Raw genomic sequence first — 115343 nt, forward strand, 5'->3', positions numbered from 1 at the left:
GCCTGGCGAGCCGGCGCCGATTTGCGCGGACGCAGCAGGCCGTACGCCAGCGCCACGGCGGCACCCATCAGCGACACACAGCCCGGCGCCATCACTTTGTCGGGCGCCGCCGCGATGGTCGGGAGCGTGACGATCACGGCGGCGGCGCCGACCGAGGCGACCCCGGCCGCAACCACACTGACGACAGCAAGAAGGAAGAGACGTCCAGTCATAGCTTTTTAGAAATTAAAGATTCGATAGAGCAATATTACATCGAATCGATAAATACAAAAACATTTTCATCAAAAATTGCCTTAAATATGTCGTTTTTGATGATACTGAACAATCCGAAACTCCAGATACTGCCGATTAAGGCAGGACCTTACGGGCGCGCAGACGCTCCAGGGCGCCGATCACGGTATCTTCGTTACGCACCGCTTCGGTAAATCCCGCACGACGGATCTTGCCCATGTCCGAGATCATGTCGAACTCGGTATTGAAGATGAAGTCGCCGAACGGCCACGCCACCAGCTTTTCATAGGCCACGTCCTGCAGGCTGTGCCGCGCGGCTAGCGCCTGCCAGGCATCCTTCATCAGCGGCATCTGCGCGGCCAGCTTGAACGGCTGCGGGTCGCCCACTTCCATGCCGAAAGTGGCGGCCACGTCGCGCCAGATGCGCTCCCAGCGGAACGGTTCGCCGACCAGGTTGAAGGCTTCGCCGGCAGCTGCCGGGTCGAGCGCCGCCCACACGCTCGCTCGCGCGAGCCAATCGGCGTCCGTGGTCTGGGCAAAAGCCCCGTTGTAAGTCTTGGGCGAACCCGGGAAGCGCAGCGGCACCCCGGCCTCACGGCTGAGCGCGGCGAACACGCCCATCACCATCACGATGTTCATCGGGTTGCCGACGATGTCGCCGACCACCACGTCCGGGCGCAGGATAGCCCACTCGAACTCGCCGGCGGCACTACGGCGGCGCAGCTCGTCTTCCTGCTCGTAATAGAAATTCGGCGTCAGGTGGCGCGGGTCGTCCTCGTAGAACGGCGCCTTGGCCTGGCCCAGGTGCACGCCATAGACCTTGGCGCCCTGGTACAGCACCACGCGCTGCAGCTTCGCGCCGGCGGCCTTCAAGCCGTCGAGCAGGTTGCGCAGCATGGCGCCGTTGATCGCCACTTCGTCGGCCAGGTCGCGCCCGCCCTTGAGCGCGGCATAGAACAGGTGCGTCGTATCAGAGGCCTGGGACAGCGCGGCCTTGGTGGCGTCGGCATCCAGCAGGTCGGCCTTGATGGCCTCGACGCCCTCGACGAAGGTGCGCGGCAACGCCCTCACCTTCCAGTCGGCGCGGCGATTGAGCTCGCCCACGACGGCGTTGCCGATGATGCCGCTGGCGCCCGCGACCAGCGCCGTATAGTTGTGATTCATCTTCGCTCCTTTGCAGAATGAAGACGCAAGCTTACACAAAGCGCCATATCGCTGGCGGACGCGGGCGGAATATGCGCGGGACGTGTTTACGCCAGCAGCGCCTGCCCCATCGCACCGGCGATCTCGCCTGCCTCGACGATCATGCGATGCAGGCTGGGTTCGTCGACCAGGTAGTCGAGCGCGCTGTCGCTGTGGTGCGGCAGCGGCGCCGGGGCCTGGCCCAGCGGCGATGGGATGCCGGCGTACATGTTGGCCAGCAGCAGGGTGTCGAGCAGCGAGGTGGGCGGCATGTGCAGCCAGCTGTCGCGCAGGTCGAAGATGGCCTCGGCGACGCGCTCCGGCAGGGCCAGCTTGCGCGCCACCTCGCGCGTGACGATGTCTTCGCATTGCTCGGGCCAGGCGTCCGGATCCGCGTCCAGCAGGCCGGGATACTCGTCGGCGCACGACAGCAGGTAGAAGCCGCCGACCTCGTGGACGATGCCGGCAAACATGGCCGTGTCCGGGTTGACGTAGGTGACGCGGCGCGCGAACACCTGGGCCAGCGCAGCCACCTGCACGGTGTGCTCCCACAGCTGGTTGGCCTTGGCGCGCAGCTGCGCGTCCTGGATGCGGGCGCCGAACTGGCGCACCATCAGCGCGGTCGCCAGCAGCTGCAGGTTGCGGTAGCCGATGCGCATGACGGCCGCGCGCGCATTCGCGATCGGCTGGCCGCCGCTGAAGGCCGGGCTGTTGGCCAGCGCCACCGTGCGCGCCGCCAGCTGGGGTTCGCCCAGCACCAGCCGGATCGCATCTTCCAGATGGCAGTCCGGCTCGAGCAGCGCCTGCTGCAGGCGCAATATGGCATTGACGCTGGTGGGAAAACGGATGTCGCCGCGCGCGGCGCGGGCAGCGATGTCTCCGTAGGCTTCGAGTCTGTTCACGGCGGCGATTATACCGCCGCCGCTTTAGCGATTCGACAATTTATATATTTGAAGCAACAACCTGTGGTAGATCAGCAAAAAATACGGCCGGTGTGCGAAAGCATGCACCGGCCGCTTGCGCGGGAACGAAGAACCGGCTTATTTCACCTGGATCGCGCTGCGCACGTTGGCCACGCCATCGACGTTCTTGGCGACCTGCACCGCCTTGTCGGCCTCGTCCTTGTTGTTGACGAAGCCGCTCAGCATCACGACGCCCTTCTCGGTCTCGACGTGGATGCTGAGCGAATCCATCCTGGTCTCCTTGACCAGGCCGGCCTTGACCTTGGCGGTGATCGCGGTGTCGGCGGCGACCACGCGGGCCTTGGGTGCGGCGACCGCGGCGGAATTCTCGGTTTTATCGGCGACGGTTGAAGCAGCCTGTTTGGTTTTCTCGACGGCGGTTTGGGCTACTTCCTTGGTCTTCTCAGCAGCTGTCGCGGCCACGTCCTTCGTTTTCTCGGTGGCGGTCGCGGCAGCGTCGCGGGTCTTTGAAGCGGCAGTCGAGGCGGCGGCGCGGGTGGTGTCGGCGGCGTTGGCGGCCGCATTGGCGGCGCCGTCGCGCAGCGCCGACGGTTTGGTTTCGATCACGCAGCCGGTCTTGGCGTCGCCGCCGGCTTGCGCGCACTTGTCGAGGACGCCGGGGCCGGCGCCGGTCGCACCGGCCATGCTGCCGCCGTTGGCGGTGCTGGCGCTGGCGGCGGCGGCGGCGGTTGCAGTGGCGGCGGCGGGCGCGCGGTCGGCCTTGGCGTCGGCGAGCGCCGCGGTGTGCACCGACTTGGCGTTGTTCAGGCAATTGTCCTTGTCGGCGCCGCTGCTGCCGTCGCACTTGGTCCTGGCGACGTCGTACTCGGCGTTGGCGACGACCGTGCGCATGCTCTGGCGGCCGGCCGGGGTATTGTAGTAACGCGACAGCGCGTTGGTTTCGGCCTGGACGCGCGCCAGCTTGGCCTCGGCCATGCAGACGTTCTTGTCGTTGCCGCTCATGGCCGGACATTTCGTGGCCGCAGCCTGGTAGGCCGCATCGGCTTTTTGCTTGATGTTGTTGTAGGTGGCCGCGTCGTGATTCAATGCCGCGGTCGGCGCCGCGGCAAAACTGGCGCCAGCCGCCGTTGCGAGTAATGTCGCAATCAGCGTTTTCATGGTCTGTGTCCCTTTGTCAGGTTTGTTTTGATATGCAGATTTAACGCCCGGACTCAGGCAAACTCTGTGCGCCAACGAACACTTGTCGAAAAAACCATAAAACTTTGACGGTGGCATTGGTCACTCATCCGTAACGAGGCCCTGGCGCCACAGCGGCAGCGCGTCTTCGAACGGCCGCTCGGCCTTGCCGAAGCCGGCGCCATCGCGCGCCAGCCGGACCCAGACGCGGGTGTCGTGGCCGTTGCGCGCAACCGGCTGGTCGCGCCTGACCTTTTCCAGCCAGGCGTAGATGCGGCCATAGTCTTGGGGATGGCGCCAGCGCGTCCAGGCCAGCGCCACCAGGTCGGCGTAGCCTTCCTCGCGCCGGGTCTGGCGCATGGCCCTGGACATGGCCAGCACGGCGGGATCGGCCGCGCGCTCTTCCCCGACTTCGACGAAGCCGGCCGGCAGCGCATGCCAGACGCCCTGGGCGTAACGCCAGCAATGGCCGATCTCGTGGGCCGCCATCGCCTCGATCAGTTCGCCCTGGGCATCCGGATCGACACCGGACAGGACGCTTTCGGCTTGCGGATTGCCGCGCAGCGACAGCACCAGCTTGCAGCGGCCGCCATCGAAGCCCATCGCCATCGGCACGTCGTTGGGACCGGTGCGAGGTTGCGCGATGATGTCGATCGGCAGCCGCAAGCTGCGCGCATACTCGAGGACGGGAGCAGCGGCGCCGATCCAGCGCCACTCCAGCGCGGTCAGCTCGGCGCTGCGAGCCGCCTGGGATAGCGCGCACAGGGCGGCAAGGGCAAAGAGGGATTTGAACATGAAGGGGTTCCCCGATGGATATCTGAAGTGCCTTTCGGCAATTCTATCCCTGGAAAAACCCCTGGAAACGGACTGCGGCAGCGATATTTCGCTGCCTGTCCAGAACGGCAAACTTGGCAGGAAGGCAGCGCTGGGGCTGCCGAGCCTGCGTTCAGAAGGTCTCGAACTCGGTCTCGTCCACGGCCGCCATCGCGCGCGCCGGGGCACGCTGGGTGCGCGGGGTGCTCTGCGCCAGGGCCTTGCGCGGCGCCGGGGCGCGGGCTGGCACGCCGGCCCTGGCCTTGACCGGGGCGCGTGCCGGCGCGGCGGCGCCTTCCAGCTTGAAGATACTGACCAGGCGCGCCAGGTTTTCCGCTTCTTCCTGCAGCGCGGCGGCGGAAGAGCCGGCCTGGCCGACGAGCGCGGCGTTCTGCTGGGTCGCCTCGTCCATCTGGCCGATCGCGCGATTGACCTGCTCGATGCCGGCGCTCTGCTCCTGGCTGGCCAGGCTGATCTCGGCCATGATGTCGGTCACGCGTTTGACGCTGGTGACGATCTCCTGCATCGTGCTGCCGGCCTCGTCGACCAGCTTGGCGCCATCGTCGACTTTCGCCACCGAGTCGCCGATCAGCGCCTTGATTTCCTTGGCGGCGCCGGCCGAGCGCTGCGCCAGGTTGCGCACTTCGCTCGCCACCACCGCAAAGCCGCGGCCCTGCTCGCCGGCGCGGGCGGCTTCCACCGCCGCGTTCAGCGCCAGGATGTTGGTCTGGAAGGCGATCCCGTCGATCACGCCGATGATCTCGGCGATCTGCTTGGACGAATCGTTGATCGACGCCATGGTCTGCACCACCTGCGCCACCACCGCGCCGCCGCGCTGGGCCACTTGCGAGGCCGACTCGGCCAGCTGGTTGGCCTGGCGCGCATTGTCGGCGTTCTGCTTGACCGTGCCGGTCAGCTCTTCCATCGACGAGGCGGTCTCTTCCAGCGTGCCGGCCTGGCGCTCGCTGCGCTCGGCCAGGTCGTGGTTGCCGGCCGTGATCTCGGTCGAGGCCTGGGCGATGGTCAGCGTGCCGTTGCGCACCTGGCCGACGATGTTGACCAGGCTGTCGCGCATGCCCTTCATCGCGAACAGCAGGCTGTCGCGGTCGTTGGCGGCGGTCTGGATCGGGACCGACAGGTCGCCGGCGGCGATGGCGCCGGCGATGCGCACCGCATAGTCGGGCTGGCCGCCGAGCTGGCGCAACAGGCCGCGGCTGATATAAAAGGCCGCCCCGAGGCCGGCCGCGGCGGCGACCGCCAGCAGCGCCAGCATCCAGGCAAAGAACGTGCCGGACAGCTTGCGCGCGTTGGCGGCGGCTTCGTTGTTGAGTTTTTCTTCCAGGTCGATCAGCGCGTTGACGCTGGCCAGCCAATCGACGAAGGCCGGCGCGGCCTGCGTGGCGACCAGCTCGGCCGCTTCCGGCACCTTGTCGGCCTGGCGCAGCTCGATCAGCTTGGCGATCAGCGGCTGGGTGCGCTGCTCGACTTCCTTGATGCGCGCCAGGTCCTGCTTTTCTTCGCTCGAAACACTGGCGCCTGCAGCAAAGAGCGCGTCCAGCGGTCCCGCGGATTTCTGGTAGTTCTCGTCGAGCTTGTGGATCAGGTCGATCTTCGGCTTGGCGGCGTCGACGCTGGTGGCCAGCACCACGTCGCGAACCGCGATCGCGCGGTCGTGGACGCTGCCGCGGAAATTAATCGCGTAGCGTTGTTTGACGCTGTTGACGTCGTTGATACGTGTGAGGATTTCGTCGATCTGACCGACGCGGTGAATGGCCAAGCCCGCCAGTACGGTCATGAGGCCCAGCACGCCGCCAAAGCCAAAGGCCAGGCGCTTGCCAATGGTGAGTCCAGAAGTGGTCATTGTGTTAGCCGAGGAAGAAAATTCCGGAGTGAGCGATCCGGGCGCGTTGCCCTCTGTAAATTTCCTTAAGGCAACTAAATCGACTATATCACACAATTCCACACGGCAATTTGAGCTTACTTGCTGCGACGGCTTGCATCTACGAAGATTCCGTCAGAACAGTCTTACAGCCCAAGTATTTATCGCCCTCGAGCGATCTCAGCGCAAAATATTCTTTTGCGCTCTACGGACAACGCTGAATAAAGCATTAAATTTGACGATATTGAGTGCAGAGTGCCGCATCTGCTGGGATTGAGTAGGACTTGTTGTACAGACACATCAATTTTCCACCGCTGCCGACGACGCCGTCGTGGTCGTGTACTTCATCAGCAATCCTTTCGGGCCCACCGCCCAGCCGCTGTCCGGCCCGGCAAAGCCGACGGTATTCAGTGGCGTGCGGCCGATCACGGTCCAGGTCTTGCCGCCGTCGCGCGTGAGCCCCGAGCCGGCCAGGCCGGCGGCCACCAGGACCCCGCGCGTGCCCGGCACTGTGGCCACCACCGACAGGTAGCCGGCCGGCTGCACCGGCAGCGCGCGCCAGGTGGCGCCGCCGTCGTCGGTGCCGGCGCCGTTCACGCCGGCCAGGTGCCGGTTCTGGTAGTCGCCGCCGACCGCGATGCCGGTTTTCGCGTCGAGGAAGGCGACCGAGAACACACCCTTGGCGGCGGCGCCGGCCGGGATCGGGGTGCCCGCGGCGCGCCAGCTGCGGCCATGGTCGCTCGAGTGGAACACGCGCGATTCGCTCGCGCCGCCGGTGGCGATCCAGGCATCGTCGGCGCCCGCCACCGCCAGGCAGGTGCCGCTGGCCGCGAACGCGCCCTCGTGCTCGAGCGCATCCAGGCCGCTGGTCGCCTGCGCGCGCCAGCTGCGGCCGCCATCGGCTGTCAGGTAGACCTGGAAACGGCCCTTGACCGGGTCGCCGAACAGGATGCCGTGCTGCTTGTCCCAGAACGCCATCGCATCCCAGAAGCCGTCCGGGTCAGCGTTGGTGGCTTGCAGCTGCCAATGGGCGCCGCCGTCGTCGGTGCGGTAGATGCGCGAGGCGGCGCCGGGGCCGGCGCCCATCGCCACCGCACTGTCGGCATCGAAAGCCTGGATGTCGCGCAGGTCGATCCCGTCGGCGTCCGGCACCTGCAGCGCCTGCCAGTGGGCGCCGTCGACGGTGCGCAGCACGGTGCCGTGGGCGCCGCTGGCCCAGGCAACCTTGGCGCTGACCACGGACAGGCCGCGCAGCTCGGCCGTGGTGCCGCTCGGGACGGCTTGCCAGGATTGGGCGGCGGCGGCGCCGCAAGTCAGGAAGGTGGCGAGGAACAGCGGGAGCGAACGTGAAGGCATGGGCGGCGGCAGATCGAAGTGGTGGTTGACGATATTACACCGCTTGCGCCACTCTGCAATAATCTGGCACCCATCGACGACACGAGGACCCGAATGACCACCCTAGAAACCCGCCCGCCGCTGCCGCCCTTCACCCGCGACAGCGCGATCCAGAAAGTCCGCCTGGCCGAAGACGGCTGGAACGCGCGCGACCCGCAGCGCGTGAGCCTGGCCTACACAGCCGACAGCCGCTGGCGCAACCGCGCCGAATTCGTCGAAGGGCGAGAGCAGATCGTCCAGTTCCTGGCGCGCAAATGGGCCAAGGAACTCGACTACCGCCTGATCAAGGAACTCTGGGCTTTCGAGGGCAACCGCATCGCCGTGCGCTACGCCTACGAATGGCACGACGATTCCGGCAACTGGTTCCGCTCCTACGGCAACGAGAACTGGGAATTCGACGAGAACGGCCTGATGGCGCGCCGCTTCGCCTGCATCAACGACTTGCCGATCAAGCCGGAAGAGCGGAAATTCCACTGGCCGCTGGGACGGCGGCCGGACGATCATCCGGGGCTGAGCGAACTGGGGTTGTAAAAAAAGGCCGGCGCACAGGCCGGCCTTCTCATCAGCAGCGGAAACGGCTTACTTGCCGTCCGCCTGCGCCACCGCTTCCGGCGCGCCCTGGCTCCAGCCGCCGCCGAGCGCGCGCGCGACTTCGACCGCGGCCAGCAGGCGCTGGGTGCGGATCTGCGCGGCGGCGCGGTCGGCCGCCAGCGTGCTGCGCTGGGCGTCGGTGACGTCCAGGTAGGTCGACAGGCCGCGGTCGTAGCGGGCCTGCGCCACCAGCAGCGCGCGCGCGGCGGCTTGCTGGGCCTGGGCCTGCACGTCGCCCTGCTGCTGGCGCTGCTGCACGTCGGTCAGCGCATCCTCGACTTCGCGCAGCGCGGTCAAGAGGCGCTGCTCGTGGTTGGCGACCGCCTCGTCGTAGCGCGCCTGGGCCAGCTTCAGGTTGGCCTTGTTGCGGCCGGCGTCGAACACCGGCAGCGACAGCGCCAGCGGGCCGATCGAGAACTCGCGCGAGCTCGCCTTGGCCAGTTGGCTCAGCTGCTGCGACGCGAAGCCGTAGTTGGCGGTCAGCGACACGTCCGGATAGAACGCGGCCTGGGCCACGCCGATCTGGGCGTTGGAGGCGCGCAGCTGGGCCACGCTGGCCGCCAGGTCCGGGCGCTGGCCCAGCAGGCTGGCCGGCAGGCCGACCGGGATGCTCGGCGGCTGCGGCAGCGCGACGTCTTGCGCCGGGGCCACCAGCGGCGCGCTCGGCGAGGCGCCGATCAGGGCCGCCAGGCCGTGCTCGAGCGTGTCGCGCTCGCGCTGGGCTTCATGCAGGTCGGCTTCGGCGTTGGCGCGCTCGATGCGGGTGCGCGACACGTCCAGCTCGTTCGACAGGCCGGCGTTGAAGCGCGCCTCGATCAGCCCTTCGGACTCCTTGCGCGTTCCCAGCGCGTTGCGCAGGATGGCGATCTCGGTGTCCAGGCCGCGCAGCTGCCAGTAGGCGGTGGCCACCTGGCTGGACAGCATCAGCAGCACGCCGTCGCGGTCGTCCTGGGCCGCCAGCGCCTGGGCGTCGGCGGCTTCGACCACGCGGCGCACGCGGCCCCACAGGTCGAGCTCCCACGAGAAGCCGGCGCCGACTTCGTAGTTCATGCCATGCAGCGACTGGTGGCCGAACAGGATGCCCTCGGTGCTGTTCTGCGAGGTGCGCTGGTTCGACACGCCGGCGTTCACGTTCAGCGACGGCAGCTCGTTGGCGCGCGTCACGCCCAGCTGGGCCTGCGCCTGCACCAGGCGCTGCGCGGCGGCGCGCACGTTCGGGTTGCCGGTCATGGCGCGGGTCTCGAGCTGGTCGAGGGTGGCGTCGCCGAACACGCTCCACCAGTTGGCCGGCAGGCGCGCTTGTTCCGACACCTGGGCCACCGGCGCCGGCGGCGTGCTCTGGCCGGGTTCGGCCGGCGACTGGGTCGCGCCGCGCCAGGCGGACGCCAGGTCGATCCCTTTGGGCATCGTGAAATTGGGGCCGACGGTGCCGCAGGCGCTCAGCATCGCGGCCACGGCCGCCGCTGCGGCGGTGCGAAGGACAGGCTTGAAATTCATTGTTTTCATTGGTTTTCTTATTCCGTAATCAGTGACCGCCGCCGCCGGCGCCGCCGGGCGACTTGACCTTGTCGGCGAACCACAGCACCAGGATGGCCGCCAGCAGGATGAACCCGACCAGCCAGAAGCCGTCGTTGTAGGCCATCACGAAGGCCTCGCGCCGCACGATGCGGTCGATCGCGGCGATCGCCTGGTTGGCCGCGGTGGCCGCGTCCATGCCCTGGCCGATGAACACCTGGGTCAGCGAGTCCAGGCGGCTTTGCGTGGCGGCGGCCGCCATCGACACCGACTCGCCCAGGCGCTCGGAGTGGAAGTGTTCGCGGTTGGTCAGCGCGGTGCCGAGCATCGCGATGCCGACCGAGCCGCCCAGGTTGCGGGTCATGTTGAACAGGCTCGATGCCGACGCCATGTCCTTCATCGGGATGCCGTTCATCGCGAAGTTCGACAGCGTCAGCATCACGAACGGCTGGCCGATCGCGCGGATGACCTGGGTGACCATCAGCTGGTCGTAGCCGGTGGTCGCATCCATGTAGGCGTTCATCATGCACGAGATGCCGAACATCGCCAGGCCGAACATGCACATGATGCGGTTGTCGATCTTGCCCGACAGGCGCGCCACGAACGGCATCACGAACAGCTGCGGCAAGCCCATCCAGGCGATCACTTCACCGATCTGCATCGGCGAGTAGCCAGCGATCTGGCCCAGGTACAGCGGCAGCAGGTACGAGGAGCCGTACAGGCCCATGCCGACCACCGCCGACAGCGCGGTCGCGACCAGGAAGTTGCGCTGCCCATACAGGCGCAGGTTGACGAAGGGGTCGGGCCGCGAAAAGCTCGTCACCACCCAGCCGAGGATGCCGACAATGGACAGCGCGGCGAAGGTGTTCACGAACGGCGAGTCGAACCAGTCCTTGGTATTGCCCTCTTCCAGGAAAATGGTAAGGCTGGCCAGGCCGGTCGCCATCAGCGCGATGCCGAGCCAGTCGGCGTTGAGCAGGACCTTGAGGTTGCGCGGCTCCTTGTCGAGGCCCCAGTACATGCCAGCGATCAGCAGCACGCCAGGCACCCAGTTGATGTAGAAGATCGAGGGCCAGCCGTACAGCTCGGTCAGGTAGCCGCCCAGGGTCGGGCCCATGGCCGGCGCCAGCGTCGCGGTCAGGCCGAACATCGCCATGCCGGTGGCGCGCTTGGCCGGCGGCAGGCGCGTCATCACCAGCGTCATCGCCATCGGGATCAGCGCGCCGCCGGTGAAGCCCTGCAGCATGCGGAACACGATCATGCTGGACAGGCTCCAGGCCGCGCCGCACAGGGTCGAGAACAGCAGGAACAGCGCGGTGGTGCCCATCAGGTAGCGCCGCTGGCCGAGCGCGCGCACGAACAGCGCGGTCAGCGGGATCACCACGATTTCCGCACACAGGTAGGCGGTCGAGACCCACGAACCCTCTTCCTGGGTGGCCGACAGCGCGCCCAGGATGTCACGCAGCGACGAGTTGGTGATCTGGATGTCGAGCACCGCCATGAAGGCGCCCAGCATGCCGGCCGCCACCGCCACCCAGGTGCGCGCATCGATGTGCGACCCGTTGGCGGGTGGAGCGAAGCCCTGCGGCGGCGCCATAGGCTTGGTGGAGGTGGCCATCGTCGTCCTTGTTACTTGGCGGCGGTGGCGGCGTTGGCGCCGGCCGCGTTGTTTTGCGCGCCCTGCTGGCGCAGGTCGACTTCGACTTCGGTCGACATGCCCGGCACCAGGCGGCCCGCGTAGTTCTTCAGGTCTTGCGGCGCGAAGGTGATCTTGACCGGCACGCGCTGGACGATCTTGGTGAAGTTGCCGGTGGCGTTATCGGCCGGCAGCAGCGCGAACTGGTTGCCCGAGGCCGGCGCGAAGCTGTCCACGCGCCCGATCAGCTCTTTCTTGGGCAGCGCGTCGACCGAGATCTTCACCTGCTGGCCCGGCACCAGGCCCGGCAGCTGGGTTTCCTTGAAGTTGGCGACCACCCACACGTCGTCCTGCACGATCGCGGCCAGTTGCTGGCCCGGCTGCACGCGCGCGCCGACTTCGACGCTGCGCTTGCCGATGCGGCCCGACACCGGCGCCACGATCTGGTTGTAGCCGAGCTGCTGCTGGGCGTCCTTCAGCTGGGTCTGCAGCACCTTGACCTGCGACTGCAGCACGGTGCGGGCCGAGTTGGCCGATGAGATCTGGGCCTGGGCGGCGGCGACGTTCTCGCGGCGCGCGGCGACGTCGGCGGCCGCGCCGGCGCGCGCGGCGGTGGCGGCGTCGACTTCGGCGCGCGACACGGCCTTCATCTGCGAATTGAACAGCTGGCCGTAGCGCTGCGCGTCCTGGCGTGCGCGCACCGAGTTGGCTTCGGCCTGGGCGACCTGGGCCTTGGCGGCGGCCGCCTGCGCCTTGGCCTGCTCGATGGCGGCATTCGACTGGACGATCTGCTGCTGCACGCTGGCGATCTGGGCCTGGATGTTATCGACGCGCACGCGCTGGTCGGCCGGATCGAGTTCGACCAGCACGTCGCCGGCCTTGACCACCTGGTTGTCGTCGAACATGACCTTGGTCACGATGCCCGGGATGCGGCCGGAGACGTTGTGCACGTGGCCGGTGACATAGGCATTGTCGGTCTCGACGAAGTTATGGCTGCGGTACCACATGCGGCCACCGGCGACGATAGCCGCGATGGCGATCAGGCCGACCACGATCAGCACGCGCTTGGGCGGGCCCTTGCTGGCATTGGCGGGCACGGCGGCGCCCGGCGGGACGGCGGACGGTTTCTGCTCAACCGTGGTTTGCGTATCAGGCATGAAGCACTCCGGAAAAAAAATAATGAAAATGGTCAATCCCATTATTGGGCAAGATCCGGCGGAAGTCAAGAAATGAAACGGTTGCATTTCATTTTGAAGTGGACTAGAGTGTGGTCATGGACAATTCAACGCAAGACGCCGCCGACTGCCCCGGCAAGTCGGCCGGCCGCCCGAAGGCTGCGGACGTCGAGGCGCGCATGCAGGAGCTGCTGCAGGCTGCCGGCGAGCTGTTCCTGAAGAACGGCTACACCAAGACGAGCCTCGAAGCGATCGCGCGCGCGGCCCACGTGGCGGTGCGCACCATCTACGTCAAGTTCGGCGGCAAGGCCGGCCTGCTCAACGCCGTGCTGGCCGCCAAGCGCGACCATTTCTTCCGCAGCCAGCCGATGGAAACCGATCCGCGCCCGCTGCGCGAGGTGGTCGGCGAATTCGCGCGCCAGATGTACGACATGAAAAACTCGCCGGAAGCGATCGAGCTGCAGCGCGTGGTGATGGCCGAGGCGCCGACCAACCCCGAACTGGCCGAAGCGTTCTGGAACAGCGGCCCCGGCCGCACCCGCGAGATGCTGGCGCGCTATTTCGCCCGTCCCGAGATCCGCGCCCAGATGCGCCCCGACGTGCCGCTCGACCTGCTGCCCAGCCACCTGCTGGCCTGCATCTCGGGCGAGCAGCTGCTGTGCTTCATGCCGCAATTCCGGGTGCGTTCGGTCGAAGATGGCCGGCGCGACCTCGATCGCCGCCTCGACCTGTTCTACCTCAGCGTGCTGCCGGCTTGAGTGGCCGGGTCTATGTGCGCTATCGAACGGACCCGCCTGCTTGCATCGGGCATCCTGGGATCTTTGAAGGAGGATGTCATGAACATGATAAATAAAATGATCAGCGTAGAGCGTCCGTTCTACGAGGAGGCGGCATGAGCAAGTCTTCCCGTTACGAATGGCGTGACCAGCAAGCCGCGCTCCAGGAGCGCATGAAAGGCTTCCTCGAAAACCCGGGCACCGAGCAGCTCGAAGCCGTGGTCGCAGAAATGCGCGCCTATGCTTCCGCCGCCGAGTCCGGCCAGATCGAGATCCCGCAGCGCTGGACCAGCTACAACTGAAACCGGGCCTGGCCCAACCGACATGCCGTCCAGTGCGCTGGGCGGCATTTTTTATGGCTGTGTTCGCGTTAGTTAAGTGAACCAAACGGCGTTGCCGAAGTCTTACGCATTGTCGAGTTAGCCCATCGGGAGTGACGATGCAACGGCCCACCTTCAGCGAATTGTTCGCCCTGCTTTCTGGCGCAACATTGTCCAGCAGCGAGCTGGCGCAATTGCGCGCCTGGATCGCCGGCATCCGCGACCCGACCGAGTGCCTGGCGCTGGTCGAAGCGGCCGCGGCAGGCCGGCCCTGTCCGCATTGCAGCGCTGTGCGGCTGCACCGCTGCGGCCGCGCCAGCGGCTTGCAACGGTTTCGCTGCCTCGGCTGTGCCCGCTCTTTCAATGCCCTGACCGGCACACCGCTGGCGCGGCTGCGCAAGCGCGAGCGCTGGCTGCCCTATCTTCAGTGCATGCTCGAGTCGCGTACCGTACGCCAGGCCGCGCGCGACACGGGCGTGCACCGAACCACGAGTTTTCGCTGGCGCCACCGGTTCGGACCGGGCGCCGCGCACCATCGGCCGTCGATGTTGTCGGCGATCGTCGAAGCCGACGAAACCTATCGCCTCGAATCGCAAAAGGGCGCGCGGCAGTTGACGCGACCGCCCCGGCGACGCGGCGGCGTGGCCAGCCGGCGCGGCATCAACCGCGAGCACGACTGCCTGCTGGTGGTGCGCGATCGCAACGGCCTGACGCTGGATTTTCATACCGGCCGCGGTCCCGTGACGGCAGCACAATTGCGCTCGCGCCTGACACCCGTGCTTTCTCCAGACGTGCTCTTGATCAGCGACAGCGCAGCGGCGTATGCCCGCTTCGCCGCAGAGACCGGGATCACGCACGCGCCCGTCAACCTGCGCGCGGGCCGGCGTGCACGCGGCGCGATCCATCTCCAGAACGTCAATGGCTGGCACAGCCGTTTCAAAAATTGGCTGATGCGCTTCAAAGGTGTTGCCAGCCGTTACCTGGCGAACTATTCTGGGTGGCAGCGGCTACTCGATGCACACGAGTTGAAGACACCTCGCAATGGCTGTGTGCTGCGGTACGTCAAGCTCAGTCAAGGTAGGCTAAAACGTCGACTTAACGCGAACACAGCCTTTTTTATGGCTGTGTTCGCGTTAGTTAAGTGAACCAAACGGCGTTGCCGAAGTCTTACGCATTGTCGAGTTAGCCCATCGGGAGTGACGATGCAAAGGCCCACCTTCAGCGAATTGTTCACCCTGCTTTCTGGCGCAACATTGTCCAGCAGCGAGCTGGCGCAATTGCGCGCCTGGATCGCCGGCATCCGCGACCCGTCCGAGTGCCTGGCGCTGGTCGAAGCGGCCGCGGCAGGCCGGCCCTGTCCGCATTGCAGCGGTATGCGGCTGCACCGCTGCGGCCGCGCCAGCGGCTTGCAACGGTTTCGCTGCCTCGGCTGTGCCCGCTCTTTCAATGCCCTGACCGGCACACCGCTGGCGCGGCTGCGCAAGCGCGAGCGCTGGCTGCCCTATCTTCAGTGCATGCTCGAGTCGCGTACCGTACGCCAGGCCGCGCGCGACACCGGCGTGCACCGAACCACGAGTTTTCGCTGGCGCCACCGGTTCGGACCGGGCGCCGCGCACCATCGGCCGTCGATGTTGTCGGCGATCGTCGAAGCCGACGAAACCTATCGCCTCGAATCGCAAAAGGGCGCGCGGCAGTTGACGCGACCGCCCCGGCGACGCGGCGGCGTGGCCAGCCGGCGCGGCATCAACCGCGAGCACGACTGCCTGCTGGTGGTGCGCGATCGCAACGGCCTGACGCTGGATTTTCATACCGGCCGCGGTCCCGTGACGGCAGCACAATTGCGCTCGCGCCTGACACCCGTGCTTTCTCCAGACGTGCTCTTGATCAGCGACAGTGCAGCGGCGTATGCCCGCTTCGCCGCCGAGACCGGGATCACGCACGCGCCCGTCAACCTGCGCGCGGGCCGGCGTGCACGCGGCGCGATCCATCTCCAGAACGTCAATGGTTGGCACAGCCGTTTCAAAAGCTGGCTGATGCGCTTCAAGGGTGTCGCCAGCCGTTACCTGGCGAACTATTCCGGCTGGCAGCGGTTACTCGATGCACATGAGTTGAAGACACCTGCGCAATGGCTGTGTGCTGCGGTACGTCAAGCTCAGCCAAGGTAGGCTAAAACGTCGACTTAACGCGAACACAGCCTTTTTTATTGCCGATGCAGAAAGTCAATATAGCCGTCGATGAATTCGCGCTGCATGCCGAGGAATTCATCGATGGTCTGGAATTTGGACTCCTTCTGCTGCAGCAGGTAAGCCGTAACGATGACCTCGCGCTGGGGCACGAAGATGTGCAGCATTGCCGGCACGCTGCCGCTCAGGTTCAGCGCATTCTGCGTGCATAGCGCATAGTCGTAGCCCTGTATGCTGCCGCTCTCGTAGCTCACGTAAGCCTTGCCCCTGGACACCACCCGGTCCAGCTTCGCGCGCACGTCCGGATGCGCGCCGACATACGCGTCGACGTGCGCCTTCATGCGCGCGCACGCGTGCGTGAGCGCGTCCAGCACGGTTGCCTTGTCCTGGGCGTAATGGCCGGGCACGCTGAACTCGATCTTGGCGTTGGCAAAGTACTGCGTTCCCGGAAACGCGTACATGGCGCGCACGCCGTCGGCGACGCTGACTTTTTCCTGGCGCGACGGCGCGCCCTCCTGTTCAGCCGCGACCTCGACCATGCGCCATGGCGGGCCGGCGTCGCGCACGCGCGCGAGCTCGACCAGGGTCAGGCCGTTGGGAAATTCGGTCGGGACCAGCTTGGCGAACGGCGCGGGCGGGGTCGGCGTGTCCGCGGCGACGGCCTGGGCCACTACGGACAATGGCAAGCACAGCAGCGCGTATCGAATGACGGCCTGGATCATGGTCGGCTCCATCGGGTGGTTGGACGCTCAAGGTACCCAATCGGCGCTCGTCACAAATACATGCATTGTCACGCTGGCGGTTTTTTCCGCCGGGGCCCGCCGCGCGAGCCGGGAGGTATCGCGCAGCGCCACCCACACGCGGCGGTGTTGCGGTTTTACTGCGACACCAGCACGAACCGGAAGCTCGGTTCGATGCCCCGCGCGTGCAGGACGCGCACGATGTCTTCCAGCGTCGCGTCCCTGAGCAGCAGGCCGTCCGGCACGCCGGATGGCGCGGGCGTCGGGCCGAATGCGGGCGCCAGCGCAGGCGCTTGCGCCGGCACCGTCGCCGGCTGCATCGCCTGCAGCGCGGCGGGAACGAGCGGCGGCAGCGTCACCATCGGCTGTGCCGCCGGTTTGGCGGCGCGCGCCGCTTGCAGCCGATCGCGCGCCTGCACGAACTGCGCCGCGTCGATGTTGTCCAGGCCTTCCAGGAAGGCGGCCTGCCCGGCCAGCGGAGGCGCCATCTCCAGCCCGGACTCGTCGGCGAACGAGGCGCCCATGCCGGGATGGATGAAGGCGGCCCACTTGCCGCTCCTTGGATTCAGGCAGGGCGGCAGGTAGACCGGCGCGCTGGCGGCGTCGGGATCGAGCTCGATCTCCGGAAAATAAGCCTGGCGTAGCAGCTCGAGGAAGGCCTGGGCCTCGCTCGAGGGCACCGGATCGGCCAGCGACAGCCACAGATAAAACGCGCTGGCGCCGTTGATGCTCACCGCCGGCGCCGGCAGGCCGAGATCGCCCTGCAGCGCGTTCGCGACGTCGCACAGGCGCGTCCAGTGGCGGCCTTCCGGCGCGCCCGGCACGCGCCGGAACGGAATGGCCAGGCCGCGCGTCAGGCCGTCGGCCGTGGTCAGCTTGATGGCGAGCGTAGTCTGGCCGAGGATGTGCTGGGCCAGCGCCTCGCGCGTGACGGCTTCGGGCGCCAGGTACAGGCGCGCCAGTTCTGCGATCAGTTTTTCCATGGGCGGCGCCTCAGTCAAGGTCAACCCGGCTCAATCCAGGCCGCCGCGGCGCGCCGCGTTCTTCCCCAGCGCCGCCAGGTCGAGGTCGACGTCGCCATGGTCGACCGCTTCCTTGAACAGGCCCTGCAGCGCATCGCCGAAGGCCAGCGGCAGGTTCGTGCCCTGCCCCGCTTCCACCGCCAGGCGCACATCCTTCTGGCCCAGCGTCAGCTTGAAGCCCGGCGGGCTGTAGCGCTGCTGCGCGATCATGCCGCCATAGCCTTTATAAACCGGCGAGCCGGCGAACAAGGTGTTGGTGATCAGGTCGATGAAGCTCTCGGCCGGGATGCCATGCGCGCGCGCGAGCGCGGTGCCTTCGCCGGTGGCTTCGATCGCGCAGGCCAGCATCAGGTTGCAGGCCAGCTTGATCGCGTTGGCCTGCTCCGGTTCGTTCCCGAAGCGCCAGGTCTTCTGGCCGATCAGGTCGAACAAAGGCTGCACGCGCGCGATCAGCTCGTCGCTGCCGCCGGCCAGGATGTTCAGCTTGCCCGCCTCGGCGACGTCGACCCGGCCCAGCACCGGCGCCGCCACGTAGCCGATGCCCTTTTGCTGGTGCAGCGCGGCCATCTCGCGCGCGAACGCGACCGAGACGGTGGCCATGTTGACGTGGATGCTGCCGGGCGCCATCGCGTCCAGCACGCCGCCGTCGATCATCACCTCGCGCGTGGCCTTGTCGTCGGCCAGCATGGTGAATACGATGTCGGCGATGCCGCATTCGGCGGCGCTGGCGGCCGGCTTGGCGCCCTTCTCGGCCAGCGCCTGCACGGGCGCCGGATTGCGGTTCCAGACGTGGACCGGCTGGCCGGAGCGCAGCAGGTTGGCGGCCATGTTGTGGCCCATGGCGCCCAGGCCGATGAATGCGATAGTCATGTGAAACTCCTCCTTCTGTCTTGTTGGCGTGGACGCTATTAGACCAGCAATCCCGCGCGCGCGCAGGGCAGCACGCAGGGCTGCGCACGCCATCCGCGGTCAATACTCGCGCACGGCTGAACGCGGGTGCCAGCGCATGGCGCCGGTTCGGGTTACTCTGGCAGTCCGGATGACGCTGTCGGAGTAGCCTGTTCATGTCCAAGTTCTTCATCAATCGTCCGATCTTTGCGATCGTGCTCGCGCTGCTGATCATGCTGGCAGGCGGGCTGTCGATCTTCAAATTGCCGGTCGAGCAGTTCCCGCCGGTCGCGCCGCCCTCGGTGCAGATCAGCGCGAGCTATGCCGGCGCCTCGGCCGAGACCATGCAGAACACGGTGGTGCAGGTGATCGAGCAGCAGATGAGCGGCATCGACAACCTGCTCTACCTGAGCTCGACCAGCGACGACACCGGCCAGTCGACCACCACGCTGACCTTCTCGACCGGCACCAACTCCGACATCGCCCAGGTCCAGGTGCAGAACAAACTGCAGCTGGCGATGCCGCTGCTGCCGACCCAGGTGCAGCAGTCCGGCGTGCGCGTGACCAAGTCGACCAGCGACTTCCTGATGGTGGTCGGCTTCGTCTCGCGCGACCACAGCATGAGCAAGTACGACATCGCCGACTTCGTCGCCTCCAAGATCCAGGATCCGATCAGCCGCCTGAACGGCGTCGGCAACCTGAACGTGTTCGGCACCCAGTACGCGATGCGCATCTGGCTCGACCTGTCGAAACTCAACGAATACCAGCTGAACCCGACCGACGTCACGGCCGCGCTGACGGCGCAGAACGTGCAGATCTCGGCCGGCCAGCTCGGCGGCCCGCCCGCGTCCAACGCGCAGCAGCTGGCCGCGACCATCACCGAATCGACGCTGCTGCGCACGCCCGAGGACTTCGGCAACGTGGTGCTCAAGTCGCAGCAGAGCGGCGGCCAGGTGCTGCTCAAGGACGTGGCGCGCATCGTGCGCGGCGCCGAGAACTACCAGACCGACAACCGCTACAACGGCCAGCCCGCCTCCGGCCTGGGCGTCCAGCTGGCGCCGGGCGCGAATGCCCTGAATACCGCGGACGAGGTGCGCAAGCGCCTGGGCGAACTGAAATCGCTGTTCCCGCCCGGCCTGGAAGTGGTCTACCCGAACGACGTCACGCCCTTCATCAAGGTTTCGATCGAGGAAGTGGTCAAGACGCTCATCGAAGGCATCGTGCTGGTCGTGCTGGTGATGTACCTGTTCATGCAGAACATCCGCGCCACCCTGATCCCGTCGATCACGGTGCCGGTGGTCCTGCTCGGCACCTTCGGCCTGATGGCGGCGCTCGGCTTCACGATCAACACGCTGTCGATGTTCGGCCTGGTGCTGGCGATCGGCCTGCTGGTCGACGACGCCATCGTGGTGGTCGAGAACGTCGAACGCATCATGCGCGAGGAAAAGCTGGAAGCGCGCGAGGCAACGATCAAGGCGATGGACCAGATCGGCACCGCGCTGGTCGGCGTGGCGATGGTGCTGTGTGCGGTGTTCGTGCCGGTCGCTTTCGCCCCGGGCACCGTGGGCGCGATCTACCGCGAGTTCGCGCTGACCATCGTGGCCTCGATGCTGCTGTCGGTGTTCGTCGCGCTGTCGCTCACACCGGCGCTGTGCGCGACCATCCTGCGCCATTCGGAAGAGCACAAGACCGGCTTTTTCGGCTGGTTCAACCGCGGCTTCGAGAGCACGCGCGAGCATTACGTGCGCTATTCGAAGGCGGTGGCCAACCGCATGGTGCTGTGGCTGGCGGTGTTCGCGGCGCTGGTCGCCGTGACCGTGTTCCTGTTCCTGCGCCTGCCGACTTCCTTCCTGCCCAACGAAGACCAGGGCTTCCTGTACGTGCAGGTGCAATCCCCGGCCGGCACCAGCCAGGCGCGCACGGGCCAGGTGCTGGACGACATCAGCAACTACCTGCTGCGCGAGGAAAAGTCGATGGTGACGGCCGCGTTCTCGGTCAACGGGGTCAGCAACGCCGGCCGCGGCCAAAACCAGGGCCGGATGTTCGTGCAGCTCAAACCGTGGGACGAGCGCAAGGACGACGACCTGAGCGTCGAGGCGCTGCAAAAGCGGCTCACGAAACGCTTCGGCACGCACAACCAGGCGCTCATCTTCGCCACCAGCCCTCCGCCGATCCGCGGCCTGGGCAGCGCAGCCGGCTTCGACTTCGAGCTCGAGGACCGCGGCGGCCTGGGTCACGACGCGCTCGCGCGCGCCCGCGAGCAGATGCTGAACGGCGCGCGCCACCACTCGGTCCTGGCGCAGGTGCGCTACAACGGCGTGACCGACAGCCCCGGATTTAAGGTGGACGTCGACCGCCAGAAGGCCAGCGTGTTCGGCGTCAACCCGTCCGACATCGACCAGTCCTTCTCGGTCGCCTGGGGTTCGCGCTACGTCAACAACTTCCTCGATACCGACAACCGCATCAAGAAGGTCTACGTGCAGGCCGACGCGCCCTATCGCATGAACCCGGGCGACCTGGATCGCCTGTTCGTCCGCGGCGCCAACAACACCATGGTGCCGTTCACCGCGGTGACCTCGAGCCACTGGATCACCGCGCCGTCGCAGTTGCAGCGCTACAACGGCGTCGAGGCGATGGAACTGCAGGGCCAGGGCGCGCCCGGCCAGAGCTCGGGCCAGGCGATGGACGCGATGGAAGAACTGGCCAAGCAGCTGCCGAAAGGGATCGGCTTCGAGTGGACCGGCACCTCGCTGCAGCAGCAGCAATCGAGCAGCCAGGCGCCGCTGCTGTATGCGCTGTCGATCGTGGTGGTGTTCCTGAGCCTGGCCGCGCTGTACGAAAGCTGGTCGATTCCGTTCGCCGTCATCCTGGTCGTGCCGATCGGCATACTGGGCGCGGTCGCGGCCACCATGCTGCGCGGCCTGACCAACGACGTTTACTTCCAGGTCGGCCTGCTGGTGACGATCGGCCTGTCGGCCAAGAACGCGATCCTGGTCGACGAATTCGCGCACGCGCGCCAGGGCGAGGGCGTATCCGCGCTGGACGCAGCCCTGGAAGCCGCGCACATGCGGATCCGCCCGATCGTGATGACCTCGATGGCCTTCGTGCTGGGCGTGCTGCCGCTGGCGATCTCGCGCGGCGCCGGCGCGCAAAGCCAGCATGCGATCGGCACCGGCGTCATCGGCGGCATGCTGGCGGCCACGTTTCTCGCGACCTTGATGATTCCGATGTTTTATATCGCGGTGGACAAGGTGCTCGGGCGGCACAAGAAGGACAAGAAGCCGGGGCCGCAGGACAAGAATGACCCCGGCGCGCCCGATCCGGCGCCGGCCGATGCGGCGGTGGCGAAATAGGCCGCGCAGCGGGCGCGCCGGCTCGGGGGATGCTCGATATGTCTCTTATTTACCAAGGATCACGCACGATTTCCCACTGATGTTCGTTCATCTGCCGGACTGGACACGACGGGTGTATGATGACCGCCGATCGCTTCATACCCAGTAGAGGAAACGATGACCAGCACCATTCGTACGTCGGGCATCGATGCCGTGGGCGATATCCCGTGGGGTTCCCACTTCTGCCAGTTCTATCAGCAAGAACAGGATCTGGTCGAGACGCTCGTCCCGTATTTCACGGCGGGACTGGCGGCCAATGAAGCATGCCTATGGGTAACGCCTCTCACTTTCGACACCGACAAGGCCAGGCGCTTGCTTGCCGAATCGGTGCCCGACCTGGACGCTTATCTGTCGAGCGGGCAGATGCAAATCGTGTCGATGGGCGACTGGTATCAGGCGTCGAGCGGATTCGAGCCGGAGCAGGTATTGGCAAGCTGGCTGGAACGCGAAGCCCGTTGTCGAGAGCAGGGTTTCGTGGGTTTGCGCCTGACCGGCGACACCAGCTGGGTGGAGGGTTCCGGCTGGGATGAATTCATGGCCTACGAAAGCCAGGTGAACGACGCCTTCAACCGGCGTAATCTGGTCGCGCTGTGCACCTACAGCCTGGACAAGTGCAACCCATCCGACGTGCTCGACGTATGCCGCCATCACCAGTTCGCCCTCGCCCGCCGCGACGGCGAATGGGAACTGTTGGAAAGCTCGGCGCTCAAGGTCGCCAAAGACCGCCTGATCCAGCTCAACAGCGAGCTCGAAGAGCGGGTCGAGGTGCGTACGGCGGCGCTGAACGCCGCCCTGCATGCGCGCGACGAGTTTCTCGCCATGCTCGGCCATGAATTGCGCAATCCGCTCGCGCCGATTCGCACCGCTGCCGAAGTCATTCATACGTGCGCGCCCGAAGGCTCCGTCATCGCCACGAGCGCGGCAATCCTGACCCGGCAGGCGAATCACCTGACGCGCCTGGTCGACGACCTGCTCGACGCCGCGCGCGTGACGCAGGGACAGATCCAGCTCGAGCGCAAGCCGGTGTCGCTGGCAGACGTCATCGACACGGCGGTCGAGCAATCGCGCGTCCTGATCGACCAGCGCGGGCATGCGCTCTCGGTCGCGGTGCCCAACCGCGCGGTCCACGTGCATGCGGATGCGACCCGGCTGGCCCAGGTGTTCGGCAACCTGCTCAACAATGCCGCCAAATACACGCCGGACGGCGGCGACGTCGCGATCGGCGCCAAGATCAAGGACGGCATCGCGACCATCACGGTCAAGGACAACGGCACCGGCATTCCGGGACCGATGCTCGACGCCGTGTTCGATTTGTTCACCCAGCTGCCGCGCTCGCTGGCGCGCGCCGATGGCGGCCTCGGCATCGGCTTGACGCTGGCGCGCCGCATCGTCGACATGCATGAAGGCAGCATCGAAGCCTTCAGCGAAGGCGCCGACACCGGCAGCGTGTTCACCGTGCGGCTCGCCGTATGCGACGCGCCCGGCGCCGCCGACGGCATCGCAGCGAAAACCATCTCGAACACCGCGCCGGCCAGCCGGATCCTGATCGTCGACGACAATGCCGACGCGCGCGAGGCCATGGCCACCATGATGTCCTTGCACGGCCATGAGGTCGCGACCGCGGACGACGGCTTGACCGGCATCGACAAGGTGAAGTCCATGCGCCCGGACCTGGTCGTCCTGGACATCGGCCTGCCCGACATGAGCGGGTACGACGTCGCCAGACAGCTGCGCGCACTGGACCTCTCGCCGGCGCCCAGGCTGATCGCCTTGACCGGCTATGGCCAGGCGTCGGATCGCGCCCTGAGCAAGGAAGCCGGATTCGATGCCCACCTGCTCAAGCCGGCGACGTTCGAGGACGTGTTGTCGACGCTGGCGCGGCTCGGGGCGCACTGAGCCGCTGGCGACCGGCCACGCCGGCGTTACCGGTCCAGGACCCGCTCGAACGCCAGCGCGATCCGGTCCATCCCGGCCTGGGTCGGATGGTAGGCGACGGGTTCCTTCCAGCCGGGCGTGCGCGCCGGGTGGTAGCCGGTGATGTAGTTCGCCGGCGCACAGGCATCGTGGCCCGCGCTGATCGATGCGGCCGGCACCAGGTCGACGTGGTTGCGCGCCGCGGTGGATTCGAACACCCGTGTCAGCCGCGTCATCGTGTCGCGCATGCGCTGGGCGTCCGCCGGCGCCAGCGGCAATGCCGCGCACAGCGGTTGGGTAGCGCCAGCCGCTGCGGGCAGCGCAGGCAGGTAGCCCACCAGCACGACGCGCGCATGCGGCGCGCGCGCCCGCACGGCCGCGATCACGCGATCGAGTTTTGCGGGCAGCTCGGCAAAGCGCTTCTCCAGCGTCGCCGTGTCCGAGACCCCGCACTTGTCCTTGTGTTCGAAGCGGCACGAAAAGCCGTACAGGTCGCCCACGTAAGCCACGTCGTTGCCGCCGATGAGGATGGAGACCAGCTGCGTGTCCGCCGTCACCGCCTCGATCTGCGCCGGGAAGCCGTGCTGTCCATGGTCCAGGACGTTGTCGGTGGTGGCGCCCGAGCAGGACACGTCCACCAGGTCGAGGTGGCGATGCGCGGCGACCGTGCGCGCGTAATTCGTCAGCGAGCGCGCGCAGCCGCCGCTGGCCGGGTCGGGTCGGCCGACGCCGGGACCGGCGGCGTAGGAGCTGCCCATCGAGACGAAGCGCGCGGCCTGGGCGCTGGCGCTGGCGGGCATGGCGGCCAGGGCGCTCATCGCGAGCAGGCCGGCGGCGAATGCCGTGGTCGTGCGGTTCATCGTCTTGGATTTCATCGGCTTGCTCGCTCCTTGTCGCACTAAAGGTAATCAATAACGCTACCATAAGCGCGCTGTTCAGGTCAGTCAGGCGCTGCCAATCGCGTCGAACGCGCATAATCATCGGACCGATTCACAAGCTATCGAGGAGGCCGCATGAGCAAACTGGACCAGGAAGACCGGGACGACATCTCCACCCGACAATTCGCTTTTCCCAAGCAGCGCAAGGAACCGCTGGAAGACGCCAGCCACGTACGCAACGCCATCGCGCGTTTCGACCAGGTCAAGGACGTCACGGACCACGAGCGGGACGAGGCATGGAAACGCATTCGCGCCGCGGCAAAGAAGTTTGACGTGGAAATGAATGAAAGCGACTGGCGCGAAGTGGGGAGCGGCAAGAAAGACGAGCATTGAGCCGCGTAGTCGCAACGCATGAGTGAGGCTAATTTATGTCACTTGGGTCACGGAGCCGATGCATGGCGACGTGGTAATGAAGCCAACCTTAACGATAAACACAAGTTTTCCTCCCATTTGCGCACTCATGCGGGTAAGCACAGTCAGTCGAGCTGTGCGAAATTCGTACGTAGAGCGCTAGAAGCCGGCGGAGCCGATACGACAGGTCATCCTACGTTTGCCAAGCAATATGGACTAACGCTGTTGAGTAATGGCTTTCACGCGATCACGGTTGACGATCCGGACAAATTCCAATTCCAAGAAGGTGACATTGTCGTAATGCAGCCGACCGGCCATGGGAATCCAGCCGGTCACATTGCCGGTTACGATGGAAAGGGATGGGTATCGGACTTCGTCCAGAGAAGCTTCTGGCCAGGCCCGGCATATGAAAAGAAGAAACCCGGTTATGTCGTCTATCGCCGTTAAACAGCTTAGTGCGCTCGTAGTGGCCGCTGCAGCAATTGGATGGACCGGCATGGCTGTCGCCGCGAAAGCAGATCCCGAGACGGCCGTGGTCGCGAAACTGTACGAGGATTTCGCCTGGCAAGCGATGACAGGCCAGCCCGACTTGTTTGGCCAGGACGTCAGTCATCTGAACAGACGCGCGCTCGAACAGTATTTCGCGCCCGCGCTGGCCGACTTATTGCTCCAGAACGCCGCCTGCGAAGTCAAATATCAAGGCATCTGCAATCTCGACTTCGATCTGCTATTCGCCTCCCAGGATCCGCTTGTGTCTGATCTCGAAATCACGGCATGAGCCCCAGGAAAGGTGTCCGTTACATTTATCAACCCAGTAGACCAGACGAAAACGAAGATCGATTTCCAAATCAAGCGAATCGGCGGGACTCCAAAGATTACTGATGTCATCTACCGCATGCCCGATCCATCCTCTCTCGTGAAGATGTTGTCGCAAAAAATCCCATAAAAAAACCGGGACACACGGTCCCGGTTTTCAGATCCAGCTGACAGCCCCGATCAACGCTTGCGCGGCGGCGGCAAGTCCGTGCAGACGCCTTCGTACACCTCGGCGGCCATGCCGATCGACTCGCCCAGCGTCGGGTGCGGGTGGATGGTCTTGCCGATGTCGGTGCCGTCCGCGCCCATCTCGATCGCCAGCGCGATCTCGCCGATCATGTCGCCGGCGCTGGTGCCGACGATGGTGCCGCCGACGATGCGGTGCGTCTCGGCGTCGAACAGCAGCTTGGTGAAGCCTTCCGGACGGCCGTTGGCCACCGCGCGGCCCGAGGCGGCCCACGGGAAGTGGCCCTTCTCGACCTTGACGCCCTGCTGCTTGGCTTCCTCTTCGGTCAAGCCGACCCACGCCACTTCCGGATCGGTGTAGGCCACCGACGGGATCACCTTGGCGTCGAAGAAGGCCTTCTCGCCGTGCGCGGCTTCGGCAGCGACGTGGGCTTCATGCACCGCCTTGTGGGCCAGCATCGGCTGGCCGACCAGGTCGCCGATCGCGAAGATGTGCGGCACGTTGGTGCGCATCTGGCCGTCCACGCCGATGAAGCCGCGGTCGGTCACCGCGACACCGGCTGCTTCCGCGCCGATCTTCTTGCCGTTCGGGCTGCGGCCGACGGCCACCAGCACCAGGTCGTAGGTCTGCGGCGCTGGCGCAGGCTGGCCGGCGTCGGCCGACTCGAACGTGACCTTGATCCCTTCCGGCAGCGCTTCCACGCCGACGGTCTTGGTCTTCAACATGATGTTGTCGAAGCGGTGCGCGTTGTACTTCTGCCAGACCTTGACGGCCTCGCGGTCGGCGCCCTGCATCAGGCCGTCCATCATCTCGACCACGTCGATGCGGGCACCCAGCGTCGAGTACACGGTCGCCATTTCCAGGCCGATGATGCCGCCGCCGATGACCAGCATGCGCTTGGGGACCTGGCGCAGTTCCAGCGCGCCGGTCGAATCGACGATGCGCGGATCTTCCGGCACGAACGGCAGTTTCACGACCGAGGAACCGGCCGCGATGATCGCCTTCTGGAACTTGACGACCTTCTTGGCGCCGTCGGCGGCGGTCACTTCGATGTGGTTCGGGCTCAGGAACTTGCCGACGCCCTGCACCACGTTGACCTTGCGGCCCTTGGCCATGCCGGCCAGGCCGCCGGTCATGGTCTTGATCACGCCGTCCTTGTACGCGCGCAGCTTGTCGATGTCGACTTGCGGCTTGGCGAAGGATACGCCGAGATCGGCCATGTGCGCGGTCTCGTCCATGATGTGCGCCACGTGCAGCAGCGCCTTGGACGGGATGCAGCCGACGTTCAGGCAGACCCCGCCCAGGCTCGCGTACTTCTCGACCAGCACGGTGTTCATGCCGAGATCGGCCGAGCGGAAGGCGGCCGAGTAGCCGCCCGGACCCGCGCCCAGCACCATCATTTCGCATTCGACGTCGACCGGGCCGTCGTAGCTGGCCGCGTTCGGCGCCGGCACCGAGTTCGGCGTGGCCGCATCCAGCTTGTGGGCCGGCGCGTACGAGTCGGTCGGGCCGGCGGCTGCGGTCGGGGCCACGGCCTGCGCGCCGATCTGGGCGGCAGGCTTGTCCGACGGCGCGCCCGCGGCCGGGGCGGCCGGAGCAGCGGCAGGCGCCGAAGAACCCGCACCCGCCTCTTCCGAAATCGTCAGCAGCAGCGAACCTTCGTTCACCTTGTCGCCGACGTTGACCTTCAGTTCCTGCACGACGCCGGCGTGGGTAGACGGAATCTCCATGCTGGCCTTGTCGGACTCCACGGTGACCAGCGACTGGTCGACCTTGATGGTGTCGCCCGGCTTGACCATCAGTTCGATGATCTCGACGTCCTTGAAATCGCCGATATTCGGGACTTTGACTTCGATAATGCTCATGGGGTCGGCTCCTTACAGCAGCGTCTTGCGCAGGTCGGCCAGCACGTCGGCCAGGTAGGCCGCGAAGCGGGCGGCGGCGGCGCCGTCGATCACGCGGTGGTCGTACGACAGCGACAGCGGCAGCATCAGGCGCGGCTGGAACGCCGAGCCGTCCCACACCGGCTTGGTGGCCGACTTGGACAGGCCCAGGATCGCCACTTCCGGTGCGTTGATGATCGGCGTGAACGCGGTGCCGCCGATGCCGCCCAGCGACGAGATCGTGAAGGTCGCGCCCTGCATGTTCGACGGCGACAGCTTGCCTTCGCGCGCCTGCGCGGACAGCTCGCCCATTTCGGCGGCGATCTGCGAGACCGATTTCTTGTCGGCGTCCTTGATGACCGGGACCACCAGACCGTTCGGTGTGTCGGCGGCGAAGCCGATGTTGTAATACTGCTTGAGGATCAGCTGGCCGTTCGGCTCGTCCAGCGACGCGTTAAACGCCGGGAACTTCTTCAGTGCCGAGACCGACGCCTTGATCACGAAGGCCAGCATGGTCAGCTTGGTCGGCGACTTGGCCTTGGCGTAGGCGGCGTTCGAGTCGACGCGGAAGGCTTCCAGGTCGGTCACGTCGGCTTCTTCGAACTGCGTCACGTGCGGGATCATCACCCAGTTGCGATGCAGGTTCTGGCCGCTGATCTTCTTGATGCGCGACAGCGGCTGGGTTTCGGTCGGGCCGAACTTGCTGAAGTCCAGCGACGGCCACGGCAGCAGGTTCATGCCTGCGCCGCCACCGGCTGCAGCCGGCGCGGCGGTCGGGCCGGCGGCCAGCGCCGACTTCACGAAGCCCTGCACGTCCTGCTGGGTGATGCGGCCCTTGGCGCCGGAACCCTTGACCTTGTTCAGGTCGACGCCCAGCTCGCGCGCGAACTTGCGCACGGACGGCGAGGCGTGGGCGGTGGCGAAGCTCGGGGCCGGGCCGGCCGGCGATCCCGCGGCGGCTGCCGGGGCAGCTGCGGCCGGCGCCGGAGCCGGTGCGGCGGCCGGGGCCGGGCCGGGGCCGGGGCCGGTGCGGGCGCTGCGGCCGGCGCCGGCGCGGCAGCCGGAGCCGCCGCCGGCGCGCTCGCGCCTTCGGCTTCTTCCAGCATCAGCAGCAGCGAGCCTTCGCCCACCTTGTCGCCAACCTTGATTTTCAATTCCTTCACGACGCCCGCATGGCTGGACGGGATTTCCATGCTGGCCTTGTCCGACTCGACGGTCACCAGCGACTGGTCGACCTTGATCGTGTCGCCCGGCTTGACCATCAGCTCGATGACTTCCACTTCCTTGAAGTCGCCGATGTCGGGGACTTTGACTTCCACAATGCTCATGTTCGGTAGCTCCGTTCTTATTTATCAGCTCAATCGTACGCCGCCCACGCGCATGGGCGCGGGGCGGCGTCGTTTCAACACGTGAGCATTACACGGTCGGGGGATACGGCTTGTCCGCGGTGATGCCGTACTTGGCGATCGCGTCGGCCACGGCCTGGACCGGGATCTTGCCTTCCTCGGCCAGCGACTTCAGTGCGGCGACCGTGATGTAGTAACGGTTCACCTCGAAGAAGTCGCGCAGTGCTTCGCGGGTGTCCGAACGGCCGTAGCCGTCGGTGCCCAGCACTTTGTAGGTGCGGCCGTTCGGGATGTAGGCGCGGATCTGCTCGGCGAACATGCGCATGTAGTCGGTGGTCGCGACGATCGGACCTTGCGTGCCCTTCAGTTGCTGCGTCACGTACGGCAGACGCGCTTCCTGGGTCGGGTTGTGCAGGTTCCAGTGGTCGGCTTCCTGGCCATCGCGCGCCAGCAGCGTGAACGACGGGCAGGACCAGATGTCGGCGGCGATGCCCCAGTCGTTCAACAGCAGCTCGGCGGCGTGCTCCGACTCGCGCAGGATCGTGCCCGAACCCATCAGCTGGACGCGGTTGGCGGTGCCGGCCTGGCCTTCGCGCAACAGGTACATGCCCTTGAGGATGCCCTCTTCCTGGCCTTCCTTCAGGCCCGGCTGCGGGTAGTTCTCGTTCATGATGGTGATGTAGTAGAACACATCTTCCTGCTTCTCCACCATGCGGCGCAGACCGTCCTGGATGATCACCGCCACTTCGTGGCCGTAGGTCGGGTCGTACGGCAGGCAGGTCGGGATGGTCGCCGCGATGATGTGGCTGTGACCGTCCTCGTGCTGCAGGCCTTCGCCGTTCAGCGTGGTGCGCCCTGCCGTACCGCCCATCAGGAAGCCGCGCGCACGGATGTCGCCGGCCAGCCAGACCAGGTCGCCGACGCGCTGCATGCCGAACATCGAGTAGAAGGTGTAGAACGGGATCATCACGCGGTTGTTCGTCGAGTACGACGTCGCCGCGGCGATCCACGAGCACATGCCGCCCGCTTCGTTGATACCCTCTTGCAGGATCTGGCCAGCCTTGTCTTCGCGGTAGTACATCACCTGGTCCTTGTCGACCGGTTCGTACAGCTGGCCCTGCTGGTTGAAGATACCGATCTGGCGGAACAGGCCTTCCATGCCGAAGGTACGCGATTCGTCGACCAGGATCGGCACGATGCGCTGGCCGATTTCCTTGTCCTTGAGCAGCGCGGTGATGGTGCGCACGTAAGCCTGGGTGGTCGAGATCTCGCGGCCGGCGGCGGTCGGGTCGGTGACGGCCTTGAAGGTCGACAGCGGCGGCACGGCCAGGGTCTCGTCGGCGTGTTCGCGGCGCGACGGCAGATAGCCGCCGAGGGCCGCGCGGCGCTCGTGCAGGTACTTGATTTCAGGCGAATCGTCGGCCGGCTTGAAGAACGGGATATCGGCCAGCTTGTCGTCCGGGATCGGGATCGCGAAGCGGTCGCGCATTTCGCGGATGGCTTCGTCGTCCAGCTTCTTGGTCTGGTGCGCGGTGTTGCGCGCCTCGCCCGACTTGCCCATGCCGAAGCCCTTGACGGTCTTGACCAGCAGGACGGTCGGCGAACCCTTGTTTTCCTGCGCGTTCTTGAAGGCGGCGTAGATCTTGTGCGGGTCGTGGCCGCCGCGGGTCAGGCGCCAGATGTCGTCGTCGGTCATGTTGGCGACCATCTTGAGCAGCTCGGGGTGCTTGCCGAAGAAGTGCTTGCGCACGTAGGCGCCGTCCTTGGCCTTGTAGTTCTGGTATTCGCCGTCGACGGTTTCCATCATCACGCGCTGCAGGATGCCGTCCTTGTCCTTGGCCAGCAGGTTGTCCCAACCCGGGCCCCAGATGACCTTGACGACGTTCCAGCCGGCGCCGCGGAAGTCCGATTCCAGCTCCTGGATGATCTTGCCGTTGCCGCGCACCGGACCGTCCAGGCGCTGCAGGTTGCAGTTGACGACCATCACCAGGTTGTCGAGCTTCTCGCGGCCGGCCATGCCGATCGCGCCCATCGATTCCGGCTCGTCCATCTCGCCGTCGCCGCAGAAGACCCAGACCTTGCGGTTGTCGGTCTCGGCGATGCTGCGCGCCTGCAGGTACTTCAGGAAGCGCGCCTGGTAGATCGCCATCAGCGGGCCCAGGCCCATCGAGACGGTCGGGAACTGCCAGAAATTCGGCATCAGTTTCGGGTGCGGGTACGACGACAGGCCCTTGCCGTCGACTTCGCGGCGGAAGTGCAGCAGCTGGTCTTCGGACAGGCGGCCTTCCAGGAAGGCGCGCGCGTAGACGCCCGGCGAGGAGTGACCCTGGATGTACAGCAGGTCGCCGCCGTGGTTTTCGGTCGGGGCGTGCCAGAAGTGGTTGAAGCCGATGCCCAGCATGTTGGCCAGCGAGGCGAACGAGGACAGGTGGCCGCCGAGGTCGCCGTCGAAGCGGTTGGCCTTGACGACCATCGCCATCGCGTTCCAGCGCATCCACGAGCGCAGGCGCTCTTCGTATTCGAGGTTGCCCGGGCAGTGCTCTTCGAGGTGCGTCGGGATGGTGTTCACGTAAGCGGTGTTGCTGGAGAACGGCATCTGCGTGCCGCGGCGGCGCGCGAGGTCGACCAGGCGCTCCAGCAGGTAGTGCGCACGATCGGTGCCTTCGAATTCGATCACGGCTTCGAGGGCGTCGAGCCATTCCTTGGTCTCGATCGAATCCGGATCATTGGCGGCCTGGGCCGTCAACTGGTCGAGTTGAGCTGACATTGCTACGTCTCCTTGAGTGTGGTGCCCCACCCGATCCTCGACTTCGCTGCGCGGACGTTTGGTGGCAGAAAGGCTATCCCTAAGATAAAGCCTATCGATTTTACCAGCGGCGCACCCGTTTTTCAAAATACGATATTCGATTTCATAATATGGAAATGGCGAATGCGACCGGCATCGATCCGGCAGGCGAGCCGGCGAAATCCAGCGAATCTGCATGCCACGCAGCAAGCGCCAAAACAAGCTCGACTATTGGTGTCGCCCACGGCGCCACCGGCCGATACAAGCACGTCCGTCAATATGACGAGGAACGCCGGGAAGCGGCGCGCGATATCGGACATAACGGCATGGCCGACATGAGATCACGGACGCGCAAGGGGGCGCGCGCTTATAATCGCCATTTTGTCCAGCCGACGAGTCCTGCCATGCCCGCCCAATTGATCGACGGAGTCCAACTTTCCAAACAACTGCGCGCCGATATCGCCGCGCGCGCCGCCACTCTCACCGCCCAGGGCAAGCAGCCCGGCCTGGCCGTGATCATCGCCGGCGACGATCCCGCCAGCCACGTCTACGTGCGCAACAAGGTGAAGGCCTGCGGCGACGTCGGCTTTCATTCGGTGCTCGAGAAATACGAAGCCGACCTGCCGGAAGCGGACCTGCTGGCGCGCATCGCCGCATTGAACGAAGACCCGGCGATCCACGGCATCCTGGTCCAGATGCCGCTGCCGAAACACATCGATGCATCGAAAGTCATCGAAGCGATCGCCACGAGCAAGGACGTCGACGGCTACTCGGTACTGTCGGCCGGCGAACTGGTCGCCAACCTGCCCGGTTTCCGCCCCTGCACGCCGTACGGCTGCATGAAGCTGATCGAATCGACCGGCTACGACCTGCGCGGCAAGCACGCGGTCGTGATCGGCCGTTCGAACACGGTCGGCAAGCCGATGGCGCTGTTGCTCTTGCAAGCCAACGCCACCGTGACCATATGCCATAGCGGGACGCCGGACCTGGGCTATCACACCCGCCAGGCCGACGTCGTCGTCGCCGCGGTCGGCCGCCGCAACACGCTGACCGGCGACATGGTCAAGCCGGGCGCGATCGTGATCGACGTCGGCATCAACCGCAACGACGAAGGCAAGCTGTGCGGCGACGTCGACTTCGACAGCGTGGCCCCGGTGGCCTCGCACATTACGCCGGTGCCGGGTGGCGTCGGTCCGATGACGATTACCATGCTGCTGATGAATACACTCGAGTCCGCGGAGCGCGGGCTTGCCAAGAATCAAGAAAAGCCTGGCCCTGGCGCGGGAATGATCCCGCAGCCGGGCCTTGTTTGAACTGAGTTTGAACCAGAAAGGAACACCATGAGCATCGACACCAGCAATCCTCTCCTCGATTTTTCCGGTCTACCCCGTTTCGACGCGATCCGCCCCGAGCACGTGACGCCGGCGATCGAACAGCTGATCGCCGATGCTCGCCAGGTCGTTCAACAGGTCGAGGCCCCGGCCGCCGCCGACGCGGTCAGCTGGGACAACTTCGTGGTGCCGCTCGAGGAAGCGACCGAGCGCCTGGGCCGCGCCTGGGGCGTGGTCAACCACTTGAACCACGTGATGGACTCGCCGGAACTGCGCGCCGTCTACAACGAAAACCAGCCGAAGGTGACCGAGTTCTGGACCGAACTGGGCCAGAACGAAGCACTGTTCGGCAAATACAAGCAGCTGCACGCCAGCCCCGAATTCGCGACCCTGAGCCCGGCGCGCAAGCGTATCGTCGAGAACGCGCTGCGCGACTTCCGCCTGGGCGGCGCCGAGCTGCCGGAAAAGCAGAAGGAGCGCTTCGCCGAGATCCAGGAAGAGCAGGCCAGGCTGTCGACGCGCTTCTCGGAAAACGTGCTGGACGCGACCAACGACTATAAACTGCTGGTCGAGGACGAATCGGAACTGGCCGGCCTGCCGGACGACGTCAAGGGCGCGGCGAAGGCCGCGGCCGAGCGCGACGGCAAGACCGGCTGGCAGTTCAGCCTGCACTTCCCGTCCTACTTCCCGATCCTGCAGTTCGCCGACAACCGCGCGCTGCGCGAACAGATCTACCGCGCCAACGCCACCAAGGCGTCCGAGATGGGTGTGGTGTTCTCCGAGGCGGAAAAGTGGGACAACACCGGCAACATCGCCCAGCTCCTGAAGCTGCGCGACGAGGAAGCCAAGCTGCTCGACTTCCGCAGCTTCGCCGACGTCTCGCTCGAACCGAAGATGGCCGAAACGCCGGAACACGTGATCGAGTTCCTGGAAGACCTCGCGCGCCGCGCCCGCCCGTACGCGGAAAAAGATCTCGCGGAACTGCGCGCCTTTGCCAAGGACGAGCTGGGCCTGGCCGAGATCCAGGCCTGGGACGTCGCCTACGCCTCGGAAAAGCTGCGCGAGAAGCGCTACGCCTTCTCGGCCCAGGAAGTGAAGCAGTATTTCCCCGAGCACAAGGTCGTGGCCGGCCTGTTCGGCCTGATCTCCAAGCTGTTCGGCGTGACGATCGCGCCGGACGCGGCCCCGGTCTGGCATCCGGACGTGCGGTTCTTCCGCATCGAGAAGGACGGCCAGCTCATCGGCCAGTTCTACCTCGACTTGTACGCCCGCCCCGGCAAGGGCCAGGGCGCCTGGATGGACGACGCGCGCGGGCGCCGCCTGGCCACGGGTGGCATCGTGCAGACGCCGATCGCCTACCTGACCTGCAACTTCACGCCGCCGGCCAAGGACGCCGACGGCCAGCTGCAGCCCTCGCTGTTCACGCACGACGAAGTCACCACGCTGTTCCACGAGTTCGGCCACGGCCTGCACCACATGCTGACCGAAGTCGACGAGCTGAGCGTGTCGGGCATCTCGGGCGTCGAATGGGATGCGGTCGAGCTGCCGTCGCAGTTCATGGAAAACTTCTGCTGGGAGTGGGACGTCCTGCAGGGCATGACCGCGCACGTCAAGACCGGCGAGCCGCTGCCGCGCGAACTGTACGAGAAGATGCTGGCGGCGAAAAACTTCCAGTCCGGCGTGCAGACGCTGCGCCAGGTCGAGTTCTCGCTGATCGACATGCACCTGCACTACGACTTCGACCCGAACAGCCAGCAGACCGTGCAGCAGCTGGTCGACGACGTGCGCAGCAAGTTCGCGGTATTCATTCCGCCCTCGTTCAACCGCTTCCAGCACTCGTTCGGCCATATCTTTGCCGGCGGCTATGCGGCGGGGTACTATAGCTACAAGTGGGCGGAAGTGCTGTCGGCGGACGCGTATGCGGCCTTCGAAGAAGCGGTCGAAGCCGGCGGCGGCGAGCTGCTGGACCAGACCGGCGAGCGCTTCCACCGCGAGATCCTGTCGGTGGGCGGCTCGCGTCCGGCGCTCGAATCGTTCAAGGCCTTCCGCGGCCGCGAACCGCAGATCGACGCCCTGCTGCGCCACAACGGCATGGCGGCTTGAACCCGGCTCGCAGCGAGCCGACCGCGGAGGCGGCATGAGACGTGAGCATCGACACAGTAGCCAGCTGTACGCCAGGCACGACCGTGGCCACGGCGGCGCCTGGCGTACCGCCGCCGCCCTGATCGGCCTGGCGCTGCTGGTGGCCGCCGGCGCGGCCGCCGCGCAAGCCCAGGTCTACAAGTGGAAGGACGCCAAAGGCCAGCTCCACTACGGCGACACCCCGCCACCGCAGGGCGCGCAAACGCTGCAGGTGGCCGGCAAGCCGGCGCCGGCGCCGGCCGGATCGGCGATGCCGTACGAACTGACGCGCGCCGTGCTGCAGCACCCGGTCACGCTGTACACCACGGCCGGGTGCGGCGCCTGCGACCAGGGCCGCAGCCTGCTGCGTGCGCGCGGCGTGCCCTTCACCGAAAAAACCGTCAGCACCCAGGATGACCAGCAGGCCCAGCGGCGCCAGACCGGCAAGGACGAGCTGCCGCTGCTGCTGGTCGGCACGCGCCAGGTGGTCGGCTTCCAGGCCGCCGGCTGGCAGGAAGCGCTCGATTCGGCGTCCTACCCGCGCCAGTCGATGCTGCCGTCCGGCTACCGCTTCGATCCGCCCGAGCCGGCCGCCCCGCCCGCGGCCGCGGGCACGCCGGGCGGTCCGGTGCGCGCCAGGATCAAGGCGCCGCCGGACGCCGCCCAGGCCCAGGCCGCCCAGCCGCGTACGCAAGGACGGGCCAAGCCGGCCGGCAATGCGCCACCCGATTTCCAGTTCTGAACCGACTCGCGAGCTTATGACCCGGATCGATTTCCATACCAATATCCCCGACAAGCTCGGCTATGCCTGCCGCCTGGCGCGCAAGGCCTATGCGTCGCGCGCCAAGCTGGTGCTGCTGGCCGAGAGCCCGGCCCAGGCTGCCGAGCTCAACGATGCCCTCTGGACCTTGTCGAGCACCGACTTCATTCCGCACGTGATGGCCGGCGACCCGCTGGCCGGGGAGACGCCGGTCATCGTCACCGCGGATGAAAACGCCGAGCTGCCGCACCGCGAGATGCTGGTCAACCTGACGCGCCGCACGCCGGCCGGCTTCGACAGCTTCGCGCGCGTGTTCGAGATCATCTCGACCGACGAGGAAGACGCCGCCGCCGGCCGCGCGCGCTACGTCGCCTACAAGCGCCAGCAATTCGAGCTGACCCACTTCGTGGCGGGGCAATCGTGAGCGTGACGCCTGCCTACGACGAAAGCATCCCGGTGCTGACCGAAGTCGTGCCGGCCGCCGCGCCGGCCGATGCGACCGATGCGGCGCCTGTGCTGGAAGCCGCCGCGCCCGGCGACGATGCCTGGCGCGCGCTCGAGGAGCGCCTGGTCGCACGCGTGCTCGACCGCCTGCAGGACCGGGTCGAACTGGCGCTCGAAGACCAGGTGCGATCCGGCATGGCGCCGGTGCTCGACCACGTGGTGGCGCGCCTGGCTTCCGAGCTGCGCGCCGGCCTGCAGCAGACCGTCGAGGACGTGGTCGCGCGCGCGGTGGCGCAGGAGCTGGCGCATCTGCGCACCAGCTGAGCTCGTTTTCGCCGCTCGCGGCGCCCGTTCTGGCGCAGCGCTGCACCGCCGCCGTGCACCGCGGCGACGCCTGTTGCTTCCCATCCTTCTCCGCTTTGCGAGCCCGGCAAATTGATGTACCTTTTGCCTGGCGCAAACACTTGGAGAAGATAAATGCAGGTCAGCATCCGACTCATCCCCGTCGCCCTCGCGACCGCCCTCGCCTTCGCCGCCGCAAGCGAAGCCAGCGCGCAGCAGGTCGTCAAGATCGGCCAGGTGTCGCCGATCTCCGGTCCCAGCGCCCACCTCGGCAAGGATAACGAGAACGCCGCGCGCATGGCGATCGACGAACTCAACGCCAAGGGTTTCACCATCAACGGCCAGAAAGTCACGCTGCAGCTGGTCTCGGAAGACGACGGCGCCGATCCCAAGCAAGGCACGGCGGTCGCACAGAAGCTGGTCGACGCCAAGGTCAACGGCGTGGTCGGCCACCTGAACTCGGGCACCACCGTGCCCGCATCGAAGATCTACAACGACGCCGGCATCGTGCAGATTTCGCCGGCCACCACCGCGCCGGTGTACACGCGCCAGCACTTCCCGGGCGCGTTCCGCACGGTTGCCAGCGACACCAAACTGGGCAGCGTGCTCGGCAAGTACGCCACCGGCACCCTGAACGCCAAGACCATCGCGATCATCGACGACCGCACCACCTACGGCCAGGGCGTCGCCGACGAATTCGTCAAGGGCGTGCGCGGCGCGCCGGGCGTGCGCGTGGTCGGACGCGAATTCACCAGCGCCACCGCGACCGACTACACCGCGATCCTGACCTCGATCAAGGCCAAGAAGCCGGACCTGATCTTCTTCGGCGGCATGGATTCGGTGGCCGGGCCGATGCTCAAGCAGATGAAGGCGCTCGGCATCACCGCCAAGGTCATGGGCGGCGACGGCATGTGCACCGACGCGCTCGGCCGCCTGGCCGGCGACGGCCTCGGCGACGACAAGGTGGTGTGCGCCGAAGCGGGCGGTGTCAAGGGACCGCAGGAAAAGGCGATGGAGGATTTCCGCGCGCGCTACCGCAAGAAGTTCAACATGGACGTGCAGCTGTATGCGCCCTATGTGTACGACTCGGTGATGGTGATGGCGACCGCGATGCAGAACGCCAAATCGGCCGATCCGGCCAAGTATTTACCCGCCTTGAAAGCCATCAAGTACGAGGGTGTGACCGGCACCATCCAGTTCGACCAGAACGGCGACATCAAGGATGGCGCGCTGACGCTGTTTACTTACCGCGGCGGCAAGCGCACCAAGCTGGACGTGGTGCGTTAAACATGCTGGATGCGGCGCCGGCCTGGCGCCGCATGAACCCTGCGCCGTATAAAACAAAAGCGCGCCGGCGTTACGCCAGGCGCGCTTTTTTCATCGCGGCGGAAAATGCTCCGCCGTCTGGACGGTTATTTCTGCGCCAGGACCCACTTGACCAGCGTGTGCGCCTCGGCTTCGCTGACCTGCGGGTTGGCGGGCATCGGGACCTGGCCCCAGGCGCCCACGCTGCCCTTCATGACCTTTTGCACCAGCTTGTCCTCGATGCCCTTCTGACCGGCGTATTTCGCCGCCACATCCTTGTAGGCCGGACCGACCAGCTTGGTTTGCACCGAGTGGCATGCGAGGCAGTTCTTGGATTTCGCCAGGGCCGACGCATCCTGCGCGAAAGCGCCCGTCGAGGCCAGGGCGGAAACCGCCGTCAACAACATCAGGGACCGTTTCATTACGTTTTCTCCAATTGAAAGCTGGGTCAAAGTCCGATTGTAGCCGGATTCACAATCGCGGGGGCGGACCACACCTTTCCGTAACGGCCACGCGACGTTTTGGTTGACCCCGCCGCCTTTTTATTGCCCTACAACACCGATCCGGTATCATCGAACGTGAAAGGAATCCCCCCATGCCCCTGATCCTCCTGATCGCCACTTTCGTCGTCCTGCGCTTCTTCGAAGTCTGGCGCTTCGCCCAGCTGTCCTGGTGGTGGATCGTCGCCCTGATGGCGCTCGCCTTCATCTGGTTCGAGTTCATCGAAAAGATGCTGGGCCTGGACAAGAAGAAGCTGCACGCCGACGACGAGAAACGCCGCAAGGAAAGGCTGGCGAAGAGTTTCGGCAAGCGCAAATAACTCCCCGCGGCGCATTGCCGCAAAAGACGCTTCAGGAACGGCGCCTGCGCACGGCGCCGGCACATCCGAGTCCGGCCAGGACCAGGGCCAGCGAACCCGGTTCGGGCACCTGCATGGCAGGTCCGAAGCTGAAATCGTCCATGACGTACGACGCTTGCGCGCCGCTCGAAACGACGACGGCGTCGATGGCGCCGTCCCAGCCGGTGGCCAGGAATGCCGGCGTGTCCGACAGCTGGAGCGCGGTGGAAGTGGCAACCAGCCGGCCTCCGGCATACAGGTCGAAGCGTACGCTGCTGTCGCCGTAGCCGGAGAACCAGGCGCCGTCGAAGACCGCGGGCGCCAGGAAGCGGATGGTACTGGCGGCCGGCCCGCCGTCGATCCAGTCGGTGGTGACGCGGCCCGCACCGGAATGGGCAGCAAACGGCGCCTGCGCGCTGGTGAAGACGGACAGGCCGGACGCCGACCAGTCCAATCCGCCATAATTGCCGGGGACGGCGGCGATGTCGTCGGGGCCGACGATGTCGTCGAAGGTCAGCACGGTCGCCGCGGCGAACGGTGCGTACAGGGAGATGATCGCGCTCATGGCGACGCTACGGATGATGGTATGCATGGGAATCCTCTTATCCTCTTGATATGAAGGGAGACGGTTCAAGCCAGGCCCAGCGCCGGGTCGCTGACCGTATGCCTTCCGGTTTCGACACGTCCGGCAAACCGCCGCACGTAGTCCGGCTGGCTCGACACCGTGACGCTGAAGTCGTACCAGTAGCCGTTGCCCGCCACCGGAATACGCACGATGGATTCGCTGCGCGGCGCGAGCGTCTGCTGCTGCCTGAGCGGCGCATAAGCGTTCGCGGCGAGATTGAACGTGCACGGCGCCGCGCCGCCATTGATGAGGCGCAGCACCAGCTCACCGGTGCCGGCGTCGCAGCGCACCTGCACGTCGGGCCGCGGCTGGCCCGCGGCGACAGCGCGCAGCGCACTCCCGGTGAAATGGCGGTGGTAGCCGTTCGGCCCGAGTACCCACAAGTCGTACCCGCCTCCCACCGCGGGTGCCCACGCATCCGCCAGCGATTTGCCGGGCTCGACGACGTAGCGGCGCGGGATGGCCGCCAGGTTCTTGCGGTCGTAGACGTGGAACACCGCCGCCTGGCGCCCGGTGTTGATGAAATTCAGCGCGACCTGCACGGCCGCCATCGTGGCGCCGGGCTGCACTTCGCAGATGGTCGCCAGTTCGTACGGCAGCGCGCGCGAGGGCCGCGTGCCGATCGCCTGCACCGGCAACTGCGGCGATGCCGGTGGCGGTATTTGCGCCAGTTTCTGCTGGGCCGCGCGCAAGGCGTCGGCCTGGCTCCGGTCCTTGCGGCCCTGGAGCACCGGCAGCGCTTCGGCATTCGGGGTGGCGAAGTTGAAGGCGCTCGTCAGGTCGCCGCAGACGGCGCGCCGGTAGGCGCTGATATTGGTCTCCTTGACGCCGAAACGGGCCTCGAGGAAACGCAGTACCGACGTGTGATCGAAGACTTGCGAGTTGACCCAGCCGCCACGGCTCCAGGGCGAGATCACGAACAGCGGCACGCGCGGACCGGGTCCGTAGACGCGTCCGTCCGCGGGCGGCTGCTTGGTGCTGCCGGCCGGGTGGCCATGCGTGTAGTACTCGGCCGCCAGGTCGGCCTGCGCCAGCGTGGTTTTGCCGGCGTGGCCGCCGCGGCCATCGGGCGAAGGCGCGGACGGCGAAGGCACGTGGTCGAAATAGCCGTCGTTCTCGTCATAGGTCACGATCAGCACGGTCTTGCTCCACACATCGGGATTGGCCGTCAATGCGTCGAGCACTTCCTGGATGAACCACGCCCCTTGCACCGGGCTGGATGGGCCGGGATGTTCGCAGTAGATGGACGGTGCATTGAGCCATGACACCTGCGGCAACTTGCCTTCGCGAATATCGCGCTTGAAGGCATCCAGGTAGCGCTCGGGCTCGGCGCCGGGCAGCGTGTTCGCGATCCCTTTGTAGAGCGGGTTGTTGACGTTGTCGGTGGCCGCATCGTAGGCATGGTAGGGCACGGCCTGGCCGGTATTGGTGTAGGGCTTGCCCGGCGCGCCGCCGCTGGAGACCGGGTAGCCCGAGTTGACGTTGGCGCGCTTGAACTGGCGGAATGCGCCAAGCATGTTGTCGCCCCATTCGTCGGGCATGTTCTGATAACTGATCCAGCTCACGCCGGTGGCCTCGAGGCGCTCGGCATACGTGGTCCAGGTGTAGCCGGTCTCGACGCCGCCGGCCAGGCCGTCGATGGCGTCCCACTCGTTGGTCACGAAAGCCGTGCCGGTAGGGACCGCCCCGTTCGTCCCGCTGATGAAGAACGAGCGGTTGGCGTCGGTCCCGGTATGCATGCCGCAATGGTAGGCGTCGCACAGCGTGAACGCGTTGGCCAGGGCGAACTGGAATGGAATCTCGTTCTGGTTGAAGTAGCCCATCGAAATCGGGTTCTTGTAGCGCGGCCACTGGTCCATGCGGCCGTTGTCCCAGGCCAGCTGGCTGTCGTTCCAGTCATGCGGCGTGCCGCTGGCCCGCTGCGCGTTGCCGATGCTGCCATCGAGGTGGAACGGCATCACCACGCTGCCGTTCGCCAGGCGTTGCTGCCATACCGTGCGCCCCTCCGTCAATGGAATCGGAAAGCGGTCGCCGAAGCCGCGCACGCCGGCAAGGGTGCCGAAATAATGGTCGAACGCACGGTTTTCCTGCATCAGGATCACCACGTGCTCGACATCTCTGATGGTACCGGTTGCGTTGTTGGCGGGAATGGCCAGCGCGCGTTGGATGGAGGCCGGGAAGGCGGCATACGTTGCGGCTGCGACGCCCGCGCGGGCGCCGCCGAGTAGGAATTTCCGTCGTGAAGTCATCATTCGATCCAGGAGGTTGATGTTGCTATGGCGATATCAATGGTTGGCCTCGCCAGCCTAGATCGGCTGTGTGACGATGGAATGACAATCGAATCGAACACCGGAAGTTTAGGAAGTCCGGCCAGTGACGAGTGCCGTGATATCCTGTGCGACTCACGGACCCGTCACTCACGCCATCGCATGAACCTCGAGCTGCGCCAGCTGCGCTATTTCGTCACCGTCGCCGAGGAATTGCACTTCGGCCGCGCGGCGGCGCGCCTGCACATGACGCAGCCGCCGCTGTCGCAGGCGATCGCCGCTTTCGAGGAGGGTCTCGGCACGCCGCTGTTCATGCGCAACCGGCGCATGGTCGAACTGACGCCGGCCGGCCACGCCCTGCTGCCGGAAGCGCGCCGCCTGCTGCTCGAGGCTTCCGCCCTGCCCGCGCTGGCGCGCCGCGCCGCGCTGGGCGAAACCGGCCGCCTGGCGCTGGCCTTCGTCACCTCGGCCGACTACAGCGTGCTGCCGCCCTTCCTGCGCCGCTACAGCGAACGCTACCCGGGCGTGCACCTGCGCCTGCAGGAAGCGACCTCGGACGTGCAGATCGAGGAACTGCTGGCCGGCCGCATCGACGCCGGCCTCCTGATTCCGCCGCTGCCGGACAAGGCCCAGGCCGAACTCGACTACATGAAGGTGCTCGAGGAGCCGCTGGTGCTGTGCGCGCCGGGCGGCCTGCTCGCGCGCGCGGGCGCGGGCACGGATGCACCCGTGCGCCTGCAGGACCTGCCGCACCTGCCGCTGATCATCTTCCCGCGCGAGGTGTCGCCGGGACTGCACGACGCCATCCTGTCGTGCTTCCATGCGGCCGGGCTGGCGCCCGCGATCGGCCAGCAGGCGATCCAGATGCAGACCATCGTCAGCCTCGTGTCGGCCGGCATGGGCTTGGCACTTGTGCCACAATCGGTCTGCAACCTGATGCGCCCGGGCGTAGAATACCGTGCCCTCGCCGGCCCGACACCATTGGTCGAAACCGGCATCGCATGGCGCCGCGATAATCCGTCGCCGGTGCTCGAGGGCTTTCTGGAATTACTGAGGACAACTTAATATGATTCATCATCCGCGACCGAATCCGATCGCGTTCAGCATTGGCCCCGTCGACATCCATTGGTACGGCATCATGTACGTGCTGGCCTTTGCCCTGTTCATCATCCTGGGGCGTGTGCGCATCCGTACCCAGCCGCATGTGCAGGCGCAGGGCTGGACCAATTCCGACCTCGACGACATGCTGTTCTACGGGATGCTCGGCGTCGTGATCGGCGGGCGCCTGGGCGAGGTGCTGTTCTACCGCCCCGACTATTATTTCTCGCACCCGCTCGAGATCCTGCAAACCTGGCATGGCGGCATGTCCTACCACGGCGGCTTCATCGGCGTGCTGATCGCGATGGCGCTGTGGGCCAGCAAGCGCAAGCGCAACCTGCTCGACGTGTACGACTTCATCGCGCCGATGGTGCCGATCGGCTATGCCTGCGGCCGCCTGGGCAACTTCATCAACGCCGAACTGCCGGGCCGCATGGCCGATCCCTCGCTGCCCTGGGCCATGGAGTGGCCGGGCATCACCGATCACCTGGTGCATCCGTCGCCGCTGTACCAGATGCTCATCGACGGCATCCTGGTCTTCGTCATCATGTGGATCTTCGCGCGCAAACCGCGTCCGCGCCTGGCCGTGGGCGCGCTGTACACCACGCTGTACGGCTGCGCGCGCTTCTTCACGGAATGGTTCCGCGTGCCCGACTGGGAAACCCACGTGTTCGGCCTGCCGATCACCTCGGGCCAGGTGCTGTCGCTGCCGATGATCGTGGCCGGCCTCATCATGCTGTTCTGGGCGTATTCGAGCGGAAACCGCCAGCCGGCCCACGCTTGAGCGGACTCAGGCCGCGGTGTCGAGCGCGGCCCCGGCCTCGATCCCGGCCATCTCCAGGATCTTGTTCCACTGCCCCGGCGTGACCGGGGACACCGACAGCCGGCTGCCCTTCTGCAGCAGCACCATCTCTTCCAGTTCGGGCACCCCGCGCAGCCCGGTCAAGGGCAGGTAGCGGCCCTGGGCCACCGCCGTCACGTCGACCGAGATCCAGCGCGGATTCTCCGGCGTCGCCTTCGGATCGAAATACGGACTGCCCGCATCGAACTGCGACGCATCCGGATACGCCGTGCTGGCGACGCGCGCGACGCCGGCCACGCCCGGCAGGGCGCAGCTCGAGTGGTAGAACAGGATGCCGTCGCCGACCTGCATCTGGTCGCGCATGAAATTGCGGGCCTGGTAGTTGCGTACCCCGAACCAGGCGACCGTGCGTTGCGGCGCCGCCAGAACGTCTTCGAAACTGACTTCGTCGGGTTCGGATTTCATCAGCCAGTAGCGCATGCACACTCCAATGGACTAATAAAAAAACAAATAAAAAAGCGGTTGCGCACGCGTCGCAACCGCTTCTGGAATGTAGCCCCGCATGTGCCGTTATTGCCGGCATCCCGAACCAAAAGGCTCAAGGTGGTCACAGTCAGCTCAATTTCGGGTTCGTCAGACAAGTGACGATCGCGCCCACCAAGCATATTCCGCAACCTATGCGAATGAATGGTTCAAGGAATATATGACAAATCTCGAACACCGCAGGGTAGACGCCAGTTTACTACGATGAACTTCCTTGTCAAACGAATTCGGTTCACAAGGACTTCGAAAACCGTCGCGAGCGGCAGCAATGGCGGTCAAGAGGCGCAGCTGTACGGACGTACAGCCGGTGCGCCGCTGCGGCGCCTCGCAGGGCTCGGCGCCTCCACCGCCATTGCAACGCGCAGCAGGCTTGCGAGGTTCTTGTCAGGACAAATTCCCTTGCGGCGCCAGGGCCTGGTCCAGCACCTGGTGCATCGCGTCCAGCTTGTGCTTGACTTCCAGGATGGTCAGATCGGACAGCGGCCCTTGCGGCGATTTGACCGACAGGAATTCTGCCGCCACCGACAGCGCGGCCATCACGGCGATGCGGTCGGTGCCCTTGACCTTGCCCGAGTCGCGCAGGGCGCACATCTTACCGTCGAGATATTGCACGGCTTCGCGCAGCGTCTTCTGCTCGCCTTCCTTGCACGCCAGGCGGTAGGACTGGCCCATGATGAGGACGTCAAGTTGGATCATCGGCTGGCCTCGTTGATGTCTAGGTCGGTCGCGGAAGCGTCGGGGGCCGCGCCATCGTCGGCGCTGTCGTCGGACTGGGGCTCGAGCTGGACCAGCAGCGCTTCGACGCGGCGCTGGGCTTCGATCAGCCGGTGCTTGAAATCGACGTTCTCGGCGCTGAGCAGCGCGTTGGCCTGGCGCAGCAGATAGTTCTCGCTGCGCAGCGATTGCGCCAGCTGGGCGAGCCGGTCGATTTTATCGGAGAGGTCTTGGAATTCGGAAATCATTCATAACTATAGGATCGAGTCGAATACCCCGTCAACAGAATCACGATTGCCTATGCACCGTGACTACCGATCGTGCGCACACCCCGCCGGATAGGTGGTAGTCTGTCGGGCTTATGTGTTCGCCAATCGCGAACGTCCCATCGCTTGAGGCAGGCTGCACAAGCTGCGTGTCTCGGTATTGCGGCAAGTCGACAACATCGCTTGATAACTCTCAAAAAAGTCTTGTCAATCTCGAAGACAGCGGCTTGAAATGGGGTGTTATCGTCCCTATAATTAGCACTCGTTAGCGGGGAGTGCTAACAATTTTCCCGAATCGTCTTATTCAGTCCAAACCAAAAGGAGTTTTGCATGAACCTTCGCCCATTGCACGATCGCGTTATCGTGAAGCGTCTCGACCAGGAAACCAAAACTGCGTCCGGCCTGATCATCCCTGATGCGGCCGCCGAGAAGCCGGATCAAGGTGAAGTGCTGGCCGTGGGCAACGGCAAAGTCCAAGAAAACGGCAACGTCCGTCCGCTGGAAGTCAAAGTCGGCGACCGCGTCCTGTTCGGCAAGTACTCGGGCCAGACCGTCAAGGTCAACGGCGACGAGCTGCTGGTCATGCGCGAAGAAGACATCATGGCCGTCGTGGCCCAGTAATCCAGTCCAATACGAACGGAGAAATAACAAATGGCAGCTAAAGATGTAGTGTTCGGCGACGTAGCACGCGCCAAGATGGTCGAGGGTGTCAACATCCTGGCCAACGCAGTCAAAGTCACCCTGGGCCCGAAAGGCCGCAACGTGGTGCTCGAGCGTTCGTTCGGCGCCCCGACCGTCACCAAGGACGGCGTCTCGGTCGCAAAAGAGATCGAACTGAAAGACAAGCTCATGAACATGGGCGCGCAGATGGTGAAGGAAGTCGCCTCCAAGACCAGCGACAACGCCGGTGACGGCACCACCACCGCGACCGTGCTGGCGCAAGCCATCGTGCGCGAAGGCATGAAATTCGTTGCCGCCGGCATGAACCCGATGGACCTGAAGCGCGGCATCGACAAGGCCGTCGCCGCCACCGTCGAAGAACTGAAGAAAATCGCCAAGCCGACCACCACCTCGAAAGAGATCGCCCAGGTCGGCACCATCTCGGCCAACTCGGACGCATCGGTCGGCGAGCGCATCGCCGAGGCGATGGAAAAAGTCGGCAAGGAAGGCGTCATCACCGTCGAAGACGGCAAGTCGCTGAACGACGAGCTGGACATCGTCGAAGGTATGCAATTCGACCGCGGCTACCTGTCGCCGTACTTCATCAACAACCCGGACAAGCAGGTTGCCGTTCACGAAAGCCCGTTCGTCCTGCTGTGCGACAAGAAGATCGCCAACATCCGTGACCTGCTGCCGGTGCTGGAGCAAGTTGCGAAGGCCGGCCGTCCGCTGGTCATCATCGCCGAAGACATCGAAGGCGAAGCGCTGGCGACCCTGGTCGTCAACAACATCCGCGGCATCCTGAAGACCGTCGCAGTGAAAGCCCCGGGCTTCGGCGACCGTCGCAAGGCCATGCTGGAAGACATCGCCATCCTGACCGGCGGCCAGGTGATCGCCGAAGAAGTCGGCATGACGCTGGAAAAAGTCACCCTGGCCGAACTGGGCCAGGCCAAGCGCATCGAAGTCGGCAAGGAAAACACCATCATCATCGACGGCGCCGGCCAGGCCGAATCGATCGAAGCGCGCGTCAAGATGGTGCGCGTGCAGATCGAAGAAGCGACCTCGGACTACGACCGTGAAAAACTGCAAGAGCGCGTGGCCAAGCTGGCCGGCGGCGTTGCCGTGATCCGCGTCGGTGCAGCCACCGAAGTCGAGATGAAAGAGAAGAAAGCACGCGTGGAAGACGCGCTGCACGCCACCCGCGCTGCCGTCGAAGAAGGCATCGTGCCGGGCGGCGGCGTGGCCCTGCTGCGCGCCCGCGCATCGATCCAGGTCAAGGGCGACAACCCTGACCAGGAAGCCGGCATCAAGATCGTGCTGCGCGCGATGGAAGAGCCGCTGCGCATGATCGTCCAGAACGCCGGCGAAGAGCCGTCGGTCGTCGTCTCGGCAGTCCTGGGCGGCACCGGCAACTACGGCTACAACGCCGCCAACGGCACCTATGGCGACATGGTCGAGATGGGCGTGCTGGATCCGGCCAAGGTCACCCGTTCGGCCCTGCAGAACGCAGCGTCGATCGCCGGCCTGATGCTGACCACCGACGCCATGGTCTCCGAGATCGTCGAAGACAAGCCGGCTGCCGGCGGCATGGGCGGTATGGGTGGCATGGGCGGCATGGGCATGGACGGCATGATGTAATTCACGCCGGTCGGCTCACAGCCAACCCGTAGCACCGGAAAGCCCGCAGGGTTCGCGCCCTGCGGGCTTTTTCATTTATTCACTGCCAATGTTCCGATGTAGCCAGGCAACACTCGGGATCGGATATCGACTTTTCCGGTTTCCTTGCGGCAATGCTGATTTATACTCGGGTTGCATTTGTACGTACGATCGGACCGCCACGCGCAGCCCGACTCGCCAACGCATCGTCACTACCGAATCGAACATGAACGTGAAGAATATGAAAGTCCGTACCCGGCTCGCGCTCGGTTACACCCTGGTCCTCCTGCTGCTGGCCGCGATCGTCGGGGTCGGCCTGGTCAACATGAAACGGATGCAGGACCAGACTTCGACCATTACCGACGTCAACAATATCCAGATCAGCCTGGTCAGCATGATCCAGGGCAGCCTGAGCGACCGCATGATCGCGCTGCGCAACCTGGTGATTTTCACGGACGCTGCCGACATGGCCAAGGAAGTGGGACAGCTGCGCGCGACCGAAGCCGTGTACCAGGATGCCATGGGCAAGCTGGACAAGACCTTCGAGGACCCTTCCACGTCGCCGGAAGAGCGGGCGTTTTCCAGGAAGCTGAAGGAGCAGCAGCTCGCGGCCGGCACGGCGATGGCGAAACTTGAAAAGCTGGGGCTGTCCAACCAGGACGAGGAGGCCACCCAGGTGCTCAAGAACGAGGTCGAGCCCCTGCAACGGGCCTGGCTCGACACCACGAAGCAGCTCGCGCACTGGGAAGAAAAGCTGAACGCCGACGCTGCGCACGACGCCAGCGCGGCCTATCACGCGGCCGTCTCGACCATGCTGGCCCTGCTGGTGGTCGCCATCGGCGTCGGCGCCGGCGCGGCTGCGCTCGTGACCCGCTCCCTGCTCCAGCAGCTCGGCGGCGAGCCGGACCTGGCGGCGCAGGTGGCCACCAGCATCGCGGCCGGCGACCTGACGGTCGAGGTGCCGGTCAAGGCCAACGACAAAGGCAGCCTGATGCTGGCCATGCGCGACATGCGCGACAAGCTGTCGGCGATCGTCACCGAAGTGCGCACCGGCACCGACACGATCGCCACCGCGGCCGGCCAGGTCTCGGCCGGCAACCTGGATCTGTCCGCACGCACCGAGCAGCAAGCCGGCGCGCTGGAAGAGACGGCCTCGTCGATGGAAGAGCTGACCTCGACCGTGCGCCAGAACGCCGAGAATGCTCAGCAGGCCAATACGATGGCGGCCTCGGCTTCGGAAGCGGCGCAGCAAGGCGGCGCCATCGTCGCCCAGGTGGTGGACACGATGAATGCCATCGACGCGTCGGCCAAGAAGATCGTCGACATCATTTCGGTCATCGACGGCATCGCCTTCCAGACCAACATCCTGGCGCTGAACGCCGCCGTCGAAGCGGCCAGGGCCGGCGAACAGGGCCGCGGCTTTGCCGTGGTCGCGGGCGAGGTCCGCAACCTGGCGCACCGCGCCGGTTCGGCCGCCAAGGAAATCAAGGCGCTGATCGACGATTCGGTCCATAAAGTCGGCATCGGATCGAGCCTGGTCGCGAATGCCGGGACCACGATGGGCGACATCGTCGGACGGGTCAAGGGCGTGACCGACGTCATGGCCGAGATCTCGGCCGCCAGCCGCGAGCAAAGCAGCGGCATCGACCAGGTGAACACGGCGATCGCCCAGATGGACGAAGTCACGCAGCAGAACGCCGCCCTGGTCGAGGAAGCGAGCGCGGCGTCGCAGTCGATGCGCGACCAGGCCGCCCGGCTGGCCGAGGTGGTCGGCATCTTCAGGCTGGCGCATGGCGTCGCGCCGGCCAGTCCGGCTCGCGTGCCGGCGCCGGCACACCGGACTGCCCCGCCACCGCCGCGGCCACCCAGGCTGGCTGCCGCAACGGCAGGCAGCCAGGCCGACTGGGAACAGTTCTGACCCGGCGCCATCCAGGCGCCCGTTGACAAGCCCGCAGGGTTCGCGCCCTGCGGGCTTTTTGTTTACGTGCACGTCCCCGTGCGCCCACGCGCGCGTCCGTGCGCCTGCGCGCGCGCGAGGGCGGCATACTGGGGGCTGCTTGTTCGATACGAACGGAGGAAGCATGACAGCAGTCAACCTGGATGAATTGGCCCACGCGGCCCTGATCGTCGACGATGGCGAAGGCAGCGCAAAGGCGCTGGTCGCGCGCGACACCGGCATGATCCACCTGCTCAACGACGAGTACATGGACGAGGAGGCGCCGCTGCCGGCCGACGTCGAGGCCGAAGGCAACTACGTCAGCGTGCCGGCGGCGGGCGAACTCGGCCTGGGCGACGAGCTGGTGCTGCGCTTCGCGGCCCAGCACCTGGCCGGCGACCAGGCCGGCGTGCGCGAGATGCTGCGCACCGACGACGTCGACGGCTTCGAGCGGCTGCTCGAGGAACGCGACGCTGCCGAGGCCTGGGAGCGTTTTCGCACCGAAGAGACCGAGACGGCGCTGCGGCGCTGGTGCGAGCAGCACGGCTTGCAGGCCGAGGGCCACCCCGGCTGAGCTGCAGCCCGGTACGGCTGAATCCGGTCCCTCATCCGACCGGCTGGGTAGGGTCTCGCTGATCGGACCCAGCAAGACTTTACTTCCTCCAGTGCCCGCCCCATCATGCATGTCATCCGGACAAGTCAGTCCAACAAGGAACATGCATGCAATCAACTACTTCCGCGACATCGACCTCTTCGACCCTGGCCACCGTCCTGCGCGTCACCAGCGGCAATTTTCTGGAGATGTTCGATTTCTTCCTGTACGGCTTTTACGCCACCTACATCGCCGCCACCTTCTTCCCCTCGCATAACGAATACGCATCGCTGATGCTGACCTTCGTCACCTTCGGCGCCGGCTTCCTGATGCGTCCCCTGGGCGCGGTCATCCTCGGCGCATACATCGACCGCATCGGCCGCCGCAAGGGCTTGCTGCTGACGCTGACGATGATGGCGGCCGGCACCGTGCTGGTGGCGTGCGTGCCCGGGTATGCGACGATCGGCATCGCCGCGCCGCTGCTGGTGCTGGCCGGACGCCTGCTGCAGGGCTTTTCGGCGGGCGTGGAACTGGGCGGGGTCTCGGTCTACCTGTCCGAGATGGCGACGCCGGGCCACAAGGGCTTTTACGTCAGCTGGCAATCGGCCAGCCAGCAGGCCGCGATCATGGTCGCCGCCCTGCTCGGCTTCCTGCTCAACCGCACCATGGCGCCGCACGACATCGACACCTGGGGCTGGCGCGTGCCCTTCTTCATCGGCTGCATCATCGTCCCCTTCCTGTTCGTGATCCGCCGCTCGCTGCAGGAAACCGAAGCGTTCAAGGCCCGTGTCCATCGCCCGACCTTCCGGGAAATCCTGGCCTCGCTGGGCGTCAACTGGCGTGTCGTGCTGCTGGGCATGATGCTGACGGTGATGACCACGGTGTCGTTTTACCTGATCACGGTGTATGCGCCGACCTTCGGCAAGAAAGTGCTGAAGCTGAGCGCCGCCGACAGCCTGCTGGTCACCTTCTGCATCGGCCTGTCGAACTTTTTCTGGCTGCCGGTGATGGGCGCGCTGTCGGACCGCATCGGCCGCTGGCCGCTGCTGGTCACCTTCACCGTGCTGCCGATCCTGACCGCCCACCCGGTGCTGGCCTGGCTGGTGGCCCAGCCGACCTTCGCGCACATGCTGGAGGCCGAACTGTGGCTCTCCTTCATCTACGCCAGCTACAACGGCGCCACCGTGGTCGCGCTGACCGAGATCATGCCGCCGCAAGTGCGCACGGTCGGCTTTTCGCTGGCCTACAGCCTGGCGACGGCGATCTTCGGCGGTTTCACGCCGGTGGTGTCGACCTGGCTGATCGAGCGTACCGGCGACAAGGCCGCGCCCGGCTGGTGGATGGCCTTCGCCGCGGCCTGCGGCCTGATCGCCGCCGTGCTGCTGTACCGGCCGAAAGCCGGCGCCTCGCCCGCCCAGCCGGCCAATATCTGACGCTCACCGACGGAAAGTGACTGGAAGTAAGCGCGCGGCCTAACAGACACGCGCTCTCCAGCCGCCTAACGTTCATGAACTTTCAACCAGGGAGCGATCATGATCAAGGTGACGGGTTATGCGGCCAAGCATTCGTACAGCCGCCTGAAGAAATACGAATTCGAGCGCGAGGAAGCCAAGGGCCACGAGGTCGAGATCGACGTGCTGTACTGCGGCGTCTGCCATTCGGACATCCACCAGGTCAAGAACGAATGGTCGAACACGGTCTATCCCTGCGTGCCGGGACACGAGATCGTCGGGCGCGTGACGCGGGTCGGGCCGGCGGTGCGCAACCACCAGGTCGGCGACCTGGTCGGCGTGGGCTGCATGATCGACAGCTGCGGCAAGTGCGAAGCCTGCCAGCACGGCGACCAGAACTATTGCATGAGCCCGAACAGCTGGCTGGCCACCTACAACGGACCGATGCAGCCGAAGTCGAAGGTCGGCGAGAACATCTACGGCCGCGACAACACCTTCGGCGGCTATTCCAACATGCTGGTGGTCAAGGAAGACTTCGTGCTGAAGATCCCGCCGCAGCTCAAACCCGAGGTCGCCGCGCCGATCCTGTGCGCCGGCGTGACGACGTACTCGCCGATGAAACACTGGGGCGTCAAGGCCGGCGACAAGGTCGGCGTGATCGGCATGGGCGGCCTGGGCCACATGGCGGCCAAGGTGGCGCGCGCGCTGGGCGCCGAAGTCACGCTGTTCACCACGACACGCGAAAAGATCGACGAAGCGGCCAAGCTCGGCTTCAAGGCCGTGCTGGAAAGCGACAAGGCGGCGATGGGCGCGATCGAGGGCGAATTCGACTTCATGCTGTCGACCATCCCCGAAAAGCACGACCTCAATCCCTTCGTGAACATGCTCAAGCGCAATGCCGTGCTGACCGTGGTCGGCGCGCTCGAGCCGATGGCGGGGCTCGACAACATGCAGATGGCATTCAAGCGCCGCAGCGTGGCCGGCTCGCTGATCGGCAACATCGCCGAGACCCAGGAAGTGCTGGACCTGTGCGCCCAGCACGACATCGGCCCGGAGATCGAGATCATCCGCATCCAGGACATCAACGATGCCTACAAAAAGGTCGAGAACGGCGACGTGCGCTTCCGCTATGTGATCGACATGGCTTCGCTGAAGGAAGAGATGGCGGAATAAAGCCGAGCGGCTGCGCCGGCGCAAGGAGCGTGGTTTCCAGGCTCGACCGTTTATTGCCGCCTGGCCACGCATGGTTTAGACTGGCCCTTTGTTTTTCCAGGACTTTGCGCCATGTCTCTTCCATCGATCCGCTATGCGGGCGCCGCCCTCCTCGCGCTGGGGCTGCTCGTCGGCTGCAAAGGCGAAAAGCCCACCACGCCGCCGCCCAAGCCGGTAGCGGCGCCCGCGAGCGCGCCCAAGATCACGCGCGACCAGGCGATGGCCGAGCTGATGGCCCTGCCCGAGCTGAAAGCCTGGTCGGCGCAGATCGAAAAAGGCTCGCGCGGCCAGGCGCACGGCGCCGTGATCGAAGACGACCCGGCGCCGCGCATCCTCGACGGCAAGGCTTACTACCAGCTCAGCTTCGTCGAAAACCGCAAGCAGGACGTGCACCGCCGCGCCAGCTTCCTGGTGGCCCAGCAGGGCGACGATATCCTGGTCGAGGACGACGCGACCGATTCCGTGCAGTCGCTGGGCGAATGGCGGCGCAGTATCCGCAAGGTGGAACTGAAGTCGGGTTGATCTGCAAATGCTATAGTGCATCTCAAAAACGCAACGTCGACAGACGATTGCCCCAACGAGGAGATGCCCGATGCAAGTCCGTTCCCTGACCGCCCTGCTTGGCGCCTGCCTGCTCGGCGGCGCGCTGTCCGCAACATCGGCTCATGCGGCCGATACCGCCCCCGCCGCCGCACCGTCCGCATTCCACTGGCCGCACGGCGAACGCGCCGCCGTCAGCCTGTCCTACGACGATGCCCTCGGCTCCCAGCTCGACCACGCGATTCCCGCGCTCGACCGCGCCGGCCTCAAGGCCACGTTCTACCTGCAGCTGTCCAACCCCGCGGTGCGCAACCGCATGGCCGAGTGGCGCTCGGCCGCCGCGCGCGGGCACGAGCTGGGCAACCACACGCTGTTCCACCAATGCTCGAATCGCGTGCCCGGCCACGACTTCGTGCAGCCCGAGCGCAACCTCGACACCACGACCGTGGCCCAGATGCGCGACCAGGTGCTGCTCGCCAACACGATGCTGAACGCGCTCGACGGCCGCAGCGAACGCACCTTCACCGTGCCGTGTGGCGACCACATGGCGGTGGACGGGGACTACCTGCCGGCCGTCGCCTCGAGCTTCGTCGGGATCAAGATGCGCGAGGGCGACGCCGTGACCGGCTCGATGGCCGGCTTCGATCCGCGCGCCGTGACCGTGATGGCGCCGGTCGGCTTGAGCGGCCGGGAACTGATCGACATCGTCAAGCGCGCGGGTGCGCGCGGGACCATGGTCAACTTCACCTTCCACGGCGTGGGCGGCGACTACCTGACCACGTCGAATGCGGCCCACGAGGAACTGCTGGCCTTCCTGGCCGCGCACCGCGACGAATACTGGACCGACACCTTCTTGAACATCACGCGCTATGCCGGCGCGCAGCGGACGGTGGCGCCTCAGCGTTAGTGGCGTACGCGTTGCTTAGACTGCCGCAAGGCAGTGGGATTGATTCAACACAAACTGACTAGCGGCTAAAAAGCTTATTGTTGATCTGCCGCTGACCGTGAGTTCCAGCGCTCGTGTTTGCCAGTGTTCGTGCCGGCAAGCGCGGACGGTGGGACCACTCCTCCCCCGGTCGGCGGCGCCCTCCCCCGATCGGATTCCGGCTCAGTGGGCGATGGTTTGCGCGGACGGCAGGACACGGCCAAGGCGCATGATGCTCTTCCCCTCCGCCCAGCCCGCTCAGCGCACCGCCGACGGATCGAAATGCGGATTCTCGATCAGCCCGAACACGTTCCCGAACGGGTCCGTCAGCGCCGCCACCCGGATCCCATCGCCCACGTCCTGGATCGCCTCGTGTACGCCGGCGCCCAGCCCGACGATGCGCGCAAAATCCGCCGCCATGTCGTCCACCGCCCAGTAGGCGATCCCGCCGGCGGCGCCCGGCGTACCGTCCGGCACCAGGCCGAGCTCGAAGCCGCCGATGGCAAAGCCGACATAGTACGGCTCGTCGAAATACGGGGCCGTGCCGAAGGCCTGGGTGAACCAGTCCTTCGCGCGCGCGAGGTCGGTGACGGGGTAGCTCACGGTGCGCAAGCCCTTGATCATGGCGTTCTCCTTCAAATGGTGGAACGCCATGATGGGATGGCCTGCGGTATCTGCATACCCATGAGGTTGACGATTGCCGAAGCGGGCGGGACGTGGCAGTTATCGTAAAAGACCGCTTGACCCGAAACGATTACGCATGTAATCATCCATTCAATTACAACTGTAAACGATACATTCGATGACTGACCTGCCCGCCATTAGCCAAGCCGAGTCGCTCGTCATGGAAGTGCTGTGGAACCGTTCGCCGCAGACTACCGACGAGATCGTCGCCGCGCTCGCCGCCAGCACCGACTGGCAGGAGCCGACCATCAAGACCTTCCTGAACCGCCTGCTGAAAAAGGGCGCCGTCCGCGCCGAACAGCATGGGCGGCGCTACCAGTACTCCGCGGTGCTCCAGCGCGCCGACTGGGTCGACAGCGAAAGCCGCTCGGTGCTGGGACGGCTGTTCGGCGGCCGCGTGGCGCCGCTGGTCGCGCACTTCAGCGAACGCCAGCAGCTCAGCCCAGAAGACCTGGCCGAGCTGCGCAAGCTGATTGACAGGCTCGATCCGTGAGCGCGTTTTTACTCTCGATGCCGATATCGATGCTGCTGGCGCGGCTGGTGACGGCCACGCTGGCGTTCACGCTACTGGCCGGATTGCTGGTCTTGTGCCGCGTGCGTTTGCGCGAGCGCATCGGCGCAGAAACCGTGTATGCGCTCTGGCTGATGGTGCCGATCGGCGTGGCGTTGTGTGGCTGGCCGGTGCATCGCGTACTCGTGCATGCGCCACTGCCCACGCCGGCAACGGCGCCGTTCGTGTCGCTGTCGACGATGTCGGCCGCGTCCGTCGACGTGGCCTTGCCCATCGCCCAGTGCCTGCTGGCGTTGTGGCTGACGGGGGCGCTGGCAAGCGCATGGGTATTCATGCGGCGCCAGCATGCGCTGGTGCGTGCGCTCGGACCGCTGCGCCGGCTCGACCACGCCGTCGACATCCGCGTGAGCGCCCGCGCCAATGTCGGCCCGCTGCTGCTCGGTCTGCTCCGCCCGGGCATCGTGCTGCCGCTCGACTACGCCGTGCGCTACACGCTCGAGGAGCAAGCCGCAATCCTGGCCCACGAGCGTACCCACCGCCGGCGCGGCGACTTGTGGTGGAATGCACTGGCGGCGCTGCTGCGCTGCCTGTTCTGGTTCCATCCGCTGGCCGCGCTCGCCCAGCGCCGCTTCCTGGCCGACCAGGAGCTGGCCTGCGACAGCGCGGTGCTGCGCCAGGGCCGTCATGCGCCGCGCACCTACGCCAATGCGCTGATGAAGACCCAGCTCGGCCCCAGCTTGCCGCTCGGCTGCAGCATGCTGAGCAACTCGCCAATCCATGAGCGCATCCTGAATTTGCAGCGCACACCGGCGCCGCGCCGCGTGCGCCTGGCGACCGCGCTGGTGCTGCTCGCGCTGGCGGCAGCCGGCGCGCGCCTGGCCTGGAGCGCTTCGCTCGACCTCGTGCCCGCGCTGCCTGCCGCCGATGCGGGCGAAGGACAGACTCTGCTCAAGGTGAGCACCGACCTGTCCATCGACGGCGCCGCGGTGCGCCACGACGAAACCACCACGACCGGCCCGGTGCACCTCGATGGCCTACGCGATGAGGACGGCCGCGCCTGCAGCGCCGACCTGCTGGCCACACGCCCGCGCGGCCGGCAGGCGGATGAGGTCGACCTGCACATGCGCCTGGTCTGCGACGGCCAGCCGGCCGCCAATCCACGCCTGCTGACGCGCCTCGGCCAGCCGGCGACGGTGGCGATCGGCACGGCCCTGCCCCGGCCGGACGGCCGCATCTCGAGCACTCGCGGCTTCCGGCTTACGGTCCGCGTCGATCCAGCCTGACCCCCTCCACCCTTGAAAGGACATCATGCACACGACCTCTCTATTCCAGCCGCGCCGTCTCAAGACCTTCATCACCCTCGCCTGCGCGCTCGCGGGCGTCACGTGGGCACACGCGTATGCGCGCGAGGACGCGCGCGCGACGACGACCGCGCACACCTATGGCGTGCAAATGCAGCTGACAGTGCACGGCCTGGCCAGTGCGCCGCTGTTGACGGTGGAAGAGGACAAGCCGTTCGCCGTCGGCGGGGACGATGGCGGCAAGCCCTGGCGCGCCGAGTTCACGCTCAGCCGCATGCACGGCCCCGACGCCGGCGGCGCCAAGCCCACGGTGCGCCTGGCCGGCAGCATCGTTGAAGACGGCAAGATACTCGCCAGGCCGGCGTTGGTCGGCCTGCCCGGCGAACGCATGGCGGTCAAGATCGGCGACGACGTCAAGCTGGCATTCGTCGTGAACGACCTGACGCCGTAATCGAGCCTGGCGCGCCAGGCCCGCTCAGCGACCCAGATCAGCGATCCAGGTGCGAAATCAGCGCGCGCCGTGCATCCGGCTCGCAGCCCTGGTCCGGCTCGGGGCGCGTGTGGTGCACGTCGACCGACACGCCGACCGCCATGATGTCGATCAGCAGCAGCTGCAGGATGCGCGAGATCATCGACAGGAAGGCCGTGTTGTCCTCGGCATGGTCGATCGCCAGCAGCACGCTGGCGCGGCTGGCCAAGGGCGAGTCGCTGTGGGTGATGGCGATGACGTCGGCGCCGGCTGCGCGCGCCGCATCCACTGCATCCAGCAGGTCCGGCAGGCGGCCCGAGTTCGAGATCGCGATCACCAGGTCGCCCGGCCCCAGCAGGTCGGCCGCCAGCGCGAACAGGTGCGAATCGCCGTACAGCGCGGTCGGAATGCGGAAGCGCACGAACTTGTGCTGGCCATCCAGCGCCACCACGCGCGCATTGCCCATCGCGTAGAACTCGATGCGGCGTGCACGGCTCACCAGTTCGATCGCGCGGTCGACCGCACGCACGTCGAGCCCGTCGCGAAATTGCAGGATCGCCGAGACGGTGTTGTCGATGACTTTCGCCGACAGGTCGTGCGTGCTGTCGTTGGTGCGCACCTGGCTGTGGCGCACCGGGATCGAGCCGGTCAGGCTGCTGGCAAACTTCAGTTTGAAGTCGGCCAGGCCGGCAAAGCCGAGCGAGCGGCAGAAGCGGATCACGGTCGGCTGGCTGACGTCGGCCAGCTTGGCGATCTCGGCGATCGGCTCGTTCAGCACCAGGCGCGGCTGCTCCAGCACCAGCGTGGCGACGCGCTGCTCGGCCGGCGTGAACGAGGGCTGCAAATGGCGGATGCGGTCCATCAGCGTGTTGTCGCCGCTGCGGCCGCGCAGGTGCTCGGACAGGATCGTCGCCACGCCGTCGAACGCCACGTGCGCGGTGTTGATGACGTAGGTCGGGATGTCGGCCAGATAGCCGGTAAAACGGCCCTTGGCCTCGAAGCGCGCGCGGAATGGCGAGGTCTTGAACCACTCTTTCAGACGCGGCACGATGCCGCCGCCGATGAAGATGCCGCCGAACGCGCCCAGCGTGACCGCCAGGTTGGCGGCGGCGCCGCCCAGCATGCCGCAGAAGCATTCCAGCGTTTCCAGGCACAGAGCGTCGTTCTCTTCCAGTGCGCAGTCGATGATCTCGGGCGAGGTCCGTGGCGATGCATCGACGCCATTCCTCACCGCCAGCGCGCGATAGATCAGCTCCATGCCGGGGCCGGAGATCAGGCGCTCGTTCGACACGTGGGTCCATTCGCGCCAGGCCGCCTGCAGGATCGCGAACTCGCGCTCGTCGCTTGGCGCGAAGTTCATGTGGCCGCCCTCGGAGCCGAGCGTGACGAAGCCATCCAGCGTCGGGATCACGCCCGACACGCCCAGGCCGGTGCCCGGACCGAGCACGCCGATCACCGCCTGCGGCGCTGGCTTGCCGCCGCCCACCTGCATCAGGTCGGCCGGTTTCAGGTTCGGGATCGCCATCGCCAGCGCGGTGAAGTCGTTGACGATCAGGAGCGTCGTGAAGCCGAGCTCGCGCCGTACGGCGTCGGTCGAAAAGGTCCACGGCCGGTTGGTCATGCGAACGTAATCGCCGTCGACCGGATTGGCCAGCGCCAGCGCGCCGTGGTGCAGGCGCGGGTTGCCCTGCTCGGCCAGGTAAAAGCGCAGCAGCGGCACGATGCCTTCGAAGTCGTCGCAGCGCAGCACGCGCACGCCCGCATAGGCGCCGGGCGCCGTCTGCAGCGCGAAGCGCGCGTGGGTGGCGCCGATGTCGGCCAGCAGGCGCGGACCGTCGGCGAAGACGGTGGCGGCGCGCGTCGGATCTCCGGGCTGCTCGATCATGGCTGACCGAACCAGCCGCCGTAGGCCGGCAGCGTGACCTTGCCGTCGACGACCTCGCCCTGCAGGCCGTGGCCGCTCAACGCCTGGGCGCCCTTCGCTTCCGGCCAGTCGAACGCGATCGGCTGGTCGGTGACGTTGAACACGGCCAGCACCGGCGCGTGGCCTGCCAGGTCGCGGCGCAGCGCCAGCGCCTGCTCGGGCGCGTCGAAGAAGACGATGTCGCCGCGCGTCAGTTGCGGCAGCGTGCGGCGCCAACCGATGATGGTGCGCGCGAAATTCAGGGCCGATGCGGGGTCCTGGTCTTGCAGGCTCTCGGCCAGCGCCAGGTGTTCCTTGGGCACCGGCAGCCACGGTTTGCCGGCCGTGAAGCCGGCGTTGGGGGCGTCAGTCGTCCATGGCATCGGCGTGCGGCAGCCGTCGCGGCCCTTGAACTCGGGCCAGAAGGTGATGCCATACGGGTCCTGCAGCAGTTCGTAGGGGACGTCGGCTTCCGGCAGCGCCAGCTCGTCGCCCTGGTACAGGCACGGCGTGCCCTTGAGCGACAGCTGCAGCGCCAGCACCAGCTTGGTCAGCGCCGTGTTCACGCTGCCGTCCGCGTTCTGGCCGCCCCAGCGCGTGGTCACGCGGATCGCGTCGTGGTTGCCCACCGACCAGGAAGCCCAGCCATCCTTCACGCGCGCGTTGAATTCTTCGACCTGGGTGCGGATGTGGGCGCTGGAGAACTGCGGCGTCAGCAGGTTGAAGCTGTAGGCCATGTGCAGCTTGTCCCCGCCCGAGGTGTATTCGGCCATCTGCTCGAGCGCGTCGTCCGAGCTGACTTCGCCGATCGAGACCGCGCCGTATTCGTTCAGCAGCGCGCGCACGCGCTGCAGGAAGGCGATATTCTCCGGCTGGGTCTTGTCATGGATGTGCGCCTGCATGCCGTACGGGTTGACGTCGGTGACGGTCGAGGTGTCGCGCACCAGCGCCGGCGGGTTGCTGCGCAGCTGGCGATCGTGGAAGTGGAACACGCACGCGTCCATGCGCACGCCGTCGACGCCGCGCTCGAGCCAGAAACGCAGCGAATCGAGGTGGGCCTGCTGCACCTCCGGGTTGTGGAAGTTCAGCTGCGGCTGGCTGACCAGGAAGTTGTGCATGTAGTACTGCTTGCGGCGCGTGTCCCAGTGCCAGGCCGGGCCGCCAAACACCGACAGCCAGTTGTTGGGCGGATTGCCGTCCGGGAGCGGGTCGGACCAGACATACCAGTCGGATCTGGGATTGTCGCGGTTCGAACGGCTTTCGACGAACCAGGGGTGGGCGTCGGCGGTGTGCGACATCACCTGGTCGATCATGATCTTCAACTTCAGGCTGTGCGCCTTGGCGATCAGCGCGTCGAAGTCGGCCAGCGTGCCGAACAGCGGGTCGACGTCGCAGTAGTCCGAGATGTCGTAGCCGAAGTCCTTTTGCGGCGACTTGAAGAACGGCGACAGCCAGACGATGTCCACGCCCAGGCTGGCGATGTAATCGAGCTTGGCGGTGATGCCCGGCAGGTCGCCGACGCCGTCGCCGTTGGTGTCGAGGTAGCTGCGCGGGTAGACCTGGTAGATGATGGCGTCATGCCACCAGGGGGCTGGGTGGGTCGTCTCGCTGGCGTTCTTGTCCGATACTGAAGTCATGATAAGTCCGGTTTAATAATTTTTACGCAATATACAGGATGGACGCCGTAGTGACAATGCTGCAGCGCGCCATCGAGCCAGTAAATATCTTTAAGAATCATGAACTTATAACAGGAGTTACCAAACAATCGCCAGCACGGCAGTAGTCAAACTACACAATCGCTGCTAGGCTGTCGTGCTGACCGAACCAGACTCGACCCAGACTCGACCGATACCATGACCCAAGCCTTCGCCACCGCCAGCCTGTTTGCTTTCCTTGCCGGCGCCGCCGGCCTCGCCCAGGCCGCGATCCGGCCCGACAGCTGCGACAGCCCGAACTTCCAGATCGTCCAGTCGCCGGCCGCAGCCACCTTCGACGCGCGCGCCGTCTGGCTCGACAAGCGCCTGGTGCGCTGGCCTGGCGCGGCGACGGAGGGTGTCTTCAAACTGTACCATTCGCTTCGCGGTTCGATCGTCGCCCCGGTGGGCGGCAAGGTGGCCGGCGCGGTCGGCTCGATCGTGCTGGCGCCGAGCACCGCGCCGGCGCCGCCCGGCGTGGCGGCGCGCTTCAAGTACCTGGCCGACGGCCCGCTGCTGCAGGTGAGCGAGAACGACGTCACCAACCTGCCCGACCTGCACAGCCAGCAGCTGGTGCTGGTGCGTGAAGATGCGGACGGCACGGTGCGCGACGCCACCCGCATCCAGGCGGCCGGCGCGCTCGACGATTTGTACGCCGCTGCAGCAGGCTTGAACACGCTCGGCGTCGACGTCGCCGGCGGCAGCACCCGCTTCACGGTCTGGGCGCCGACCGCGCGCCAGGCCGCCGTCTGCGTCTACGACAAGGCTACCAGCCGCGCGCGCGCCGCCTACCAGATGGACTTCGACCGCCGCACCGGCGCCTGGAGCGCGGCCGTGCCGGGCGATTTGACCGGCAAATATTATCGCTACGCGGTCGACGTGCCGGTCGACGGCGTGGGCATCGTGCGCGACCTGGTCACCGATCCGTATTCGGTCAGCCTGTCGACCGACTCGAAGCGCAGCTACATCACGCGCCTGGACGCGCCGCGCCTCAAGCCGGAGGGCTGGGACGCCACCGCGGCGCCGTCGACGGTCAGGGCGAGCACCGACATGGTGGTCTACGAAACGCACGTGCGCGACTTTTCGATCAACGACCCGAGCGTGCCGGAAGCGCACCGCGGCAAGTACCTGGCCTTTACCGATCGGGCGACGAACGGCATGAAGCACCTGGCGGCGCTGGCCAGGGCCGGCGTCACCGATGTACACCTGCTGCCGGTCTACGACTTCGGCAGCGTGCCGGAAGCCGGCTGCGTCACGCCGCGCCCAAGCGGCGCGCCCGACAGCGAAGCCCAGCAGGCGCTGGTAATGAAGACCGCGGGCAGCGACTGCTTCAACTGGGGCTACGACCCGGTCCACTACAACGCGCCGGAAGGCAGCTACGCCACCGATCCGCAGGATGGCGCCAAACGCATCGTCGAGTTCCGTGAAATGGTCGAGAGCCTGCACCGGACCGGCCTGCGGGTCGGCATGGACGTGGTGTTCAACCATACCTTCAGCGCCGGGCAATCGGAAAAATCGGTGCTGGACCGCGTCGTGCCCGGCTACTACCACCGCCTGAACGACAAGGGCGGGGTCGAGCAATCGACCTGCTGCGACAACACCGCCACCGAGAACCTCATGATGGGCAAACTCCTGGTCGACTCCGTCACGCAGTGGGCGGTGCAGTACAAGATCGACTCGTTCCGCTTCGACCTGATGGGCCACCAGCCGCGCGCGCTGATGGAGCAGCTGCAGCGCCAGGTGAACACGGCCAGCGGCCGGCGCATCGAGCTGCTCGGCGAAGGCTGGAACTTCGGCGAGGTCGCGGACAACCGCCGCTTCGTGCAGGCCTCGCAGCTGTCGCTCAACGGCAGCGGCATCGGCACCTTCAACGACCGCACCCGCGACGCGGTGCGCGGCGGCGGCGCCGGCGATGCGGGCGAAGCCATGTTCGCGCGCCAGGGCTGGATCAACGGCCTGGCGTACGACCCCAACGCGCACGCTCAGGCACACATGCAGGCGGGCGCGCAGGCGCGGTCCGAACTGCTGCGCAGCGCCGACCTGGTGCGCGCCGGCCTGGCAGGCTCGATCCGTTCGTACAAGCTGCAGACTGCCGACGATCGCGTGCAAAACCTGGAAGCGATCGACTACGGCGGCCAGCCGGCCGGCTACGTGCTCGAACCGGGCGAAGTGGTCAACTACGTCGAGAACCACGACAACCAGACCCTGTTCGACATCGACGTGTTCAAGCTGCCGGTTGGCACTTCGAGCCAGGAACGCGCGCGCGTGCAGGTGCTGGGCCTGGCGGTCGACGCCTTCGCGCAAGGCGTGGCCTACTTCCACGCCGGCGTCGACATCCTGCGTTCCAAGTCGCTGGACCGCAACAGCTTCAATTCGGGCGACTGGTTCAACCGCGTCGACTGGAGCTACCAGACCAACGACTTCGGCAGCGGCCTGCCGCCGCAAGCGGACAACGGCAAGGACTGGGCCGCGATGAAGCCGCTGCTGGCCAATGCCGCCATCAAGCCGACGCCCGCCGACATCGCGTTCGCGCGCGACGCCTTCCGCGACCTGCTCGCGGTGCGCACCAGCTCGACGCTGTTCCGCCTTTCCAGCGCCGCCGAGATCAAGGGGCGCCTGCGCTTCTTCAACACCGGCGGCGCCCAGGAGCCGACCGTGGTCGCGGCGCACCTGGATGGCAACGGCTACCCCGGCGCCAACTTCAAGGGCATCCATTACTTCATCAACGTCGACAAGGTGGGACACACGGTGACGGATGCGCAGGCCGCCGGCAAGGCGCTGCACCTGCACCCGGTGTTCCTGGCGCCTGGCGTGGCCGACAAGCGTGCCACCCAGGCCGCTTTCGATGCGGCCAGCGGCGCGTTCAGCATTCCGCCGCGGACAGCGGTGGTGTTCGTGGAAGACTGATTCACGCCTTTCTGGTGAATCCATCCTCGCTCCAGTCCTCGCTGCCCACCCCGTGCCGCACGGTGAACAAGCCATCGGGATCGTAGCGCCGCTTGATGCCCAGCAGCCTGGGGTAGTTGGAACCCCAGTAGGTCTGCTGCCAGTTCGCCTCGAAATAATCGCTCTCCGAGACATAGGCGCCGGCCCCGGGCGCGGCCTGGCGCAGGCTGTCCATGGCGCCGCGGATCGCCTTGCCGCGCGCGCGCGCCTCTTCTTCGTCCACATCGCGCCCTGGCATGCCCGGGTAGGCCGCCTTGCCGCCACCGGCGATGATCGCCAGGCAGAAGGCGTCGATCACGCCCGGATGGGTCGCGGTCTCGCGCGCCGCCGCCAGCGCGGCGTCGGGCGCGCCGGCCAGGCCCTTGTTGAAGTGCAGCTCGACGTCCCACTGCTGGCAGGCGTCGAACAGGCGCTCGGTCAGGCGCGCGCGGCCGGCGTCCGTCAGCAGGCTTGCCGGCAGCCAGGTCGATTGGTAGCCGTGCCAGTAGATGCCGGCTTGCTCGCGGTCGCCGGCCCACACCGCGTGGTCGTTCGAGGTGCCGGGACGGTCGTCGCGCACCATCCAGCCCGGCGCATGCTTGGCGTAAAAGTCGGCGTTCCAGAACTGGCGTGCCGGCACCGCGACGAAGTTCGGTTCTTTCAGCGTGTAGTTCGGATCGGCGCGCACCCAGTCGAGGAACGGCGCCCACACTGCACGTGCCTGCGCCCCATCCAGGCCCTGGAACACCATCGAGATACGCAGGCGTTTGCCGTCGCGCAGCGACACCTGCTCGCCCCAGTGCGGGTTGAACAGATGGTCGAGGTAAAACGCCAGGAAGCGGTCGATCAGCGTGCGCAGGGCTTCGTTCGAATGGGCGGTGATCTCGCCGAAGGCCGCGCCGAAGAATTCGGGCAACGCGTGGGTGCGCAGCGTCACGCGCGTGACCACGCCGAAGGTGCCGCCCCCACCGCCCTTCAAGGCCCAGAACAGGTCCGGATTGACGTGGCGGTTGGCGATGCGCACCTGGCCGTCCGCGGTCACGACCTCGGCTTCGATCAGGCTGGCGGCGGCCGTGCCGTAACGCTTCGAAAAATTGCTGAAGCCGCCGCCCTGCACCAGCCCCGGCACGCCGACCGTGGTGCAGCCGCCGCCCTGGACGTAACGCCCGCCGCGCGTGGTGACTTCGGCATAGGCGTCGCTCCACATCGCGCCGGCACCGATGCTCACCGCCGGCTGCGCTTCGCTCGCCGCCCCGCCCTGCGCCACGAAGGCTTCAATCATCTCGACCCGGTTCATCGCGCGCGTCCAGACCAGCAGCGAATCGGGCGCGTTCGAGCCGCCCTTGTAGCTGTGCCCCCCGCCCTTGACCACCAGGCGCAGCTTGTGGAGACGTGCAAAATTCACGGCGGCGGCGACGTCGCTCGCGCTGTGCGCGGCCACCGCGTAGGCGCTCGGTCGCGACACCCAGGCGTCCTGCCAGCCGCTGGACTGGGTCAGCGCGGGGGTGTCGCCGATGAAGTACGGGTTGTCGATATTGCGCAGCAGCGCGCGGCAGGCGGCGGAATCGGGCGCGCCGCAGCCGGCGAAGGGCGACTCCAGCTTCATCAGGCGGCCACCGGTCGCGCGCTGCAAGCCATCCCACTCGGCGGCGGACGGCCAGCCGGCCGCGCCCGGGCGCACGCGTGCGCGCACGAGCGGTCCGGCGTTCGCCGCCGGGTTCGCGGCGCGCGCCAGTCCGGGCACGCCGGCCGCCAGCAGCGTGGCGGGTAGAACAGCCTTGAGCAGGTCGCGTCGCTTCATCCCGGTTCCTTCGTGTTGGTTTGTGTAGAGGCCAGCATCGCCGTTTACCGATTGCCGATCAAACAATTTGTGGCGAAGCGGGATCTGGTGGGGGCGAACCGGGGAAATCGCGGCGCGAACACGCCGACCCGGCAATGAACCACGGCTGCGCACGCGTGAGTCAAACGCGCGAACGATGCTCAAATAAAATGGTAATCTGCAACTTTGCCACAAAATTAAGCACCCATAGACATGCCTTCATCCGCGCTTCTCACGACTTTGCTGGCCCACCTGCGTGCGCTCGACGACCTCGAGCCCGGCCCCGCCCTGCGCGGCCTCGTAGAGGCCAGCCTCGACCGCATTCCCTTGCCGGGCCAGGGCGCGACGCTGGATCGCTGGCGGCTGCTGGCCGCGGTCGGCGCCCACGACCTGGCGCTGGCCAAGCTGTTCGAAGGCCATACCGACGCGCTGGCGATCCTGCACGAAGCCGGCGCCGGACCGGCGTCGCCGTATGCGCCGCCCGAAGGCGCGCTGTGGGGCACCTGGTGCGCCGAGCCGCCGGACGCGCGCCTGCGCCTGGACACGCACGCCGACGGCAGCTTCACGCTGCGCGGCCGCAAGTCCTGGTGTTCGGGCGCCGGCCACCTGACCCATGCGCTGGTCAGCTGCTGGAACGTGAACGGCGAGGCGATGCTGGCCGCGGTCGACCTGCGCCAGAACGGCATTGGCATCACCGACGACGGCTGGGACGCGGTCGGCATGCGCGGCAGCGGCAGCGTCGACGTGTATTTCGAACGGGCGGCGGCGATCCCGATCGGCGGCCCCGACTTCTACGTCAGCCGTCCGGGCTTCTGGCATGGCGGCGCCGGCGTGGCGGCCTGCTGGTTCGGCGCGGCCTCGCACCTGGCCGAGCAGCTGCGCGCGCGCATGGCCGACAAGCCCGATCCGCATCGCCTGGCGCAGCTGGGCGAGGTCGCGGTCGCGCTGCAGGCCAGCGCGGCGCTGATGCGCGAGACCGCCGCGGCGATCGACGGCGCGCCCGAGGCCAACGCCATGCACCCTGCGCTGTCGCTGCGCCTGAGCGTCGAGGATGCGGCCACCAGGACGCTGGCCGCGGTCGGGCGCGCGCTCGGCGCCGGGCCCTTGTGCAAGGACGCCGCCATCGCACGCCTGGTCGCCGACCTGCCGGTATTCATGCGCGAAAGCCATGCCGAGCGCGACCAGGAGGCGCTGGGCCGCCTGCTGGCCGAGGACCGCCGGGCGCCATGGAAGCTGTGAGGCCGGTCACGCGCGCCTGAAGGTGATGCTGGAGAGCCGGTTCTAGCCGGCCCTTCGACGCTACCTGCGCTCGCGCTCGCGCGCGGGCCCACGATCGCGCAGCGCCAGCGCGATGCCGCCCAGGATGGCCGCCACCGCCAGCGCCAGGCGCGCCGTGAACGGTTCGCCCAGCCACAGCGCGCCGCCGCAGGCCGCCAGCACCGGCACCGACAACTGGATCACGGCGGCGCGCAGCGACGACAGGCCGCGCAGCGCCGCGTACCACACCACGTAGCCCAGGCCCGAGGTCAGCGCGCCGGAGACCACGGCCAGTGCGATCCCGCGCGCGTCCGCGTGCGCGCGCATGGCGAACGCCAGCGCCAGCAACAACGACAGCGGCAGCGCGCGCACGAAGTTGGCGGCGCTGGCCTGGATCGGATCCGGCACGCCGCGGCCGCGCAGCGAATAGCCGCCCCAGGCCACGCCGGCCAGCGCCATCAAGGCGGCACCGAGCGGCGATGGCGCGGCCACGCCCGGCAGCACCAGCACCACCAGGCCGGCCAGCGCCAGCCCCAGTCCGATCCAGCCGGCCGTCGTGAAACGCTCGCCGGCCTTGAAACCCGCCGCGAACATGGTCAGCTGGACTGCGCCGAACAGGATCAGGGCGCCGGTGCCGGCGGCCAGCGTCAGGTAGGCAAAGGAAAAGCCGGCGACGTAGGCGAACAGCATCGCGCCCGCGCGCCAGTCGCCGCTTGCCGGCGGACGCGGGCCGCGCCGCAGCCACGCCAGCAGCGCCAGCACGAGCGCGCCGGCCGCGATGCGGATCGCGCCGAAGCTGGCCGGGTCGATGTGGCCTTCGCGCAGCGCGACACGGCACAGCAGCGAGTTGGCGGCGAAGGCCACCATCGCCAGCACGCTCGGGACCACGGTCGCTCGCGTGCGCATGGCGGCTTCTCCGGCTTCTTCTCAGACGTCGAGGTGGGAGATCAGCATGCGCCGGCGCTCGGTGTCGCCGTCGCCGTTGGCGTCGCCCTGGGCGCCGAGCGAGATGCCGACCGCCATGATGTCGATCAGCAGCAGCTGCAGGATGCGCGAGATCATCGACAGGAAGGTGGTCGAGTCTTCGCTGTGGTCGACCGCCAGGCAGATGCTGGCCTTGCGCGCCAGCGCCGACTTGCTGCTGGTGATGGCGATGACGTCGGCGCCGGCGGCGCGCGCGGTGTCCACGGCCGACAGCAGCTCGGGCAGCTGGCCGGTGGTCGAGATCGCGATGACGACGTCGCCCGGGCCGAGCAGCTCGGCGGCCAGCGCGAACAGGTGCGAGTCGCCATACAGCGCGGTCGGGATGCGGAAGCGGAAGAATTTGTGCTGGCCGTCCAGCGCCACCACGCGCGAATTGCCCATCGCGTAAAACTCGACGCGCTTGGCTTTGCGCAGCAGCTCGATCGCGCGGTCGATCGAATTCACGTCGAGCTGGTCGCGGAACTTCAAAATGGCCGAGACGGTGTTGTCGATGACTTTCGCCGACAGGTCGTGCGTCGAGTCGGTCATGCGCACCTGGCTGTGGCGCACCGGAATCGTGCCGGTCAGGCTGCCGGCGAATTTCAATTTGAAGTCGGCCAGGCCGGAAAAGCCGAGCGAGCGGCAGAAGCGGATCACGGTCGGCTGGCTGACGTCGGCCAGCTTGGCGATCTCGGCGATCGGCTCGGACAACACCTTGCGCGGATGGTCGATCACCAGCGTGGCGACGCGCTGCTCGGCCGGCGACAGCTCCGACTGCAGGCGCTGCACGCGCTCCATCAGCGTGTTGGCGCCGCTGCGGTTGCGCAGGTGCTCGGACAGGATGCGCGAGACGCCGTACAGGGCCGGGTTGGGCGTCATGATCACGTAGGTCGGGATCTGCGCCAGGTAGTCGGTGAAGCGCCCCTTGGCTTCGAAGCGGGCGCGGAACGGCGAGGTCTTGAACCATTCCCCCATGCGCGGCACGATGCCGCCGCCGATGAAGATGCCGCCGAACGCGCCCAGCGTCACCGCCAGGTTGGCCGCGGCCCCGCCCAGCATGCCGCAGAAGCACTCCAGCACTTCCAGGCACAGCGGGTCCTTGTCTTCCAGGGCGCCGGCGATGATCTCGGCCGAGCTGCGCGCCCGCGCCTTGTTGTCCAACCGGGCGCCGTTACGCCCGGCCAGCGCGCGGTAGATGATCTCCATCCCGGGGCCCGAGATCAGGCGCTCGTTCGAGACGTGCTGGTAGTCGCGCCAGGCGTACTGCAGGATCGCGAACTCGCGCTCGTCGGCCGGGGCGAAGTTGACGTGGCCGCCCTCCGAGCCGAGCGTGACGAAGCCGTCGACGGTCGGGATCACGCCCGACACGCCCAGGCCGGTGCCCGGACCAAGAACACCCGACACTGCGTTCTGCGCCGCCTTGCCGCCGCCGACCTGCATCAGGTCGCCCGGCTCGAAGCCCGGCAGGCCCATTGCCAGCGCGGTGAAGTCGTTCACGATCAGCAGCGTGGTCAGGCCGAGGGTGCGGCGCAGGTCCTCGGTCGAGAACTGCCAGTCGCGGTTGGTCATGCGGATGAAGTCGCCACTGATCGGATTGGCCAGCGCGAAAGCGCCGTGGCTGATGCGCACGCCGCCGGTCTGCGCCTGGATCTGCGCCAGGTAGGCTTCGAGCAGCGGGACGATGCCGGGGTAGTCGTCGCACAGCAGCACGGCGACGTTGCGCTGCACGCCGGGCGCGATCTCGAGCGCGAAGCGGGCATGGGTCGCGCCGATGTCGGCCAGCAGGCGAGGGCCGTCGCTGTAGGCGGCGCGGGTTTGCTTCTGTTCGGTGGCGTGCTCGGTGGTCATTGCAATTCTTCTGATGAGGGGTTTCCCATATGGCAATAGGATACCATTGAATGAATTGCACCAAAACGGGGTGCGCCCCTTATTTCATCGCGTCGTTGCGCAGCCGTTTCGTGAAGAAGGTCGTCGCACTCATTGCCCCGTCCGGCATCAGGCAAAAGTCGGGCACCGCGCCGACGCGCTGCCAGCCGAGGCGCTCGTACAGCCGCTCGGCGGCCGGGTTGGCGGTGTCCAGCACCAGCACGGTCCTGCCCTGCGCGCGCGCGGCGTCCTCGACCGCCTCCATCAGGCGCCGGCCGATGCCGCCATTGCGCGCGCGCCGGTGCACCAGCAGCTTGGAGACATCGGCGCGGTGCGGCTGGTTGTCCGGGGTGTCGGTGACCAGCTGGACGGTGCCGACGATGCCGTGACCGTCCTCGGCCACCAGCAGCGTGCGTTCGCCGCGCTCGAGCGAGGCGATCGTCTTGTGCCAGAAGCGCAGCGCGGTCTCGCGCGCCATCGGCAGCATGAAGTTGACCGAGGCGCCGCCTTCGACGCAATCGACCAGAACGTCGGCCAGCTGCTCGATGCGCGCCGTGGCCTCTTGCGCATCGATCCGGCGCACGCTGCGGCCCGGATTCAGTTCCCCCAGATTCAGTTCCCAATAGCCGACGTCGACCCAGCGCCCGAACTTCAGCCCGACTTCCGAAAAATGCGCGACCTTGCGAAAGCCCAGGCTTTCGTGCAACGCGACGCTGGCCTGGTTCGGCTGGGCGATGCCGCCAATGGCCATGTGGCGGCCGTGCGCGCGCAAGTCCTCGAGCAGCGCGCCGTACAGCCGGCGCCCGAGGCCGCGTCCCGCATACGCCGCGTCCATGTAGATCGAGCTCTCGACCGAATAGCGGTAGGCCGAGCGCACGCGCCATTTGGTGGCATACGCATAGCCCGCGATGTTCCCGTCCACCTCGATCACCAGCCAGGGCAGATCGGCGTCGAACACGGCTTCGATGCGCTGCGCCATCGCCGCCGCGTCGACCGGCTCCTCCTCGAAGCTGATCGTCGTGGTGGCGATGTAATGGTTGTAGATGGCGCAGATGGCGCCGGCATCGAGCGCGGTGGCGGAGCGGATGGTCTCGGTCATGGTCGCGGTCATGCGGGCTTATTTATCGGCCAGGCCCTTGAGCAGCGCTGCGTGGAAGCGCTTCGGGTCCTGCATCTGCGGTGCGTGGCCCATGTCGTCGAACTCGACCAGGGTCGCATGCGGGATCGCCTTGGCGGCGCGCTTGCCCAGTTCCGCGTAGATGCCCAGCTTGGGCTTGATGTCGGCCGGGGCGGCGTCCTTGCCGATCGCCGTGTTGTCCTTCGTCCCGATCAGGAGCAGGGTCGGCATCTTCAGGAGCGGCAGCTCGTACACCACCGGCTGGGTGTAGATCATGTCGTACAGGAGCGCCGAATTCCAGGCCACGATGCGCTTGCCCGGCCCGCGGTACATCCCGGCCAGCATCTGCACCCAGGGCTCGTACTCCGGCTTCCACTGGTTCACGTAATACGTCGATTTTTCGTAGGCGCGGATCTTGTCGGCGTTCTGGCCCATCTCACGCTCGAACCATTTGTCGACGCCCAGCGAGGGCACGCCGAGCGTCTTCCAGTCTTCCAGGCCGATCGGATTGGCCAGCACCAGCTGCTCGGTCTGGTCCGGATACACCAGCGCGTAGCGCACCGCCAGCATGCCGCCGGTCGAGTGGCCCAGGATGGTCACGTTCTTCACGCCGATCGACTCCAGCAGGCCATGCGTGTTGGCCGCCAGCTGCTGGAAGCTGTATTGATAGTGCTCCGGCTTGCTCGACTTGCAAAAGCCGATCTGGTCGGGCGCGACCACGCGGTAGCCGGCCTGGCTCAAGACGTCGATCGAGGTCTTCCAGGTCGCGGCGCAGAAGTTCTTGCCGTGCAGGAGGACCACGGTGCGGCCGTTCGGCTGCGCCGGCTTGATGTCCATGTAGGCCATGTGCAGCGCCACGCCTTGCGAGGTGAAGCGGTACTGCTGGACCGGGTAGGGGTAATCGAAGCCTTCGAGCTCGGGGCCGTAGCTGGGGGCTTGGGCGGATTCGGTGGCGCTCGCTTGCGCGTGGGCGGCGCCGGCGGCGAGGCTCAACAGGACGGCGCCCAGGGACGCACTCAGGGATGCGGTCGCGCGGATCGGGAATGGCATGGTGCTTCCTCAGCAAATGACGATGCCATCGAGTCTAGCCGATCTGGCCACGCTGCGTGTCGAGTGTCGGCTCAGCCGGCGACCGGATCGGGTCCGGCAGCGTCCGCACCGGGTCCGGGACGGCCGCATCGGCCCCGGCCGGCAGCGCCGGCAGCGACACCACGAACTCGCTACCCTGCCCCCGGCCGGCGCTGCTGGCCGTCACCGTGCCGCCGTGCTGCTCGACCAGGCGCCTGGACAGCGCCAGCCCGACACCGAGCCCGCCCCCGGAGAGGTCGGTCTTGCGCGTCTCCTGGGTGAACAGCTCGAACAAGTGCGCCATCAGGTCGGACGACATGCCGATGCCATGGTCGCGCACCGACAGCAGCACGCGATTGTCGCGCGCCGCCAGCGCCAGCTCGATGCGGCCATCGGCCGGCGTGTAGCGCACCGCGTTGTCGAGCAGGTTGGCCACTACCTGCACCAGGCGCTTGCGGTCGCCCAGCACCAGCGCCGGCTCGGGCGCCAGCAGGGTGTCGATGCGATGACGCTTGGCCGCGGCCAGCGGCGCGTTCTGCTCCATCGCCTCGGCGACGACGTCGCGCAGGTCGAGCGCCTGGCGCGCCAGCGTGAACTGGCCGCGCGTGACACGCGAGACGTCGAGCAGGTCGTCGACCATGCCGGTCATGTGGCGGACCTGGCGCGCGATCATGCCGCCCAGGCGGCGCTGCTGCGCGTCGTCGGCGCGGCCCATGCCGAGCAGGTCGGCGGCGGCGGAAATCGGCGCCAGCGGGTTGCGCAGCTCGTGCGCGAGAGTCGCCAGGAATTCGTCCTTGCGGCGGTCGGCTTCGCGCAGCGAGGCCTGGTTGGCCTGCAGCTTGCCGATCAGCGATTGCAGCGCGCTGCGCAGCACGCCGATCTCGCGGTAGCCTGCATCCACCGCGTCGATGCGGTCGGTATCCATCGCCTCGATGCGCCGCGCCGATTCGGCGATCGCGCCGAGCGGGCGCGCGACGCGCCTGGCCAGGACCCAGGCCAGCGCCGCGAACAGCGCGGCGATGACGGCGCCGGCCAGCATCCCCTGGTGGCGCAGCCGGACCACCGGCGCATAGGCCAGGTCGAGGTCCTGGCGCACCATCACCGTCCAGCCCAGGCCGGGGGAAGCGCCATAGCCTTGCGTCTTGCTGTAGCCGACCAGGTAGCGCTTGTCGTCGGCGAAGCGTTTGACCGCGTAGCCGTTCGCGTAGGCGCCGGGCGCAGCCAGGTCCGGCAGGGACAGGCGCGTGCCCACCAGCTGTCTGGGGCCGATGATGACGCGCATGTCCGGCGCCAGGATCAGGGTCTCGGCGCCGCTGCGCCTGAGCAGCGGCAGCATCACCGAACGCTCGATGTCGGCGGCCCAGGCCAGGCTCAGGTGGGTGCCGAACATGCCGGCGATGCGGCCCTGCGGATCGCGGTAGGGAAAGGCGACGTCGATGAAGCGCAGCGGTTCCTGGCTGGCGTTCGGTCCCTTGCGCAGCAGCTTGTCGAGCAGCGCCGCTTCGTGCACGTCGGTCAGGTGGATGCCCTGCAGCGCGCGCCCGAACCACGGGCGTTTCGAAACGTCGACGCCTTCCAGCACACGGTTGGCGGACACCAGCACCCTGCCCTCGCGGTCGGTCAGGCCGAGCCAGGCGTAATAGGCGTAGGTCTTCTGCATGTCCTCGAGCAGGCGGCGCTTGTCGTCCAGGGTGTCCGCCCTGCCCAGCCCCGGCTGGCTGGCCAGGATCTGGACTTCGCGGTAGCGCTCGAACAGGCTGCGGTCCAGTTTGTCGGTCGCCTGGATCGCCAGTTCGGCGAACTGCTGGCCGATGTCCTGTTTCTCGCGCTGCGTGAACAGGACGTCGAGCACGCCCGCCAGCACCAGCGTGATCAGGACGACGAGTCCGGCCAGCAGGAGGGTCAGCTGCGTCGAGATGCCCAGGTCCCTCAGGGAACGTGGCAAGTAATATCTGTCTTTACCCAGCATGAAGGAGACCGGCGGCGGCCGAACGATCGAAAGGCAGAGTGTACCTTACTCAGCAGTATCGGTATTGGTTTTGCCGGTTGCGAGGCGGATTATTATCGATTCGTGGCGCGCCGCGGCATCGTTTCGTCCATCTCCCTCAATGCGTCGATGGCTTTCGACTGCGCTTCGCCGGTTCCGAACGCCGCCTGGCACGACAGCATGCGCTGGCGCTCGGGCGCCTCCGTCCACTCGGTACGCGCTTTCGCGAGCACGGTTGCGTATTCCGGCCCCTTGCGCATCTCCACGACCCAGTTGGCGGTCGCCTTGTCAAAACCGCTGGTCCACATGTTGGAAATGGCGGGTCGAAGACTTGGCGCATCTTCGGCGCAGCGTTCGCCGAGGGCTTCCATCCGAGCGAAATGGTCCATGGCTTGCGCGGGCCTCATCACGTCCTCGGCATGCGCTGCGAACGTAGCGAATACGCTGGCCAACGCGGCCAGCGCCAGACTTGATCTGACTTTCGACATCGATATGCTCGATTTCCATAAATTTCTTTAAGGAAAGATAGCACAAGCGCTTGAAGATACAAACGGAAGCAGCCTGCCCCGTTGCCCGCAAAAGTGTCAGTCCTGCGCGATCAGCGCCACCGGCGCCGGCGTATCGAACTGCACCTTGCCGCCGGCGACGGTGGCGGTCTTCCCGGTGAACCAGTCGCGGACAAGCTGGCCGTCCCCGAACACGCCGGCCACGGAAATCGGCATGGCGCGGTTCTGCGGCAGGTCGAGCGCGACCACCACGCGGTCGCTCACGCCGCCCTTCTCGTAGGTGCGCTTGAAGGTGTAGGGGCTGGCGGCCAGCATCTGGTGCGCGCCCGCGCCCACGGCCGGGTGCGCGTGGCGGAAGCGCCCCAGGCGCGCCCAGTAGTCGCGCACGTCGGCCACGCCGCCGGCGTCACCCCGGCCGACCTTGGCGTTGGATGCCAGCTGGTCCCAGTTCATGAAGGAACGCAGGTTGGCGTCGCCTTGCGCGCCTTCGACTTTCAACACGCGCGCGGTCTCGTCGCCGTAGTAGATCTGCACCTGGCCCGGGGCCAGCAGCAGCTTGTTGGCTTCCTCGAACGGGTGCTGGCGCAGCGCGTCGAACGGGCCGCCGTCGTCGTGCGAGTCGAGGTAGTTCAGCACCGACGCGCCCGGGTGCGCCGCCTGGATCCGGCGCAGGCTGTTCGAATAGGTGGAGAACAGCGTTTCGTAGCTGCCGTGCGCATCGTGCGGCAGGCTGAAGTTGATCATGCTGTCGAAGCCGTTGTCGAAGTAGTCGACCTTGGTCCCGCCGTCGTAGGTGAACTCGCGTCCGCCGTTGACCGAGTAGCCGTACACCTCGGACGTCATGAAGAACGGCACGTTGCCGATCTGCTCCATGGCAGCCTGGCCGGCCGGCGTTTTCTTCCAGTCTTCATAGGCGGCGCTGGCGACCGTCTTCAAGTCCTTCCACACGCCCGGTTCGGTGTGCTTGACGGTGTCGCAGCGGAAGCCGTCGATGCCGTACTTGCGCACCCAGTCGGCGTGCCACTTCATCAGGTAGTAGCGCGGCGCGCGCGGATAGCCGGTGCGATTGAAGAAGTCGTCCAGCTCTTTCACCTCGCGCTCGTAGCGCCCTTCCTTCTTCCACTTCGCAACGAGCATCGGCGGCAGCGCGACGCTGGCATCGCTGTCGGTGCGGATGTCGGGCAGGTTCTTCACCAGCGTGCAGCTGGTGGTGGTGCGCATGTCCTTGAAGGTGCAGGTCGGGCCGGTCCGCACCCAGTCGGCCGGCCACACCGGGTCTTGGGCGGTGACCGGGCCGGTATGGTTGACCACCACGTCGAGCAGTACGCGGATCCCGCGCGCGTGCGCGGCATCGACCAGGTCGTGCAGGTCCCGCTCGCTGCCGAGGTTGGCGTCCATCGCAGTGAAATCCCTGGCCCAGTAGCCGTGGAAGGCATAGGTCTTGCCGGTGCCTTCGTCGGTGTAGCCGTGGATCTGCTCGACCGGCGGGGTGATCCAGATCGCATCCACGCCCAGGTCCGTGAAATAGCCCGCCTTGACCTTGGCCGTCACACCGGCCAGGTCGCCGCCCATGAACCCGCGCCCGACCGCCGCATCGGCCATGCGGCCATACGCATGGTCGTTGGCCGGGTCGGCGTTGTCGAAGCGGTCGGTCAGCAGGAAATAGACGGTCGCGTTCTCCCAGGTGAACGGCTTCGCGCGCGCGCCGGCGGGCGCGGGCGCGTCCGCGGATGCGCTCGAGGCCGAACCGAAGGCGAGCATCAGGGAGATGGCGAGGGCGGATACTTTCATTCAGGGTCCTGTGGTGGATGACAATGGCTTACGTGACTACGCTCGGCTGCTGGCGGCCGGTGCGCTGCTTGAGCTGCGAGACCTGCTCGGCGATGTCGATCAGCGGCTTGAGCGCTTCCTGCGTGTCGAGGGCGTGGCGCGCGGCGTCGGCTTCGTAGCGCTCGAGGTAGAGGCGCACGGTCGCGCCTTCGGTGCCGGTGCCGGACAGGCGCATCACGATGCGCGAGCCATCCAGCATGATGATGCGGATGCCCTGGCGCTTCGAGACCGAGCCGTCGACCGGGTCGGTGTACTCGAAGTCGTCGGCCTGCGACACGCGGTAGTCGCCGAACGTCTGCCCCGCCAGGCTGGCCAGGCGCGCGCGCAGGTCGGTCATCATGCTCTCGGCGGCGGCCGCATCGACGGCTTCGTAATCGTGGCGCGAATAGTAATTGCGGCCGAAACGGGCCCAGTGCTCCTCCACCAGCTGGTTGACCGACTTGCCGGTGGCGGCGACCAGGTTCAGCCAGAACAGCACGGCCCACACGCCGTCCTTCTCGCGGATGTGGTTCGAGCCGGTGCCGTAGCTCTCCTCGCCGCACAGCGTGGCCAGGTTGGCGTCGAGCAGGTTGCCGAAGTACTTCCAGCCGGTCGGGGTCTCGAAACACGAGATGCCCAGCGCTTGCGCGACGCGGTCGGCCGCCTGCGAGGTCGGCATCGAGCGCGCGATCCCTTTGATGCCGTCGCGGTAGCCCGGTGCCAGCGTGGCGTTGGCGGCGATGATGGCCAGCGAATCCGAAGGCGACACCGCCAGGGACCGCCCGACGATCATGTTGCGGTCGCCGTCGCCGTCCGAGGCCGCGCCGAATTCCGGGGCGTCGGCGCCGTTCATCAGGGCAACCAGTGCGGCGGCATTGACCGGGTTCGGGTCCGGGTGGTGGCCGCCGAAGTCCTCGAGCGGTTCGAAATTGATCACGGTGCCGGCCGGCGCGCCGAGCATGCCTTCGATGATCGCCTTGGCGTACGGGCCCGAAACCGCGCTCATGCCGTCGAAGCGCATGGTGAAGCCGCGTTGAAAGAGCGCGCGGATCGCGTCGAAGTCGAACAGGCGCGACATCATCTCGGCGTAGTCGGCGACCGAGTCGATCACTTCGACTTCCATCTCTTCGATGCGCACGCTGCCGAGCTGGTCGAGATCGACCGGGCCGGCGTCGCTGATGCGGTATTCGCTGACCGTTTGCGTGTGCGCGAAGATCGCCTCGGTGATCTTTTCCGGCGCCGGGCCGCCGTTGTCGATGTTGTACTTGATGCCGAAGTCGCCGTCCGGGCCGCCCGGGTTGTGGCTGGCCGACAGCACGATGCCGCCGAAAGCGGAATACTTGCGGATCACGCACGACACTGCCGGCGTCGACAGGATGCCGCCGCGGCCGACCAGCACCTTGGCCACGCCGTGGGCGGCAGCCATGCGCAGGATGATCTGCACCGCCTCGCGGTTGAAGAAGCGGCCGTCGCCGCCGAGCACCAGGGTGCGTCCGCCGCAGTCGCCCAGCGTCAGGAAAATCGCCTCGACGAAGTTTTCGAGATAGCCGGGTTGCTGGAACTCGGTCACCTTCTTGCGCAGGCCCGAAGTGCCGGGGCGCTGCCCGGCGAAGGGCGTGGTCGCAATGGTCTGGATCGTCATGCTGGCTCCTGTATCGTATCGTTGATGCTTGGGATTGTTATCAAAGCATTACGATACGACAGGCGCCGAAATGATGTCGCTTGTTTAAGATGCCTGGTGCGCCGTATTGACTTCGGCCTTGTCGGTCACGAACAGCGTCATGACCGCGGCGACCAGCATGCACACGCCGCCCAGCACCAGCGTCATCACCGCATGGCCGCCGAACAGCTGCTTGGTGAAGAAGCCCAGCAGCGCGCCGCTGAGGATCTGCGGGATCACGACGAAGAAGTTGAACAGGCCCATGTAGTAGCCCATGCGGTTGGCGGGCAGCGCGCCGGCCAGGATCGCATACGGCATGGTCAAGATGCTGGCCCAGGCGATGCCGACGCCGATCATCGGCACCATCAGCATGCTTTTATCGTGCACGAAGAACAGGCTGGCCAGCGACACGCCGCCGATGGCCAGGCACACCGTGTGACACAGCTTGCGGCTGGTCGCACGCGCCAGCACCGGCAGGATGAAGGCGGCCAGCGCCGAGATGCCGCCGTACACCGCGAACATCAGGCCGACCTGGTTGGCGGCTTCCTGGTAGACGGTGGTCTGTGGGTCGAGCGTGCCGTAGACATTGTCGGCGACCGCAGGAACGGTGTAGATCCACAGCGCGAACAGCCCGATCCAGGTGAAGAACTGCACGACCGCCAGCTGCACCATGGTCCTGGGCATGTGGCCGAAGCCGCCGATGATCTCGCGCGCCGCGGTGCCGAAGCCGCCCGCTTCCTTGCGCTGGGCGTGGAAGCGTTCGAGGTCGGCCGGCGGCAGTTCACTGGCGGTAAGCACGGTCCAGCTGACCGCGGCCAGGAAGATCGCGCCGCCGATGTAGAACGAGTAGCGCACCGAATCCGGGATCGCGCCGTTCACCGGCACGTTCGAGACGTGCAGCACGTCGGTGAAGAACATCGGCAGCAGCGAGGCGATCACGCCGCCACAGCCGATGAAGAAGGTCTGCATCGCGTAGCCGGCGGTCTGCTGCGAGGGGTCGAGCTTGTCGCCGACGAAAGCGCGGAACGGCTCCATCGAGATGTTGATCGACGCGTCCAGCAGCCACAGCACGGCCACCGCCATCCACACCGCGCTCGAATTGGGCATCAGGAACAGACCGAGCGCGGCCAGCACGGCGCCGGTGAAGAAGAAGGGACGGCGGCGACCCCATTTCGGGTGCCAGGTGTTGTCGCTCAGGTAGCCGATGATCGGCTGGACCAGCAAGCCGGTGACGGGCGCCGCCAGCCAGAACACGGACAAGTCTTCCAGGCCGGCGCCGAGGGTGGCGAAGATCCGGCTGGTATTGGCGTTCTGCAGCGCGAAGCCGAACTGGATGCCGAAGAAGCCGAAGCTCATGTTCCACAGCTGCCAGAACGACAGGCGCGGCTTGAGCGTGTGAGTTTGCATTTCCATCTGTGTCCCCTAACGGTGCCCGGACTGGTGCCGGACTACCTCGATGTAGCAAAGTAACATGGGGACTGTCGAGTGTCAATCCAGACAACACCTGGGCGGAACACAGATGGATGTAGTCAAACAACATCGGCAAACACAGTGGCCGATGCACAGGCAGCGGCCACTGTGTCCATGTTTACGACTTGCGGTACGGCTTCTTGTCGCCGAGCTTCTTGTCGCCGAACTTCTTCTTCGGCGCCGCCTTGATCGGCTCTTCGCCATCACGCGTGATGTTCAGCTGGCGGCCGGCGACCCACACCTTCTGCAGGTGGTTCAGCAGGTCCTGCGGCAGGTCGGCCGGCATGTCGAGCGTCGAGTAGTCGTCGTAGATCTCGATGCGGCCGATGTCGCGCGCGGCGATGCCGCCTTCGTTGGCGATCGCGCCGACGATGTTGCCCGGCTTGGCGCCGTTGGCGTAGCCGACGTCGATGCGGTAGGTCGCCATGCCGGTTTCCGGCGCGCGCTCGACGCGTTCCTTCTTGAAGGGTTCGCGCGCTGGACGCGGCGGACGCTCGTCATTGAAACGCGACTCACCCGAACGCGCTTCGCCGAAGCCTTCGCGCGCGCGCGACGGCCGCTCTTCGCGGCTTGGGCGGTCTTCGCGCCATTCGCTGCGCGATTCCGGTTTCGGCTCGCGGTCCGGCTTTTCGAGCAGCAGCGGCTCGTCGCCGCGATTGAGCTTGGCCAGCGCCGCGGCGATGTCGATCGCCGGCACGTTCTGTTCGCGCTCGTAGTCTTCGATCAGCTGGCGGAAGATCTCCAGGCCGCCGGCCGCCAGCGCCTCGCCGATCTGGTCCTTGAACCTGGCGATGCGCACGTCGTTGACCGCCTTGATGGTCGGCAGCGTCAGCTGGGCGACCGGCTGGCGCGTGGCGCGCTCGATGGCCTTGAGCAGGCCGCGCTCGCGCGGGGTGACGAACAGGATCGCGTCGCCGCTACGTCCTGCGCGGCCGGTACGGCCGATGCGGTGGGTGTAGCTTTCCGGGTCGGACGGCACGTCGTAGTTGATCACGTGGCTGATGCGCTCGACGTCCAGGCCGCGCGCGGCGACGTCGGTGGCGACCAGGATGTCGATCTTGCCGTTCTTGAGCTGCTCGATGGTGCGCTCGCGCTGCTGCTGGGCCAGGTCGCCGTTGATGGCCGCGGCCGCGAAGCCGCGCGCCTGCAGCTTGGCCGCCAGCTCCTCGGTGCCGAGCTTGGTGCGCGCGAAGATGATCATGCCGTCGAACGGCTCGGCTTCCAGGATGCGGGTCAGCGCCTCGAGCTTCTGCAGGCCGGCCACCAGCCAGTAGCGCTGGGTGATGTTGGCGGCGGTGGTGGTCTTGGCCGCGACCGTGACTTCCTTCGGCTCGCGCAGGTAGGTGTTGGCGATGCGCTTGATGGCCGGCGGCATGGTGGCCGAGAACAGCGCGGTCTGGCGCGACTCCGGGGTCTCCTGCAGGATGCGCTCGACGTCGTCGATGAAGCCCATGCGCAGCATCTCGTCGGCCTCGTCCAGCACCAGGGTCTGCAGCTGCGACAGGTCGAGCGAGCCCTTTTCGATGTGGTCGATCACGCGGCCCGGGGTGCCGACCACGACCTGCACGCCGCGGCGCAAGGCCGACAGCTGCGGACCGTAGGCCTGGCCGCCGTAGATCGGCAGCACGTGGAAGTTCTTGATGTGCGCGGCGTAGCTCTGGAACGCCTCGGCCACCTGGATGGCCAGCTCGCGCGTCGGCGCCAGCACCAGCGCCTGCACCGACGGGTTCTTCGGATCGATACGCGACAGCACCGGCAGCGCGAACGCGGCGGTCTTGCCGGTGCCGGTCTGCGCCTGCCCCAGCACGTCGCGGCCCTCCATCAGCAGCGGAATGGTCGCCGCTTGAATGGGCGATGGGGTCTCGTAGCCGACGTCCTTGAGCGCCTTGAGGATGGGCGCGGGGATGTCGAGGTCGGCGAACGTCAGGAGAGGGGTTTCAAGCATGGCAGAAAATCTCGTAAAGAATCGGAAACTAAGCGAAAGCAAACCGATAGTTTACTCGGTCGGAGGCAACCCGCCCGGATTATTTCGCGCCTGGGCGGATTCAGGCTGCTCGCAAGGATTCGACGACCGGTCCCTGGCGCACGCGCCCATCTTCGAAGCGTTCCCTGAGCGCGGTGCGTCCGCTGCCCGCAGCAGGCCCGACGTCGATGAGCAGCGTGGAGCCGGACGCAGCTTTCTGCAGGGCCGACAGGAAGCCGCCGAGCAGGCGTCGGGTCAGTACCTGACGATCGTCCAGTACCCTGACGCGTTCGGCGGCAGCCCACTCGAACCGCACCCCCACCACCCGCGCTTCGGTGGCGAGCAATTCCAGCAAGTCCTGCACGATGTCCGCAAGCTCCATCGACTCGGGCTGGGCGGGACCAGTGCGCTCGAGCGCCAGCACACGCCAGGTCTGGGCCTGCCGAGCGAACTGCCCGCTCATCGCCCTGGAAGTCTGCACCATGGCGCTTACGTCGGCGCCGGCGGCAATCCGGCGCGCCGCGAGCTCCATCCGGAGGCGCGCGGTCGTCAGGCGTTGCACCATATCTTGGCGCAGGCGTTCCAGGATGTGCTCCATGTCCTCACCGCTGGTGCTGGACAGGCACTTGGCCAGCAAATCGCATTCCACCGCTTCCGTGGCGCAGAACAGGATGTCACGCACACGGTCGGCCGTGGCCAGGGTCCGTACCGACATGCTCAGCACGCCCACCGGACCTTGCGGCCCGATGATGGGCACACCCTGGCAGGTGAAGGCGTGGAAGCCCTCGATGAAATGTTCGGGGCCGACCAGTTCCACATAACCGTTCTCGGCGATGGAGGTGCCGACGCCGTTGGCGCCCGCATGCGCCTCGTCCAGCAGGGAGCCCGGTCGCGGGAAATTCTCATCGGCCATCGTCTCGGCATCGCCGACCAGACGAAGCAGCCGGCCGTCGGGGTCCGCCAGCATCGCCGCGTGCCGACTGGCGCCTGCCGCTCTGGATAAGGCGCCGAGAAAGGGCGCTGTTGCCGCGATGACCTCATGGCGTTGTGCGAGCAGCTGCTGTGTTTCGCGCTCTCCCAGCAAGTCGGCGCGGCCGAGGCGAGGATTGCACCCGCTGGCGCGTGCGCGCTCCCATGCTCTCAGCACGTAGGGCCGCAGCGTGTCCGGCGCCAGGTCTTCATGCCGTACGTAGCGTTCCCACGCGGCGCGCACCTGGGCTACGTCGGGATGCCTGACGTTGGACAGGAAGTTCATCAGGCCATTCCCGCGTCCGATGCACGCGCGCCTGACAGCAGGCGCCGCAGCATGTTGACCATCTCGTCGATCGCAAATGGCTTGGACAGCGCATCGTCGAAGCCCGCTGCAGCCGATTCGGCGGCCAGGTTCGCCATGGCCGACACCAGGACCGCGGGCGCCTTCAGCCCGCATGCTCGCATATGCTTGAGAGCCTGGGCGCCGTTCAAGCCCGGCATGCGAAAGTCGAGCATGACCAGATCGGGAGCGAACCCATCACATACGGCGGCGACGGCCGAGCGCGGGTCGTCATGTGTTGAAACCTTGAAGCCTTCGATTTCGAGCAGGCAGGCGACGCTTTCGAGAAAATCCAACTCGTCGTCAACGATCAGCAAGTGAGATGTAGCTGCCATAACTTATCCTACACCAGCTCGCAATGAAGCGGCTCATCGCCGTGTTCAAAATCAAAAAGTTTGTGCAATCAGACAACACTGGCGGTTTCCTCGCTCCGCTGCATCACGAGTTTGGTCGCACTCCCTAGCGCTTGGCCTGCCAGATGGCATGAATGAATTCCTTGTGGCCCGGCATGTAATCCACGCATTTGCGCACCACGTTCTCGATATCGCCGAGAAAGCCGAGCAGCTGGCGCTCGTCCAGCAGGTCCGCCAGCGGATCGTGGCCGCGCGCCTGGATGCCCTGCCCGTGCATGACCTGCTGCCACGCGGTCTCCGAGAACAGCTCGTTGTTTTCACGCACCGAGCGGCCATGCGCCTTGTACAGGTCCAGCTTGCGGCGCACGTTGTCCGGGACCGCCATCGTACGTACATGGTCCCAGAACGGCGTGTCGGCGCGCGTGGTCGCGTGGTAGTGCAGGATGATGAAGTCGCGGATGCGCTCGACCTCGAAGTCGGCCTGGCGGTTGAATTCGTCGATGTCGGCCTGGTCGAAACCTGCGTCCGGAAAGAACTTTACCAGGCTCGACACGGTCGCCTGGATCAGGTAGATCGAGGTCGACTCGAGCGGCTCGATGAAGCCGGACGACAGCCCGACCGCGACCACGTTCTTGTTCCATGTCTTGCTGCGCTTGCCGGCCGTGAAGCGCAGCAGTTTCGGGTCCGCCAGCGGCTTGCCGTCCAGACTGTTCAACAGGATCGAGGCTGCCTCGTCCTCGCTCATGTGGCGGCTGCTGAACACATGGCCATTGCCGGTCCGGTGCTGCAGGCCGATGCGCCATTGCCAGCCGGCCGGGCGCGCCTGCGCGCGCGTGTACGGCAGCAGCTCATCCTTCAAACCCGCGGCCAGTTCGCACGGCACCGCCCAGGCGCGGTCGCACGGCAGCCAGTGGCTCCAGTCCTCGAAACCGGTCTTCAGGGTCTCTTCGATCAGCAAGCCGCGAAAACCCGAGCAATCGAGGAACAAGTCGCCTTTGATCTCGTCGCCGTTTTCCATCACCAGCGCTTCGACGAAGCCATCCATGCTGCGCTGGCGCACCTGCACCACCTTGCCTTCGGTGCGGACCACGCCGCGCGCCTCGGCGTATGTGCGCAGGTAGCGCGCATACAGGCCGGCATCGAGGTGGAAGGCGTAGACGATGTCGGCCAGCGGCGAATTGCCGCGCTCCGGCGGCGCCGGCCGCATGAACTTGTTCGCCATGGCCGCCATACGGTTGATCGAATAGCGGTCCAGCGCGGGCGCCAGGCCGGCCTGGTACGCGCGCAGCCAGTACTGGAAGAACTCGACCGTGCCCTGGTCCTGGCCGAAGCGCCCGAAGCTGTGGAGATAGCGCTCGCCTTCCCGGCCCCAGTCGAGGAACTCGATGCCGAGCTTGAAGGTGGCGCGGGTCTCGCGCACGAATTCGTCTTCATTGATGCCGAGGGCGTCGTTAAAGACGCGCATCATCGGGATCGTCGATTCGCCGACGCCGACGCTGCCGATGTCGTCCGACTCCACCAGCCGGATCGCGATTTTGTTCTGCAGGATGCGCGCCAGCGCCGCGGCGGCCATCCAGCCGGCGGTGCCGCCGCCGACGATCACGACGCTCTTGATGGGGGTTTGCTTGTTCATGGTGTGCCAGGATACGAAAAAGCCCTGCGGCCGGGAAGGCCTGCAGGGCTCGTTGTCGGCTTATGCCAACGCGGGATCAGAACTTGTAGTTCAGACCGTACAGCAGGGTGCGGCCGTACTTGGTATCGGTGATGACGTTGTCTTTCGTCTTGCGATATTCCTTGTACTCCTGGTTGTTGACGTTGTTCATCTCGACCAGGAAGGACACGCCTTTCAGCGGACCGGTCTGCACTTCGTAACCCAGCTGCAGGTCGATGGTCTGGCCGCCCTGGATGTAGGTCAGCTGCTGTTCGCCGGTGTTCTGCTCGACCGAACCGATGAAGTCGGAACGGAAGCGGTCAGCCACACGCGCCGAGAAGCCGGCTTTTTCGTAGTACAGGGTCAGGCTGGCCACGCGTTTCGACAGGCCCGGCAGCATCATGTTGCCGGCGCCGCCGTTGGTGATGTCCGGAATCGAGACCGAGCTGCCGGTCTGCGACGCGTTGGCGACCACGCCGAAGCCGTCCAGGTAACGGGTCAGCACGTTCAGCGGCAGCGACGCCGCCAGTTCGATGCCCTTCATCTGGCCGCCCGAACCGTTGATCGGGGCGCTGTACGAACCGATCACGCTCGGCGCCTGGAAGGTGCTCGGCTGGATGTACTGCGTGAAGTCGAACTGCTGTTCGGCGGTCACGACGTAGGTGTCGAGCTTGCGGTAGAACACGGCCGCGCTGACGTAAGCCTTGCTGTCCCAGTACTTCTCGTACGACAGGTCGATGCCCTTGGCGCGGAACGGCTTCAGGTTCGGGTTGCCGCCGCTGCCGGTGTAGATACCGCGGGTCTGGTCATAGCCGAACGAGCCGCTGGCGCGCATCTGTTCCAGGGTCGGACGGGCCATGATCTTCTCGACCGAGAAGCGCAGGGTCTGCTGGTTGCCCAGGTCGCCGATCAGGTTCAGGCTCGGCAGGAAGTCGTTGTAGCTGGTGCCACGATCGACCGGTGCGGTCGGACGGGTCGCGTCGCTGCTGCCGCTCGCGGTGTCGACCGAGAACGCGGTCGACGACTGGTTGGTGTGGATGCCCTGCACGCCCAGCGCGCCGCGCACCGGCATCCAGCCGAGTTGCGTATCGATGTTCAGCTTGGCGAACACGGTCTCGACCTTCTCGCGGACGGTCCAGTCCTTGTTGGTGATCTCCGGGTGCAGCTTCGGATCCAGGTTGTAGACGCCGATGTTCTGGACCGGATCAAAAGTGACGATGTTGATGCCGCTGGCGCCCGCCTGGGCGACGCCGCTGTTCGGGTAGGCGGCGCTGGCCAGCGGGTTGCTCTGGCCGGCGATCGACATCAGGTCTTCGGTGTACGAACGGGTCTTCGAACGGTTCGAGAAGTTGGCGCCGAAGTCGACCTTGCTGAACAGCCAGCCGTCCGGCAGGTCGCGGATGGCGTCGAAGCGGATCGCGTCGATCTGGTCGTACACGTGCGGGAACTTGACGTAGCCGGCCTGGACCTGCGTACCGCCCCATGCCGAAACGTCGCGCAGGCGGATGTTGTTGGTGTCGGCGTAGTTCAGGGTCGGGGTGACCGAGGTGCCGTTGAAGTTCACGGTGTCGTACTGCGACGAGCCGCCGTAGGTCTCGATGTTGGTGCCGTCGCGCTGGGCCGAGTTGAACGACAGGTCGACTGCTGCGGTCCAGTCCTGGTTCACGCGCAGTTTGTTGTTCCAGCCGATCGACTTGGTGACGTCGCTCCAGGCTACGGCATCGTTGCGCACGGTGCCGCGCACGTTGCTGATGGTGCCGGCGGTGACGACACCGTTGGTCACGGTGGCGTTGGTCAGCACGCCCCGCTGGTCGTACGGCAGGCCGGTCGGGGTCGAGTAGACACCGGTCTTGGCGTCCACGGTCGGCGCCGCGTCGAACATGTTCAGCTGCAGGCCGCGGCTGCTGGTGTCGCGGTTGTAGCGGGTGTAGAGCAGGTCGATGGTGCTGCTGAAGTCGCGGTTCGGCTTGAACTGGATCACGCCCATCAAGCCGTTGCGGTTTTCCTTGTAGGTGTCGGTCCAGTTCTCGATGCCGTCGTTCTGAATGCGCACCGATTGGCCGTTGTAGCTCCACGGATTCGACACCGGGTCGTTCATGCCCCACGAGCCGAGACGGGTGCTGTCGCCGCTCTTGTCCTGCAGGCGCGCGAAGCCGAAGGCGACGCCGATCTTGCGGTCGGCGAACTGGTCGATGTAGGAGAAGGTGAAGCGGTTGCCGCTGCCCTTGTTGTCCATGCCCAGGCCGGTCTTCTGGCGGCGGTAGTTGACCGCCATCGTGCGCTCTTTGAAATCGAGCGGACGCACGGTCTGCATGTCGACGGTGCCCGACAGGCCCTGGCCGACCAGCGCGCCGTCCGGCGTCTTGTACACGACCACGCCCGACAGCAGTTCGCTCGGGTAGTTGTCGAATTCGACGCTGCGGCTGTCGCCGGTCGAGACTTGCTCGCGGCCGTTCAGCAGGCCGGTCGAGAAGTCCGGCGACATGCCGCGGATCGAGATGACCGATGCCTGGCCGCGCACGTTCTGTGCGGTCACGCCCGGCAGACGCGCGATCGACTCGGCGATCGACTGGTCCGGCAGCTTGCCGATGTCTTCGGCGGAGATCGCCTCGACGATGGAGTCATTGTTCTTCTTGACCGAGATCGCGGCTTCGATACCGCGGCGGATACCGGTCACCTTGACGGTCTGGACGCCGACGTTGCCGTTGGTCGGCGCAGCGTCACCGCCGGCTTGGGCGGTCGCCTGGCTGGTGGTTTGTTCTTCTTGTGCATAGGCGGCATGGCCAGCCAGTGCCATGAAAATGGCGCAGCCCGCTGCAACCGGGCTGAGTTGGAATGCAGAGCTGCCCGGCGTCGTGCGCGCCGAGCGCTTGCTTGCGAAAAGGTTCATGTGTCCCCTCAAATCGTTCAGTGTTTTCCCCGACACACCAAGATGGTGAGCATTACGCGGGAGCCAGATAGCAAACGTTCTTCTTAGACGTTCTGGCAAGGATTCTGTATTAAAACTAGATGCACTGTCAACGGGAGTTCTTCTGGACTACTTGATTCGCAGGTTTTTGAGCATGTTTTACACGGGGAGACTATGGAACGTTGTATTCGAGCTACAGACAACCCCCATCATCAATGTAGTCGTACTACAAAGCGCTTTCCACTCCCCAAGAAGGGTTGTCTCAGCACTATTTTGGTGCGAATTCCTGTAGTAGATTTACCGAAACTTTCATCAGCTCTGAAACAAACTCAAGTTTTACCTATACAAAAGCTGTAGCAAAACTAGAAGATAAAAACCGTGTACAGATTGCCGCACCTCGTTCACTGTAGTATTCTCCGCGAAATAGTAGAAAATTTGCATGTTTTGTAGATGAAACTCTAGCCCAAGGCGATGTAGTTGCACTACTTCCAGCATGCCCAACCCGGAGACAGCATGAACAAGACCCTCGTCAGCATCCTCGTCGGCGCCGCCTGCCTGGCCGGCGTTCCCGCCTTCGCCCAACACGCCCCTGCGACGCAAGCAGCGCGCATCGACCACATGGATCCGCCGTTCTGGTGGACCGGCATGCACGACCACCGCCTGCAGCTGATGGTGCACGGCGCCGGCATCGGCGAACTGCAGCCGGCGCTCGACTACCCGGGCGTGCGCGTCGCCTCGGTCAGCCGCGTCGCCAACAAGAACTACCTGTTCATCGACCTGATCGTTGCCGAGGACGCGAAGCCGGGCGACTTCAAGATCGCGTTCCGCGCCGCGGACGGCAGCGAGGGCGCCAGCTACGACTATCGCCTGCTGGCGCGGGCGCCCGGCTCGAGCGAGCGCGAGGGCTTCAACAGCCGCGACGTGATCTACCAGGTGATGCCGGACCGCTTCGCCAACGGCGACCCGTCCAACGACAGCGTGGCCGGCCTGCCCGACAAACTGAACCGCAAGCTCGGCCACGGCCGCCACGGCGGCGACATCCAGGGCATGATCGACCACCTCGATTACATCCAGAAGATGGGCTTCACCCAGCTGTGGCCGACGCCGCTGGTCGAAAACGACATGCCGGCCGCTTCCTACCACGGCTACGCCGCCACCGACTATTACAAGACCGATCCGCGCTACGGCACCAACGAAGACTACGTGCGCCTGTCGACCGAGGCGCGCAAGCGCGGCATCGGCCTGATCCAGGACGTGGTGCCGAACCACATCGGCCTGAACCACTGGTGGATGAAGGACATGCCGATGCCGGACTGGATCAACTACGGCGGCAAGTTCGTGGCCACGGCCCACCATCACAATGCCGCCCAGGATCCGTACGCCTCGAAGGAAGACATCGACAACTTCACGCAAGGCTGGTTCAGCCCGGGCATGCCCGACCTGAACCAGGCCAACCCGTTCGTCGCCAACTACCTGATCCAGAACCACATCTGGTGGATCGAGTACGCCGGCTTGACCGGCCTGCGCATCGACACCTTCGGCTACTCCAACAACGCTTTCCTGACCGAGTACACCAAGCGCATCACCACCGAGTACCCGCACATCAACATGGTCGGCGAAGAGTGGAACAAGCAGCCGGCCGTGGTCTCGCACTGGCTGCGCGGGAAAACCAACTTCGACGGCTACGTCAGCTCGATGCCGAGCATGATGGACTTCCCGCTGACGCTGGCCATGCGCGAAGCCCTGGCCGACAAGAAAGGCGAGAACATCTTCGACGACGTCTACCAGACCGTCTCGCTGGACTACATGTACCCGAACCCATCCAACCTGGTCCTGTTCGAGAGTAACCACGACATGCCGCGCCTGTTCAGCGTGGTGAACGACGATGTCGACCGCTACAAGATGGACCTGGTGTTCGTGATGACGATGCCGCGCATCCCGCAGTTCTATTCGGGCGACGAACTCCTGATGCCGAGCGACGTCAAGGTCCGCAACGACAACAGCTACCGCGAAGACTTCCCGGGCGGCTGGGCCGGCGACCGCGTCAACGCCTTCACCGGCGCCGGCTTGAATGCACGCCAGCGCGACGCCCAGGAATTCGTGCGCCGCCTGGTCAACTGGCGCAAGACCAGCACCGTGGTCCAGCAGGGCAAGCTGATGCACTACGGCCCGGAGCACAATACCTATGTCTACTTCCGTTATGATGGCGCGAAGAAGGTGATGGTCGCCCTCAACGCCAACGACAAGGAAACCGTGCTGGATGCGGCGCGCTTCCGCGAGATGCTGTCCGGCGTGGCCTCCGGCACCGACGTCCTGACCGGGAAGACTTTCGACCTGCGCAAGGAAATCCGCCTGCCGGCCAAGTCGGCGCTCATCCTCGACCTCTGAACTCATTTCATATGACCATGAAGCCGTCCAGCATCGCCCTTGCCTGTTCCCTGCTCGTCCAGTCGGCCGGCGTCCTCGCAGCGACCGGCACGCCGGCCGCGCTGGCCGCCGCGCCGCTGCGCTACGACATCTACGTGCGCGGCGCCTTCAACGGCTGGGGCACCGACAACGTCATGGTCTACAAGGGCGAAGGCGTGTACGAGACCGACATCCTGGTCAGTCCCGGCAACCACGCATTCAAGATCGGCAGCAAGGACTGGACGGCCGAATGGGTCGCCAACCCCTCGTCCAGCGTCACGGTGGCGCCGGGCACGGTCTACCCGCTCGACACCCACCCGGGTCCCGAGGACTACCTGTTCGCCAAACAGACCGAGACCTACCGCTTCCGCGTCGACGCGGCCAACCCGGCCAAGCCGCTGCTGAGCGTGACGCGTGTGGCCACGCCGCCCGCCGCCGCGGCAGGCGATCCGCACGCCGGCGCCGCGGCCAACGCCAGCTTGCGCTTTGCGACCTGGGACGGCAAGCAGGAAAGCGCGCGCTTCTCCAGCAAGAATCCGCAGGCGAACCTGCGCACCTACGTGCAGTCGACCACGATGCAGCTGCGCGACCCGGGTCCGCAATTCGTCAGCTACACCGAGGAAGCCGGCCTGCCGACCCTGCGCAGCGGGAACCTGGCCTTCGATGCGCTGTTCGCGCTGGCCGGCCGCGAGATGAAGCAGGACTCTGTCAAGGAAATCCGCGACGGGAACTACAACGGCAACGCGCCGATCCCGTGCGACTGCTTCGAGACCGGCGAAAAATGGCATTACGTCTGGACGCGCGACCTGTCATACGCCGCCGACCTGGGCCTGGCCATGCTCGACCCCCAGCGCGTGCGCAATTCGCTGATGTTCAAGCTGTCCGGCTTCCGTCCAGGCGTCGTCAAGGCGCCGCAGGTCGCGGGCACCGCGGATGGCTTCCAGATCGTGCAGGACACCGGCAGCGGCGGCAGCTGGCCGGTCAGCACCGACCGCATCACCTGGGCCTTCGCCGCCGAGGACGTGCTGCAAGCCCTGCCCCCGGACCAGCGTCCAGCCTTCGCCGCGGCCGCGCTCAAGGCCCTGTCGAACACCATCGAGAACGACCGCCTGGCGGCCTTCGACAAGGCCACCGGCCTGTACACCGGCGAGGAATCCTTCCTCGACTGGCGCGACCAGAGCTACGCCAGGTGGATCCCGGACGACCTGTCTTCCCTGGCCAGTTCGAAGGCGCTGTCGACCAACGTCGGCCACTACAAGGCCTTGAGCCTGGCGGCGCAACTGGCGCGCGAACAGGGCGATGAAACGAATCGCGAGCGCGCCGAGCGCTACGCCGGCTGGGCGCGCGAGCTCAAGCAATCGATCAACGCGCGCCTGTGGCTGCAGGACGCCGGCATGTACAGCAGCTTGACCGCCCCGCACTTCGACGGCGCGCCGATGCACAAGTTCGACTGGCTCGGCCAGTCGCTGGCGATCGTCACCGGCGTCGCCGATGGCGAGCGCGCCAGGCGCATCCTGGCCAGCTATCCGCACGGCCCGATGGGCGCACCGGTGATCTGGCCGCAGCAGCCGGACCTGCCGGTCTACCACAACCGCGCGATGTGGCCGTTCGTCACGGCCTACGGCTTGCGCGCGGCCGCGCAGGCGGGCAACGTCAGCGTCGCCGATGCCGCCTACGACACGCTGGTGCGCGGCGCCGCGCTGAACCTGTCGAACATGGAAAACCTGGAGTGGCTGTCCGGCCAGCCGCTGCTGCTCGACCAGGCCCACCCTAACCTGATCGGACCGGTGATCAGCTCGCGCCGCCAGCTGTGGTCGGTGGGCGCCTACCTCGGCATGGTGATCCGCGACCTGTTCGGCGTGTCGACCACGGGCCAGGGCATCGCCCTGCATCCCTTCGTCACCGCCAAGCTGAGGAACGGCCTGCTCACCGATAGCGAGCGCATCGAGCTGCGCGGCCTGCGCCTGCAAGGCCGCCAGCTGGACGTCGCCATGCGCCTGCCCGCGCGCGCGCGCGGCGACGAGAACGGTTATTACGCGGTCGAACGCATCAGCGTCGACGGCAAGCCGGCCGGCGACGCGCTGCGCTGGGACCAGCTCAAGTCCGGCAGCCGCATCGAGATCGTGCTGGGCGCGCTGCAGGCCGGCGACCAGGCCATCCACCGCGTCGGCGCCGATCCCTACCAGCAAACCCCGGCCGTGTTCGGGCCGCGCGAGCCGCGTATCACCGCCCTCGCGCGCGCCGGCGCGGGCAACGTCGTGAGCTTCGTCGCCTCCGACCAGAACGGCATGGCGCCGGGGCGCATCGGCTACAACGTCTACCGCGACGGCCAGCTGGCCGCGGCCAACGTCGCGCCCGGCGCCTGGACCGACCGCAGCGGTGCGGCCACCAGCTGCTACGCGGTCGAGGCGCAGTACCTGGACTCGGGCAACCGCAGCCACCACAGCGTGCCGCGCTGCGCCGACGAGGGCGTCGGCCTGTCGGTGATGGACAAGCGCGTGCAGGCCAGCGTGCCGGTGGCCGGGCCGAATGCGCGCTTTGCCGAGCCGCACCTGGCCGACTGGGGCAAGCCGCAGGACCAATTCACGGTGTCGGACCTGCGCGTGCCGCAGGCGGGCGACTACGCGGTCCAGGTGCGCTACCACAACGGCGCCAACCAGGTGAACCTGGGCATCAGCGGTGGCGTAAAATGGCTGGCTGTAACGGATGAATCCGGCGCCATCGTCGCCCAGGGCGTCATTCAGCTGCCGCACGCGCGCATCGACAACGCGAATACGCCGACCGTGTATTCGACCCCGCTGGCGGCGCGCCTGGCGCCGAACCTGCGCTACCGCCTGCAGCTGAGCGACTTCTACAACATGAGCTACCTGCAGAGCAACAGCACCTTCAGTGCGGCCGGCGGCGTCGACGGACCATCCAACCGATTCGACATCTACGGCGTACGCCTGCTGCGCGTGCGCTGAGCCCAACAGGCAGGAGAAGCAATGAAGCTGTTCGAGAAAGGCGCGGCGCTGATGGGCGCCACGCTGGCGCTGGCGCTGGCGTATGCGCCGGCCCAGGCGACCACGGTGCGCGTGCACTACCCCGCCGGCCAGGAAGGCATCCAGGTCCGCGCCGACAAGGGTCCGATGAACTGGGACAGCGGCGCCCCCGCCGCGCCGGTCGCCGGCGCGCCCGACCTCTATACCTACACCTGGCCCGACGCGCTCGGCCCGGTTGCGATGAAGCCGACGCTGGGCGCGGACAAGGTCTCGATCGGGGGCGTGTACAAGATCGCCGCCGGCGCCACGCTCGACATCTACCCCTTCTTCGGCGCACCGTTCGGCAAGGTCAGCGTGGTCAAGGACGTCGATTCGCCCCAGCTGCACAACAAGCGCGCGCTGCGCATCTACCTGCCGCCCAGCTACGCCGAGAACCCGGCCAAGCGCTACCCGGTGCTGTACATGCACGACGGCCAGAACCTGTTCGATGCCCGCACCGCATCCTACGGCGTCGAATGGGGCGTGGCCAAGGCCGTCAACCGGCTAGTGGCGACCGGCGTGATGGACGAGGTGATCGTGGTCGGCATCGACAACACGCCGGACCGCATCCCCGAGTACACGCCCTGCTGCGATCCCAAATACGGCGGCGGCAAGCTGGACGCCTACGCGCGCTTCGTGACCGACACCGTCAAGCCCTACGTCGACCGCAACTACCGCACCCTGAGCGACAAGGACCACACGGCGATCATGGGCTCGTCGCTGGGCGGCATCGCCTCGGTCGTGATCGCCGAGCGCTACCCGAACCTGTTCTCCAAGGCCGGCGCCATGTCGGGTTCGTTCTGGTGGAACGGCGGCGCCCTGGTCAGCGGTGTGCCTGCGCACTTGCCGGTCAGGTTCTACCTGGACGCCGGCACCGAGGACGACGGCCTGGACGACACCGTCAAGATGCGCGACGCCATGCTGGCCAAGGGCTGGCGCAACGGCGTCGACCTGGTGTTCCATAAAGCCGAGGGCGGACGCCACAACGAAGCCTCGTGGGCGGCCCGGGTGGACAAGCCCTTGACCTGGTTCTTCCCGTGGGGGAGCACGGTTCAGTAGGCGCCGACCTCGATGCTGTACAAATTGCTGCCCGCATCTTCCGGCGTGAGGTGCGTGAAATGCTCGAACCGCATGCCCAGCTTGAGCAGCAGCCGGTTCGAGGCGATGTTGTTGGGCGAGGTGATCGCCAGCACGCGCCGCAGGCCCAGCGCCGGCGCATAGGCCAGCACGCCCCGCGCCGCTTCCAGCGCATAGCCCTGCTGGCGTCCGGCCGGCAGGAAGGCGTAGCCGATGTCGACGCCGTCGAGCGTCGAGCGCTTGATCAGGCCGCACATGCCGATCGGCCTGCCCTCGTCTTTCAGCTCGACCACGTAGAGTGAATGGCCGCGCTGCACCTGCATCGCGATCGGACCGTCGCGCACCGACTCGCGCGCCTGCTCGAGCGTGCGAATGCCGCGATCGCCGATGTGCTCGATGAACGCCGGGTCGTTCACCAGTGTGTGATAGAAGGTGGCGTCGTCAAGCGTGACGGTGCGCAGGCGCAGGCGTTCGGTGGCGAGGATGTCCAAGGCGTCAGTCGTCTTCTTCCGGGGCCGGTTCCGGCAGGGGCCAGCGCGCCGGATCGTCCAGCAGCCGGTACATCACATAGGCGTCGACGTAGCCCAGGCGCCGGTGGCGGTAGGCCTTGGGCAAGGTGCCGACGATCGCAAAACCAAGCCGCTTCCACAGGTGGATCGCGACCTCGTTGGTGCTGACCACATAATTGAACTGCATCGCCAGGTAACCGAGGCGGCGCGCTTCGCCGATGCTGTGCTCGCCGAGCATGTGCCCGATGCCTACCCCCTGGGCATACGGGCTGACCATGTAGGAGGCGTTGGCGACGTGGGCGCCGCGCCCGACCTGGTTCGGCTGCAGCTTGCACATCCCGAGCACCCGTTCGCGGCCGCGCCGGTCATGCGGCGCCAGTGTCTGCACCGCGACGAAAGTACTGGCCCGCGGCGCGAACCAGTAATCGTAACCTTCTTCGCGGCTGATGCCGGGCTCGAAGGCGTAGGTCTCGCCCTCGGCGACGTGGGTGTGGAAGATGTCCCACATGGCGTTGAAATCGGCTTCGGTAGCGGAACGAATCAGAAGATCTTTCACGGCAAGCCTGCCCCGAGACGTAACGAAAGCGCAAGATTTTAACACCGCACGTCGGCCGCACGGCTCGCGTTGTGTGGCGTTGGTAACGGAAAATTTCTTGTCAATAAAGACAGGAAAGAAGCCGTGCCAATCGGCATGTTTGAACGCTAGTCCAGCGACCGTCCCAGCCTGAAGTCGACCGTGCCCGGCCGTCCCGGCAGATGCAGCGTCGCGCGCGCTGGCGGGGCTTCGCTGACGATCTGCCCGCGCCGCAGCACCAGGCGGCGCGCGGCGCGCAGGCGGATCGCCTCGACCGGGTCGCCGGCATCAAACAGCACCAGGTCGGCGTTGCAGCCCGGTTCGATGCCGTAGCCTTGCAGGCCAAGGATGCGCGCCGGCGTGCTGGTGACGGCCTCGAAGCATTGGCGCATGCCGGCCTGGCTGGTCATCTGCGCGACGTGCAGGCCCATGTGCGCCACTTCCAGCATGTCGCCCGAACCCATGCCGTACCACGGGTCCATCACGCAATCGTGGCCGAAGGCGACCGGCACCCCCGCCGCCAGCAGTTCCGGCACGCGCGTCATGCCGCGCCGCTTGGGGTAGGTGTCGTGGCGGCCCTGCAGCGTGATGTTGATCAAGGGGTTGGCGATCGCCGCCACGCCCGACTCGGCGATCAGGGGCAGCAGCTTGCTCACGTAATAATTGTCCATCGAGTGCATCGAGGTCAGGTGCGAGCCGGTGACGCGTCCCTGCAGCCCGAGACGCAGCGTCTCGGCCGCCAGCGTCTCGATGTGGCGCGACAGCGGGTCGTCGCTTTCGTCGCAATGCATGTCGACCATCAGGCCCTGCTCCGCCGCGTATTCGCACAGCAGGCGCACCGACTCGGCGCCTTGCGCCATGGTGCGTTCGAAGTGCGGGATGCCGCCGACCACGTCGACGCCCATCGCGATCGCGCGCTTGAGGTTGTCGAAAGCGCCGGCGCTCCTGAGCAGGCCGTCCTGCGGAAACGCGACCAGCTGCAGGTCGAGATAGGGCGCGACCCGGCGCTTGACCTCGAGCAGCGCCTCGACCGCCAGCAGGCGCTGGTCGCACACGTCGACGTGGGTGCGGATCGCCAGCAGACCGCGCGCCACGGCCCAGTCGCAGTATTGCAACGCCCGCTCGATCAGCGCTTCCTGCGCCAGCTGCGGTTTCAGCTCGCCCCACAAGGCGATGCCTTCGAGCAGCGTGCCGGACTGGTTCACGCGCGGCAGGCCGTAGCTGAGCGTGGCGTCCATGTGGAAGTGGGCGTCGACCAAGGGCGTGCTGACCAGGTCGCCGCCGGCGTCGATCTCGCGCGCGCCGCGTGCCGCCAGCTGCGGGCCGACGGCCGCGATGGTGGCGCCGTCGATGGCGATGTCGACGTGGCGGCGGCCGTCAGCCAGCGTGGCGTTGCGAATGACGAGGTCCATGGCATCTCCTGGGTTGATTACGGACATTGTAACTAGATTAACGAATTGTCGAAGTTGTCAATGACACGGATCAAACATCTATGCTGCAGCGCAAAGTTTCCTTGTAAAAACAACATAGAATTCGCTTTCCATCGGTCAGGAACACCTTTACACTAGTCTTATTGCAGTGCGTCATAACCGAACGACAAGGAAATCCGATGACCTCATTTCCCGACCAGTTTTCCGCCGTCCGCCAGTCTCAATGGGAAGCCCAGCTCGACATGTTCCGCCAGCTGAGCACCCGCGCGCTGGACAATACCGAGCAGCTGATTGCGCTTAACATGCGTGTTTCGCGCGCATCGATGGAACAGGCTGCCGGCGCCGTCAAACAAATGCTCGACATGCGCGATCCGCGCGACCTGCTCGCCGCCGGCTCGAGCGCCCAGGACCAGTGGCAGCAGCTGTTCTCCTACGGACGCGAACTGCTCGGCATCGCCACCGGCATGCGCGGCACCTGGACCACGCTGCCGCCTGCCCTGCCGTTCGTGCCGACGCCGGTCCTGCCGGCGCTGTCGTCCGCATCGCCGGCGCTGCGCCTGATTCCGGCGCCGCTTCCCGATGCGCCGGCCGCGCCTTCGCTGACGGCCGAGCAGGCGTCGATCGCCGCGGCTGACGCCGCCACCGTGATCGGCGAGATCGAAGCGGCGGCCGTCGACATCGGCGGCGCCGTGCTCGAGTCCACGCTGGACGGCGAGGCCGACGTCGCGCCGTCCAGCGAAGCCGAGGCGCCGGCTGCGTTCGAAACCGCCGCCGCCGTCCCGGAAGAGACGCCGGCAGATGTGCCGGCTCAAGCCCCGGCCGAGCCCGACAACCCAGTCGAGCCCGACAGCCCGGCCGACGCCGCGCTGGCCTTCGCCGACGCCGCCAGCGACACCGCGATCGCCGACGACGTGCCGCCGCTCGAAGCCACGCCGCTGGCCCAGGCCCTGAACGAAGTCGCGCCGAAACCGGCCGGCGTCGAGCACCCGATCGTCTCGACGGTGCCGCTGGAAGCCGCCGCCGGCGCCTTCGAACTGCCGGCCGTCGCGCCGGTCGAGCACACCGCGCCGCCGGCGCAGCCGACCCGGCCGCCGCGCACGGCACGCAAGCGATAAGGGAACGGCCAAGCGAACTGCGGCCTTCGGGCACTGGTGCTAGAATGTTCAACAGCGGGCTGCGGCCCGCTTTTCTTTTTCCGCTTTTGGTTTTAGTGCCGAGAACAGGACAGTTCGATGGGGTTGGCAAGTCTGATCGGCGGCTTCGTGCGCCGCCATTGGCGTTCGTATGGGTCGTCGGCGGTGATGCTGGCCGGCGTGGCCTTGTGCTCGGTGCTGGTGCCGCGCAAGGTCGGGGCAATGATCGACGGCCTGGCGGCGCACCGCCTCGGCGGGCACGACCTGATGGTCCAGCTGCTCGAGCTGCTCGGCCTCGGCCTGGCCATCTACGGCTTGCGCGTGGCCTGGCGCCTGCGCCTGTATTCGGCTTCCTACCGCCTCGGCGTCGAGCTGCGCACCAAACTGTATGAACGGCTGTCGATGCAGGGCCCGGCGTTCTACCAGCGCCAGCGCACCGGCGACCTGATGGCGCTGGCCACCAACGACATCGACGCGATCGAGCAGGCCGCGGGCGAAGCGATGCTGGCCGGCTTCGACGGCAGCCTGACGCTGATCATGGTGCTGGGCGTGATGTTCCTCGGCGTCGACTGGCGCCTGACCCTCATCGCCCTGCTGCCCTTCCCGCTGATGGCGCTGGCGTTCTGGCGCATCTCGAGCCACATCCACGTCGCCGCCGGCGATGCCCTGAATCGTTTCTCGGCCTTGAACGACCACGTGCAAGAGTCCTTGTCCGGCGTGCGCACGCTGCGCGCGCTCGGCCTGGAGGCGCGCAGCGCGGCGCAGTTCGCCCAGCTCGCCGCCGACGCATCAGAATCCAGCCTCGCCGCCCAGAAATGGGAAGCGGCCTACGAACCGGCGGTCGGCCTGACGCTCACCGCCGCCACCGGCCTGACGCTCGGCCTGGGCGGCTACCTGGTGTGGCAGGGCCAGATCACGATCGGCATGTTGACCAGTTTCACGATGTACCTCGGCCAGCTGATCTGGCCGATGTTCGCGGCCGGCTGGGTGCTGTCGCTGATCGAACGCGGACGCGCCGCGCTGGCGCGCCTGCAGCCGCTGCTCGACGCCCCGCTCACCATCGACGACCGCGGCACGCTCGAGCACCTGGCGCGCGGCGTGCTGGCGCTGCAGGACGTCAGCTTTACTTATACCGGCCAGACCCAGCCGGCTCTCGAACGCGTGACGGTGCGCCTGCAGCCGGGCCAGACCCTGGGCCTGGTCGGCCCGACCGGCGCCGGCAAGTCGACGCTGCTGCGCGTGCTGCTGCGCCAGGCCACGCCGCAGCACGGCCGCGTCACCTGGGGCGGGCATGCGCTCGACGAATACGCCCTCGCCACCCTGCGCGGCGCGATCAGCTGGGTGCCGCAGGAATCGTTCCTGTTCTCGGCCTCGATCGCCGAGAACATCGCCCTCGCGCGCCCGGGCGCGACGCGCGCGGAGGTCGAGCAGGCGGCGCGCATGGCCGACATCCACGACGACATCCTGCGCTTCCCCGAGGGCTACGACACGCCCGTCGGCGAAAAGGGCATCACCCTCTCCGGCGGCCAGCGCCAGCGCGTGGCGATCGCGCGTTCGCTGCTGGCGCACAGCAGCCTGCTGCTGCTCGACGATGCGCTGTCGGCGGTCGACACCGGCACCGAGACGCGCATCCTCGAACACTTCGACGAACTGCGCCGCACCCGCCCCGAACTGTCGGCCATCATCGCCAGCCATCGGCTGTCGGCCGTGGTCAAGGCCGACCTGATCGTCGTGCTGCGCGACGGCCGCGTCAGCGAATGCGGCAGCCATGACGACCTGCTGGCGCTGGACGGCTGGTACGCCAGCCAGTGGCGCTATCAACAACTGGAGGCGAGCCTGGATGCCGTCTGATCCGACTATCAAAACCGACCGCGCGCAAGTCTCGCAAGCCGCCGGCCTGCTGCGCCGCGCCGCCCATCCGGACCGCACCCACCTGTACTGGGCCGTGCTGTGGCTGGTCATCGCGGCCGGCCTGGAAGTGCTCGGGCCGCTGCTGGGCAAGAAGCTGATCGACGAACACCTGCTGCCGCACCGCCTCGACTGGCCGCGCATGGCCTGGCTGCTGGGTGGCGTGATCGTGTTCGGCTGGGCCGCGTCGTGGCTGCGCTTTTTGCAGCTGGTGCGCCTGTCCGGCCTGGCGATGCGCTCGGTGCAGCGCCTGCGCGAATGGGTGTACGGGCACGTGCTGCGCCTGCCGATGGCGTTTTTCGACCGCGCCATCACCGGCCAGCTGGTCAGCCGCGTCACCAACGACACCGAGGCGGTCAAGACCCTGTACATCCAGGTGCTGTTCGTGATCCTCGACAGCGGCATCGTGCTGGTCGGGACCTCGATCGCGATGGCGTGGCTCGACTGGCGCCTGATGCTGATCGTGCTGACGCTGGTGCCGGCGGTGCTCGGCATCGTCTGGCTGTACCAGCGCCTGTCGGCGCCCGCGGTCACGCGCGCACGCGCGCTGCGCAGCGACATCAACGCACAGATGGCGGAATCGATCGGCGGCATGAGCGTGCTGCAGGCGAACAATGCCCAGCAGCGCTTCGGCGCGCGCTTTGGCGCCACCAACCAGGAGCACTACACCGCGCGCGTGGCCGAGCTGCGCGCCAACGCTTTCCTGTTGCGCCCCGCGCTCGACTTCCTCAACGTGGTGCTGCTGGCGGTGGTGATCTTCAGCTTCGGCCAGCGCAGCATGAGCGGGGTCGAAGTCGGCGTGCTGTACGCCTTCATCAGCTACATCGCGCGCGTGGTCGAGCCGCTGATCCAGATCACGATGCAGTTTTCGGGCCTGCAGCAGGCCGTGGTCGCGACCGCGCGCGTGGCGCACCTGCTCGACGAGGGGCAGGCGCCCGAGCACGGCAAGCGCAGTGGCAGCGGCGGCCGCCCGGCCGATACGCCGGCGCGCCCGGATGCGGATGCACCCGCCGTGCGCGTGCGCGACCTGTCGTTCGCCTACGTGCCCGGCCAGACCGTGCTGCACCACGTCTCGCTCGACATCCCGCAGGGCGCTTTCTTCGGCATCGTCGGCCACACCGGCAGCGGCAAGTCGACCCTGCTGTCGCTGCTGCTGCGCTACTACGGTTTCGAACAAGGCAGCATCGAGCTGTTCGGCGAAGCGCTGGGCGCGATCGGCAACGAGCGCTTCCGCAACGAAGTCGGCCTGGTGCCGCAGGATCCCTTCCTGCTGGCGGCGTCGGCGCGTGAAAACATCGACATGGGACGCGGCCTGCCGCGCGAGCAGATCGAGGCCGCCGCGCGCGCCGCGCACGCGCACGACTTCATCGCCGCGCTCGAACAGGGCTACGAGACGCCGCTGGGCGAAGGCGGCTCGCGCCTGTCGTCCGGCCAGAAGCAGCTGATCGCGATCGCCCGCGCGCTGGCCGGCCAGCCGCGCATCCTGCTGCTGGACGAAGCCACCTCGCGCATCGACAGCGCCACCGAGCAGATCGTGCAGCAGGCGCTGGTCGACCTGCGCGGCAAGGTGACCATCATCGCCATCGCACACCGGCTCTCGACCATCCGCGACGCCGACCGCATCGTGGTGCTGAACCACGGCCGCATCAGCGAATCCGGCAGCCACGACGACCTGATGCGCATCGAGGGCGGCCTGTACCAGCGCCTGTACCTGTTGCAGCAGATTGCGGTTTGAGGCTATCCCGACAGAAATGTCTCGATTTGTAATCGTAAACACGTTCAAAGTCTTTGCAAGAATCAAACCCTCGGTTTAGTAATCCGAAACTTTGTGTCTTTTCCGCATAAAAGCGCTAAAGACATGCCTTTCTCCCCAGCAACGGGCCTATAATGTTCGGTCATAGTCCCTCACATGGGATGACGAACACCTCCCTGGGGATCTATGTTGGCAAGCCTAATCCGCGCTTCGCAACCCCGCCGCAGCCATGCGCTGCTGGCGGCGCTTTGGCTGGCATTCGGCGCTGCCGCTGCCCAGGATCTCCCGTCGCACCAGCGCTTCTCCGAACTCAGGGAGATGGCCCGGGTCTCGCCGCAGCGCGCCGTGCCGGTGCTCGACCGGCTGCAAGCCGAGGCACGGCGCGGCACGCCGGCCGAGCAGGCCGACTTCCTGATCGCCTCCTGCGACGTCCAGCACCTCCTCGGCCAGCACGCCACGGCGCTCGGCCTGTGCGACCAGGCGATCGCCATCGGCCGCCTGCATCATAACGACGACATCCTGGCGAGCGCGCTGATGGCCAAGGCCTATGCGCTGTTCAGCCTGAACGAAACGGCGCAATCGCACCAGCTGATCTGGGAAGCCGAGAAGCTCTTGAGCGCCAGCCGCGACGTCGGCCTGCGCGTGCGTGCCCAGGTCTCGTCGGGCGAGTCGTTCGCCGAGGACGGCAACCTGCCGCTCGCGCTCACCAAGATCCAGGGTGCGACCCTGATGGCGCGCCAGAGCGGCGACCCGCTGCTGCTGGTGATCGCGCTGCGCGCGCTGGGCAAGCTGTACGACCAGATGCGCGAGTACGCCAAGGGCTTCGAGGCCGTCGACGAGGGCATGCGCGTGGCCGAAGCAATGCAATCGCCGGGCCGGCTGCTACTGCTGAAGGGGACCGAATACGCGCTCGCGATCGACTCCGGACAGCCGCAACGCGCGCTCAAGGCGCAGCTGGCGGCGCTCGATCTGGCGCACAAGGTCGGCGCCGGGCCGATGATGGGCGATACGCTGGTCAACCTGTCCGACGTCTACCTGAAGCTGGGCGACTATCACCACGCCCTGTCGTACGCCCAGCAGGCGCTGGCCCGGGCCAACGAACTCAACGACGAAGGCCTGGCCGGCGTGGCGCGCCTGAACATCGGCGAGGTCTACCTGGCGATGGGCCGTATCCCGGAAGGCAAGACGAACATGGAGGCCGGCCTGGCCTGGTTCGAAAAAGCCGGCAAGAAGCCCGACCTGCTGAACGTGCTGATCGAATACGGCGAGTCGCTCGAAAAAGCCGGCGACCTGAGCGGGGCGCTGGCCGCCTACCACCGCGAGCGCAAGCTGTCGAACGAGATGTTCGAGAGGCGCCGCCAGAAGGCGATGCTCGAACTGCAGGAAAAGTACGAAGCCGACAAGAAGCAGCGCCAGATCGAATTGCTGCGCCAGGAAAACCAGGTGAAGTCGACCGAGATCGACAACCGCCGCCTGCAGCAGCGCGTCTGGTGGCTGCTGGCGGTGGTGTTCGGCCTGGCCTCGGCGATCGTCGGCCTGCTGTACCGCAAGGTGCGCCATGCCAACGCCCAGCTCGAGGAAAAGAACCAGGAACTCAAGCAGCAGAGCGTGCGCGACCCGCTGACGGCGCTGTACAACCGCCGCCACTTCCAGGAATTCATGCGCGGCCGCCAGGACGGCGAACGGCGCGGCAATGCCGGCCGCGCCGCCGGCGACGACACCGTCAGCGCACTGTACCTGCTCGACGTCGACCACTTCAAGCACATCAACGACACCTATGGCCACGGCGCCGGCGACGCCGTGCTGCGCGAGATCGCCGCCGCCCTGCGCGACATCCTGCGCGAGACCGACATGATCGTGCGCTGGGGTGGCGAGGAATTCCTGGCCTTCCTGCCGGCGGTCCCGCGCGCCAGCCTGGACGAGGTGGCGCGCCGTCTGCTGAACGGCATCCCCGCGCGCACCATCGACTACCAGGGCGCCACCTTGTCGGCCCAGGTCTCGATCGGCTTCGCGCCCTTCCCGCTGGCGCCGGGCGCCGAGATCGTGTCATGGGAGCGCGCGGTCAATATCGTCGACATGGCGCTGTACCTGGCCAAGGGCCATGGCCGCAACCGCGCCTACGGCGTGCGCAGCTTCGACGGCGCCGACGGCGCCTCGATGAACGAGATCGAGCACGACATCGAAGCGGCCTGGCGCGCCGGACACGTCGAACTGTCGATCGTCATGGGTCCGCAGCCAGAGCTGCGCATGGTCTCCTAGGATCTCGATAAAGCGACTGCGCGTTGCCCTGCCGCTGGCTACGCTTTCTCGAGACCCTCCGCTTTACGGTTTGCTTTCTTTTATTTGGCGGACTCGCGCATTTTGGCGCCCGCTTCCTCGACCTTCTGTCCGACCTTGTCGGTGACCTGATTCAGGTTGGTGCGCGCCTGCTCGACCGCGTTCGGCACGGCGTCGCGCGCCTGGCGCGCCGCGGCGTCGGCCTTGCCGACTTCCTCCTGCACCTTGGCCGTGGCCTTGGCCCCGGCGTCGTCGAGCGCCTTACCGGCTTGCTGGGCCGGCCCGATGCCGTTCTGGCCGATGCTGCCGGTCGTGCTTCCCGACTGGCCGCAAGCGCTCAAGGTGGCGACGCAGACGGCCAACAATACGCCGGCCGTTCTCCGATTCGTGTTCATGGCTATCCTCCTTTGCATTGACGCTTTGGTTACCTCCGTTTATTGTCAAATATACACCTGAGCGTGCTTTGCGCGCGGACGTTTGACGTACCCTCAGCGCCGCGCCTGCGCCGTGCGATGCGCCGCCTGGGCCGCCATATTGCGTTGCGCGGCCTCCTCGAACGGCGCATCGGTGAGGGTTTGCAGGAAAGCCAGGATGGCGTCGATGTCTTGCTCGCCGAGCGCCGGCTGCATGCCCTGGCGGCGGTTCAGCGGCAGGGTCGCGACGTTGACGTTGGCGCGATGGGCGGGTGCGACGTCGTCGAACACGCGGCCGCCGCGGTACCAGCGGCGCGGTTCGATCGTGCGGGTGGCATAGAACGCGACGGCATCGCGCAGGTCGGCAAACACGCCGTTGTGCATGTAGCGCTCGCGCGCCGCCACGTTGCGCAGGCTGGGCGTGCGGAAATAGCCGCACCATTGCGCGCTGTCCGGCCAGCGCCTGGCGGCGGCAGTGGCGCACAGGCCCTCGTCGACGTGGCGCGGGTCGCGGTTGGCAGGGATGGCGGCGTTGCGCGGTGCGCCGATGGCGTCGTAGCCGAAGTCGGTGAACATCGAACGGGCCGGATTGCGCGCGGTCTCGTTGAACCGGTGGCAGCTGGCGCAGTTGCCGCGGTCCGGGTCCTTGAACAGCTTCAGCCCTCGCAGTTCCTGCTCGGACAGGCGCCCCTTGCCCTGCACCCAGGCGTCGTAGCGCGAGGAAAACGGCGCCATTTCGCGGCTCTGCAAGAAGGCTTCCATCGCGGCCCCGAGCGCGGCCATGGCGCCGGCCGTGGTTTGCAGCGAGGCGGGGCCGAACTCCTTGCGCAAGCCGTCCGCGTACGGCGCGTTGCGCAGCTTGCGCGCGATGGCGTCCGCGGAGAGGTTGTGCATTTCGAGCGGATCGAGCAGCGGACGCCGCACCAGCTCGGCGACCGTGTCGGCGCGGCCGTCGGCGAACAAGCCGCCGAACGGGATCGGCGCCGGGGCGTCGTCGTCCTGGTAGAAGAACAGGCGCGGCACGTAGGCCGCGTAAAGAGCCGACGGCACGTTGCGCGTGCCAAAGCTGCCGGGCCGGCTGCCGAGCGCCACGCCGAGGGTCGAGCCGTGGTTGCCGGCGAAGCCCTGGTGCGGATCGTGGCAGGCGGCGCAGCTGGTGCCGGCCGGCTCCGACAGGCGCGCGTCGTAGAACACTTGCCGGCCCAGCGCGGCGCGCGCCGGCGATGGCTGGAACGGCGCCGGCGTCGCCGGCATCGCGGCCAGCTGGGCGGTCGTGCCGATGGTGGCAGTGGTGGCAGTGGCTGCGGCGGCGGGCACACCGGCGCCGGGGGCCGGGCGCAGGTCGGCGGCCCAGGCGCAGGCAATGGCCATGCCCAGGGCCGCCGTGGCCGCGCGCGTCCACACGCGCGTGTGCGCGAGCATGCGTGGGTGCCGCTCAGCCGGCCAGGAAGCCCGTCTTGTCACAGTTCAGGTGGTTGTTCGACAGTGCGCAGGTCGCCATCAGCTTGCCGGCCCGGGTGTAGGCCTTGTAGGTCCAGCTGGTGCCGCTGCGCTCCATCATCATGAAGCCGAAGGTGCTGCTGTGCGTGACGCGGTCGACGGTCACGCCCGGCGCCGGGCCGACGCTCGCCGGGAACGGATCCGGCAGCGCGACGTCCAGGTTGTCGCCGCCGTTGCCGCTCACGAGCGTCGCCGGATGGTTCGAGCTGAAGTTCAGCGCCTGAAAGTCGTGCACGTGGCCGTGCAGCGCCAGCGCCACGCCGGCCGGGTAGTATGCGCTCGGGTTCACGTTCTGCATCACCGACAGCAGTGCCGCATTGCCGCCCTGCGGCGCGGCGCCCGCCACCGGCGTGTAGCCGAGGATCGGGTGGTGGTTGACGAACAGGCTGGTGATCCTGGCTTTCGCGGCCAGCTTCGCCACGGTCTTGAACTCGTCCTGGTAAGCCTTGAACTGCGGATCGCTGGTCGGCAGCGCCGCCTTGCCGGCCTTGGCCGAATCGAACACGATGACCTGGGTGTCGCTGCCCAGCGGGACCGCGTACGGCGCGCTGTAGTTGGCGGCGTTGTCGTTGGCCGGGTCGTCGCAGCTGCGCTGGGCGCCGTAGGGTTGGGTGTCGAGGAAGCGGAACCAGCCCTGGCCGGCGCGCGCGCATTCCTCGTGGTTGCCGCGCACGACGATCCACGGGGCGGCCGCCATCAGCGGCGCGGCCGGTTTGAACAGGTCGGCTTCCCAGGTATCCCAGCCATAGCCCCACGGCGTGCCCTGGCAGCCGGCGATGTCGGACGGGCAGGCGTTTTCGCGGTAGTGGTAGTCGCCGATGTGCAGCACCAGGTCGGGCTGCATCCTGGCCGCGGTCGTGGCGATCTGCGCCAGCGGCCAGGCGTCGCCGTCGTTGCACGACTGGTAGGCATTGTCGGCTTTCTTGAGGCGGCAGCCGGTGTCGGCCAGGATCAGGATGCGCTGCGGATCGGCCTTCGGCAGCGGCAATGCCTGGGTGCCGATCACCACCTGCCTGGCGCCGGCCGGCAGCGACGCTTCGCAGACGTTGACCGGAAACGCCGACGGCTTGGAATCGGCGGCGGCGCTGGCGGTCGTGCGCTGCGCCGCGGTGCCGGCGGCGGCGCGCAGGCTCATGCGCGTGACGGTGCCGTCGATGCCGATCATCGGGCAGCTCGCATAGCGGGTCGCGACGCGCGCCAACGGCGTGCCGCCGTCGCCCATGACCACCCAGCGGTACTGCAGATAGGCGTCCTTGCTGGCTTCGTCGTCGCTGGGCGTGCCGCAGCTGGCCAGCAGCGCGGCCAGTGGCGCGACGAGCAGCGGCAGGGCAAAAGCGGCGAGCGGGCGCCTGTCGAATCCGGTCATGGCTTGCATCCTTCGTCTTGTCATCGAGACAAATACGATACGGCGACAATATGACCGGATCGTGACGCGCCCGCCCTTACCCTTCCGGCGCCGCCAGCGGATGGCTCGCGTCGTCGATGCGCGAACGCAGCGCACGCGCGCGTTCGTCCTCGCCCCAGCGGCGCGTGAAGGCTTGCAGGCGCGCCCGCGCACGATCGGGGTTCTGCTCGGCCAGGGCCGCCTCGGCGCTGCTGCTGGCATCCTGCCACGCTTTGTCGCGTTGACGCTTGCGCGTGCAGGCTGCGGCGCCCTCGTTCAGCGCCGTCTGCAGGCGCTCCAGCTGGGCATCGGTCGCGCGCGTCTTGCGCAGGGCGATCAGTTCGTTCTGGGCGTCGCGCGCCTTGCATTCCTGCGCCAGCGCGATCGCATGGTCGATGCGCTGCTCGATCTTCCTGCCCGAGTTGGGCCGCGCCACCATCCACACGCCCCACAGGATCAGCAGCACCAGCAGCCACCAGCGCAGCCGGATCGGCGTGCGCTGCGGCGTGGCCGGACGCGGCGGGATCGGCGGGCGCGGCACGCTCTCGCCCGGCTGCGCGTCCGGGGTGCGTGCGCCATGGCCGAACAGCGTGCCCAGGCCGCCACGCGCGCGCGCCTGCGCGTCCGGGCGTGCGCCTGCGCCTGCGCCTGCCTGAGCGCCTGCCTGAGCGCCCGAGCGCGCGTCCGTGCCGGCGCCTGCGCGCGTGTCCGCGCCCGCGAGGCCGGCGCGCGCGGCGGCGGTGCCGGCTGCTGCGGTCGCTGCGGCCGAGTCGGTGCGGGCGGCCTCGCGCTCGGCCGGCCCCCGCTCCGCGCCGATGCCTGTGGATGGCGGCGCGACGGGCGCGTCCGACCAGCTTTCGCGCCCGCTGGCACCACGCATGCCGGCCGGTGCGACCGCCTCCCGCGCCGCCGCCGCCGCCGTTGCCGCCGCGGTTGAAGCAGTCGTTGCAGCCATCGCAGCCGCCGCCGTTGAAGCTGCCATTGAAGCAGTCGTTGAACCAGCCGCAGCCGGTCCCTCATCGCGCGCCGGCGCCTGCCCCGTGGCCTGGGCCGTGCCGCACCAGGGGCAGAATTTCACCGGGCGCGGCATCAGGCGCGCGCAGGCCGGGTTGACGCAGCGGTAGATCGTATCCTCTTGCACGGCGCTCCCTTATTCCGGGTCCGGGACGCTGCCGTCGTCCGGATCGGGAATCGCGGTGTCGAACGCCGCGGCCAGTTCGGGCATCTCGCCGACCGTCTTCCACTTGTCCTGGCGCGGATTCCAGGCCATGTTCCAGATGCGCGTGGCGGCGTCGATCTCGCCGCGCATCAGCTGCTGCAGCACCTCTTCGAGCGCGAACGGCCCGCGCTGGGCGCCGCCGACGAACAGCTTGTAGCGCGCCGCGATCGGCGTGGCGCCGACCAGGAAGGTGGCCGGACCGAGCGCAGCGACCGGTGTTCCCGCCTCCGTCGCCGCGCCTGAAGCTGCCGCGGCCGCCCCCTGCAGCGGCGCACCATTCGCATGCGTGCGCCGCTCCAGCGCCGACGCCGCACGTGCGTCCGAGGCCAGGAATTCGGCGCGGATCACGCGCTTGTCGACCGGGCGCTCGACTTCCCACTGATAAGCGTCGCTGGCCGAATCGGGCACGCTCTCGCTCCAGGCGTCCAGTTGCGCCAACGCGGCCTCGACCTGGGCCGGCGACAGATTCGGATCGAGCGCGGTGGCGCGCCGCATCCATTGCTCGTACAGGCGGCGCGCGGTGATGTTGGGCAGCGACGGCGACGGCAGCTGGGCGCCGGTCTCGTCGACTTCCAGGCGCGGCTCGTACACGCGCAGCTGGTAGTGGCGCATCAGCGCGGCCAGCAGCGCGAAGCGGTACGGCCCCATGGCTTTCAAGCGCTGCTGCACGGCGGCGATCACCTGCTCGCGGTAGTATGGCGGCAGCCCGTTCGAGCGGATCGCGTACTCGTTGCCGATCTGGAGCCATTCGCCCGAACCCGGCTCGACTTCGAACAGGTACTGCCCGCGCGGCTGGAACGCCGCTTCACGGTCGCCCGCGTCCTGCTTGCGCCGCACCACGCCGAGCGCGATCGCCGAGAGGAACCATTCGTAGTCGTCGGCCAGGCGGTTCAGTTCGTCCATCGACGGCGAGATCGGGTGACGGAACCGGGTCGAATCGAAGTGCAGGTGGGTCGGGATCTTGGGGTTCTCGATCTGGTACGAGGCGCGCCAGGTCGGCAGGCCGCGCAGCACCGTCATCGGGTAGCCGGACAGCTCGATGTAGCACACCGCCCTGCCGGCGACGCCGGTGTTGACGATGGCCACCGCGTCGCCCTGGAAGTAGCCGGTCGGGACCGCGGCGCGGATCTCCGGCTCCAGCTTGCGCCAGGCGGCCGGGTCACCCACGCCCACAAAACACTTGAACTGGTCGGCGCTGGGCGTGAACTCGGCCGAGAAGCGCGCGTTAATCCAGGGCATGCTGCTGCGGATCCATTCGCTGAACACGCGGTGGCGCTCCTGCGGCGACATGGCGTTGAGACGCTCCAGCAGCGGGTCCTGCGACGGCGCATTGCTCGCCTGTGCATTGCCGCCGGCCGCGCGCCCGGCGGCCAGCTGCAGCTGCGCGCGGCGGAACAGCTTGAGCAGCAGGTCGGCGCGCAGGCGCTCGTCACCGAGCTGCTGGAACAGGCGCGCCGAGCCGCCGAATTCGACCATCACCTCTTCCGCCCAGCCGCTGACGTCGCCCGTGAGCTTGGGCGGCTCGGGCAGCGTGTCGGCGCCGAGCTTGATCGTGGTCGCGTGCTCGACGCGCGCGTCCGAGCGCAGCTGGCCGATACGCTGGTCGGCGGCCGCCAGCATCGCCTGCACCGCGCGGCGCCCTTCCTGGAACTCGCCGGCGATGCCGCTCCACTGCGCCTGGCCGTGCTCGTCGACGCTGAGCGGATCACCCAGCCAGCCGGACATCGACTGCATCACCTCGATCGACTGCCCCGCCGCCACCGCCAGCAGGTGGAAACGCAGGAAGTCGGCGATGTCGCGCTTCAGGTGGTTCATCACCTCGCGCGCCTGCGCGTCCTTGCCGAACAGGCGCCCGGCGGCCTGCGACAGGTGATTCAGCGATTCCTCGACCTGGCGCGTGCGCAGCGCATCGCGCACGTCGCGGTAGCGCTTGCCGTTGCGCTGCGCGCTGGCGATGTCGCGCTGGGCCAGACGCGCCTTGACCTGCTCGAGCAGCGACAGCACGAATTCGAGGCCGCCCTGCTTGCGGTCGTCGAGCAGCATGTACAGCCGGCCGCGCACGTTCAGGCGCAGCTGGGCCAGCAATTCGCCGGTGTGGCGTTTGATGCGGTCTTCGCTGGTTTCGGCGGTGGCGCCGGCTTCGCGGATCGCATCGCGCTCGAGGTTGGGCAGCAGCTCGACCACCTTCTCGCGCCACAACTTGAGGTCGTACGAGGCCATGATGCGGTCGATCTCGAGCTGCACCTTGCTCTCGACGCGTTCCAGCAGCGAGCGTCCGTCGCGGTCCATCAGCAGCGCATCGGTGAGCGCATACTCGTTGAACGGCGTGACGTCGACCGTGCCTTTGCGGAAGTCGGGGAACTCGGCAAACGGGTGTTCACCCATCGCCAGCTGGTCGCGCATGAAGGCGTCGCGTTCGGCGTCGCCGGCGCGCCGCGCCGTGTTGCCGACTCCGACGCCATCGCTGCCGGCCATGCCGAAGAAGGCCTTGACCATCAGCCCCGCCAGCTCGTAGGCGCGGATGTCGTCGCGCAGGCTTTGCTGGGTGTCGAGCACGGCCTGGCCGAAGGCGGAGTAGACCTTCGAGTAGGACAGGCGCATGTCGCCGAAGCGCGCTTCCGGCACGCGCGGGTTGTAGGGGCCGAGCTTGTGCTGCTGCTGGTTGACCGCGACCGAGCGCTTGCGGTTGGCGAAATCGGCGGAGGCAAAATCCTCGAACAGCGTGTCGGCCACCATCTGGTAGACGTCCTTGACGTCCATGGTCGCCTTGTTGGCGAGGTTGGCGGTGTCGACGAAATACACGTCGTCGAACGGCGCGCCGCGCCCGACCACGCTGTCCGGATCCATCCAGCGCACCTGCGCGTTCATGTCGCGCATCGCCGTCTCGAGTTCCATCAGCGTGGCGTAGGCGTTGGCTTCGGTGCGTTCCTTGTTGGCCTTGGCGTAACCGGTCGGCATGAACATCACCAGGTCGACCTGGCTGGCCGAGACTTCCTGCTGGGCGATGGCCTTGGCGATCCAGCCCAGGTCGATCGCGCTGCCGGCCCCGGTGCCGCCGGCGCAGGACGCGATCACGACGATGCGGAATTTGGAGGTGTCGACCTGCAGGCCGAGGCGCTGGTAGTTTTCCTTGCGCTCGATGCCGGCGTTACTGCCCAGGAAATTCAGCGCACCCTTGATGCGTCCCCTCAGCTTGGGGTATTTGTCGTACAGGTACAGGCGCGCCAGCGCGCGGATCTGGCCCGCGCCCTTGGACGGATCGATGCCGAGCGAGCGCAGTTTCTTGGGCCGCAGCGGCATCCAGTTTTCGATCAGCGGGAAACGCGCCAGGCTGTCGTCGGACTCGTGGTACTGCGGCAGGTCGAGCGGCTCGACCAGGCGTTCTTCGTCGCTCAGTTTCACCAGCTCGAACCAGGGATCGGTGCGCTGCGACTTGCCCTCGTCGATGATGGCGTGGCTGTCCAGGTCGAAGTGCAGGAAGCGGGCGACCGGGAAGTCGGCCAGCGATTCGACGCGGGTCGGGTGATTGCGGTTCCACACCGCCGCCAGGATGCGCCGGCGGATGCGCATCATCACTTCCATGCCGGTGCCGCCGGCGCCGATGAACAGCGTCGGGCGCAGGTCGACCTTCAGTTCGGACCGGCCGAGGGTGTCCTGGTGCAGGGTCGCGGGATCGGGAAAATCTGCCATGATGGTCTTTCGTTATCGGTTTTAGCGGCGGCCAATGAAAAAAGCCGCGATCAAGGCGATCAGCCCGACCGCGACCAGCGGCCCGGTGATCGCCAGCGTCAGGTAGCGCGCCGCATTGACGATCGCCAGCACGACCGCGGCCGACACGAAGCCGAGGCCGACGAACAGCAGCCAGCCCGCGCTGCCGGCCGACGACGGCGCCACGCGCCGCACCACCAGGTGATGCACGTAGGCGTTACGCACGAAAAAATAGATGACCAGCAGGACCACGAAGATGGTTCCGCCGATCGCCAGGTCGCGCGTCGAAGTGTCGCGCAGCGGCGCGGCGCCGGTGTTGGTCATGCCGCCGGGCGCGATCTCGACCGGCTGGGTCGCCGTGTCGGGGGTGGTCTTGGGCAGCGCCGGATCGGGCGTGGTCTGCACCTGGCCGGGCAGCTTGAAGCCCGGGTCGGTGGGCGCCGTCTGGTTCGGCGTGCTGGGCTGGGTCTGTGGGCTTGGCATTCGTGTCCTCTTGGGCGGCGTGTCGGCTATCGATTCAGCGCCCCAGCCGTACCTGCGCGCCTTCGCGCAGGTCGATCAGCTGGTGGCCGAACAGGGTTGTCTTGAGACGGGCCACCTGCTGGCCCGCCTTGTCGTAAATCGGCTGGGTCGCGCCCGCGCGCGTGCGCACGCTGCGCGGCTCGTCCTCGACCGTGACCCAGGCCTGGCGCGGACGCGCGTAGGCCCAGGCGGCGCCGACACCCGCGGCCAGCAGCGCCGCCAGTGCGCCGATCAGCAGCACCAGCGGGCCGGCGCCGTAATGCACGCTGACCTCGAGCGGCAGGCTGGCGGTCGAGGCGCGGATCTCACTTGGTGGCGTGAAGATGTCGGGCAACGGGTCGCCCGGGAACAGCGCGGCCATGCGTTCGCGGAAAGCTTGCGACAAGGCCAGGTGCTGGCCCTGCAGGTGCACGTCGATGCGCCCCGGCAGCACGTAGGCCGAGCCGGCCGACTTGAGCGCCGCCAGCGACCATTTGCCCGGCAGCTGGGCGACCGGCAGCGGCATGTTCGAGGCCAGCGGCTCGGCGCGGCCGGGCGCGAGCTGGCGCACCGCGGTGCCTTGCAGCGCGATCGGACGCGTTTCGCCGGCCAGCGTCGAGCTCGCGCTGAGTGTGGCATCAAGGATGGTGTAAGGGTAGATCGTGTTCTCCAGGTGCCAGCGGATCGTGGCGCTGGGCGCGCGCGCATCGGGCGCGACGTCGGCGTGCAGCAGGCCGCTGCGGTCCATCGAGAACTCGACCCCGGGCGCGTTCTCGACGCGGCGCGGCACCAGGCGCACGGTGTCGCGGTCGAGCGGCTTCAGGCGCGCCGGCGGCTCGGTGATTACGCGCCGCACGCGTCCGCCGGCGATCAAGCCGTCGAGCGCGCGCGCGCCCTCGCGCCCGACCGCGAAGGCATACACCATCAGCCCGTTGGCGCGGTAATGCGCGCCCGCCACCGGCATGCGCAGCGGGAAGGCGAGCGCCTCGTCGATCGCCGCGCCGCGGTGGATCAGTTCGTAGAACTCGCGGTTGCGCGCTGCCGTGGCCTGGTCGTTGTTCGGGCTGTTGCGGTTGTTGGTGACCAGCCAGACGATGCCGGGCTTGCCCCGCAGGACGCCGTTCACGGCCGCGTTGACGGCTTCGCCGAGGTCGGTGTCGGCCAGCGCAGCGCCGTTCGGTTTGCGCGCGGTGTCGAGCCCGGCCAGCGCCTTTTGCACGTGGGCGTGCACGGTGGCGGCGTCGACCTGCTCGGACAGCAAGCCGTGCGGCGATGGCGCGCCGGGCAGCGACTGGTTGAACGAGGCCAGCACCAGCGCGTCGCCGCCCTGGACCACGTTCGACACCAGTTCGGTCACCAGCGGCTTGAGGGCCGAGTTCGGGTCGGTATAAAACGGTTCCATCCAGCCCGAGTTCTGCACCAGGACGACTTGCGGGATGGCGAACGCCCGCGCCGCCCCGCACAGGAACAGCACGCACAGCAGGAGGCGGAGCACGGCGCGCCTCACGTCAGCGCTTCCAGGTCCCAGCCGCGAATCCGGTTCCAATCGGGGTGGTGCAGCCACAGGCGGTTGGCGTACACGAACGGCACGCAGTCGAGCGGCCGCGCCAGGCGCGCGATCTCGTCGAGGATCACGTTGCGCCGGCCGATCCACTCCACCGTGGTGCGGGCGATCACGCGGTTGGCCAGCGCGTCCTCGGCGCGGCCGGTGTACTTGTGGAAGCGCAGCACCAGCCCGCTCGGCTGGCTGCGGTTGTTGTTGAAGCTGCGCAGCAGCGGCAGCACCAGCGCATCGTCTTCCTGCTGGTCCTCCACATGCTCGCCTGACCAGGGTTCGTCGACCACCGGGTGGCCGCGCCGGAACAGCAGGTTGGCAAAGCCCAGGCGTGCGCCGTCGATGCGCTCGCGCTGCGGATTGTCGACGCCGAGTTCGAGGAAGGCGTAGGACTGGCCGTCATGCCCGATCAGCCACATGCGGCCGTCGCGGCTCAGGGTCGGGCCGCCGAAATCGAGGCGCGGCAGCCAGGTGTCGGGCCAGGGCAGCCAGCGTGGCGCCTCGCCGGGGCGCCACAGCAGCTGGCCGGCGTCGTGCAGCCAGTGCAGGCGGCCGTCGTAGCCGATCGGCCGGCTCCAGCCGGACAGCGGCAGCGCGCCGCACTCGTCTTCGCGCGCCAGGGTCAGGTCGGGCAGCAGCGTGCACAGCTTGACCTGGCCGGCGTCGCCGCGCACCAGGCAGGCGACGTGGCGGCGCATGCTGCCGGGCGCGGCGACCATGCTGGCTGCGAGAATGGTCTCGGTGCGCCAGGTTTCCGAGACCGGGTTGATCCACAGCCGGCACAGGCCGCGCGCGGTCGGCAGCAAGGCGACTTCGCCGCGGCGCGGCTCGGTTTCCGGCAGCCAGCCATACGCCGATGTGCTGAAGCTGAGGTCGGCCGCGCCCTCTTCCGGCACCAGCACGTGCCACGATCCGGCCAGCGGATCCCAGTACTGCAGCGCGCCGCGCCCCGGGGCCAGGGCCAGCAGGCGCTGCTCCTGGAAGCCGTAGCTGGCGGCGGCGAACACGCAGTGGGCGTTGGGCGGCGTCGGCATCGAGGTGTCGGTGCGGCCGATCTCGGGCGCGGCCGGGCGCTCCTCGATGCTGTCGCCCAGTGCCAGCGAAGTCACCGGCAAGCCGTGCGGCACGTGGCGCGGCAAGGCCTGGTCGACGAAGGATCCCCACCAGTCGGGCAGGCGCTCGCGCAGGCCGGCCAGGCGTTCGAGCGGCTGCCCGCACTCGGGGCAAAAGGCGAAACCTTCGGGATAGATGGGCGCGTGTTCGCACGCCGTGGGCAGCGATGCGCCGAGCAGGTG

90 protein-coding genes, 1 other RNA gene and 2 pseudogenes (2 of these 93 running past the window's edge) are annotated in these 115343 nt (G+C 66.9%); 39 read left to right on the forward strand and 54 right to left on the reverse strand.

What is annotated here, in order from left to right; genetic code table 11:
- The 7 genes from FA90_RS26495 to FA90_RS14025 form a co-directional block, all read right to left on the reverse strand.
- Positions 1 to 212: the 5' portion of a hypothetical protein gene (locus FA90_RS26495; RefSeq protein ID WP_156116706.1), read on the reverse strand. Its footprint begins 106 nt before the window's first position; only the first 212 of its 318 coding nucleotides appear in the window; its start codon is at positions 210 to 212; the stop codon falls past the left edge of the window.
- Positions 213 to 348: 136 nt separating this feature from the next.
- Positions 349 to 1395 carry an SDR family oxidoreductase gene (locus FA90_RS14000; RefSeq protein WP_036169670.1) on the reverse strand — a complete coding sequence of 349 codons (1047 nt, stop codon included), beginning with the start codon at positions 1393 to 1395 and terminating at the stop codon, positions 349 to 351.
- Positions 1396 to 1481: 86 nt separating this feature from the next.
- Complete coding sequence (locus FA90_RS14005; protein ID WP_036169671.1) at positions 1482 to 2315, reverse strand: HDOD domain-containing protein; 834 nt, start codon at positions 2313 to 2315, stop codon at positions 1482 to 1484.
- A gap of 138 nt (positions 2316 to 2453) precedes the next feature.
- Positions 2454 to 3494 (reverse strand): BON domain-containing protein, encoded by a 1041-nt coding sequence (locus FA90_RS25040; protein WP_051971786.1) that lies wholly within the window; start codon positions 3492 to 3494, stop codon positions 2454 to 2456.
- Between the two features lie 120 nt (positions 3495 to 3614).
- Positions 3615 to 4307 (reverse strand): hypothetical protein, encoded by a 693-nt coding sequence (locus tag FA90_RS14015; RefSeq protein ID WP_036169672.1) that lies wholly within the window; start codon positions 4305 to 4307, stop codon positions 3615 to 3617.
- Positions 4308 to 4458: 151 nt separating this feature from the next.
- Positions 4459 to 6186 (reverse strand): methyl-accepting chemotaxis protein, encoded by a 1728-nt coding sequence (locus FA90_RS27525; protein ID WP_036169673.1) that lies wholly within the window; start codon positions 6184 to 6186, stop codon positions 4459 to 4461.
- A gap of 318 nt (positions 6187 to 6504) precedes the next feature.
- Positions 6505 to 7560, reverse strand: a complete 1056-nt coding sequence (locus FA90_RS14025) for a hypothetical protein (RefSeq protein WP_051971787.1) — start codon at positions 7558 to 7560, stop codon at positions 6505 to 6507.
- Positions 7561 to 7653: 93 nt separating this feature from the next.
- On the opposite strand from FA90_RS14025, the gene FA90_RS14030 reads away from it, so the two are divergent.
- Complete coding sequence (locus FA90_RS14030; RefSeq protein ID WP_036169676.1) at positions 7654 to 8130, forward strand: nuclear transport factor 2 family protein; 477 nt, start codon at positions 7654 to 7656, stop codon at positions 8128 to 8130.
- Between the two features lie 48 nt (positions 8131 to 8178).
- On the opposite strand, the gene FA90_RS14035 is transcribed toward FA90_RS14030, so the two are convergent.
- From FA90_RS14035 to FA90_RS14045, 3 genes are read right to left on the reverse strand one after another with little or no spacing between them, the layout of a single operon-like run.
- The gene (locus tag FA90_RS14035; protein WP_307171561.1) at positions 8179 to 9696 is read right to left on the reverse strand and encodes an efflux transporter outer membrane subunit; all 1518 of its coding nucleotides are present in this window, start codon (positions 9694 to 9696) and stop codon (positions 8179 to 8181) included.
- A gap of 19 nt (positions 9697 to 9715) precedes the next feature.
- Positions 9716 to 11323 carry a DHA2 family efflux MFS transporter permease subunit gene (locus FA90_RS14040; RefSeq protein WP_036169681.1) on the reverse strand — a complete coding sequence of 536 codons (1608 nt, stop codon included), beginning with the start codon at positions 11321 to 11323 and terminating at the stop codon, positions 9716 to 9718.
- Between the two features lie 11 nt (positions 11324 to 11334).
- The gene (locus tag FA90_RS14045) at positions 11335 to 12498 is read right to left on the reverse strand and encodes an HlyD family secretion protein (protein WP_036169683.1); all 1164 of its coding nucleotides are present in this window, start codon (positions 12496 to 12498) and stop codon (positions 11335 to 11337) included.
- Between the two features lie 116 nt (positions 12499 to 12614).
- Here FA90_RS14045 and FA90_RS14050 point away from each other — a divergent pair, with 116 nt between their 5' ends.
- From FA90_RS14050 to FA90_RS14065, 4 genes are all read left to right on the forward strand, one after another.
- On the forward strand, positions 12615 to 13274 hold the full coding sequence (locus FA90_RS14050) for a TetR/AcrR family transcriptional regulator (RefSeq protein WP_036169685.1): 660 nt from the start codon (positions 12615 to 12617) through the stop codon (positions 13272 to 13274).
- A gap of 134 nt (positions 13275 to 13408) precedes the next feature.
- Complete coding sequence (locus FA90_RS14055; RefSeq protein ID WP_036169687.1) at positions 13409 to 13594, forward strand: hypothetical protein; 186 nt, start codon at positions 13409 to 13411, stop codon at positions 13592 to 13594.
- 137 nt (positions 13595 to 13731) lie between these two features.
- Positions 13732 to 14757 (forward strand): IS1595 family transposase, encoded by a 1026-nt coding sequence (locus tag FA90_RS14060; RefSeq protein ID WP_051971788.1) that lies wholly within the window; start codon positions 13732 to 13734, stop codon positions 14755 to 14757.
- 57 nt (positions 14758 to 14814) lie between these two features.
- Complete coding sequence (locus FA90_RS14065) at positions 14815 to 15777, forward strand: IS1595 family transposase (RefSeq protein WP_036169689.1); 963 nt, start codon at positions 14815 to 14817, stop codon at positions 15775 to 15777.
- A 35-nt stretch (positions 15778 to 15812) separates the two neighbouring features.
- Here FA90_RS14065 and FA90_RS14070 read toward each other — a convergent pair whose 3' ends face one another.
- From FA90_RS14070 to FA90_RS14080, 3 genes are all read right to left on the reverse strand, one after another.
- A complete protein-coding gene (locus tag FA90_RS14070) occupies positions 15813 to 16517 on the reverse strand; it encodes a hypothetical protein (RefSeq protein WP_156116707.1) in 705 nt (234 codons plus the stop codon).
- Between the two features lie 155 nt (positions 16518 to 16672).
- On the reverse strand, positions 16673 to 17518 hold the full coding sequence (locus FA90_RS14075) for a hypothetical protein (protein ID WP_036169695.1): 846 nt from the start codon (positions 17516 to 17518) through the stop codon (positions 16673 to 16675).
- Between the two features lie 30 nt (positions 17519 to 17548).
- Entirely contained in the window at positions 17549 to 18520 is a 972-nt protein-coding gene (locus tag FA90_RS14080; protein ID WP_081933853.1) for an NAD(P)-dependent oxidoreductase, read from the reverse strand.
- A gap of 101 nt (positions 18521 to 18621) precedes the next feature.
- On the opposite strand from FA90_RS14080, the gene FA90_RS14085 reads away from it, so the two are divergent.
- Together FA90_RS14085 and FA90_RS25045 are read left to right on the forward strand one after the other, a co-directional pair.
- Complete coding sequence (locus FA90_RS14085; protein ID WP_081933854.1) at positions 18622 to 21798, forward strand: efflux RND transporter permease subunit; 3177 nt, start codon at positions 18622 to 18624, stop codon at positions 21796 to 21798.
- A 156-nt stretch (positions 21799 to 21954) separates the two neighbouring features.
- Positions 21955 to 23733: an MEDS domain-containing protein gene (locus tag FA90_RS25045; RefSeq protein ID WP_051971789.1), complete on the forward strand. Its 1779-nt coding sequence runs from the start codon at positions 21955 to 21957 to the stop codon at positions 23731 to 23733.
- 26 nt (positions 23734 to 23759) lie between these two features.
- On the opposite strand, the gene FA90_RS14095 is transcribed toward FA90_RS25045, so the two are convergent.
- On the reverse strand, positions 23760 to 24626 hold the full coding sequence (locus FA90_RS14095; protein WP_051971790.1) for an SGNH/GDSL hydrolase family protein: 867 nt from the start codon (positions 24624 to 24626) through the stop codon (positions 23760 to 23762).
- A gap of 138 nt (positions 24627 to 24764) precedes the next feature.
- Between FA90_RS14095 and FA90_RS14100 the strand changes: the two genes are divergently transcribed.
- The 3 genes from FA90_RS14100 to FA90_RS14105 are packed head-to-tail and all read left to right on the forward strand — an operon-like array spanning position 24765 to position 25818.
- Positions 24765 to 25022, forward strand: a complete 258-nt coding sequence (locus FA90_RS14100) for a DUF6582 domain-containing protein (RefSeq protein WP_036169697.1) — start codon at positions 24765 to 24767, stop codon at positions 25020 to 25022.
- A gap of 18 nt (positions 25023 to 25040) precedes the next feature.
- Positions 25041 to 25487 carry a CHAP domain-containing protein gene (locus FA90_RS25740; protein WP_197065302.1) on the forward strand — a complete coding sequence of 149 codons (447 nt, stop codon included), beginning with the start codon at positions 25041 to 25043 and terminating at the stop codon, positions 25485 to 25487.
- On the forward strand, positions 25468 to 25818 hold the full coding sequence (locus FA90_RS14105) for a hypothetical protein (protein ID WP_036169700.1): 351 nt from the start codon (positions 25468 to 25470) through the stop codon (positions 25816 to 25818). Before FA90_RS25740 ends, FA90_RS14105 begins: the two co-directional genes overlap by 20 nt.
- Before the next feature lie 218 nt (positions 25819 to 26036).
- Here FA90_RS14105 and lpdA read toward each other — a convergent pair whose 3' ends face one another.
- The 3 genes and pseudogenes from lpdA to aceE form a co-directional block, all read right to left on the reverse strand.
- Positions 26037 to 27908 carry a dihydrolipoyl dehydrogenase gene (lpdA, locus tag FA90_RS14110; protein WP_036169702.1) on the reverse strand — a complete coding sequence of 624 codons (1872 nt, stop codon included), beginning with the start codon at positions 27906 to 27908 and terminating at the stop codon, positions 26037 to 26039.
- Positions 27909 to 27920: 12 nt separating this feature from the next.
- Positions 27921 to 29254 (reverse strand): annotated as a pseudogene (gene aceF, locus FA90_RS14115) (dihydrolipoyllysine-residue acetyltransferase).
- An 88-nt stretch (positions 29255 to 29342) separates the two neighbouring features.
- Positions 29343 to 32039 carry a pyruvate dehydrogenase (acetyl-transferring), homodimeric type gene (gene aceE, locus FA90_RS14120; protein WP_036169704.1) on the reverse strand — a complete coding sequence of 899 codons (2697 nt, stop codon included), beginning with the start codon at positions 32037 to 32039 and terminating at the stop codon, positions 29343 to 29345.
- Between the two features lie 422 nt (positions 32040 to 32461).
- Between aceE and folD the strand changes: the two genes are divergently transcribed.
- The 6 genes from folD (at position 32462) to FA90_RS14150 (ending at position 38342) form a co-directional block, all read left to right on the forward strand.
- On the forward strand, positions 32462 to 33370 hold the full coding sequence (gene folD, locus FA90_RS14125; RefSeq protein WP_051971791.1) for a bifunctional methylenetetrahydrofolate dehydrogenase/methenyltetrahydrofolate cyclohydrolase FolD: 909 nt from the start codon (positions 32462 to 32464) through the stop codon (positions 33368 to 33370).
- A 27-nt stretch (positions 33371 to 33397) separates the two neighbouring features.
- Positions 33398 to 35491, forward strand: a complete 2094-nt coding sequence (locus FA90_RS14130) for a M3 family metallopeptidase (RefSeq protein ID WP_036169706.1) — start codon at positions 33398 to 33400, stop codon at positions 35489 to 35491.
- A gap of 34 nt (positions 35492 to 35525) precedes the next feature.
- The gene (locus FA90_RS25050; protein WP_051971792.1) at positions 35526 to 36251 is read left to right on the forward strand and encodes a glutaredoxin family protein; all 726 of its coding nucleotides are present in this window, start codon (positions 35526 to 35528) and stop codon (positions 36249 to 36251) included.
- Positions 36252 to 36267: 16 nt separating this feature from the next.
- Complete coding sequence (locus tag FA90_RS14140) at positions 36268 to 36693, forward strand: DNA polymerase III subunit chi (RefSeq protein WP_036169709.1); 426 nt, start codon at positions 36268 to 36270, stop codon at positions 36691 to 36693.
- The gene (locus FA90_RS14145; RefSeq protein ID WP_036169711.1) at positions 36690 to 37037 is read left to right on the forward strand and encodes a hypothetical protein; all 348 of its coding nucleotides are present in this window, start codon (positions 36690 to 36692) and stop codon (positions 37035 to 37037) included. Before FA90_RS14140 ends, FA90_RS14145 begins: the two co-directional genes overlap by 4 nt.
- Before the next feature lie 153 nt (positions 37038 to 37190).
- Positions 37191 to 38342, forward strand: coding sequence for a branched-chain amino acid ABC transporter substrate-binding protein (locus FA90_RS14150; RefSeq protein WP_036169714.1), 1152 nt, complete (start codon positions 37191 to 37193; stop codon positions 38340 to 38342).
- A gap of 125 nt (positions 38343 to 38467) precedes the next feature.
- Here the strand turns inward: FA90_RS14150 and FA90_RS14155 are convergent, their stop codons facing one another.
- A complete protein-coding gene (locus FA90_RS14155; RefSeq protein WP_036169716.1) occupies positions 38468 to 38782 on the reverse strand; it encodes a c-type cytochrome in 315 nt (104 codons plus the stop codon).
- A gap of 173 nt (positions 38783 to 38955) precedes the next feature.
- Between FA90_RS14155 and FA90_RS14160 the strand changes: the two genes are divergently transcribed.
- On the forward strand, positions 38956 to 39180 hold the full coding sequence (locus FA90_RS14160) for a TIGR04438 family Trp-rich protein (protein WP_036169718.1): 225 nt from the start codon (positions 38956 to 38958) through the stop codon (positions 39178 to 39180).
- A gap of 31 nt (positions 39181 to 39211) precedes the next feature.
- Here FA90_RS14160 and FA90_RS14165 read toward each other — a convergent pair whose 3' ends face one another.
- Complete coding sequence (locus tag FA90_RS14165) at positions 39212 to 39790, reverse strand: PEP-CTERM sorting domain-containing protein (RefSeq protein ID WP_036169719.1); 579 nt, start codon at positions 39788 to 39790, stop codon at positions 39212 to 39214.
- Between the two features lie 38 nt (positions 39791 to 39828).
- Entirely contained in the window at positions 39829 to 42072 is a 2244-nt protein-coding gene (locus FA90_RS14170; RefSeq protein WP_051972186.1) for a phosphocholine-specific phospholipase C, read from the reverse strand.
- 180 nt (positions 42073 to 42252) lie between these two features.
- Here FA90_RS14170 and FA90_RS14175 point away from each other — a divergent pair, with 180 nt between their 5' ends.
- Both FA90_RS14175 and lgt read left to right on the forward strand, forming a co-directional pair.
- Positions 42253 to 43155 carry a LysR family transcriptional regulator gene (locus FA90_RS14175; protein WP_036169724.1) on the forward strand — a complete coding sequence of 301 codons (903 nt, stop codon included), beginning with the start codon at positions 42253 to 42255 and terminating at the stop codon, positions 43153 to 43155.
- 1 nt (position 43156) lies between these two features.
- Positions 43157 to 43972 (forward strand): prolipoprotein diacylglyceryl transferase, encoded by an 816-nt coding sequence (gene lgt / locus FA90_RS14180; RefSeq protein ID WP_036169727.1) that lies wholly within the window; start codon positions 43157 to 43159, stop codon positions 43970 to 43972.
- 6 nt (positions 43973 to 43978) lie between these two features.
- Here lgt and FA90_RS14185 read toward each other — a convergent pair whose 3' ends face one another.
- The 4 genes from FA90_RS14185 to FA90_RS14195 form a co-directional block, all read right to left on the reverse strand.
- A complete protein-coding gene (locus FA90_RS14185; RefSeq protein WP_036169729.1) occupies positions 43979 to 44470 on the reverse strand; it encodes an EVE domain-containing protein in 492 nt (163 codons plus the stop codon).
- A gap of 71 nt (positions 44471 to 44541) precedes the next feature.
- Positions 44542 to 44722: non-coding RNA, 6S RNA (gene ssrS, locus FA90_RS25745), on the reverse strand.
- Between the two features lie 195 nt (positions 44723 to 44917).
- Entirely contained in the window at positions 44918 to 45229 is a 312-nt protein-coding gene (locus FA90_RS14190) for a cell division protein ZapA (RefSeq protein ID WP_036169731.1), read from the reverse strand.
- The gene (locus FA90_RS14195) at positions 45226 to 45495 is read right to left on the reverse strand and encodes a hypothetical protein (RefSeq protein WP_036169733.1); all 270 of its coding nucleotides are present in this window, start codon (positions 45493 to 45495) and stop codon (positions 45226 to 45228) included. Before FA90_RS14195 ends, FA90_RS14190 begins: the two co-directional genes overlap by 4 nt.
- A gap of 348 nt (positions 45496 to 45843) precedes the next feature.
- Here FA90_RS14195 and groES point away from each other — a divergent pair, with 348 nt between their 5' ends.
- From groES to FA90_RS14235, 8 genes are all read left to right on the forward strand, one after another.
- The gene (gene groES / locus FA90_RS14200) at positions 45844 to 46134 is read left to right on the forward strand and encodes a co-chaperone GroES (protein WP_036169735.1); all 291 of its coding nucleotides are present in this window, start codon (positions 45844 to 45846) and stop codon (positions 46132 to 46134) included.
- Between the two features lie 30 nt (positions 46135 to 46164).
- Positions 46165 to 47811: a chaperonin GroEL gene (gene groL, locus FA90_RS14205; RefSeq protein ID WP_036169738.1), complete on the forward strand. Its 1647-nt coding sequence runs from the start codon at positions 46165 to 46167 to the stop codon at positions 47809 to 47811.
- 259 nt (positions 47812 to 48070) lie between these two features.
- On the forward strand, positions 48071 to 49747 hold the full coding sequence (locus FA90_RS27530) for a methyl-accepting chemotaxis protein (RefSeq protein ID WP_036175711.1): 1677 nt from the start codon (positions 48071 to 48073) through the stop codon (positions 49745 to 49747).
- Positions 49748 to 49910: 163 nt separating this feature from the next.
- A complete protein-coding gene (locus FA90_RS14215; RefSeq protein ID WP_036169740.1) occupies positions 49911 to 50339 on the forward strand; it encodes a hypothetical protein in 429 nt (142 codons plus the stop codon).
- Positions 50340 to 50485: 146 nt separating this feature from the next.
- Positions 50486 to 51790, forward strand: coding sequence for an MFS transporter (locus FA90_RS14220; RefSeq protein WP_036169741.1), 1305 nt, complete (start codon positions 50486 to 50488; stop codon positions 51788 to 51790).
- Positions 51791 to 51889: 99 nt separating this feature from the next.
- Positions 51890 to 52981 (forward strand): NAD(P)-dependent alcohol dehydrogenase, encoded by a 1092-nt coding sequence (locus FA90_RS14225; protein ID WP_036169743.1) that lies wholly within the window; start codon positions 51890 to 51892, stop codon positions 52979 to 52981.
- Between the two features lie 111 nt (positions 52982 to 53092).
- Positions 53093 to 53542, forward strand: coding sequence for a hypothetical protein (locus tag FA90_RS14230; RefSeq protein ID WP_036169744.1), 450 nt, complete (start codon positions 53093 to 53095; stop codon positions 53540 to 53542).
- A gap of 70 nt (positions 53543 to 53612) precedes the next feature.
- A complete protein-coding gene (locus tag FA90_RS14235) occupies positions 53613 to 54467 on the forward strand; it encodes a polysaccharide deacetylase family protein (RefSeq protein ID WP_081933857.1) in 855 nt (284 codons plus the stop codon).
- Between the two features lie 276 nt (positions 54468 to 54743).
- Here the strand turns inward: FA90_RS14235 and FA90_RS14240 are convergent, their stop codons facing one another.
- A complete protein-coding gene (locus FA90_RS14240; RefSeq protein WP_036175717.1) occupies positions 54744 to 55109 on the reverse strand; it encodes a VOC family protein in 366 nt (121 codons plus the stop codon).
- Between the two features lie 178 nt (positions 55110 to 55287).
- Between FA90_RS14240 and FA90_RS14245 the strand changes: the two genes are divergently transcribed.
- From FA90_RS14245 to FA90_RS14255, 3 genes are read left to right on the forward strand one after another with little or no spacing between them, the layout of a single operon-like run.
- Entirely contained in the window at positions 55288 to 55662 is a 375-nt protein-coding gene (locus FA90_RS14245) for a BlaI/MecI/CopY family transcriptional regulator (RefSeq protein ID WP_036169746.1), read from the forward strand.
- A complete protein-coding gene (locus FA90_RS14250) occupies positions 55659 to 56963 on the forward strand; it encodes a M56 family metallopeptidase (RefSeq protein WP_156116708.1) in 1305 nt (434 codons plus the stop codon). The genes FA90_RS14245 and FA90_RS14250 overlap by 4 nt, the downstream gene beginning before the upstream one ends.
- 25 nt (positions 56964 to 56988) lie before the next feature.
- Positions 56989 to 57432, forward strand: a complete 444-nt coding sequence (locus tag FA90_RS14255; protein WP_036169748.1) for a hypothetical protein — start codon at positions 56989 to 56991, stop codon at positions 57430 to 57432.
- 37 nt (positions 57433 to 57469) lie between these two features.
- Here the strand turns inward: FA90_RS14255 and FA90_RS14260 are convergent, their stop codons facing one another.
- Both FA90_RS14260 and FA90_RS14265 read right to left on the reverse strand, forming a co-directional pair.
- Entirely contained in the window at positions 57470 to 59335 is a 1866-nt protein-coding gene (locus FA90_RS14260) for a glucokinase (RefSeq protein ID WP_036169750.1), read from the reverse strand.
- On the reverse strand, positions 59332 to 60990 hold the full coding sequence (locus FA90_RS14265; protein WP_036169753.1) for an alpha-amylase family glycosyl hydrolase: 1659 nt from the start codon (positions 60988 to 60990) through the stop codon (positions 59332 to 59334). Before FA90_RS14265 ends, FA90_RS14260 begins: the two co-directional genes overlap by 4 nt.
- Before the next feature lie 216 nt (positions 60991 to 61206).
- Here FA90_RS14265 and FA90_RS14270 point away from each other — a divergent pair, with 216 nt between their 5' ends.
- Positions 61207 to 63954, forward strand: a complete 2748-nt coding sequence (locus FA90_RS14270; protein ID WP_036169756.1) for an alpha-1,6-glucosidase domain-containing protein — start codon at positions 61207 to 61209, stop codon at positions 63952 to 63954.
- A 1-nt stretch (position 63955) separates the two neighbouring features.
- On the opposite strand, the gene FA90_RS14275 is transcribed toward FA90_RS14270, so the two are convergent.
- A complete protein-coding gene (locus tag FA90_RS14275) occupies positions 63956 to 65773 on the reverse strand; it encodes an FAD-binding oxidoreductase (protein ID WP_036169758.1) in 1818 nt (605 codons plus the stop codon).
- Positions 65774 to 66004: 231 nt separating this feature from the next.
- On the opposite strand from FA90_RS14275, the gene FA90_RS14280 reads away from it, so the two are divergent.
- Positions 66005 to 67030 (forward strand): acyl-CoA dehydrogenase family protein, encoded by a 1026-nt coding sequence (locus FA90_RS14280; RefSeq protein ID WP_081933858.1) that lies wholly within the window; start codon positions 66005 to 66007, stop codon positions 67028 to 67030.
- Positions 67031 to 67090: 60 nt separating this feature from the next.
- Here the strand turns inward: FA90_RS14280 and FA90_RS14285 are convergent, their stop codons facing one another.
- The 15 genes and pseudogenes from FA90_RS14285 to FA90_RS14355 form a co-directional block, all read right to left on the reverse strand.
- On the reverse strand, positions 67091 to 67954 hold the full coding sequence (locus FA90_RS14285; protein ID WP_036169760.1) for a DMT family transporter: 864 nt from the start codon (positions 67952 to 67954) through the stop codon (positions 67091 to 67093).
- Between the two features lie 21 nt (positions 67955 to 67975).
- Positions 67976 to 69859, reverse strand: a complete 1884-nt coding sequence (locus FA90_RS14290) for a glucokinase (protein WP_036169762.1) — start codon at positions 69857 to 69859, stop codon at positions 67976 to 67978.
- Positions 69860 to 69938: 79 nt separating this feature from the next.
- Positions 69939 to 70478, reverse strand: a complete 540-nt coding sequence (locus tag FA90_RS25750) for a GNAT family N-acetyltransferase (RefSeq protein WP_051972187.1) — start codon at positions 70476 to 70478, stop codon at positions 69939 to 69941.
- A gap of 6 nt (positions 70479 to 70484) precedes the next feature.
- Positions 70485 to 70976 (reverse strand): annotated as a pseudogene (locus FA90_RS27315) (arsinothricin resistance N-acetyltransferase ArsN1 family B); the annotation flags it as partial.
- A gap of 18 nt (positions 70977 to 70994) precedes the next feature.
- Positions 70995 to 72044, reverse strand: a complete 1050-nt coding sequence (locus FA90_RS14305) for an alpha/beta fold hydrolase (RefSeq protein ID WP_051971796.1) — start codon at positions 72042 to 72044, stop codon at positions 70995 to 70997.
- A gap of 34 nt (positions 72045 to 72078) precedes the next feature.
- Positions 72079 to 74007 (reverse strand): ATP-binding protein, encoded by a 1929-nt coding sequence (locus tag FA90_RS25055; protein ID WP_197065303.1) that lies wholly within the window; start codon positions 74005 to 74007, stop codon positions 72079 to 72081.
- 116 nt (positions 74008 to 74123) lie between these two features.
- Entirely contained in the window at positions 74124 to 74537 is a 414-nt protein-coding gene (locus tag FA90_RS14315; RefSeq protein ID WP_036169764.1) for a hypothetical protein, read from the reverse strand.
- Between the two features lie 96 nt (positions 74538 to 74633).
- Positions 74634 to 76346 (reverse strand): alpha-amylase family glycosyl hydrolase, encoded by a 1713-nt coding sequence (locus FA90_RS14320; RefSeq protein ID WP_036169766.1) that lies wholly within the window; start codon positions 76344 to 76346, stop codon positions 74634 to 74636.
- 28 nt (positions 76347 to 76374) lie between these two features.
- Positions 76375 to 78006, reverse strand: coding sequence for an alpha-D-glucose phosphate-specific phosphoglucomutase (locus FA90_RS14325; protein ID WP_036169768.1), 1632 nt, complete (start codon positions 78004 to 78006; stop codon positions 76375 to 76377).
- Positions 78007 to 78090: 84 nt separating this feature from the next.
- On the reverse strand, positions 78091 to 79437 hold the full coding sequence (locus tag FA90_RS14330; RefSeq protein WP_036169770.1) for an MFS transporter: 1347 nt from the start codon (positions 79435 to 79437) through the stop codon (positions 78091 to 78093).
- A 175-nt stretch (positions 79438 to 79612) separates the two neighbouring features.
- Positions 79613 to 81439, reverse strand: coding sequence for a DEAD/DEAH box helicase (locus tag FA90_RS14335; protein ID WP_036169772.1), 1827 nt, complete (start codon positions 81437 to 81439; stop codon positions 79613 to 79615).
- A gap of 100 nt (positions 81440 to 81539) precedes the next feature.
- Positions 81540 to 82712: a hypothetical protein gene (locus FA90_RS14340; RefSeq protein WP_051971798.1), complete on the reverse strand. Its 1173-nt coding sequence runs from the start codon at positions 82710 to 82712 to the stop codon at positions 81540 to 81542.
- On the reverse strand, positions 82712 to 83086 hold the full coding sequence (locus FA90_RS14345; RefSeq protein ID WP_197065304.1) for a response regulator: 375 nt from the start codon (positions 83084 to 83086) through the stop codon (positions 82712 to 82714). The genes FA90_RS14340 and FA90_RS14345 overlap by 1 nt, the downstream gene beginning before the upstream one ends.
- A 142-nt stretch (positions 83087 to 83228) precedes the next feature.
- On the reverse strand, positions 83229 to 84755 hold the full coding sequence (locus FA90_RS14350) for a tryptophan halogenase family protein (protein WP_036169775.1): 1527 nt from the start codon (positions 84753 to 84755) through the stop codon (positions 83229 to 83231).
- Positions 84756 to 84831: 76 nt separating this feature from the next.
- Positions 84832 to 87663, reverse strand: a complete 2832-nt coding sequence (locus FA90_RS14355; RefSeq protein ID WP_036169778.1) for a TonB-dependent receptor — start codon at positions 87661 to 87663, stop codon at positions 84832 to 84834.
- A 531-nt stretch (positions 87664 to 88194) separates the two neighbouring features.
- On the opposite strand from FA90_RS14355, the gene FA90_RS14360 reads away from it, so the two are divergent.
- From FA90_RS14360 to FA90_RS14370, 3 genes are read left to right on the forward strand one after another with little or no spacing between them, the layout of a single operon-like run.
- Positions 88195 to 90069: a glycoside hydrolase family 13 protein gene (locus FA90_RS14360; protein ID WP_036169781.1), complete on the forward strand. Its 1875-nt coding sequence runs from the start codon at positions 88195 to 88197 to the stop codon at positions 90067 to 90069.
- Positions 90070 to 90086: 17 nt separating this feature from the next.
- Positions 90087 to 93050 carry an esterase gene (locus FA90_RS14365; protein ID WP_036175756.1) on the forward strand — a complete coding sequence of 988 codons (2964 nt, stop codon included), beginning with the start codon at positions 90087 to 90089 and terminating at the stop codon, positions 93048 to 93050.
- Between the two features lie 21 nt (positions 93051 to 93071).
- Positions 93072 to 94166: an alpha/beta hydrolase gene (locus FA90_RS14370; RefSeq protein ID WP_156116709.1), complete on the forward strand. Its 1095-nt coding sequence runs from the start codon at positions 93072 to 93074 to the stop codon at positions 94164 to 94166.
- Here the strand turns inward: FA90_RS14370 and FA90_RS14375 are convergent.
- The 3 genes from FA90_RS14375 to FA90_RS14385 form a co-directional block, all read right to left on the reverse strand.
- Entirely contained in the window at positions 94160 to 94675 is a 516-nt protein-coding gene (locus FA90_RS14375; protein ID WP_036169784.1) for a GNAT family N-acetyltransferase, read from the reverse strand. The two genes, FA90_RS14370 and FA90_RS14375, sit on opposite strands and share 7 nt — an antisense overlap.
- Positions 94676 to 94679: 4 nt before the next feature.
- The gene (locus FA90_RS14380) at positions 94680 to 95249 is read right to left on the reverse strand and encodes a GNAT family N-acetyltransferase (protein ID WP_036169787.1); all 570 of its coding nucleotides are present in this window, start codon (positions 95247 to 95249) and stop codon (positions 94680 to 94682) included.
- A gap of 146 nt (positions 95250 to 95395) precedes the next feature.
- Positions 95396 to 96679: an amidohydrolase family protein gene (locus FA90_RS14385; protein ID WP_036169788.1), complete on the reverse strand. Its 1284-nt coding sequence runs from the start codon at positions 96677 to 96679 to the stop codon at positions 95396 to 95398.
- A 197-nt stretch (positions 96680 to 96876) separates the two neighbouring features.
- Here FA90_RS14385 and FA90_RS25060 point away from each other — a divergent pair, with 197 nt between their 5' ends.
- The 4 genes from FA90_RS25060 to FA90_RS14405 all read left to right on the forward strand — a co-directional run bounded on the left by FA90_RS25060 (position 96877) and on the right by FA90_RS14405 (position 103750).
- Positions 96877 to 97812 carry a phasin family protein gene (locus FA90_RS25060; protein WP_051971800.1) on the forward strand — a complete coding sequence of 312 codons (936 nt, stop codon included), beginning with the start codon at positions 96877 to 96879 and terminating at the stop codon, positions 97810 to 97812.
- A gap of 117 nt (positions 97813 to 97929) precedes the next feature.
- A complete protein-coding gene (locus FA90_RS14395; RefSeq protein ID WP_036169790.1) occupies positions 97930 to 99681 on the forward strand; it encodes an ABC transporter transmembrane domain-containing protein in 1752 nt (583 codons plus the stop codon).
- Positions 99671 to 101473, forward strand: a complete 1803-nt coding sequence (locus FA90_RS14400) for an ABC transporter ATP-binding protein (protein ID WP_036169792.1) — start codon at positions 99671 to 99673, stop codon at positions 101471 to 101473. The genes FA90_RS14395 and FA90_RS14400 overlap by 11 nt, the downstream gene beginning before the upstream one ends.
- Before the next feature lie 204 nt (positions 101474 to 101677).
- Positions 101678 to 103750, forward strand: a complete 2073-nt coding sequence (locus tag FA90_RS14405; RefSeq protein ID WP_036169794.1) for a diguanylate cyclase — start codon at positions 101678 to 101680, stop codon at positions 103748 to 103750.
- Positions 103751 to 103830: 80 nt separating this feature from the next.
- On the opposite strand, the gene FA90_RS14410 is transcribed toward FA90_RS14405, so the two are convergent.
- The 8 genes from FA90_RS14410 to FA90_RS14445 all read right to left on the reverse strand — a co-directional run.
- The gene (locus tag FA90_RS14410; protein ID WP_156116710.1) at positions 103831 to 104163 is read right to left on the reverse strand and encodes a hypothetical protein; all 333 of its coding nucleotides are present in this window, start codon (positions 104161 to 104163) and stop codon (positions 103831 to 103833) included.
- Between the two features lie 93 nt (positions 104164 to 104256).
- Positions 104257 to 105603 (reverse strand): cytochrome-c peroxidase, encoded by a 1347-nt coding sequence (locus tag FA90_RS14415; RefSeq protein WP_051971801.1) that lies wholly within the window; start codon positions 105601 to 105603, stop codon positions 104257 to 104259.
- 13 nt (positions 105604 to 105616) lie between these two features.
- A complete protein-coding gene (locus FA90_RS14420) occupies positions 105617 to 107071 on the reverse strand; it encodes a metallophosphoesterase (protein ID WP_081933860.1) in 1455 nt (484 codons plus the stop codon).
- 52 nt (positions 107072 to 107123) lie between these two features.
- Entirely contained in the window at positions 107124 to 108020 is an 897-nt protein-coding gene (locus FA90_RS26500) for a hypothetical protein (RefSeq protein ID WP_051971803.1), read from the reverse strand.
- A gap of 195 nt (positions 108021 to 108215) precedes the next feature.
- Positions 108216 to 111974 (reverse strand): tubulin-like doman-containing protein, encoded by a 3759-nt coding sequence (locus tag FA90_RS14430; RefSeq protein WP_036169796.1) that lies wholly within the window; start codon positions 111972 to 111974, stop codon positions 108216 to 108218.
- A 21-nt stretch (positions 111975 to 111995) separates the two neighbouring features.
- The gene (locus FA90_RS14435; protein WP_036169799.1) at positions 111996 to 112475 is read right to left on the reverse strand and encodes a hypothetical protein; all 480 of its coding nucleotides are present in this window, start codon (positions 112473 to 112475) and stop codon (positions 111996 to 111998) included.
- Between the two features lie 34 nt (positions 112476 to 112509).
- Positions 112510 to 113988, reverse strand: coding sequence for a hypothetical protein (locus FA90_RS14440; protein ID WP_051972189.1), 1479 nt, complete (start codon positions 113986 to 113988; stop codon positions 112510 to 112512).
- 8 nt (positions 113989 to 113996) lie between these two features.
- Positions 113997 to 115343: the 3' portion of a hypothetical protein gene (locus tag FA90_RS14445; protein WP_036169801.1), read on the reverse strand. The gene runs 174 nt beyond the window's last position; only the last 1347 of its 1521 coding nucleotides appear in the window; the start codon falls outside the window, past its right edge — the gene reads right to left on this strand; its stop codon occupies positions 113997 to 113999.

The sequence above is a fragment of the Massilia sp. 9096 genome (genome assembly GCF_000745265.1).
Taxonomy (GTDB): domain Bacteria; phylum Pseudomonadota; class Gammaproteobacteria; order Burkholderiales; family Burkholderiaceae_D; genus Telluria.

Excerpts from the sequence above, each read along its gene's own strand:
- FA90_RS14000 (WP_036169670.1), bottom strand. The coding sequence starts at position 1,395 with ATGAATCACAACTATACGGCGCTGGTCGCGGGCGCCAGCGGCATCATC.
- FA90_RS25040 (WP_051971786.1), bottom strand. The coding sequence starts at position 3,494 with ATGAAAACGCTGATTGCGACATTACTCGCAACGGCGGCTGGCGCCAGT.
- FA90_RS14015 (WP_036169672.1), bottom strand. The coding sequence starts at position 4,307 with ATGTTCAAATCCCTCTTTGCCCTTGCCGCCCTGTGCGCGCTATCCCAG.
- FA90_RS27525 (WP_036169673.1), bottom strand. The coding sequence starts at position 6,186 with ATGACCACTTCTGGACTCACCATTGGCAAGCGCCTGGCCTTTGGCTTT.
- FA90_RS14025 (WP_051971787.1), bottom strand. The coding sequence starts at position 7,560 with ATGCCTTCACGTTCGCTCCCGCTGTTCCTCGCCACCTTCCTGACTTGC.
- FA90_RS14030 (WP_036169676.1), top strand. The coding sequence starts at position 7,654 with ATGACCACCCTAGAAACCCGCCCGCCGCTGCCGCCCTTCACCCGCGAC.
- FA90_RS14035 (WP_307171561.1), bottom strand. The coding sequence starts at position 9,696 with ATGAAAACAATGAATTTCAAGCCTGTCCTTCGCACCGCCGCAGCGGCG.
- FA90_RS14040 (WP_036169681.1), bottom strand. The coding sequence starts at position 11,323 with ATGGCCACCTCCACCAAGCCTATGGCGCCGCCGCAGGGCTTCGCTCCA.
- FA90_RS14045 (WP_036169683.1), bottom strand. The coding sequence starts at position 12,498 with ATGCCTGATACGCAAACCACGGTTGAGCAGAAACCGTCCGCCGTCCCG.
- FA90_RS14050 (WP_036169685.1), top strand. The coding sequence starts at position 12,615 with ATGGACAATTCAACGCAAGACGCCGCCGACTGCCCCGGCAAGTCGGCC.
- FA90_RS14055 (WP_036169687.1), top strand. The coding sequence starts at position 13,409 with ATGAGCAAGTCTTCCCGTTACGAATGGCGTGACCAGCAAGCCGCGCTC.
- FA90_RS14060 (WP_051971788.1), top strand. The coding sequence starts at position 13,732 with ATGCAACGGCCCACCTTCAGCGAATTGTTCGCCCTGCTTTCTGGCGCA.
- FA90_RS14065 (WP_036169689.1), top strand. The coding sequence starts at position 14,815 with ATGCAAAGGCCCACCTTCAGCGAATTGTTCACCCTGCTTTCTGGCGCA.
- FA90_RS14070 (WP_156116707.1), bottom strand. The coding sequence starts at position 16,517 with ATGATCCAGGCCGTCATTCGATACGCGCTGCTGTGCTTGCCATTGTCC.
- FA90_RS14075 (WP_036169695.1), bottom strand. The coding sequence starts at position 17,518 with ATGGAAAAACTGATCGCAGAACTGGCGCGCCTGTACCTGGCGCCCGAA.
- FA90_RS14080 (WP_081933853.1), bottom strand. The coding sequence starts at position 18,520 with ATGGCGTGCGCAGCCCTGCGTGCTGCCCTGCGCGCGCGCGGGATTGCT.
- FA90_RS14085 (WP_081933854.1), top strand. The coding sequence starts at position 18,622 with ATGTCCAAGTTCTTCATCAATCGTCCGATCTTTGCGATCGTGCTCGCG.
- FA90_RS25045 (WP_051971789.1), top strand. The coding sequence starts at position 21,955 with ATGACCAGCACCATTCGTACGTCGGGCATCGATGCCGTGGGCGATATC.
- FA90_RS14095 (WP_051971790.1), bottom strand. The coding sequence starts at position 24,626 with ATGAAATCCAAGACGATGAACCGCACGACCACGGCATTCGCCGCCGGC.
- FA90_RS14100 (WP_036169697.1), top strand. The coding sequence starts at position 24,765 with ATGAGCAAACTGGACCAGGAAGACCGGGACGACATCTCCACCCGACAA.
- FA90_RS25740 (WP_197065302.1), top strand. The coding sequence starts at position 25,041 with ATGAGTGAGGCTAATTTATGTCACTTGGGTCACGGAGCCGATGCATGG.
- FA90_RS14105 (WP_036169700.1), top strand. The coding sequence starts at position 25,468 with ATGTCGTCTATCGCCGTTAAACAGCTTAGTGCGCTCGTAGTGGCCGCT.
- lpdA (WP_036169702.1), bottom strand. The coding sequence starts at position 27,908 with ATGAGCATTATCGAAGTCAAAGTCCCGAATATCGGCGATTTCAAGGAC.
- aceE (WP_036169704.1), bottom strand. The coding sequence starts at position 32,039 with ATGTCAGCTCAACTCGACCAGTTGACGGCCCAGGCCGCCAATGATCCG.
- folD (WP_051971791.1), top strand. The coding sequence starts at position 32,462 with ATGCCCGCCCAATTGATCGACGGAGTCCAACTTTCCAAACAACTGCGC.
- FA90_RS14130 (WP_036169706.1), top strand. The coding sequence starts at position 33,398 with ATGAGCATCGACACCAGCAATCCTCTCCTCGATTTTTCCGGTCTACCC.
- FA90_RS25050 (WP_051971792.1), top strand. The coding sequence starts at position 35,526 with ATGAGACGTGAGCATCGACACAGTAGCCAGCTGTACGCCAGGCACGAC.
- FA90_RS14140 (WP_036169709.1), top strand. The coding sequence starts at position 36,268 with ATGACCCGGATCGATTTCCATACCAATATCCCCGACAAGCTCGGCTAT.
- FA90_RS14150 (WP_036169714.1), top strand. The coding sequence starts at position 37,191 with ATGCAGGTCAGCATCCGACTCATCCCCGTCGCCCTCGCGACCGCCCTC.
- FA90_RS14155 (WP_036169716.1), bottom strand. The coding sequence starts at position 38,782 with ATGAAACGGTCCCTGATGTTGTTGACGGCGGTTTCCGCCCTGGCCTCG.
- FA90_RS14160 (WP_036169718.1), top strand. The coding sequence starts at position 38,956 with ATGCCCCTGATCCTCCTGATCGCCACTTTCGTCGTCCTGCGCTTCTTC.
- FA90_RS14165 (WP_036169719.1), bottom strand. The coding sequence starts at position 39,790 with ATGCATACCATCATCCGTAGCGTCGCCATGAGCGCGATCATCTCCCTG.
- FA90_RS14170 (WP_051972186.1), bottom strand. The coding sequence starts at position 42,072 with ATGACTTCACGACGGAAATTCCTACTCGGCGGCGCCCGCGCGGGCGTC.
- FA90_RS14175 (WP_036169724.1), top strand. The coding sequence starts at position 42,253 with ATGAACCTCGAGCTGCGCCAGCTGCGCTATTTCGTCACCGTCGCCGAG.
- lgt (WP_036169727.1), top strand. The coding sequence starts at position 43,157 with ATGATTCATCATCCGCGACCGAATCCGATCGCGTTCAGCATTGGCCCC.
- FA90_RS14185 (WP_036169729.1), bottom strand. The coding sequence starts at position 44,470 with ATGCGCTACTGGCTGATGAAATCCGAACCCGACGAAGTCAGTTTCGAA.
- FA90_RS14190 (WP_036169731.1), bottom strand. The coding sequence starts at position 45,229 with ATGATCCAACTTGACGTCCTCATCATGGGCCAGTCCTACCGCCTGGCG.
- FA90_RS14195 (WP_036169733.1), bottom strand. The coding sequence starts at position 45,495 with ATGATTTCCGAATTCCAAGACCTCTCCGATAAAATCGACCGGCTCGCC.
- groES (WP_036169735.1), top strand. The coding sequence starts at position 45,844 with ATGAACCTTCGCCCATTGCACGATCGCGTTATCGTGAAGCGTCTCGAC.
- groL (WP_036169738.1), top strand. The coding sequence starts at position 46,165 with ATGGCAGCTAAAGATGTAGTGTTCGGCGACGTAGCACGCGCCAAGATG.
- FA90_RS27530 (WP_036175711.1), top strand. The coding sequence starts at position 48,071 with ATGAAAGTCCGTACCCGGCTCGCGCTCGGTTACACCCTGGTCCTCCTG.
- FA90_RS14215 (WP_036169740.1), top strand. The coding sequence starts at position 49,911 with ATGACAGCAGTCAACCTGGATGAATTGGCCCACGCGGCCCTGATCGTC.
- FA90_RS14220 (WP_036169741.1), top strand. The coding sequence starts at position 50,486 with ATGCAATCAACTACTTCCGCGACATCGACCTCTTCGACCCTGGCCACC.
- FA90_RS14225 (WP_036169743.1), top strand. The coding sequence starts at position 51,890 with ATGATCAAGGTGACGGGTTATGCGGCCAAGCATTCGTACAGCCGCCTG.
- FA90_RS14230 (WP_036169744.1), top strand. The coding sequence starts at position 53,093 with ATGTCTCTTCCATCGATCCGCTATGCGGGCGCCGCCCTCCTCGCGCTG.
- FA90_RS14235 (WP_081933857.1), top strand. The coding sequence starts at position 53,613 with ATGCAAGTCCGTTCCCTGACCGCCCTGCTTGGCGCCTGCCTGCTCGGC.
- FA90_RS14240 (WP_036175717.1), bottom strand. The coding sequence starts at position 55,109 with ATGATCAAGGGCTTGCGCACCGTGAGCTACCCCGTCACCGACCTCGCG.
- FA90_RS14245 (WP_036169746.1), top strand. The coding sequence starts at position 55,288 with ATGACTGACCTGCCCGCCATTAGCCAAGCCGAGTCGCTCGTCATGGAA.
- FA90_RS14255 (WP_036169748.1), top strand. The coding sequence starts at position 56,989 with ATGCACACGACCTCTCTATTCCAGCCGCGCCGTCTCAAGACCTTCATC.
- FA90_RS14260 (WP_036169750.1), bottom strand. The coding sequence starts at position 59,335 with ATGATCGAGCAGCCCGGAGATCCGACGCGCGCCGCCACCGTCTTCGCC.
- FA90_RS14265 (WP_036169753.1), bottom strand. The coding sequence starts at position 60,990 with ATGACTTCAGTATCGGACAAGAACGCCAGCGAGACGACCCACCCAGCC.
- FA90_RS14270 (WP_036169756.1), top strand. The coding sequence starts at position 61,207 with ATGACCCAAGCCTTCGCCACCGCCAGCCTGTTTGCTTTCCTTGCCGGC.
- FA90_RS14275 (WP_036169758.1), bottom strand. The coding sequence starts at position 65,773 with ATGAAGCGACGCGACCTGCTCAAGGCTGTTCTACCCGCCACGCTGCTG.
- FA90_RS14280 (WP_081933858.1), top strand. The coding sequence starts at position 66,005 with ATGCCTTCATCCGCGCTTCTCACGACTTTGCTGGCCCACCTGCGTGCG.
- FA90_RS14285 (WP_036169760.1), bottom strand. The coding sequence starts at position 67,954 with ATGCGCACGCGAGCGACCGTGGTCCCGAGCGTGCTGGCGATGGTGGCC.
- FA90_RS14290 (WP_036169762.1), bottom strand. The coding sequence starts at position 69,859 with ATGACCACCGAGCACGCCACCGAACAGAAGCAAACCCGCGCCGCCTAC.
- FA90_RS14305 (WP_051971796.1), bottom strand. The coding sequence starts at position 72,044 with ATGCCATTCCCGATCCGCGCGACCGCATCCCTGAGTGCGTCCCTGGGC.
- FA90_RS14315 (WP_036169764.1), bottom strand. The coding sequence starts at position 74,537 with ATGTCGAAAGTCAGATCAAGTCTGGCGCTGGCCGCGTTGGCCAGCGTA.
- FA90_RS14320 (WP_036169766.1), bottom strand. The coding sequence starts at position 76,346 with ATGAAAGTATCCGCCCTCGCCATCTCCCTGATGCTCGCCTTCGGTTCG.
- FA90_RS14325 (WP_036169768.1), bottom strand. The coding sequence starts at position 78,006 with ATGACGATCCAGACCATTGCGACCACGCCCTTCGCCGGGCAGCGCCCC.
- FA90_RS14330 (WP_036169770.1), bottom strand. The coding sequence starts at position 79,437 with ATGGAAATGCAAACTCACACGCTCAAGCCGCGCCTGTCGTTCTGGCAG.
- FA90_RS14335 (WP_036169772.1), bottom strand. The coding sequence starts at position 81,439 with ATGCTTGAAACCCCTCTCCTGACGTTCGCCGACCTCGACATCCCCGCG.
- FA90_RS14340 (WP_051971798.1), bottom strand. The coding sequence starts at position 82,712 with ATGAACTTCCTGTCCAACGTCAGGCATCCCGACGTAGCCCAGGTGCGC.
- FA90_RS14350 (WP_036169775.1), bottom strand. The coding sequence starts at position 84,755 with ATGAACAAGCAAACCCCCATCAAGAGCGTCGTGATCGTCGGCGGCGGC.
- FA90_RS14355 (WP_036169778.1), bottom strand. The coding sequence starts at position 87,663 with ATGAACCTTTTCGCAAGCAAGCGCTCGGCGCGCACGACGCCGGGCAGC.
- FA90_RS14360 (WP_036169781.1), top strand. The coding sequence starts at position 88,195 with ATGAACAAGACCCTCGTCAGCATCCTCGTCGGCGCCGCCTGCCTGGCC.
- FA90_RS14365 (WP_036175756.1), top strand. The coding sequence starts at position 90,087 with ATGAAGCCGTCCAGCATCGCCCTTGCCTGTTCCCTGCTCGTCCAGTCG.
- FA90_RS14370 (WP_156116709.1), top strand. The coding sequence starts at position 93,072 with ATGAAGCTGTTCGAGAAAGGCGCGGCGCTGATGGGCGCCACGCTGGCG.
- FA90_RS14385 (WP_036169788.1), bottom strand. The coding sequence starts at position 96,679 with ATGGACCTCGTCATTCGCAACGCCACGCTGGCTGACGGCCGCCGCCAC.
- FA90_RS25060 (WP_051971800.1), top strand. The coding sequence starts at position 96,877 with ATGACCTCATTTCCCGACCAGTTTTCCGCCGTCCGCCAGTCTCAATGG.
- FA90_RS14395 (WP_036169790.1), top strand. The coding sequence starts at position 97,930 with ATGGGGTTGGCAAGTCTGATCGGCGGCTTCGTGCGCCGCCATTGGCGT.
- FA90_RS14400 (WP_036169792.1), top strand. The coding sequence starts at position 99,671 with ATGCCGTCTGATCCGACTATCAAAACCGACCGCGCGCAAGTCTCGCAA.
- FA90_RS14405 (WP_036169794.1), top strand. The coding sequence starts at position 101,678 with ATGTTGGCAAGCCTAATCCGCGCTTCGCAACCCCGCCGCAGCCATGCG.
- FA90_RS14410 (WP_156116710.1), bottom strand. The coding sequence starts at position 104,163 with ATGAACACGAATCGGAGAACGGCCGGCGTATTGTTGGCCGTCTGCGTC.
- FA90_RS14415 (WP_051971801.1), bottom strand. The coding sequence starts at position 105,603 with ATGCTCGCGCACACGCGCGTGTGGACGCGCGCGGCCACGGCGGCCCTG.
- FA90_RS14420 (WP_081933860.1), bottom strand. The coding sequence starts at position 107,071 with ATGACAAGACGAAGGATGCAAGCCATGACCGGATTCGACAGGCGCCCG.
- FA90_RS26500 (WP_051971803.1), bottom strand. The coding sequence starts at position 108,020 with ATGGCTGCAACGACTGCTTCAACCGCGGCGGCAACGGCGGCGGCGGCG.
- FA90_RS14430 (WP_036169796.1), bottom strand. The coding sequence starts at position 111,974 with ATGGCAGATTTTCCCGATCCCGCGACCCTGCACCAGGACACCCTCGGC.
- FA90_RS14435 (WP_036169799.1), bottom strand. The coding sequence starts at position 112,475 with ATGCCAAGCCCACAGACCCAGCCCAGCACGCCGAACCAGACGGCGCCC.